A 115,343-nucleotide genomic window follows, 5' to 3' on the forward strand; every position below is an offset into this window, starting at 1 on the left:
TGGACTGATTGCTTACTGCCTTAAATGGAAAAAGCCGTCACTGAAAATTTTCTACTCAGACGAAGATTTTCCAGCAACGGCTTAAGCGGTATTCGGGTTGAGTAGGAAAACCATTATATTGTACCTAACCTCAGCTTCGTTTAAGAATAGCAATATCAGTCTCCCGTAAATTCAAGCTCGGCTTTTTAGGTTGGAATGTATAAGCAATTAGACCAGCAGCGATTTCCAGCAGAAAACCGAGCTGACTATGATGCCTTGAATGCTCTATCTGAGAAATATTTTTGAGCTGATCAATGACCGTCTCTATCAGAAATCGCCTTCGTAACATCAACTTATCCCAAAGGGATAACGCTTTTGCTTTCATATTACTACGGACATTTGTGGTTAACGTGATCCCTTCTGCTTCCAACTCATCGCATAAAGCCTGTGATAAATAGCCTTTATCGCCATATAAACATCCCGTTAACCCTTTTGCCAGCGTTTTGACAGGATGACGATCATCCTTATTTCTTGCGGTTAATTTCACGGCCAAAAGTTCACCACAATCATTGATAACCCGATGAAGTTTAAAGCCATAAAACCAGCCCGTACTGGTTTTTCCTCGTTGTGCAGCCGCCTCAAATACCTGATGGCGGGGAATACGAAGATTGTGACAAACGGCAATTTTGGTGGAATCAATAAAAGCGATCCCTTGGGTTTTAGCCTTGCGTGACGAAAGAAAAGCGCATAAAGGGATCAGCGCCCTTTTCTTTAGGGTGAGTATTCGGGTATAGCTGATCAACCCGGGGAAATCGGTTTTAAGGTATCGTTTTACATGTTTAATATAAAACATTTTAAAATTACGATAATGGCTCATGTGGAATAAAATGAGGATCGTCATGACTTCACTGAGAGAAAGGGACGCTTCGAGATGCCGTTTGAGTAATCCTCATTCGATGAGCTGTTGATGCCAGAGAGGGATAAATTTTTGGCAAAAGTCATCGACGCAGCAGTAAAGTTCTTCTAAATTAGACATGCCTGAGGGTCTCCATAATTTTGTTTTCTTTGACAAAAACTTTGTTCGTGCCTCAGGCACTTTAGTTCCCTTCTTAAACGAATCTCAGGTTATCTAATAAAATTCAGTTGGAATTCATTTTAATATGAGGGTAAACGGATGTGGATTTTCTATCTGGGGTGATCCCCATAGGGACTCCACGGTAATAAAAAGAAGTGGAGCCAGTGTAATGAAAGGATCAAGCTTAGGTAGGTGTGGTTTGCCGGGCGCTTGCGTTTGATCTGACTGCCAAATATGTTTCAGAATATATGGCAGATTTTCACAGACACAATTAAAGCAACAGGTCTGGTGAACTGTGTCTTATTCAGCTACGACTTTGGTTTGGAGTTTCAAACAACCCTTTCCGGATGGGTGAAAATATTTCCAAGTCTGACTGGTAACGAGACTTTCCTTCAAGTGCCAATTCAACCAACACTCGACCGAATAAAGGTGCGTACTTGAAGGCACGACCGGACTCCATAATACACATCGACGCGCCTGGATAGAATGACTGGGAGCATGGTTCGGTCGGAATACGACCTATGACAAGCTTACCGTCCGGACTCATGGAATAGAGGCAGGTTCCCACACGTTCGAAGTTTGTGGCATCAATGATTTCGGCGTCGAGAAGATGCCCAAGATGTTGCGAGAGCTCCTCCATCAGGCGGTCATTCACGCCTGGACGGATTGCCGACGGCGCGTCAAAGATATCGTAGGTATAGTCCGCACTCATCTTCACCATGTTCTGCATCTCTGGTGAGAAGTTCAATGGAGGAAAACCGTAGAACGTACCGTTGTCACTTGCATCAATGTTGCCAAACTCAAACCAGACGGGAATCCTAGGACGATGTTTCTTTAACGGCCAGTAGGCATAGTTCATCTGCCAGATTTTCCAGTTTCGCGTCTGTTGCAACCCCAGAGGAGTAAGAACTGAATCGGCCCACACACCCGGACACGCAATCAGGTACTTCCCATGTACACTGATCGCTTTGTCTTCTCCTTGTATATGAAGGGTATAGCGATGACTTGTCAGTGGGTTTCTGTGGAAATCAATACCTATTACTGCATGTTTATCCAGAACGTGGAGGTGCCCTGTTTGCTTGGCTGCATAAAAGAATGCTTTTGCAGCGCCTTGTACGTTGATGGATGCGCTGGCAGCCTGCACAAGTCCGACGTAATCGTCAGCTAGGGCTGCACGATTGAACACCGGAAAGCGTCGGTGAATGGCGTCAGGTGAATCAAGATACTCATAGGGCATTCCCATACGATCCATAGTTTTCTTGATTTGCTGGACGTTACCCTCGGTCGTCATGGGAGCGTCCCGATGTCCGAAAAAGATCAGGTCGTCCATCGCAAGTAGTTGTTTGCCGGTTGCCAGCTGCAATTCCATCCAGAGGGCCAATGAGGTCTCAGCTAGGTGCGCTTCGGATTCGTTATCCTGCATCAGTCGAAACATTCTTTCGATGCCTTTGGAACTGTTGACATCGTTATGTATTCCGTACTGGTCAATGATCAGAGTGCGAAGCCCTCTGAATGTGGCGTAATAGGCACTGGCGAGTCCGATGATCCCACCACCAATTATAACCATATCAAAGTCATCCCTAGGGTTGACTGATTGCATCATATTCTCCTTTTAAGCTCATATCTTTTGGTATGTCACTGATAATTTTACGAAATCGATGTTGAGGGTCAGTCATTCTGTCACGGTGCTTTTTGTTGCTGATGCTGTTGTATTTAAGTTAAGCCAGTAACCTGGCTGGTAAGGAATCGGCAGAAAGCGTTTGTGCAGTTCTTGGAAAGTCTCTTCCGGATCCAGGTCTGCGAAACGCGTCGGATGCAGCCATTTCGCAATACGTTGAAGTGCGATAAAGTTGTACGGGTTGTCATAGAATGCATGCCAGATCGCATACACCTGTCCAGTATGAACAGCACGTAATGTCCGATATGCAGGCCGTGTCATCAGACGTTGAAGGCGGTTCTGTCCCTCAACAGGATCTGCTCCGGGACCCAGATTGACCCAGTCCCCGGTTGGTGCATAAAGGGACCAGTTGGCACCTGTCACAATTACAACGTCTGGATCTGACGTGATGATCTGTTCGGGGTGAAGAGTTCCAAAGTTGCTAGGAATAAAAGTGGAACCCAGGTTTTTCCCACCGGCCATGTTTACCATCTCACCTAAGTTGCCGGGGCCGTAACTCATGCAGCAATCTTCATACATACCTGCAGCTCGTTCTATCACTACGAGAGGGCGATGGCTGACATTCTGTAATCGTTGCTCCACGCGGGCGATCTGTTCTTCGCGAAATTGAAGAAAGGCGTTTGTACGCTCTTGGCACCCCAGCAGCTCACCGATCAATTGCATGCTGCGAGTAGCGTTCGCAAACATGTGTGTACGGAAGTCGACAAAAATAAGAGGAATACCGGCTCGCTCAAGACGCTCTATCAAACCAGACGATTGCGCGACTGGAAGAGAACTGAGATTCATCAGCACCAAATCTGGAGCCAAAGAAATGGCTAGCTCCGCGTTAATGGCATCCGTGGTTGTAGCCGGAAATGTCGGGATCGTTGCAATCCCGGGAAAGCGCTTCAGGTAGGCATCGTACCCATTAAGATCAGCGAGGCGAAAGTTTTCTCCCCAACCGACAACATTGCCGAACGGGGCATTGGGTTTTAGTAAGGGTAATACATAGGCTAGTGCACCATCTCCTACCAACAGGCGGCGTACGGGGCGAGGTAGCGTCACAGTACGGCCTGCCAGATCCGTGATCGATATGCTCACGCTCGCGAACGCACGATTATATGTGAGAAGAGTGAAAAATGTTGCCGCAAGCATGCCGCGTAGCATAGTTCGGCGTGTTAGGAAAATATCAGTCAATTGGTACTCCCACTTGTTATGTGTACAATTGTGTCCTCGGACCGCTCCAAGACGCCATTTGTTCAGGACAGCAGACAGATCCATCCCACCCACATCATGCCTGGACACGAATAGGAACAAACGAAAGGAAGGGTATCGAGGCAAAGCAGTATCGTGTGATGCTCACACCCTACCTTCCAACGGGATCCAACTGATATGCTTTACTGCGACAGAAGTGTATAAATATCGCAGCCGAGTAGTTGTGAACGTCTGAGTAACTCTTCGGTTCTAGTCCCTATGAGGATCGAGGCATATTCATTGGCTTGATCCTGAGTTAACGTCTGGAAAAATTCAGGAAATGTTCGCTCGATGCTGTCGCAGATGACCGCTCCCGCGTTGCTGACGTAATCGGGTAGGTAGTTGATACCTTTTGTACTCAGACGCTTCTGGGCTTCAGGACTTTTGAATGGTGAGTTTGAACTACTGATGACCCATCGTGTACTAATCCTATCTACGGTGGGAATATCCAGAATCCCAGAGAGGGATGCAATACATAGAGCATCAGTTTCAACGGACCAGAACTCGTCTTCGTCCAGCATGTGTACTTGTTCCGGAATGTCTGTATCTGGCCGTACATCAAATCCGATCACGTCATAGCCGTGCGCAAGACACTGCCGAGCCACTTCCCTCCCCACCTTTCCCATGCCGTGAATCGCTACCAGTGGAGTGATATTGTCTTCAGGCAAGGATTTTATCACTGAATACAGAGAGCTCCAGACTCCGTATCCTGTTGAGATTGAGGTATTGACTTGTGCGCTTTCTAGAGCATCAAGGATCCAGGGGGTGGATTTTCTGAGATATGCCATATGATCACTATTCGTGTTGATATCGCAGCCGGTATACATTGTTCCGGCATAACGATTAAGTACCTGCGCGATTGCATCAAAAACGTGTGGTGCCTCATCAGGTCCCACCTTGCTGTTGACAACAATCTTTCCGCCACTGAAGCCTGTCTGGTAAAGGTTATGCTTCAGATCCATAGCATGGGCAAGCATAATAGCTTCATCTTTTTGTTTGGATAGAGAATCATACTGATACCATCGAATTCCACCGTTACTGGGCAACGTATGTCTGCGTGGGGAGCATGCAATGGTAAATGAACTTTGGTCGTCCACGACGATGGTTTCAATTTCGTATTCACCGAATTCAGGGTGGTTAACTATGGGCATGGTCAAATGTCCTTCTTTTATTGTTTTTTCCGAATAGTATTTGTAGCCCCGGCTGCAGTAAGGCAGGTATACAGGCCATTGGGAGTGGGTTCGCGCATGAAGTCCGATATATTCACCTTGATACCCAGTTCTGTATCTGCGAGCACGACCAGTTGAATAGCCGCAAGTGAGTCGCCACCATCATCACTGAATGAGCGATGGGGGTTGGAAGGCGAAACCCCTATGGCCATCTCCCAGAGGCCAGTTACAGCTGCTTCCAGAGTTTCATATACGTGCTTCGATGCACGATGAAGTGGTACATCGTCAGTCTGAAGACGGGTGTAATTGTCACTACCGGAGGCTATACCATGGTGCTGCCTGTCAAAAGGGTAAAGAGGTAATGGAATTCGAGAGCCAGGTTTGTCCCATGATGGCCGCCAATCAGGGGTCACACCAGATAGCCACAGTCGTTGCAGTGCCATGTGCCAGACTTCGTGTTCCGGTGATTCATCTCGTTCACCACACATCGTACGGATGGCAAAATCTTTTGGCCGTCGCGCTTTCGTCAATGCGGTGAGTGTCGTACCCGGACCTACTTCGACAAATACGGTTCTTTCACGAACGGGTAACGAATCCAGTGCATCGAGAAACCGTACGGGTTCTCGGGCATGCCGTGCCCAGTAGGCCGAGTCAAGTTGTGTTGTCGAGTTCAGTACAGAACCCAGCAGTGTTGAACAGAACTTGATGTGTGAATTCTGGTTCGATGGAACAGGAGCAGCCAGTTTCAGATCCTGAAGAATCGGGTCCATCATTGAGGAATGAAACGCGTGCGATACGGTCAGTTCACGGGAGCGGATCCCCTTGTCAAATAAAGCGGCCTGCACGCGTCGGATAGAATTCGAGGTTCCGGAAAGTACACTCGCTTCCACTCCGTTGATGGCGGCCAGCGAAACATCGTTCGACAGCCATGGAATGCATGATGTTTCGCTCAGGGCTACTGCGAGCATGGATCCAAATGGCAGTGCCGCCATCAGTTGTCCTCGCTGGGCAGCAAATCGGAGTGCCTGTTTTTCGCTGAATACGCCTGCCACGCAGGCTGCCGCAATTTCTCCCAGGCTATGACCAATTACCATGTCGGGCATGATGCCGTGTTGCATGAGAAACCGCGCCATCGCAATCTGGACAGCGATCAGGGCAGGCTGGGCTACCGAAGTATCTGTTAGCCTTGAAGAAGGTCGATTGCCATGCAACAGGAATGAGATGTCAGTGTTTGTTGACTCACGCAACAGATCAATTATTCCGTTCAGGAGGGAGGCGAAATGGCGATTGGTTTTAGCAAGATCTGTCGCCATGCCGATAAACTGGCTCCCTTGTCCCGGAAACTGGAAGACGATATGTGGGCGATGTTGTCCTCCATCTGAGATGTCACCGAACGTCTGGAGAATGCCCTGAGCATCGGGCAACAGGATTGTGCGATAACGCTGAGCACGTCGGGTGGTCTGTGAACTCCAGGCAAGGGCATCAGTAGCACTTTCGGTGCAATCCTTCCGATACGCCTGCATCAGTCGGTAGCAGGCTGCTTCGCTTTTTCCCGATATCGGAATAGCCGCAGGATAAACGCTTGGTAACTGCTGTGTTCCGTAATCCGGGGTGTACGGACGAGCAAGTACGATATGGGCATTGGTACCACCTATACCAAATGCACTTATTCCAATTGCGGTTCGTGAATCAGATTTGTCCCAGGATTCAGCAGACAGCGGGAAATAAAAGGGGCTTGCGTCAATGCTGATGGATGGGTTGACTTCTTCGATATGGATTTGAGGTGCTATCCAGCCATGCTGGATCTCAAGGACTGCTTTGATCAGCCCTGCCATGCCTGCGCAGGTTTCGAGATGTCCAACATTAGCCTTGACCGCTCCGAGCGCGCATCGGCTAGGAGCGACCTCTGCTTTCGAAAACAAGGTGTTTAACGCATTGAACTCGATGGGATCACCAGCAATCGTGCCAGTCCCATGGGTTTCTATCGCCCGTATATCTGCTGGGGTAAGTACAGCATCCTTCAGAGCGAGATCGACAAGTCGACGCTGTCCATCAGCACTAGTGGTAGTAAAGCCAACTTTGCGGGCACCATCATTGTTGACAGCACAGCCTTTAATTACCGCCAGAATGTTGTCGCCATCAGTCAGTGCCGACACAAGCGGTTTCAGTACAACTACCGCAACTCCACTCCCAAAAACCGTACCACTTGCATCTCTGGCGAATGGCATACAATGACCGTTTCGGGAGTAAATCATTCCCTGCTGCGCTTGGTACGGGATGTGTTGAGGAAATCGTACGGTACAACCACCAGCCATTGCTAAGCGACAACGACCAGCGCGAAGTGCTTCCACCGCTTCGGCGACGGCGACCAACGATGTTGCACAGGCCGCCTGCACGCTAAGCACTGGGCCTTCAATACCAAGGTGCCAGGCTGTACGGGTAACGAGATAATCCTTGTCGTTCGTAATCTGTAGGTCAAAATTGGAGGGTTTAAACTTCTCCATGAGTTCCGAACTGAGCAGTTGCGGCAGATATGCAGAACTACTGCATCCGGCGAAAAGGCCCATATCTTCTAGCCGTCCTGGCTGGATGCCGGCATGTTCCAGCGCATGCCAGGCACACTCGAGAAACAAGCGGTGTTGAGGGTCCATTAGTGCTGCATCCCGGGGTCCCACGCCGAAAAAAGCCGCATCGAAGGATAAAATGTCGCCATTCAACGGCGCCGCGAACGGGATCGTCTGCTTGTCAACGGGGGCGTGGTCGAGTTCCACGATCGATTCGACACCATTGACCAAGTTATGCCAGTATTCTTCCGGATCACTGGCACCGGGAAATTTGCAAGCCATTCCAATAATGGCAATATCGCGGCTGAAAGGCTGGATATTCATAGCATCTCCACCTTACTCAGTCACATAGCCGCAGCGGATGAGATTCTGTAATGATTCATCTGCAGTTTCGAGTGGAATCAGTAGCACAAACGCACGGTAGCGTTGGCGAGGAACTTCCTGAAAAAGCTGGCGAACACCGAACATGCCAGCTACTTCGCCTGAGACCCCAGTGGCGAACAATGACTGCCACTGCTTCTGCCAGATAGCAGAGGAATTCCAGATGCCTGAAATTTCGATTCGGCCTAGTTTCGTCTCTGCCGTTTCCCTGTAATAGGAAAGGATATCCTCACCAAAACGGGCTATCTTCCAACCTTCACCACATATGATCCCAACTTCGTTACCGTCGTCGTCAATCCATCGGTCGGTATGTGAGTTAACATCTCCTACACTTGGGCGATCATCAGCCTTCGCTTGGAATTTGATGTCACTCAGCTCAAGCATCGAGATGATGACAGCTTTGTCATGGCCAATGCGTCTGGCTATGGCTTCTCGGGCTTTTTCAGGTGCACCGGACGTTTCCAGCTCGGTTCTCGCGAGATTGGCAAGTCGGACAAGGCCTGACATCATATCGTTCTTAGCTATTGGCATTCGATATGCTCCCATTGACTTTTCGTTCACTGTTCAGTAACTGTCGGCCTCGCTCCCGATCAGTATTGCTTCCTGCGTCAGCAAATACCGTCACAACAGTGGCATCCTTGCCAAACTTGGCGGCGACATTATATGCAACCACCCAATTAGCTGCTGCCGATCCACCAATAGGAATGCCGGTTTCTTCGAAGAATCGATACATCGCTTTCAGCGATTTATCGTTTGATACGCTCTGGAAAGTGACAGACGAAGGAATTAACGAGACAAAGGGCTGCTTGAAGCCAAAACCAAATCCACCTGCGCCGGCAAATCGAGATAGGTCGTTTGGTGGTTCCATAGTGCCGAATGGCATTTCACTAGGGGTACATCCGACCACGTGCAATTGGGGATTCTGCTGCGAAAGTGCCGCGTACACTCCGGCAAGGGTCCCTCCTGTGCCTACTGCAGAGATCCAGGCATCGGCATGGCTTCCGTCAAGCTGACGACATATTTCAGCGCCAGTGTGATACTGATGCACTGCCGTGTTGACAAGATTCAGATGCTGAGACAGGAGTGTCCAGCCAGGTTCTTCACGTGCGATTTGTTGACTTCTCGCGATGATGCCGAGAAGGAAATGTTTTCGATCGACTTTCGTGACAATTGCCTTGCTGCTGCTTAATGATTGTAGCAATTCATCCGACGCTGAATCCGGAATGACGACATGTACAGGAATATTGCACAGATGTCCTAGGTGTGCGAGAGCTCTAGCCATATTGCCACCCGATGAGTCGAGTAACCTGAGAGGAGCGCTATCGAAGTCATGATTGTTGACAGCATCACAGAAAAGACCAAATGCGACGCGATCCTTGATCGAACCCGAAGGATTTCTTGATTCCAGTTTCGCCAGTATCCGAGCACCATTCCGAGGCCCAGGAACCTCAATGAGTGGAGTATTACCCAATGCCTCGCTGTACTGTCTGAGTTGAGGAAAGATTTGTAGCGCTTTATCAGTAGAGGGAGCGACTGTTTGCGCGTTGAACAGGGAAAAATCCATGATGAAACTCCTGTTACATATTAGTATTTGTTGTCGATGATGTGGGGCTCATCCGACCTTGGCGTAGGATGGCGTCAAGCACGGATTGAACTTGACCACAAAAGTAAAAGTGACCGCCTGGGAAAGTTTCCGGGGTTGCATTCCGCGACAAAAAACAACCCCACTTTTTGAGATTTGATAGCCCAATCATCGGGTCTTCTTCACCGCCAAAAATACGTGTCGTTGGTAATTCACCCACCGGAAGAACCGCAAGTTGTCGCAGTAGTACGAGATCCTGATGTATCAGCATCCCGAGGAAGTTCTGGGTAGTCTCGTCAAGCGTATTCATGCCTGCGACTTCACCAAGTACCAAGGCTCTGTTTTTGAGGCAATCGACGTCGTTATCGGTTTTCAAAAGCTTCTGTAAGGAGGAAGGTGTATGCTGGGACGAGACGATGAGTTGTTCAATACGAAATCTTGATTCTGTCATGGCACTCGCAACGTGCAGTGCCAGAAGTGCTCCCATGCTGTGGCCAAAGAGCGTGATGGGTGCAATACCCAAAAGATTGAACAGACTTCTGGTACAACGCCTAATTGCAGCATGTGGGTCATTCCAGTCAGTGATAGCTTCATCCTGAGGCACTTGTGGGTATTGCATAACAAGCAGATCCACATCCGGTGGTAGATAATCTCGCCAAGAGCGGTAGAAATCGACGCTTCCTCCAGCATGGGGAAATATCACCAGTTGATGCCTAACTGGTGCAGTGGAAGTCATACTGAGCCTGACAGCACTTTCGTTAAGGGTCTCAAAATGCTTCATACTTGACCTACCTGCTTTCCTGATTCGGTGGAAAGGATTGCGTTGTACGCTTTGGTGCGCAGCAACACACGGTCAACTTTTCCGATGCCCTTTCGAGGAATCTCATTGATAAAAAGGAGTTTTTCCGGTAACTTGAACTGAGCAACTCCGGCTTTTTCGAGGTATTGTCGAATTGCTGGGAGAGAAATTTGCTCGCCTTCAGTAAGAGCTAGGAACAGGCAGGCTACTTCTCCAAAGCGATTATCCGGAATACCGATGCACGCAGCATCCTTAACTACGGAATGTCCCTTGCTTAGTTCTTCAATCTCTTCGGGACTGAACTTTTCCCCACCTCGATTGATAGCGTCCCTAACCCGTCCATCAATATATACATTTCCGGCCGTATCGAGGTGGGCAAGATCTCCTGTACGGTAATATCCGGCAGGAGTGAACGACCACGCGGAGGCTTCTGGATCATTGAAATACGTTGTTATTGTGTAGGGTCCGCGTGTAACTAACTCACCCGATCTACCGCAGGGCAACGGCGTACCTATTTCATCGACGATCAAGACTTCATCCCGGTTTGATAGCGGCCTCCCCTGCGAATTGTGGCGAATCTCTGCGTTATCCGTGCTATGGGTAAAACAAAGTAGGCCCTCACTCATTCCATAGCATTGCTGAATATGCATACCAAGCCTCGATTCCGCCCGCTTGGCGAGATCTGTGGACAGCCGAGCCCCTCCCACTTGGATAAGCCGGAGTGTGTTCGTCTCAATTTGCAGATCATCAATACGTTCGAGCCATTGATTCAGTAACGCTGGAACCAGAGTAGTGTGGGTAATGCCGTAATTTACGACGAGTTTCAGGGCCGTTTGGGCCGATGTATCTTGAGCCAGAACCACGCACCCGCCCGAACTCAGGGTACCGAGGATGCCGGGGCAATTAATCACAAAACCATGAGAGATGGGCAGGACCGCGAGATAGACAGAATCACGGCTCAGTTCAAACACTTTACAACCCTCTGTGATCATGTAGCTGTAGCCCCCGTTTAACCGGGCGATAGGTTTAGGCAGCCCTGTCGTGCCGCTGGACAACAACATCATCGCTGTATCTTCGGCATACATTTCAGTTACGCTGTGATCATCCAGATGCACAATGCTGGCATTCGAAGAGCAGAATTCCCTGAGGTTGTTCCAGTCTGAAGATGGTGTTTCTGATGTGTCATCAACTAACCTGAACGTGGCGGGTAAGTTCTCCTCGCGAAGCAAATCATCAACAACACGAAGTGCGCTGAATCGCTGGTTTCCCTTGGTCACCGCAACAATAGTTGGACGAGTTTTCTTCAGAATATGTCGCAACTCCCGCTCTCGGTAGGCGGGAAGGATTGGAACTGGAACTGCACCTGTGATCAGTGTGGCAAGCATCAGTACGACACCCTCGGCACAATTGGGCAGTTGGAAAGCAATACGATCTCCTTTTTTGATCTGTATGGCCCGAAGCCTTGCCGCAGTACTGAAGACAAGTGACATTAATTGTTGGTATGAAATAACTTCACCTGCGGAGACTAGAGCAGGTGCGCTGCCTCCTGTTTGCAATGCGTTGGCGAGTTGCTGGTTCAGGCAAATAGAAAAGTCATCCATTGTACCCCTCGCTGTTATTGATTGTGGACACATTATCCAAAGCCAGAATCTCAGGCACTGCATCAATTAACTGTTCCAACTCTTCCAGAGAGTGATCGTGTGTGTCCCATAGCGAGAATCCGGTACATCTAAGATCCTCCAGTAAGATTTGCAGGTGTAATGTCTCGGCAGAACTGAGACTCAGGTCATCACGAAGCCGCCAGTCATCGCCAGCAGACTTGAGCAGATCGTCCGGTAAGCCTACTGTTGCTAGCAAGGCAATAATGCGTTTTGTGTTCATGCTCTTCGCCTTTATTGTAACTTTATTTTTATTAATATGGGAATGATTATTATTATCACTAGACCGTCGGTCAGTCAATATGCTTTTAGTGAAGAAAATATTTATTACTAAAAGATGAGTAAGTGGCCACCTGTACAGCTTACCAACACAACTGATAATGCTTACGTTAGCGCTTCTACACCCATTTGCCTTTCTATTGAAAATGGTTATTATTATCAACGACCGACGGTCAGTCTATATTTGTGTTCCTTGTTTTTTCAGGGAATCTGAAAGATATTCCATATCCGCTTGAATTAGGGGATGCGACACTGCTTGGGTAAATTCATCGTTCCCACTTATACAGAATCGGATGGACAAACAGACATGTAACAACGTTTCAGAGGGTTACCCAATGGGATACATAGAGGAAATACCCAAGTCCAGTAAGATCTATTCACATCGTCGTCTGGCTATATCTCTCGTACTGGTAACGAGTGCAGCATGTGCCCAAGGACAGGAGACACAGAGTCAGGAATCGCCCAGAGGGGGCACAGCAAAGATAATAGTATTGCCTACGATTACGGTATCGAGCCAACTCCCAGGCCAGGAAAATGGACCAGTGCACGGCTATGTTGCTGAGGAAGCAACTGTTGGTAACAAGACACGAACTCCTGTTATGAAGGTACCTTCGTCCGTCTCAGTCGTGACCCGTGAACAAATGGGAATCCAGCAGTCGAATAGCACAAGTCAAGCCTTGCGTTATACCGTCGGTGCTAATAGTGAGCGTTTTGGCGGCTTCGGCTCGCAATTGGACATTACCCGAATCCGTGGGATTGACGCTGATTATTACTTGGATGGTTTACGGGTCATTGGAAATCCAGGTAGTTGGCTTCCCCAAACTGATCTGTGGACACTAGAGCGTGTTGAGGTGCTGAGAGGTCCTTCGTCCGCAGTGTACGGACAAGGCACTGGCGGTGGCATTATTAACCAAGTTAGCAAACGTCCGGCAGATGAAATGGAACGTGAACTGTTCGTGCAATATGGAAGCTTTAATCGAAAGCAAATGGGTTTCGACATCACGGGTCCTCTGGATGAAGATAACAAACTATTGTACCGCTTAACGGTAAGCGGCTTGGATAGCCGTGAACAGGTTGAGGCAATGCAACATCGTAGGCTCTACTTTGCACCTTCACTAACTTGGCGTATTACACCGGACACCTCATGGACTATATTGGGCACGCATTCCCGCGAACCATCGATACCGGATTACAACAGCCTGCCTGCGGTTGTGCTGGGTCTAGATCACAGTCCTTACCCGCAAGTGGATAGACAACGTAACTTCACTGATACAAACTTCTCGGATTCTTCACGCAGCCAAAATTCCATTACCTCCATTTTTGAACATGACTTCGGCGGTGGCTGGAGCTTTGCGAGCAATGCCCGCTATATGTATGTCTCGTCTGACTTGCAACGGGGAGTCGTATATGGCTATCAGGTAGTATATGCTCACCCCTGGCTGAGAGGGTATAACGAAATTACCCCATCTAAAGTGAACAGTTTTTCGATGGATAACCACATTGGCGGAAAACTCTCAACAGGAGTACTTGAACACACACTACTGGGTGGCGTGGACTATACATCTGGCCGACTCGACAGAGCTCTCTATAGCGTTGGACCAGTTCTTTTCAATCCGTATAGGGAGAACGACTATCGTCCACATATCAGACGCGATTTCTCAGCCAGTCGAGCTGCACCGTGGAAGTCGCATCAGGAGTTCTCGCGAGTGGGGGCCTACTTGCAGGATCAGCTTGCTTACGATAATTGGTTGCTGACTCTTAGTGCACGCCATGATTGGTCTGACACGGAAGATGAGACGCAAAGCTACTCACCAGTTGCACGTAGTACCAAACAGCAAAACCGAAAGTGGAGTGGACGCGCAGGACTAGGATACCAGTTCACCCAAGATTTCATGGCGTACGTAAGCTATGCGACGTCATTTGATCCGCTAATCGGTACAGACTATAAGGGTAATCCCTTTATCCCAGTTGAAGCTAAACAAACGGAAGTAGGCATCAAGTTTCATCCCACAGGTTCAGGCTCTCTGATCACTGCCGCGGTATTCAATCTTGAACAGACAAATGTTAAAACAACGGATACTCAGCATCTTGGGTTTAACAACCAGACGGGAAAAATTAGGAATCGCGGTTTTGACATTGCTGCAACAGTGGAATTAATGCCTAATTTGAATCTCGTTGCGAACTACACCTGGCTGGACAGCCGCGTCGTTAGTGATCCGCTATACCAGAATAAATCGCCTGCACAGGCACCACACCATTCTGCCAGCACTTGGCTTGATTATCGTTTCACTGGGCTTCTAGCCGGATTACGCTTTGGCGGAGGCATGCGATATCTCGGTTCAACCTGGGGTGATCCCGGTAACACATTCAAGGTTCCGGCCGCAACACTGTTCGACCTTACAGCTAGCTACGACCTGTACTATCTCACTGGTCATGATGTAACGCTTTCAGTCAACGCAAGCAATCTTACTGACAGGAAGTACTTAGCCAGTTGCACCTCGGAGATGTACTGCTTCATCGGCCAGGATCGGGTGGTCACAGCAACACTGATGTATTGGTGGTGACATGAGACGCAGCAATCTGCTACACAAAATCATGACAGAGTTCTCAGGAGGTGTACGGTACGATAAACGTGAAAGCTTGCAGTGTTCCTGTCGCGTTAGCCTTGCAAAAAACTACTCCGCAAGAGTTGTATGGTAATTTGGTGTGACTGATCGTGATAAGCCTATTGCTGTACTTAATGCTGCGTCGGTACTATTGAGTCTCCAGCAAATTGAGTCGATAGCGGGCAATAAACTCCACACTCTCTATGGCGGGCAAGCCAGCTTGTATCTATCGCACAGGCACTGGTTCGTGAGCCTTGGATCCTGCGACTTGATGAACCGACCAGTGCACTCGATTTGCAAAGATAAGAACTACTAACATTACTCCAACGATTGGTCCATGAGCACAGATTGTGTGTGCTCATGAACAGTCATGATAAAGTACTCCAATTCGCTGAGCACGTTGCAGTATTGCATGAATGCCGCACACTAATCTCTGGGGATCTACACGATGTAATTACTCCAGAATTGCTCGAGCAAGTCTATGTTAGGCATACGTCGGACAGAGCTCTCTGGGCTATCCGCATCTGATTGTTCAGAGTCGTTAAGCGCGTTCTTGTGACGCGTTTCTTTCATCTTGGCAAAGTCGCTTCCCTACGATACGGCCAGCCAGCAATTGTATTTGCATATTCTGAGGACACTCCAGCAACAATTGCCCCGGTAGCCCATCAGGATACAGGTCTTGCAATCAGTAAGAATGACTACAGAGTGTGCTATCGTCAACAATATCAACCATGCGTAGACAGTTGGCGATGACAGCCTTGATAAAAACTTCTCGATTGGATTGTGATGATACTATGACATCATCGGTGGCACCATGAACACCTGCATAAATTAGCAATGCAGTAATGCGTGGTTGATCTACTCGCCACGCTTTGGCCTGCGTACCACTTTCGAGAATAGTCTGCAGTTGTTCCAGAATCGTATTTTTTTCCTGATTGTTTCTATTATGATGGTGGTGGTTGGTATAAACAATATCGTGTGTTCGGTACGTTTCGACGTAAATTTCAATACTCACTCTAATCCACATACAAAGCCGCCCAAGCCAGTCGTCGGGTTTGCAAGTATCGACAGCCTCCTCAAGCCGCATTAAAAACTGCGCAGTATAGCGCTCACCCATCGCTTCAAGGAGCTTGTTCTTGGAGGCAAAATAATGATAAAAGGTTCCCTTAGCTACCTGTGCCAGCTCAACAATTTCGTTAATCGTCGTCGCATCAACACCCTGTTCTAGGAAGAGCTGTTCAGCTGCCGCCATCAGTTCGTCAAGGCGTACTTCAGCAGGTTTGGTGCGCGGGTTTTTTGGGGCTTCCGGTTCGCGTCGGTTTATCTTGTATCTCATTGTGCTATATCAATCTTACGTGCTGAAAACAACGTTCCAGGTTTTGGTTGCATTCATAGCACCGTACCACAAATACCTGGCTACGTAATGGAGTTGCGATGGCATATAAGTGCCATGCTTGTTCATAGCTTACATGCTTTGATGTGAACAGCAAAGTGATGCTGTTGCACATACGTCAGGTCCGCTTTTAGAGCAGAGGTATCAGCCTCGAATCGGTCACGTTGGCAATTTATTATTATAGTAGCTGAATGCACTTTTCTTGATACATCGATGAACCAAGAGACTTTACAGCAAAATTCCTATTTTTGATTCAGAGGCACATTAGCGATGAATATCGTAGTTGTGCAGTCAGCAAAATTCTTCCAGTAATAAATGACACTATAATAAATGGATCTCGATGGCATTAACCATCAGGAATTTTCATCTCTTATGCTTCACATTTCTTAGATAATTTCAGAGGTTACTAGGAATCACAAACCACCCAGATACCATTAATCAATGGTAATGGCGCTCCTTTTGCAAGTGTTCGAATTATCTAGCCAGAACAGAGTAACCGTGTGGTGTTCACGTGATTACCTCGTCTCTATATCAAATTATTGACCGACGGTCGGTCAATATATATCATAGCAGTTCGAATTCTTGGATACTTGGTGGACTGCTATGCAGAGATTCCGTCTTCATGCCCTGATCGCTGCCGCGTATTTGGGGACATTTCTTGCAACACTTGATATCAGCATCGTCAATGTCGCCCTCCCGACATTGCAGGAGGCTCTCCAAACAGACCTTGGTGGACTGCAATGGGTCGTCAATGCCTACGCGATCGTGTTGTCGGCGCTAATGCTATCGGCTGGTCCTCTGGGAGACAAATATGGTCATAAGCGCATGTGGGTGGCTAGCGTCGTACTTTTCGTTGTAGGTTCCATTGTCTGCGCCTGTGCAACACAGCTTGATTCCCTGTTATGGGGGAGGACTATTCAGGGCGTTGCCGGCGCATTGCTGATTCCCGGTGCGATGCCAATTCTCACGCACGCCTTTCCCGATCCTAAACAAAGAGCCCGGGCGATTGGAGGGTGGTCTGCATTCAGTGCCTTGGCTTTAATCTCTGGCCCGCTTCTTGGCGGTCTTCTTATCGAACACATCGGATGGGAAAGTATCTTCGTCGTGAACGTACCACTCGGGATTCTGGCCGCCTTACTGGGGATGTGGGGTATTCCTGAGAGAAAGAATCCCGAACATGCCGCATTTGACCCGATGGGTCAGATACTAAGTATACTGTGGCTCGGAATGCTCAGCTATGGCCTTATCGAGATCGGTGAGTACGGTGCGTCACCCGAGAAGGTGTTGCTTCCTTTTGGTATTGCTGCCGTGGCGTTCTTAGTCTTTATCTGGGTTGAACTGAACGTACAGCGTCCTCTGTTTCCGGTAGAGTTATTTCGCAATCGAACGTTGGCCTTGGCAAACGTGGCTTCGTTTGTCTTGGGGTTCACCGGTTACGCCAGCCTGTTTTTCTTATCGCTATTTCTGCAGCAAGCACAGACCGATTCGCCAGCACTGACTGGGTGGCATCTCATGCCACAATTCGTTGCCACAACGGCGGTGTCGCTACTCTTTGGGCGTCTGACTGTACGCATTCCTCTCAAACTCCTGATGGTTGGGGGCTACAGTTTGATTGGATTGTCCATGTGTATGATGTTGACCTTTGGTCCATACACGCCATACATTGTTATTGGGGTAGACCTTGCGTTACTGGGGCTCGGAATGGGACTGGCGGTCCCGGCAACTGGCATGATGGTCATGGGTTATGCACCTCCTGAACGGGCAGGCATTGCTTCGGCTACAATGAATGCTCTTCGACAGACGGGGATGACACTAGGGATCGCAGTACTGGGCAGTGTAATGGGTATAAGCGCCATCCATGACATGACCATGGCCATCAATGCATCAGGGGTGGCTGGGGCAAGTGACCTTGCCCATCGTGCGGTCGTTAATCATATCCTGCCTGCAGGTCAGGACTGGCTGAGTGATATTTATCGGGCTGCAATGGCGAGTGGGTTTGGGCTGGCGATGCTGTGTGCTGGCTTGGTTGGCCTGTCAGTGGCATTCTTGTTACTATTTTTCAGCACTGATCTTGTTACATCGCATACAAATTCTGTGAAGAAAGCGGTTCGTAAAAGAGGTGATCTCTAAAGCCATGCAGGTATGTAATGGTCAAGAAATACCGAGCACTAATGAGTAACCGTCTTTCGCTTTAAACCGTATGGTATGATTCGTTCCACGGTTTATTTGTTTTTACCATTGCATTGAGAATGACCAGTAATTTACGCATACAAACAATGATGGTGACTTTATTGGGCTTGCCTGCAACGAATTCTGTTTTCTGAAATGCTCCCTATCTGTACGCCTAGATATGCTTGAAGAAAGAGGTGTTAATTTATGAATAAACTGACCCTAATTTACGGTAATATCTTGGGTCAGTTCAGGAAGATGGTAGGTACTTACACACGTTGAAAGAATTTGGCTATTTCCGTAAACGACGTTGCGTATAAAGTGCATCCAGCGTAAACAGAATCAAGGCAGCCCAGATAAAGCCAAAAGTGATTAAACGATCCGGACCAATTTCCTCACCATAAACCAGCGTTGCCAGTAAGAACATCAGTGTCGGGCCAAGATACTGGAAAAAGCCCAGCGTGGACAGACGCAGATGCGCAGTGGCTGCGGTGAAGAGCAACAGGGGCACCGTCGTAATAATACCGGCAGCAATCAGCAGCAGGTTCAAAGAGTACGAATTGTCCAACATATTGCTGGTCGGGCTATGGGTGAAGAACAGCAGGTAAGTCAGAGCGACAGGGAACACCCAGATTGTTTCAATCAACATACCCGTTTGTGCATCCACTCCCAGCTTTTTGCGGATCAGCCCATAGACGGCAAATGTCATTGCTAAGTACAGGCCAATCACCGGGACGGATCCGAACTGCCATAACTGAATGAGGACGCCGGTAAAGGCCAGCCCCACCGCGATCCACTGCATACGGCGGAAACGCTCCCCCAGAAAAATCATACCCAACAGCACACTGACCAAGGGATTAATAAAATACCCCAGACTCGCTTCCAATAGATGGTTATTATTAACCGCCCAAATATAAGTGAGCCAGTTACTGGTAATCGTGAAGGCAGTGAAGCCTAACAGTAGCAGGATCTTGGGTTGACGGACCACTGCCCAGACCCGACGCCAGTGACGGGTTACCGTCAGCATCAGCACCATAAAGAAAACCGACCAAATAACGCGGTGTGATACGATTTCATCGGGGGGCACATATTGTATGCTCTTGAAGTAGATGGGTGCCAATCCCCAAATAAGGTAAGCCCCTAAGGCATACAGGATACCTTTGGTCGTATGTTGGTTAGTCATAATATCCTTGAATATTCAGAGTCGTGTTCAGAAAACCAGAAGAGCTTGCAAAGATGATAGCCCATAAACCTGTACAATGTGTCATTGGGATGAGTGATTTACAAGTGGTTAATGGCATGAGCAATAAATTAAAATTTTTCACTTATCTAAATAGCACTTTATGCTAAATTGTTATATTCAGGTAAATTAACTCTCTCTATTTATACACACTGCTACCTGTTTCATCTCAAGTTTTGCGTCCACGGTGGTAGATTAAAAAACGAACATTTGATGAATGTTGTGCTATAAGGAAAGTGATGAGGATTCCGTTACGATTCATCATTCAAGGACTTTTTAACTTTTTCTAAAGGCTGTTTAAAAATCTGCAGAATATCTTATGGATCTCGCTGATATAGGGGGAATATATATACTTTATTATCTTTATCTAAAGCCAAATAACGTTTTAAATGGTAACTCCAATTTATCTGGACAATCTAGCCCCCTTACTTTCACTGCGCTATCATTATTTCTTAATATATTACATAACTGTGCAATATCTTTAGGTGTCCAATATATATTTTTAGCATAACCTATTTTTTGAATTGGATTTAATAAATGCTCTACTTCACCTGCTTGTAATATCTTGGCAACCATTGTTGAGCAATTTTTTTTGATAAAATGATAACTATGGATAGTGCGATAATTGCCATATATTTTTCCATTATAGATTTCATTTTTTTGACGTTGCATTTTTTCAACATTCAGGCCAATGAGGTAGTATTCCAAATGGGGGGCTTCTGCAAAATCACTTCGAAGGCTATTAAAAGCTCCTGCGTATGATAACCAACCTCGCGGTATATCTGGTTCTGCAAGGAAACTGACATAATTATCGTTTGTTGGATGCCCTGTATTGTGTGAAGAACGCGGTGGTTCATCATTGATGTCATTTGAATTTTCTGAATTGAAACCCAACCCAAAATGTTGCGGTACTCCACCGACATAAATAGAAGCATGTCCAAAATGAAAGCTCCGGCAGGGATACCAAACATATACAACCGCATCGACAGCTTTTCCTGCTAAGATATCCGATTCTGCTTTGGTTCTTGGATTCATAATTTATTCTCATGTTGATTGATTTATGATGAAATTAAATTAAAAAAACAGTATGTTGCGATATTTCTTGAGGCTATCTGATAATGGTTGAGGTAGGTGCAGCATCGCTGGTATTGGAAATCTGGTTGTGATAGTTGAGTATCATATACCCAGAGTAACGGATTGTTAATAGGTGTAGCGGATGATTGGGCAATCCGCACTGTGATTAATTGATGGATGCTGGCTTATATCGACAATAATGCTTGGCTTATTAGGCTATCTCACAAACGTCAAAAAAAGGAATGTGTTTTGTTGGCACATTCCTTCATTTTATTTTGCATTAGGATTTTGGAGATGCATATTTAAAATTAGTCAGAAATATCAGCCAACCAAATAAGTTCCTGTGGCGCTGGCAATATGTACCTGCTGTTCATTGTGCAGTTCTATTCTGGCGACAGATACCTTGTTGCCCGCGCGGATAATGTTGCTGCTGGCGGTAAACACTTCACCCCGTCCGGGGCGCAGGTAATCCACGCGCAAATCAATCGTGCCGAGAGTCGGCAGGCGATTCTGCATCTCTGCGATGGTGAGTGTTTCCAGTGTCGTTAGGGCATTACCCGCACAAACCAGCCCTCCTGCAACATCCAGTATGGAAGCGATTGCCCCGCCGTGTAGGATCTTCTGAATCATATTGCCGACGAGCTTTTCTTGATTGCAGAATTGCAATTCTGCGTAGTCCTGTTCAAAGCGGAGCAGCTCAAGTCCCAGAAGTCGGTTGAATGGCATGTGGTAAATAAAGACTTCGCCGATAAATTTACGGGCTTCTTCGGGGGTTAATATTCTGTCTGCAGGCTGTATATTTTCCATGAGTGCATTTCCTGATAATGAAAAGTAAACCTATTGAGGTTTAATGATTCTTTATAGTTAATAACTTGTTAAGTTTATGCTTTTATTATCGACCTTGCCAGTCTGTGAAGCGCTTCGAAAAACGATTCATTGAAAAAAAAACGGACTACAAAAAATAACCAGGTAGCGTGTAGAATAAGCGGTAATTTTTCAGTTTGAAATGATGACAATAGGAAAACCAGAAATCATTACGACGGGGCGTGGCGGGTGAGGATCTGTTGCTTGGCGCAGAACGGTAATTGGCAGATGGATTTTAAACCGTGGTATCAGTGTTATGCTGAATGATATGCTGTCATTGCTCCGACAGTGAAATAGATAGTGAAATAATATAGTGAAATAGCATGATATACAGGCGATTAGGCTACGTTTGTATTTTTTACAGCCTGTTTTTAGGCTTTTCAAGTAACGATCGAGGAAAAGCGTGTCTACCGCAGAACTCATCAGCACGGCATCGCTGGCTGAACAAGCATTAAGAAAAACATTCGGATACCAGCAATTTCGTCCGGGGCAGCAGCAGGTTATTGACGCCGTTCTTGGTGGGCGTGACTGTCTGGTGATTATGCCAACGGGGGGCGGTAAATCGCTATGCTACCAAATCCCAGCATTGGTGAAAAATGGGCTGACATTGGTCGTCTCGCCATTAATTTCACTGATGAAAGATCAGGTTGATCAGTTGCGGGCCAATGGCGTAGAAGCGGAATGCCTGAATTCAACACAAAGCCGTGAACAGCAATTTGATATCATGCAACGCTGTCGTCAGGGAACCATTAAACTGCTCTATATTGCCCCTGAACGGCTGGTGAACGATAACTTTCTTGATCAGCTTCACGACTGGCATCCGGTTTTATTGGCTGTCGATGAAGCGCATTGCATTTCTCAATGGGGGCATGATTTTCGCCCGGAATACCGGGCATTAGGCCAGCTTCGTCGTCGGTTTCCTGCGCTTCCGGTGATTGCACTGACGGCAACGGCGGATAAAACCACCCGGCAGGATATTGTGCGTTTGCTGGAGTTGCATGAACCGATTATCCATATCAGTAGTTTTGATCGCCCCAATATTCGCTATACGCTGGTAGAGAAATACAAACCACTCGATCAGCTCTGGGCATTTGTTCGTGGTCAGCAGGGAAAAAGTGGGATTATTTACTGCAATAGCCGTACTAAAGTGGAAGAAACGGCGGAGCGTCTGCAAAAGCGAGGGTTAAGTGTTGCGCCTTACCATGCGGGGTTGGAAAACAATCAACGTGCGTGGGTACAGGATGCTTTCCAGCGGGATGACTTGCAGATTGTTGTGGCAACCGTGGCATTTGGTATGGGGATTAACAAGCCCAACGTGCGCTTTGTCGTGCATTTTGATATCCCCCGTAATATCGAATCTTATTATCAGGAAACGGGACGTGCGGGACGAGATGGCTTACCGGCCGAAGCGGTGCTGTTTTACGATCCTGCGGATATGGTGTGGCTGCGTCGTTGTCTGGAAGAAAAACCGGCGGGTGAGCAACAGGACATTGAACGGCATAAACTCAATGCGATGGGGGCATTTGCGGAAGCGCAAACTTGCCGGCGTTTGGTTCTGCTGAATTATTTTGGTGAGAGCCACCAGACCGCCTGTGGTAACTGCGACATCTGTCTTGACCCACCCAAGCGTTATGACGGTCTGGTGGAGGCGCAGAAAGCCTTGTCCTGCATCTATCGCGTTGGACAACGTTTTGGAATTGGCTATATTGTAGAAGTACTGCGTGGGGCAAATAATCAACGCATTCGGGATTTCGGGCACGACAGACTGCCCGTGTATGGCATCGGTAAAGATCAAAGTCAGGAACATTGGATGAGCGTCTTGCGTCAGCTTATTCACCTGGGATTGATTAGCCAAAACATCGCCAATTATTCTGCGTTGCAATTAACGGAGGCTTCACGGCCTGTATTGCGGAGCGAAATGCCTTTACAACTCGCCGTACCACGTATTCAGAACCTAAAAAGCCGTAATCAGCAAAACAAATCATACAGTGGCAATTATGATCGCAAGTTATTTGCGAAATTGCGTAAATTGCGTAAATCCATTGCTGATGAAAATAACATTCCACCGTTTGTTGTTTTCAATGATGTCACGTTAATTGAGATGGCAGAACAGTGCCCGATTACACCTGATGAACTTTTGCTCATTAATGGTGTTGGGCAGAAAAAACTGGAACGTTTTGGCGATGCGTTTATGGCGCTTATCCGTGAACATTTTGAAGGGTTTGAATAACCGAAGGGCACTTAACAGAGGAAGAGGAATGGCACCTGAGATATTGAAAGCAAGCTGGTTAAACCGCGAACCTCAGTTCTCTGCCTTTACAAATGGATTATTACTGGATTTTTGGCGCACGAGGGAAGAACGGCAATTTATGGGAGTGGATGACATTCCCATCCATTATGTCTCTTTTTGTTCTCCCCATCATGACAAAACACTCGTGATTTTGCCCGGTCGCAGTGAAAGTTACATGAAATACCCTGAAGTGGCCTATGATTTTTACCATCTGGGCTACGATATTTTCATTATTGATCATCGCGGACAAGGGCGTTCAGGGCGAATGTTGGATGATCGGCAAAAAGGCCATGTTGAGAAGTTTGATCATTATGTGGATGATCTGGCGAAATTTGTCGAGCGGGAAGTGACGACACGTTCGTCGCATCGCTGCTACGCATTGGCTCATTCAATGGGGGGAGCGATCCTGAGCCGCTTCCTGCAACGTCACCAAGAACCGGTTTTTCGGGCGGTGGCGTTATGTGCACCCATGTTTGGCATCAACTTACCCATGCCCCGCTGGTTAGCGAACTTTCTGGTCAATCAGGCTGAACCCAATATTCAACGACGTAACGCCTATGCACTATCGACGGGGCAATGGCGACCATTGCCTTATTTTATTAACCTATTAACCCATAGTTATGCACGTTATCAGCGTTATCTACGTTATTATGCTGATTACCCTGAATTGCGCCTCGGCGGGCCGACCTACCATTGGATGCGTGAAAGTATGCTGATGGGAGATAACCTGATTGAAAATGCGGGTAAAATTCAGACTCCACTCATCGTATTACAAGCGAGTGAAGATAAGGTCGTGAGTCATCGGGAGCTACTGGCTTTTTGTGCATCATGCCAAAAAGCAGGAACAGGAAAAGAAGAACAAAAACCTCTGGTTATCCAAGGGGCTCATCACGAAATCCTGTTCGAAAAAGATGTATTGAGGGCGGAAGCGCTCAATGCAATTTGTGATTTTTTTGACCAGAACTGATTTAGTTTAGGAACTATAACCATGTATCATGTTGTTGCTTCAGACTTAGATGGCACGTTGTTGTCTCCCAACCATAAATTAACGCCATATACCAAGGAAACGCTGAACTTGCTGACAGAGCAAGGCATTCACTTTATTTTTGCGACAGGGCGCCATCACATCGATGTGGGGCAAATTCGTGATGGATTGGGCATTGATGCTTACATGATCACTTCCAATGGCGCAAGAGTTCACAATACCCAAGATGAGTTAGTGTTCAGCCACAACTTAGATCCTGAGATTGCCCATGATTTATGTTTACTGGAATTCGACAATCCCAATATCCTGACGAACTACTTCAATAATGACGATTGGCTAATGAATCGTGAATCACCTGAGCAGAAAGAATTTTTTCAGGAGTCTGTCTTCCATTACCAGCTTTTTCAGCGCGATGACTTCCCCACCGATGGAGTATGTAAGGTGTATTACACCAGTGACGACCATGATTATTTGGTGGAATTGGAAGAGAGGATTAAGGCGCGCTGGGGAGAAAGAGTCAATGTCAGTTTCTCACTGAGAAATTGTCTGGAAGTGATGTCTGGTGGTGTTTCTAAAGGTCATGCGTTGGAACAAGTTTGCCAATCGATTGGATACCGATTGAATAACTGCATTGCTTTTGGTGATGGCATGAATGATCGTGAAATGTTGAGTGTGGTCGGCAAGGGCTGCATTATGCAGGGAGCACACCAGCGTTTGAAAGACATTTTACCGGAGATGGAAGTCATTGGTTCCAATGCTGATGATGCTGTTTCTTGTTATTTGCGGAAAATATATCAGGTTTGATGTTAATAGCATGATTCAGTATTCTAAAACAGTATCTTAATGGATGCTGTTTTTTTATATCAGTCTTATTTTTGTATTAACAGAGTTATAAAAATACCAGATATTAATAATAATTTAATTAAAGTTAATTTTATTTTATTACATTAATGTTGAACGAAGCATTGATCATTCTACTATAATTAATATTGATGACGGCGGAGGTTTTTCACATGCGCATTATTTTTTAATTAAAATAAGGAGTGTCTATCATGAGACAAAGTGGAGAAATAGCATTGGTCAACAGTACCGATTCTCTTTGGGTTAAAACGGACCAAAAAGTCAATAAAATTAGATTCAGACCATTTCCTGAAAGGATAGATTCGCAGTCCACAATAAAAATGTTTATTGAACTAGATGATGATATCCAAAATAGTTACATTAAAATAGAGTATCGATTAAACAACGCGGAAAATAATAGTTTTCAAATTATCGGTGAGTATAACGACAGATCTAAAACCTTTGAAATTAAAATTGATTTTAATAATATTATCGTGAACAATAATTATATTGGCTATACAGAAAGATTAGTCTGGGAACCTAATGGGATAGTCAACTTTATACTTTTTGGTAAATCAGGGAGCTATAAAGGGACATATTTAGATGCATCAAAATGGATGACAGACAGTATTAATCTTTTGGGGGATGTGCCTTTGGGTGCTCTCTGTATTCTGGGTTCCCATGATGCAGGGATGGATGAACTCACCACTCATACCCAGCATGGTGCTGAATGTAATACACTGACGCAATCACAATCTATTTTTAATCAATTGTACTTAGGGGTCAGGTACTTAGATATCAGACCCGTTATCAAAAATGGAGCGTTTTTTGCTGGTCATTATAGTCATAATACCAAAGTGCCACAAGGCGGTACTGGTCAACCCATTGAGAATATCATTTCAGACATAAATTCATTTACATTGGCTTCTAAATCACGTAACGAGGTGATCATGATCAGATTATCCCATGATTTAAATGTAGATTTAGATAAATCTTTTACACAAGAAGAGTGGGACCAATTATTTTCTCGTTTGGATCGTGTAAATTATCTGTATGATTTTGATCATCCCATAGATGATAGATTCACAGTTCAGTCAGTTAAATTGAATGATTTCACCAAAAATGGTACGCGGGCTGCAATCTTATTTGTTGTTGAGAATAATCAGGTCAATTTGGGGAGGCGAAATAGAAAAGGCTTCTTTTATGCAAAGAACTTTCCTATTTATGATAGTTACTCTAATACAAATGATATGAATTCAATGGCAGAAGACCAGATAGATAAGATGAAAACAAATGCTAAAGAACACTATTTTTTACTCTCTTGGATATTGACACAACAATGGTACGACCTGTCATGTGATCTTTATGAAGATTATAATAAAACTATCATGAGAATGGCAAAAATAGCCAATAAAAATTTATTTTTTAAGCTGTATCAACATATTAATTTAAAAGAATACATATACCCTAACATCATCTACATTGATAATGTAAAAGATTCCAACCCAGCCGCTTTATCAATGGCAATTAATTTCTCTTTATTATTAGATAAATGATTTTATTAAGTTATTTGTGGAAACCTGACCAGTCTTCCTTTAAGTGAGTCAATGTGGGATCAAATATCAGCGCAATTCGTGTCAATGGACGGAAGATGTATCTTCTTTGAATTTGAATTACAAATGGGTGAATCGTGTGGCTGTAAATCTGGTTTATAGATGTGAAGAATAATGGATTAATTAACGTGGCAGTTCACCATACCAAAAGGACACTGCCACGCTAATCGTAATCTCATTTTTCATTGAATACAGTGAGTTGTTTATCAACGTATCTTCTGAAAAGTAAAACAGTCGGTGCAATGATGCTGATTGCGAAAACATAATTCCAAGCCTGTCGGTAGTCATTAGTGAAAATCAATGGCACAAGTCCTGTTGCAATAATTCTTCCACATAATGTGAAAAACTGTCCGTATGAAAATGCCCGGTCAATCATGGCTGAATCTACTTCACTCAGAATAAGATTCTGGCTTGAAACCCGTGATGCAGAATGACAAAAGCCGAGGAAAAAACTACCGGCCAAAATGACTTCAAGAGTTGGGTATAGCGCCATAATACCCAGTGTCATGGCAAAGGTAGCCGTGAAAATAAAAATCAGACGGCGCTGTGGATAACGATTGGAAAGCCACCCCATGATGAACCCGACCAGTATCGCTCCACAACCATAGATGACCATCAGCATAATCAGAGAAATAAATGCCATGCCTGCCAGCAGCATAAAAATACCACTATGGCTCAATGAATCTGCAAAGAAAATCACCAATAAGGCCGCCAATAGTGTTGAAGATTGTGATTCAATCTCAAGGATCGCGTTAATACGATATAACTCACCCTCCTCAAAGACATCTTTGATAAAACCCTGTCGGATCGTGTAGAAAATAGCCAAATAAATTTGGATAAAGACATAGGCACAGATCAGGGCCTACCAGATAAAATTTTCATGTCATCTCGAATGGTAAGGTGATTGGAAATATGGCTGATTGGATGATAACTTTTTGTTAAATTAATGTGAATTAAATGGTTCATGCAGCCGCATTTTTTGATTTTTTGTTTTTGGATAGTGCGATACGGTATTTTTATCCAGATATTGGTTATTTTATATAAATAACATAGTTGACTATCATTATTAAAAACAAATCATCATCTAACGAATGTTAATGATGAATTAATGAGTCTTGTTTTTCTGATAACTTTATATGTAACTTTGATATGCACTAGGGATATCTATGTTGGATTTGTTTTAAATTTAGCATTTGGAAGAGCTTTTTAACTCACTATCTAATAATAAGGTAAATAATGGATAATTACTTGACGAATGAGGAAGATAGACTTTAAAAGATAAGTCAGTATAAAATCACTCATCCTTTATAGTTTGCCTGTTTTTATTTTATATAAACTCATTTCAATTAAGTGATATTATGAATTGGTATCTTGGTGTTTTAAAAAATTATGCTGAATTCTCAGGGCGTGCCCGTCGTAAAGAATATTGGATGTTCTATTTATTCAATATCATTGTCTGCGTAGCACTGTTTATATTGGGTACAGCAATTGATGATGTTGCCGGTTTTATATTGATTATAATTTATGGCGTTTTGACGCTGATCCCTGGTCTTGCTGTCGTAGTCCGCCGTCTTCATGATACTAACCATTCTGGCTGGTGGTTTTTACTGACTTTCGTTCCACTTGGTGGTTTGATCATCTTGATATTTCTCTGCCTGGAAGGAACGCAGGGAGATAACGAATACGGTGCAGATCCGAGAAAAATTCCTTAAGGTATAGCATCAATTAAGAGTTTAGTTTGCCATGTAATATAAAAGCGCCACTAGACAATCAGTGGCGCTTTTTTGATAATTGTTCTGCCATAAATTTAATATTTGAAATAATCATCTGAATGCGCTCGCTTATCTTTTGAATAAGACAAATGGTTATATTAGAGAGCGGCTTTTGTCCTTTACTTGAATTCACTTCTTATCATATAGTTAGTGGGATCTTAAGATAAGGAGTTGTATTTATGAATAATATGCGCTTGGCTTATTACGATTTATCTCCAGAACTATTGCAAGGTTTCCGTGCGGTCAAACAAGCCCTAGAAAAAAGTCCGTTGGGCGTCCCTCTGGTTGAATTAATCTATCTGCGGGTTTCCCAAATCAATGGTTGTTCTTTCTGTTTAAACAAGCACACCCAATCCCTAAGAGAAAACCAAGAAACAGAACGTCGGTTAGCTGAATTAGCCGGATGGCGGGTCAGCAGTCAGTTTAGCCCTCGTGAAAAGGCAGCGCTGGAATGGGCAGAAGCGCTCACTTATATTGTCACGACACATGCGGACGATGAGGCTTATTTACCTTTGAAAGATTATTTCACGGATCAGGAAATCTCTGATTTGACGTTTGCCATTGCGCTTATGAATGGGATGAACCGGCTTGCAATTGGTATGCGTCATTAATGTGATTTAATTCTGTCATGATGGTTTTATTTCATCTTAAATGTGATCGTTTAGGCGGTCACTGAATTCAATCCTGTTAAATCACTTTTCGTTTCACCCAATGATTGATCTGCTCGCTTGGCATGTTCTATGCTTTATTTATCTCGCCCGCGCATCATCCGGTAAACCGCCAATCCTCCCAGCACCACGACCGCCATTATTTCCAGAATCAGCCACGGAATGGCAATTTCAGTAATGGCGTTTCCCAGAATAGAAACGCCATTCAATGCCAGTAAACCACTAATTTGAAAGGGGATGCGTTTCCTCACGTCAACTTAATCTTATAATTCTCCTGGCTTACGCGGGGGATTGCGTCCCGAAATATTGGCGGTAGAGCTGCGTATTTCCTGACCAAAAATATCAACCCGTGCCTGAAAAGGCGGGAATGGCAAGGTAATATCGTGTTTGCGGAATTCCTGCAAAATGTGTTGGTGTACTTCGTGGCGGGCGGGCATACGATGCCCCATTTCCGCAGCATAAGCACGCAGTTCGTAAATTTGAATCCCTTGCTGCAAATCCACCAAGTAAACTTCTGGCATCGGATTATCGAGAATTAATGGTGAGCTTTTGGCGGCCGTCATTAATATGTCGGTGGCATAGGCGGATTCAATATCCGCCGGGACAGGGACAGTCAGGACGATACGGGTGATCGTGTCAGACAGTGACCAGTTGATGAATTGCTCAGTAATAAAAGCCTTGTTGGGAACAATAATTTCTTTTCTGTCCCAGTCGGACAAGGTGGTGGCACGTGTATTAATCTTCGTGATGCTGCCAGTCAGACCACGGATAGTCACGGTATCACCAATCCGGATGGGTTTTTCAAATAGGATAATCAGGCCGGAAATGATATTGGTGAAAATTTCTTGTAAGCCAAAACCAAGACCCACCCCCATGGCCGCAATCAGCCATTGTATTTTCGACCACTCAATACCCACCAGAGAGAAACCAATTAAACCCCCAATCAGGGTGATGCTGTATTTGGTTAACGTTGTGATGGCATAACCTGTACCCGGTGATAGCTCCAGATGCTGTAACAGAGCAAGTTCCAGCAGTGCGGGCAGGTTACGGACAAGCTGCGTGGTAATGACAATGACCAATATCGCCACTAATATCGAGCCAAGGGTAATTGGCTGGACCGTCTCAATGCCGTTTATGGTCGTACTTACGTTCCAAAGCCTGATATTTTCAAGGAAGGAAAACGCTGAATGTAATTCAGACCACAATAGGATGAGTGAAACGAGCGCAATCATGGTCAGGATCGAACGGACTAGTCCCAATGATTGGGCGCTGATGGCATCCAAATCAATGACGGGTTCTTCAACCTCGATTGAACCTTCTACGCTGCTATTGATATTGCTTGAATCGTCTTCACTTTTGGCGCGTTGAGCCAGTATTTCTGCACGGCGCTGCTTGGCGCGTTCAAACGCAATTTTACGTCGTTGGATCAGCATCCATCGACGGATAATGTGGTAAACGACCAGTAAGAAGAACCAGATGGCAACCGAGGTTTCCAGACGCCCCAGCAGTGCCTGTGAGGTTTGCAGATAGCCGAGGATCGAAGCCAGTGCCGCTAAGATCGGGGCAGAAAGTAATATCCACCATAAGACAGAGCTAACAATATTTTCGCCTGATCCATGTTTGTCCATATAGAGCGGAATGCCAGCGCGTTTTAAGCTACTGGTCACCAGACTCAAGGAAATACAGAGCATCACAAAACAGAGCCTGCCAAGGGTTGAGATAAATTCCCGGTCGTTGTAGTGATTAAAGGTGATCAACGCCATCATGAGAGGCGCGATCAGGAAAATGGACAGGCGATAAAAACGCATTGCCCGTTTGATGCGCTCTTCCGGCCAGCGAAAATGAGCGATAAATAAGCCATTGGGATGGGCAAATGCAGCACTGAGCATAAAGACCCATAGAACCGGCGTGGTTGCACGTACACCATCGCCTATCGCGTTAGCCATCGGGTATTGCCACGCATTTTGCAGGCCATAGCCAATGGCTGACCAGAGCATCGGCAGTGGTAATGCCGCGACGATAGACCAGAAAACGGTACGCAAGGTCAGTGAAAAATGATCTTGGGTCACTTTGCCTATGCGATTGCTGGAACGTTCGAGAAAGGCATGGTATTGGCGGTGCGAGCTAATACTGAAAATCACCAGCAGCAAAGTCCCCAGCAAATAGAGCAGGGTATCCTGTGTGGTCAACATATTATGGATCGCCGCACCTAACTGCGAAAAGGTATCCAGAGACAGTAAGCGCGTCAGATCTTGCACCACCAGCAGTGGATAATGCAGTGAGATGGGGTTGACATCCGCCACCCAAAATAGATAGCGATGGGTGGCATCCCGAACTTCATTCACGGCATCATTTAATTGGCTGGTGGCGACTTTGAGCTTTGTCAGCTCCAGTATTTCGTTGTCATACCCTGAAAGCAGAGAATTTAATAACTCTTTTCGCGTTCGGATAAGAGATTCATAAACTTGCTTCTGTGCCGATGTCAGGGCGTGATATGAGGGTGATGGCTGATCAATCTCATGCTGTGAACGTTCCAGCATATCCTCGTAGTTCAGTCTCTCAATCCGCAATTCGACAATGTTTCTGTCAAGTTGCTGGGATTTTGGCATATCAGGGATACGGGTGACCTGAGCCCTTAAGGCTTCCCCAAGTGCGGTGGAGTCGTTTAGCCATTGTGCCTGTTCACGGATAGTATTCAGGGTTCGGCGAACCAGCAAAACATCGTCGGCGGCTTTGCGCTGTTGCGAACCAATGACGTCCATGTTCTGGGTTTGCTGACTGAGCATTTGCGATAACTGGCGGTTTTGCTGAAGCTCATTGAGTAAAAATTGAGGCAGTTTTCCGCCACTCTGTTCTGCCAGCATCTCGGTATGTTCAAGGGCGGATTCTGCTTTTTGCTGGCGTTGGATATTTAACTGGTTGCGCAATTGTTGGAGTTGGATATCCAACCGTTGATAGCGTTTTTTAAATAATTCGGCGCCTATGCGGGCAATTTCTTGCCGATTGTTGGCAGAAAGTTGTGCCATTTCCAACTCATTGGTCATGGCATTACGGGCATTGACTTCTGCTTGGGCTAAGGTTAATTGAGCCTTGGCCAGTGGGGTAGAAGGTGAACCTAAAGATTGGAGACGGGAAGTCGCTTCCGCTTGCAGACGTTTCGCTTCACCCTGTTGCTGGGGCAACAGGGTAATGGAATCGCTGATTTCCCGGATCTTATCCTGTTCTTGCTGTAATTGGCGCCCTTTTTCCAGTAATTCGCTGCTAATCTGGGTAATTTGTTGTTCTAGCTTATTGATGGGCTGATTGGCAGGAATTGGGGGGACAGCATCGCTTTCGGCAAGAATTTTCTGGCGCAATTCTTTGATGTTGGCGGGAAAGCGATCAATCGACTGTTGATATTTCTGGATACGCTCATTGGCGGATTTGGTCTCGTTAACCCACGTTATGGCCCCTTGAAGTGCCTGCGCGATTTCAGAATCTTGTGAATTTTTACTGCCTTCAACCTGCTTTAGCTCTTGATTCAGTTGGGTTTCGTCCAACTGAGTCACAGAGGCAAAAGCCGGGTTCGCAAGCAACAGGCTGAAAAATAAACTGATCATCAGGCGCACAATAAGGGGCTCCTTGTCTCTAAAATTAGCTAACGATGTCTTTATTCATGGCTTCACCATTTGCTGCTTCATCGGTGTCCACAGCCAATTCTTCTGCCGTGATCGCCTGAGCCATCAAACCACCCATGCGGGTTTGTGAACCACTGTATAAATTATTGGCAAAATTAACCTGATGGGAAACAAACAGGTTGATAACCGTTGAACCCAGTTTGAAGCGCCCCATTTCTTCCCCTTTTTGGAGGGAAATGGCCCCTTCCTGACCTTCTGCCGGATAGGTCCAGCGTTTGATGATGCCTTCCCGTGGCGGGGTGACACAGCCACTCCAAACGGTTTCAATACTACCAACAATAGTTGCACCGACCAGAATCTGCACCATTGGCCCGAATGCAGTTTCGAAGACACAGATGACACGTTCATTGCGGGCAAACAGGTTTGGCACATTGGCTGCGGTCAGCAGATTGACGGAAAACAGATCACCGGGAACATAGATCATCTCTTTGAGTACGCCATCGCATGGCATATGGACACGGTGATAATCTTTGGGCGATAAGTAGGTGGTGATAAACTGACCGTTACGGAATTGCTCTGCGAGTTGATACTGTCCTGCCAAGAGCGCTTCTACGGTGTAGTAATGGCCTTTGGCCTGAATAATTTGATCCTCGCGGATCGCCCCAAGCTGGCTGACGGTTCCGTCTGCCGGCAGAGCCAACTGATTGGTTTCATTGACGATCGGGCGAATATCCTCCTTCAAGGGACGGACAAAAAACTCATTGAATGTTGAGTAGGCGGTGAATGAGGAATTTTTTGCTTCATTCATGTCGACTTTATAGGCTTTGGCGAAAGCCTTGATGACAAACTGGGTGAGCCAGCCCGCCTTTTTACTGGCAAACCAGCCCGCAAAATTTGTAATGCATTGCTTTGGAAGTAAATATTGAAACCTAATCTTAAGATTATCCAGCACGTCAACCTCTTGGATTTTTCTTGGTAAATTGGACAAAAGTCTACCATTGTACCTGCCATTATTTTTAATGTCAGGGTATCGTTAATTATTGTCTTATTTCTGACTGTCTGTGAAATTTCTGCGTGGCTTAACCTGCGCCATGCTTTCCAGAATCCGGTGATAATTCTCGAAACGCTCTTCCGCAATAATCCCTTTTTCCAGCGCTGCCTTTAAGGCACACCCGGGATCTTCTTGATGTTTACAATCACGGAATTTGCATCCCCCAAGGTATTCGCGAAATTCCACAAAGCCTTCTGTCACCTGTTCTGGCGTGAGATGCCATAACCCGAATTCACGGACACCCGGAGAGTCGATTACATCTCCCCCCAATGGAAAATGGTAAAGGCGTGATGTCGTGGTGGTGTGCTGACCAAGGCCGGAATTATCAGAGACGTCGTTGACCAGAATGTCTTTTTCGTTATCCGGTAACAGGGTATTGAGCAGGCTGGATTTTCCCACGCCAGATTGCCCTGCGAAGATACTGATTTTATCCGCCAGCGAGGAAGTCAGCTCCGCGATGCCTTCCCCGGTATAGCTGGAAATTTCCAGTACGCGATAACCGATATGGCGGTAGATATCCATGACACCATTAACCCATTCACGGCTTTCGGCATCCAACAGGTCGATTTTATTGAGTACGATCAACGGCTCGATATTGAGTGTTTCACAGGCAACTAAGTAGCGATCGATAATATTCAGTGAAAGCTCTGGCAATATCGCAGAGACGATCACAATTTGGTTGATATTTGACGCGATGGGCTTGATGCCATCGTAGTAGTCGGGGCGTGTGAGAACCGACGTGCGTTCATGAACCGCTTCCACGATCCCATTGACTTTAACATCGGATTGGAGTTGCAGCGCGGGGCGCCAGACAACACGATCGCCGGTAACCAGTGAGCGGATTGTCCTGCGAATATTGCAACGCTGTATGGACAAATCTGCGGCCTCAATATCGGCGTGTTGCCCGAATCGGCTGATCACCAGCCCTTCCTGCGGCTCACCAAACTGGCTATCATCCATTTCTGGTTTGTTGGCATCAGCCTTGTTCAGCCTGCGCTGATGATTGGCTTGCACACGGCGTTGCTGCCCTTTGGAGAGTTTATTTTTAGCCACCGAACCTCACTTAATTTCACCTATCTTGCTGATTATCGCTGTGAGTGATCAAAAACGTTATGATACACCACCGATACAGACTACCTCTTTTGAAGGAAACTAGGATATATCATGTCAAAAAGTGAGAACAATCTTATCTGGATAGATTTAGAAATGACGGGCCTAGATCCAGAGCGTGATCGCATAATTGAAATTGCGACTATTGTCACTGACTCGGAACTCAATATCCTGGCAGAAGGGCCGGTGATTGCGGTGCATCAGTCAGATGAACAATTGGCATTGATGGATGACTGGAATGTACGGACGCATACTGGCAGTGGGTTGGTTGAGCGTGTGAAAAAAAGTCAGTTTGATGATACTGAGGCAGAAAAAGCGACCATCGCTTTTCTGGAACAGTGGGTTCCGGCAGGAAAATCGCCCATTTGTGGCAACAGTGTAGGACAGGATCGCCGTTTTCTGTTTCGTTATATGCCAGAGCTGGAAAAATATTTTCACTATCGTTACTTGGATGTCAGTACGCTTAAGGAATTGGCTCGCCGTTGGAACCCTGAAATGTTGTCAGGGCTTAGCAAGAAAAATACTCATCAGGCATTGGATGATATCCGGGAATCGATTGCTGAATTAGTGTATTACCGTGAGCATTTTATTCAGAAATAACCCAAAGTGACCGAAAATAAAGCATTGTACGAAAGGTAATCTCCTGATTGATGATTAAGCGGATAATTTGCCGGTTTAATCATCAATCAGATAAAAAACGCGATTTTTTGTGTTTTGGGGCTTGCCAGAAGAATAATTCCTCGTATAATGCGCTCCCCGTACCGATGAATAATTTCAACAGTACGGCACACCAAGATCTAAGCGGGAATAGCTCAGTTGGTAGAGCACGACCTTGCCAAGGTCGGGGTCGCGAGTTCGAGTCTCGTTTCCCGCTCCAAATCGAAAATGATGTAGGTGTGAAAAATCCGGCTGGCAGAAGCCGAAAAAAATGCGGGAATAGCTCAGTTGGTAGAGCACAACCTTGCCAAGGTTGGGGTCGCGAGTTCGAGTCTCGTTTCCCGCTCCAAATTCAGGACGGTGGGTTTTTAGCAAAATCTGCCCGTCATCAAAAAAGCGCCGAAAGGCGCTTTTTTGTTTCTTGTCACACTACTTTTTGCCATTCTTCCAACAATTCTTTCAACAACAATTCCTTCAATAAAATGTCCTTGCGTTCCTGCATATTTTTTATCGCTTTTTGCTTCACATGACCAAAACCTCGTACTTGATCGGGCAGTCCGGCGAGTTGCTGACAGGTTGCCAAATTATGGCGATCCATTTTTTCGATCAAAATATCAATTAATTGCTCATACTCAAGCAGCAAATGTCTTTCCTGCTTACGCTCTTCCTGATAGCCAAAAATATCGAAAGCCGTACCGCGCAGTGGCTTACAGGCAGCAAGAAAACGGAATACCGGAATGAGCCACGTGCCATATTCTCTTTTTCCCCGTTGGCCTGTGCGGGGATCTTTGCGATTGAAGAGGGGGATACTAAGGTGAAAGTGAATTTTGTTGGTATTATCAAATTGCGTGCGGAGATGATCGAGAAAATCCGTTTTGACGAACAGGCGGGCAACTTCATATTCGTCTTTGTAGGCCATCAATTTGAATAAGTTTTCAGCAACGGATTTGGTTATTTCTTCGGCATCAATCTGTTGTGCCAACATTTGCACTTGGGCAACGCGGCTGAGGTAACGCATCGCATATCTTTCATTTTGATAATCAACCAGTAATTGATAGCGATGCATGATGAGGTCGTCCAGGCTTTTTATCTTTCTTTGTGAATAAAGGTTTTGTGAATAAAGAGCTTGTGGATAAGAAACTTGTGGATGAATAGTTAAATGTTCCTGCAAAAGCTCTGGCTGTACAGCCGCGATGCGGCCTATATGGAAAGCCCGCCGGGCATTATCTGCCGAACTTCCCAACCCTTGAATGGCGTCGTTGATAGAACGCAACGTGATGGGAAGTTTTCCGAGTTGCCAGGCATAACCGATTAAGATGATATTGGCTTGTTCCCTGTCACCGACCAGATGAGCCGCCAACATCTCTGCATCAATGGAGAGTAATGACTGAGTGTGCTGGCTAAGGGTATCTAACATTTTGGGATAATCCAAACTCAGCATGGGCGCCCGAAGCATGGCACCAATCTGCGTTTCATGCGTGTTCAGGAGACATTTTGTCGAACCCCTCGACATCACTTCCAGAGCATTTTGTCCTGTCGCCGCGACTAAATCCGCCGCAATAACCAAATTGGCCTGCCCCCGATCAATCCTGACCTGATGCAATTTAGTTGCGTCATGGCATAACCGCACATGAGTGATGGCTTCTCCCCCTTTTTGAGCAAAGCCCGTGAAGTTAAGCAAGCTGACGGCACAACTATCTGATTGCGCAGCATTGGCAAGTAGGTGCCCTGCGGTAACGATGCCTGTACCGCCGACACCCACTAACAGGATTTCATAAGGTGTTGTTGCTGTAGCGAGGGTTGGCAGTGGCAATTTAGGGATGATTTTTTCTAAATCGGCTTGTGAGATGATCTTGCTGAGATCGGGACGCGGATGAGTATCTTCGACGGTAATGAAGCTGGGGCAAAACCCTTTTAAACAAGATAAGTCTGAGTTACAAACGTGTTGGTCTATCTTGCGCTTAATGCCCAAAGGTGTTTTTGTCGGGATGACGGCCAGGCAATTCGATTGTATTTGGCAATCCCCACACCCTTCACAAACCAGCTCGTTAATGACTGCCCGTCGCGTCACTTTGGGGACTAATCCCCGCTTTCTTTTGCGGCGAAGCTCGGTGGCACACGCCTGATCGTAGATTATCACTGTGACGCCAACGATTTCACGAAGGTGTTTCTGTATCTCTTCGAGATAGTCCCGATCATAGAGTTTTACATTGGCGGGAAGCAGGCTTTTATCTTTATATTTATCAAGATGGTTGGTCACGATAACGACTTCTTTGACACCTTCTGCCAGCATCAAAGAGGCCATTTGGAATAGCGTAATGTTTCCATCCAGTGGCTGCCCGCCTGTCATTGCCACGGCATCATTAAACAGTAACTTATAAGTAATGTGGCTTCCCGCCGCAACAGATTGACGGATGGCTAAATGACCCGAATGAAAATAAGTACCATCACCCAGATTCTGAAAGACGTGGGATCGATTCACGAACGGCGCATGTCCCACCCAATCAATGCCTTCTCCCCCCATTGGCAAAAGGCCGCTTCCGGTGTTGCGATCCATCCACGCCGCCATGACATGGCATCCTATGCCGACTTGGGCCTGGCTACCTTCCGGTAAGCGGGTAGACGTGCTATGAGGGCAGCCAGCACAAAAATAAGGTGTACGTTTAGGCAACTGGAGATCGTGCGGAATAATGGCTGTTGACCATTCTGGTGGCACGGAGAGGAAGAGATTGAATGGTTGTAACCAGCCAGAAAGCGGGATTGCGATCCGTGAAGGGCGCAATTCAACGTCAGCAGGCAACAATTTTTGCCCAAGATGATTGTGTTTACCGATCAGATTGACACTTTTCCGTAACTTAACCAATTGATGTGCCAGCAACATCTCAACAATGGCCGCTTTTTCTTCAATGACAAAGATATCGGTGACCTGTGCAGCCAGCTCGATGAGAAGTGGTGATAAAGGATAAACCAAACGGACATGGAGAAAAGCGACGCCTTGTTGTGCCAGTTCGCAAGGCGTCAGTCCCCCGGTACGCAGGGCTTCCATGACATCTTGATGGGCCTTGCCAACGGTGACCAACAAGGCTTGTGGCTGACGGCAAGGTGTGAGGAGATAATCAATGGGGTTAAGTTTGGCAAAATCTTCAACGGCTTTCAGTTTATAGGCCAAACGCTTTTCAATCTGCGGGCCGGGGAGATCGGGCCAACGCCAGTGCAGCCCATCAGGGCCGGGATCAACTTGAGGAATTTGATAAGCAGGAAAAGGTTTACTTTCTCTGATGGCTCCGCTTTCCACAACTTCACTGATCGCCTTGAATCCAAACCAGGCACCACTGACTCGTGACGCAGCCCAACCCCATAAGCCAACATCAAGATAATCCGCAACCGATGCGGGATGCAAAATGGGCATACTCCATGCCATCATGCTGAGATCAGACTGGTGGGACATAGAGGAAGAGACACAACCGTGGTCATCCCCGGCGATAACCAGCACGCCACCGTGTGGCGAGGAGCCATAGGCATTGCCATGTTTGAGTGCATCACCGGAACGATCCACTCCCGGCCCTTTGCCGTACCACATGCCAAAGACACCGCTGACTTGTCTGTCAGGGTCAGATTCTACTTTTTGCGTGCCAATCAGTGCATTTGCCGCAAGATCCTCATTGATCGCCGGTTGGAAACGAATATTGGCTTGGATGAGTGCTTTGCTGTGTTGCCATAATGTTTGATCTAAACGGGCTAAAGGGGAACCGCGATAGCCTGAAACGAATCCTGCGGTATTGAGATCATGCATTTCATCCAATTCAGCTTGAGCGAGTAGAAGGTCAACCAGAGCTTCAGTGCCCGTGACAAATTTAGATTGATAATATCGAGCCATGTTTTTGACCCTCTCTAAAGAGAATAATCATCTAAGTAACGACCAAAACTGATGTTAATCTATTGCCCTCAACGGCTTACGACAAGCATAAATCTTATTAGATGTTGGTTATTTGTTTATTAAATGTTAAATTATGTGGTCGTTCAGGTATTCTAAATAATTATAAGGGGGATGGCATGTACTTTTTGTATCGGAGCCGGGCGAATATCTTTTGAGCGTTTGGCATGAGGATAGCTGCAAAGGGCTTGCCATCTTATCTGAACACGTTCATAATGGCGCCCGTTCCTGATATGCAGATTGGAATAATTATCTTGTTACTCATCGAGTTAGCATCACTGAGTTAACGAATATTCAGAATCCGCATTCAGATACCTCAGGCTAATATTAGCCATCAGCGACGCGGGAATAGCTCAGTTGGTAGAGCACGACCTTGCCAAGGTCGGGGTCGCGAGTTCGAGTCTCGTTTCCCGCTCCAAATCTCTTCATTCTGTTACTACTTCATTTTTCTATTACCTCATTTTTCCCTAATAAAATATTTACACCAGAAAGTGTTTATCCTTGTATTTATTCATTTTCTCGCTCTATTTCCTGCCAGCAAGACACGATCCAATCCATTAATACCGAGATCCGATTGGGCACCACTGGGCACCACACCACCTACACCACATAGTGGCTTTTTATTCTCACTTCCACCCAATATATAACCCCTATTAAAAATACAATTCCCGTCAAAAATAAATTGTCGATAAAGCGCTTGCTATCCTGCCACAACAAGTCCATAATGCCGCCTCATTTTTGAAGAGGCAGAGGAAAATTTCTCCACCAGCGTCTAGAATAGATGGGGAGTTTTTATTTCGCTGCTGATTTCTGGTGTCTTCTACTAGAATTCAATCCTTGTTTTTTATCCACAGTATCTTAGATTTCAGCCATATTGAGTCACCTGATGTCACTCTAGTTGTTACACAGAGTTATCCACAGGAAGGCTTTGTCGTGCATGAATTTTTTAAGTTATCACTCAAGGCAATGGTTTGCGCTTAACTTATTGATTAATTAAAATAATTAATTTCATTCAAAAACACATTGATTAATATTTGTTCTTGGTTTGTTTGTTGATTGGGAAAGCATTTTTATTTTATTCACAAGGAAACAGACGGCCTTTTTAACAAGAAATTCGATTGGTTGCTTATTAAGCATCTCTGGGTAAGCCTTTTGTAATTGCCCGTATTAATCGTTTTTGTTGTGACGTTTGCACTTCGATTGCGTTAGCATTACGGCGGGTTATTTGTTGAGCAATGGCCCAGCGGATATGTTCATCCAAAACATCACTTAATCCCATTCTTTTTTCCAATGCGAGCACGATATCATCCTGATAAGGTGCATTGCCCAAGGCAACGGAAATGTTGCGTAACCAGCGCAAGTACCCGATGCGGCGAATGGCTGACCCTTCTGTGATACGCAGAAACTTTTCTTCACTCCAATGGAACAAATCAAGTAAGTCTGGGGTATGCAGTGCTGCGCGTGGGCTGAAATCGGCCTCATCCGTTAATTGTGAAAAACGGTTCCACGGGCAGATAAGCTGGCAATCATCGCAGCCATAAATCCGGTTGCCCATCAATGGGCGAAACTCTTCCGGGATCGCGCCTTCCAATTCTATGGTCAGATATGAAATGCATCGCCGGGCATCAATGGTGTAAGGCTCAACAATCGCACCTGTCGGACACGTTGTCATGCAGGCCACGCAACGTCCACATTGTTCCTCTTGAGGCGTGTCAATCGGCAGGGGCAGGTCAATCAGCAATTCACCCAGAAAAAACCAAGAGCCGGAGTCTCGATTTAATATAAGTGAGTGTTTACCAACCCAGCCAAGACCGGCTTTTGCTGCCAGTGGGCGTTCCATAATGGGGGCAGAATCGACAAAAGGGCGAAAGTTCAGAGTGCCCTGATAGTCATGAACGGTGCAATAGTCTTGAATCTGATCGCCGAGTTTTTTGAGACGTTGGCGCAGCAGTTTATGATAATCTCTGCCCAGTGAATAACGGCTAACATAGCCCATTTGTGGATTGTTAAGCGTACTGGCAAATGCGGCCTTAGCCGGCAGATAATTCATGCGCACACTGATTACCCGCAAAGTTCCGGGCAACAGCTCATGAGGACGGGCGCGCATCATGCCGTGACGTGCCATCCAGTCCATTTCGCCGTGGTATTGCTTATCAAGCCATGCTTGTAGTTTTGGTTCTTCTGCCGATAAATCGGTGTCACAGATACCGACTTGTTGAAAGCCAAGGGAAATGCCCCATTGCTTGATATTTGCGGCCAGAAGATTCAGATCGAGAGGGGTTGCCATGGAATATTAATTTACTGCTGCAAGAGAGGCGTAGATTAACACAGTGTGGAATGAATACAAAAAATGCGGTATACGGCATGACAACGATGCATAAGATGTTCAATGATAATGCCTGAATGATGGTTATCTGTTAAGCTATTTTGCTGATATGTCTACCTGTTTAGGCGTTTAATTCAATAAATAAAAATAGATATTTTTCGATGAAAGAACTCGTTTTATCACTTCCAAATGAAAATGCCACCGTTGCATTGGGCAATGCAGTGGCGTCAGTCAATGATCGCGGCTATGTTATTTATTTATATGGTGACCTTGGTGCCGGAAAAACCACATTTAGTCGAGGCTTCCTACAGGCACTCGGCCATCAGGGGCATGTAAAAAGTCCAACTTATACACTGGTCGAACCTTATGCTTTACAACCCCGGCCTGTCTATCATTTTGACTTGTACCGTCTGGCCGATCCTGAAGAGCTGGAGTTTATGGGGATCCGTGATTATTTCCACCAAGAGGCTATTTGTCTGGTGGAATGGCCTCAACAAGGCGCGGGGGTCTTGCCTGATGCCGATATTGAGTTGCACTTGAGTTATGACAATGACGGTCGACAGGCGCGTTTTGTTGCCTTATCTGAATATGGTGAAAGTCTGTTGGATAATTTGAAGTCCTTATGAAGGAATACCCGACCATGATGAGTGCCTTTTCCGTGAATGTGGTAAAAAAATGGCATACCCGCTGGGTGGTGGCCTGTGTTTTATTTGTCATATTGAGTCAATGGGTCATGGCGACGGCTGTGGCGGCGACGTTATCGAATGTTCATGTGAGCAATCGCCCATCTGAAGCGACAGTCACATTGGAATTCACTGGCGGGCATCCTGATTATCGATTTTTTCCTTTGCATTCTCCTGAACGCTTGGTCGTGGATATTCGTCAAGCCGGCAAAATCGTTGGGTTACCGATGCGTTTATCCGGCCAGGTTCTGGTAAAACAGGTACGTTCCAGCCAGCCGCCTGATACACACCATCAGAGGGTGGTGCTGGAGTTGGCACACAACGCCACCGCAACGTCCTCAGTGAAGAAGTCGGGTAGTACATATCAGGTGGTTCTTGCCCTGAAAACCCAGGGAGCAGTGAATAGCAAAACACCTATTTTCAGGGATAATGTGGCTAAAAACGAAAGTAAGCAATCACTGACTTCTGACTCCCCGTTAATGAAACCGGACACAATACCGGAGACAATACCGGATAAAAAACCAGCATCTCATGTTCATAAGCCAGCGAATACCCATGAAAACAGTGTGAAGAAACCGGCTGCCCAAGTTGTCCAAGGGCGGGGTATCCGCCCGATTGTGGTTGCCATTGATGCGGGGCATGGTGGGCAAGATCCGGGGGCGATGGGGTTGCGGGGGTTGAAGGAAAAAAACGTAACCATTAGTGTTGCACGTAAATTGGAAGCACTTTTGCGCAATGATCCCATGTTTAAGCCAGTGCTGACACGGGAGGGTGATTATTTTATCTCTGTTGCCGGACGTTCCGAAGTCGCCCGTAAGCATCGAGCCAACATGCTGATATCCATTCATGCGGATGCGGCTCCCAATCGCAGCGCCAGAGGTGCTTCTGTCTGGGTGCTCTCTAACCGCCGTGCAAAAAGTGAATTGGGAAATTGGCTGGAGCAGCATGAAAAACAATCGGAGTTGCTGGGCGGTGCAGGAGATGTCCTTGCCAATGGTGCCGATCCCTATTTGAGTCAGGCGGTGCTGGATTTGCAATTCGGCCATTCTCAGAGAGTCGGTTATGATGTTGCAGAGCAAGTGTTAAGTCAGTTAACCCGAATTGGCTCTTTGCATAAACGTCTGCCAGAACATGCAAGCCTCGGTGTGTTACGTTCGCCGGATATTCCGTCTATTTTGGTGGAAACCGGTTTTATCAGTAATCAGTCTGAAGAAGAATTATTGGGTTCCAATCAGTATCAGGAAAAATTGGCACAGGCCATCCACTTGGGCTTACGCCGTTATTTTCAGGCCAATCCACTACAGACAGCACCAAAGTAATCCGTATATGCCTATCAAAATAGGCTAAAAAAATCGTAAGTAAGGTCGAATAATGGCTATCAAGATATTACCCCCACAGTTGGCGAATCAGATTGCTGCCGGTGAAGTGGTTGAACGCCCCGCATCGGTGGTGAAAGAGTTGGTGGAAAATAGTCTTGATGCCGGTGCTACCCGCATTGATATTGATATTGAACGGGGTGGCGCAAAGTTGATCCGAATCCGTGATAACGGCTGTGGGATCAGTCAACACGATCTGACATTAGCCTTGGCGCGTCATGCCACCAGTAAAATTGCTTCATTGGATGATTTGGAAGCGATCATGAGCATGGGCTTTCGTGGCGAAGCGCTGGCCAGTATCAGCTCTGTTTCCCGGCTGACATTGACCTCTCGCCCTGAAAGTCAAACAGAAGCATGGCAATCTTATGCCGAAGGCCGTGATATGGAAGTGACGGTTAAACCTGCCGCACATCCGGTGGGGACGACGGTTGAAGTGTTGGATCTGTTTTATAATACTCCCGCCCGTCGCAAGTTCCTGAGAACGGAAAAAACCGAGTTTAGTCATATTGATGAAGTGGTGCGCAGAATTGCACTGGCCCGTCTGGACGTTGGCATTAATCTGAATCACAACGGAAAGTTGGTGCGTCAGTACCGTCCCGCTAAAGAAGAGTCCCAGCATGAACGGCGTTTGGCCGCGATTTGTGGTACGGCGTTTGTACAGCAGGCTTTGGTGTTGTCATGGCAGCATGATTCGCTGTCGATTAAGGGCTGGGTGGCTGACCCAATGAATGCAGTGGCAGGAAGCGATATTCAATATTGCTATGTCAATGGGCGCATGATGCGGGATCGGTTGATTAATCATGCGATTCGTCAGGCTTATCAAGATTTGATTCAGGGAGAGCAACAACCCGCTTATGTGCTGTATTTGGAGATTGACCCGCATCAGGTCGATGTCAATGTCCATCCGGCCAAACATGAAGTGCGGTTCCATCAAGCCCGCTTGGTACATGATTTTATTTATCAAGGCGTATCAGCGGTATTGAAACAGCGTAGCAAGGGAGTGGAATTAGCGCTGGGCTGTCAGGAACCTGCGGCAAACTGGGTGCCGGAGAATCGCCCTTCTGCCGGCGAAAACCATTTTCTGCGGAAAAGCGTTGCACCAACAGATGCCGGGTCTGCCCGACGTCATGATAAGGATGATCTCGATAAAAAACCGGGGTCGGGCGAACACCTGCATTCAGGTCGTGAAACGCAACGTTCACCTCATGGGGAAACACCTCACGGGGAAACATATCACGGGGAAAGCTACCAGAAAAAACAGGGGGAGCTGTACCAGAAACTGATTCAGTCTTCACCGGAAGAAAAGCGTCCCTTATTCCCAGAAAGAATCCCTTCAATGCCAAATTCGTCAAGTTCTGGCTCAAAGTCTACTCCTGCTACACCGAGGCAACCGGGGCAGGGCAATAATGATGGTGTTGAAAAATATCATTCAGGGAAAGCATATAGTTTCGGAAAAGTATTGAGCATTTATGCGGGTTGCCATGCTTTGATTGAATCGCCATCAGGGATAGGTTTACTCTCCCTGCCAGTGGCTGAACGCTGGTTGAAACAGGCACAACTGACACCGGGGGAACAAGGGCTTAAATCCCAGCCTTTGTTGATCCCACTGAAACTTGCCCTCAGTCAGGCTGAAATAGATGCCTTAAAGCAGAATAGTGAGCTATTAAGAACTTTTGGCATTGAATCGACAGTCGCGCATGGAAAAGTGACCATTCATGCGGTATCGTTGCCTTTACGTCAACAGAACCTCCCGAAACTTTTACCGGCGCTGTTGGGTTACCTTGGTGAGCTGTCAGCCGCTTCTACTGAGCAGGCAGCCCTTGTTGAGCAGGAAGCTCTTGCTGAACAGGCAGTCCTTGTTGAAAAAATAGCTATTTGGCTCTCCCGTCATGTGGGTAGCGAGCATGAAATGTGGAACGTCGCACAAGCCGTCCAACTTTTGGCTGATGTCGAACGTCTTTGTCCTCAACTGGTGGGATCGCCACCGGAAGGGTTATTACAGTTAATTGATTTACAAGCAGTGGTGGCACGCCTTAATCATGAGTGATTTAAAAACTCAACATCTGCCGACAGCCATTTTTATCATGGGGCCTACGGCTTCAGGAAAAACGGCGTTATCGATCGCCTTGCGTCAGCATCTTCCGGTTGAATTAATCAGTGTCGATTCTGCATTGATTTACCGTGGAATGGATATTGGAACCGCAAAACCTTCCGCAGAAGAGCAGGCTCTGGCTCCTCATCGCCTGATTGATATCCTTGATCCTACCGAAACGTATTCTGCTGCTGATTTTCGCCGTGATGCCTTAAAAGCCATGGCAGAGATCACGGCGGCGGGGAGAATTCCACTCCTAGTTGGTGGAACCATGCTATATTTCAAAGCATTGCTGGAGGGATTATCGCCCTTGCCTTCCGCAAATCCTGAAGTCAGAGCGCAGATTGAACAGCAAGCGGCGGAGCTTGGATGGGATACATTGCATCGGCAGTTACAGGAAATTGATCCGGTTGCGGCGGTAAGGATCCATCCCAATGATCCCCAACGTCTTACCCGTGCACTGGAAGTTTTCCGGATTTCGGGTAAAACTCTAACTGAATTGACTGAAACGTCTGGAGAAATATTGCCTTATCGCGTTCATCAATTTGCGATTGCACCTGCAAGTCGTGAGATCTTGCATCAGCGTATTGCTGCCCGTTTTGAACAAATGATCAAATCAGGGTTTGAAGATGAAGTGAAAGCGCTTTATGCTCGTAGCGATTTGCATACAGATTTACCCTCCATTCGTTGTGTTGGTTATCGTCAGATGTGGTCCTACCTCGCAGGCGAAATATCTCATGATGAGATGGTCTATCGTGGCATTTGTGCGACACGCCAACTGGCGAAACGTCAGATCACGTGGCTTAGGGGTTGGGACAATGTCACTTGGTTGGATAGCGATCAACCTAAACAATCACTAAACACAGTCATGCAGGTTATTAGTACATAAATTCATTGATTGTGTACAATTGATCGGTACAAAGTGTCATTTTTGAGTAGTTACTTTTTCGAACCAATCGGTTCTTAGTTAAAAACAACAAAATAAGGAAAATATAGAATGGCTAAGGGGCAATCTTTGCAAGATCCATTCCTGAATGCTTTACGGCGTGAAAGGGTCCCGGTTTCTATTTATTTGGTCAACGGCATCAAATTACAGGGTCAGATTGAATCTTTTGACCAATTTGTCATTTTACTGAAAAACACGGTTAGCCAGATGGTTTATAAACACGCCATCTCGACTGTTGTGCCTTCCCGTCCTGTGTCTCATCACAGTAGCAACCCGAATGTGACGACGAGTGTTGGTAATTATCATGCTGGCGCTAACCCAGCAGCACAACAGGAAAGCGATGCTACTGAGTAAATCAGTGGTTGTGCCTGACGTAAATAAAAACATAGGTAGGGAGACTTTACCTATGTTTTTCCTATGGATTTTTACTTAGCCTAAGGGGTTGCACCGTTGTTTGATCGTTATGAAGGCGGAGAACTGGCCGTTCTGGTGCATGTTTTCTTCTCACAGGAAAAAGATACGGAAAATCTCAGTGAGTTTGAGTCATTGGTCAGTTCCGCGGGTGTTTCTCCTGTGCAAATTGTAACGGGAAGCCGAAAGGCGCCTCATTCGAAATATTTTGTCGGAGAGGGCAAGGCAGAGGAAATTGCCGAAGCAGTTAAAAACAGTGGCGCAGATGTGGTTTTGTTTAACCATACACTCAGCCCTGCCCAGGAGCGTAATCTTGAACGCTTGTGCCAATGCCGTGTTGTTGATCGCACGGGGGTGATCCTGGATATTTTTGCTCAACGAGCAAGAACGCATGAAGGTAAGTTGCAAGTCGAACTGGCACAATTGCGCCACTTGTCTACCCGTCTGGTTCGGGGCTGGACTCACCTTGAACGCCAAAAAGGGGGGATCGGTCTGCGTGGTCCCGGAGAAACCCAGTTGGAAAGTGACCGCCGCATGTTGCGTGACAAAATCAAACAGATTTTGGGACGCCTCAGCAAGGTTGAAAAACAGCGTGAACAAGGGCGTCAGGCACGCAGTAAGGCAGATATTCCCACCGTCTCCCTTGTCGGTTATACCAATGCAGGGAAATCAAGTTTATTCAATAGGATCACCTTGGCTGAGGTTTATGCGGCTGATCAGCTTTTTGCCACCCTGGACCCGACGTTGCGCCGAATCGACGTCAATGATGTTGGTGCCGTGGTTTTAGCGGATACAGTGGGTTTTATCCGTCACTTACCCCATGATCTGGTTGCCGCATTCAAGGCGACTTTGCAGGAGACCCGGCAGGCAAAGCTGTTGCTGCATGTCGTTGATGCGGCTGACTGCCGCCTTGATGAAAACATCATCGCGGTTAATAGCGTCCTTGAAGAGATTGAATCCAATGAGATCCCTTCGCTACTGGTGATGAATAAAATCGATATGCTGGAAGATTTTGTTCCACGCATCGACCGCGATGAGGAAAACCGTCCTGTCAGAGTATGGTTATCGGCTCAGACGGGTGAAGGCATTCCGCTGTTATTGCAAGCGTTGACTGAACGCCTTTCAGGTGAAATCGCACACTATGAATTGCATCTTCCACCAGAAGCGGGGCGTCTGCGCAGCCGTTTCTATCAGCTTCAGGCCATTGAGCGTGAATGGATGGAAGAAAACGGTCAAGTGGGTATTGAAGTTCGGATGTCGATGGTGGATTGGCGCCGCCTGTGTAAACAAGAACCAAATTTACCTGACTATGTTGTCTGATTGATTGGCGCAGGGCGACAAACAAGGTATCATTTTATCCGCCATTTCAAGGTGCTTGTGATCATGGAAAAGTGTAGTGGAATGGCGGTGATGAAATGACTGTGCCAAAATTGCAGTGGTTGAATTGCACTGTCAAGTGGTTGAATCGCATTGTCAACAGTATCACCCAATAATATTGGTTGCTTACAAAAACGACGAAATTCGTTGTTTCTGCCCATGGAGGCCGCTGTCAGGAACGGTCACGGCCTGTGAAATGGGAAGCCTCACCCGTCAGGGTGGAGAGCAGTCACCTCTGAAAAACCAGTAAAAACTAAAAAGTGGAGCTAAAACATGGCGTGGAATCAGCCCGGTAATAACGGACAGGACCGCGACCCGTGGGGAAGCAGCAATAATAATGGCGGCAACTCCGGCGGCAACAATAAAGGTGGTCGAAACCGTGGGGCAACTGATCTCGACGATCTGTTCCGTAAACTGAGTGAAAAACTCGGTGGTCTTGGTGGGAACAAAGGTAAAAATGGTTCTGAGCAGGGGGCTAAATTTGGCGGGCGCCTTATTGGTCTTGCCGTTGCTGCTGCAGTTGCTGTCTGGGTTGTAAGTGGTTTCTATACGATTAAAGAAGCAGAACGTGGTGTGGTGACTCGCTTGGGTAAATTCAGCCACGTTGTTCAGCCAGGCTTGAACTGGAAAATGACGTTTATCGATAAAGTGCGTCCCGTCAATGTCGAAACGGTTCGTGAACTGGCGACAACGGGTGTCATGCTGACATCGGATGAAAACGTTGTGCGTGCTGAGATGAACGTCCAGTACCGTGTCACAGACCCCGCCGCCTATCTTTTCAGTGTCACCACACCTGACAACAGTCTGGGTCAGGCAACAGACAGTGCTGTGCGTGGAGTGGTTGGCAAATTCACAATGGAAAAAATTCTGACAGCAGATCGTACCATTGTGCGTAATGATACTCAGAAAGTACTGGAAGAAACCATTCGTCCGTACAACATGGGGATCACGCTGTTGGACGTTAACTTCCAGACTGCGCGTCCACCAGAAGAGGTGAAAGCCGCATTCGATGATGTTATCGCCGCTCGCGAAGAAGAGCAAAAAACCATTCGTGAAGCAGAGGCTTACAAAAACTCAGTTCTGCCAATCGCCAGTGGTGCTGCCCAGCGAATCATTGAAGACGCTAAAGCCTATAAAGTGAGTGTGGTATTGAATGCACAGGGTGAAGTGGCAAGTTTTGCCAAAATTTTGCCTGAGTATAAAGCTGCGCCAGAAATTACCCGTGAGCGCCTTTATATTGAAACCATGGAGCGTGTTCTGAGCCATACCCGTAAAGTCATTGCCAACGAAAAGAGCAACAACATGCTGGTACTGCCGTTGGATCAGGTTCTGGGGAATAGATCTGAAGCGCCAAAGCGCCATCAGGATATCAAGGTAACACCAGAACAGAGTAATGCGAAACAACCTACACCGACACAAGGGCACTCAAGTTCCGGTTATGACAATTCTAACTATGGCAATTCAGGCTATGATAACTCAAACAGCCTGCGTGGTGAGACGCCAAGACAAGGGAGACCATAATCATGCGTAAGTCGTTCGTCTTTGCTATTGCCGCCATATTGGTTGTGCTGTATTCGTCGGTATTCATCGTCAATGAAGGTCAGCGTGGCATTGTGCTGCGTTTTGGCAAGGTTATGCGTGACGCTGAAAATAAACCTATGGTTTATCAGCCTGGTCCGCATTTCAAAATTCCATTTGTTGAAACGGTTAAAATGCTTGATGCCCGTATCCAGACAATGGATATCAAAGCTGACCGTTTCCTGACCAGTGAAAATAAGGACCTGATTGTTGATTCTTATCTGAAATGGCGCATTAAAGATTTCAGCCGCTATTATCTGGCAACCGGTAATGGAGAAATTCATCAGGCCGAGCTGCTGTTGAAACGTAAATTCAGTGACCGTTTGCGTTCTGAAATTGGTCGTTTGGACGTGCGTGGCATTGTGACAGATTCCCGTGGCCGTTTGACGACAGATGTGCGTGATGCGTTGAACCTGGGAACCAATGAGGATGATTCAGCCGCAGACGACGCGATTGCTTCGGCTGCGGTTCGTGTGGAGAAGGAAACGAAAGGCAAGCAACCTGCCCTGAACCAGAACAGTATGGCTGCACTGGGGATTGAAGTTGTAGACGTTCGTATCAAGCAAATTAACCTGCCGGATGAAGTCTCAGGTGCAATTTATCAGCGTATGCGTGCAGAACGTGAAGCTGTGGCGCGTCGCCATCGTTCACAAGGTCAGGAAGAAGCTGAGAAAGTCCGTGCAACCGCAGATAAGATGGCGACTGAAATCAAGGCCGAAGCGAAGCGACAGGCACTGGTTTTACGTGGTGAAGGTGATGCGGAAGCAGCTAAGTTGTTTGCTGATTCATTCAGCAAAGATCCTGAATTCTACGCATTCATCCGTAGCTTGCGAGCTTACGAAAATAGCTTCCAAAATGATGGCAACATCATGGTACTCAGCCCAGATAACGATTTCTTCCGTTATATGAAAGAGCCACGTAAGCAGGGTCATAATGCGAATGATTAAGTGATATTGGCAGCCAAACCGCTTTCAATCACTTCAATCGGCAAAAATAAACCTACCGCGGCCAGCAAGTCTGGCCGCTCTCTATACCTCCTTTTCATTACTAATGCTGACTTTCCCGCCCATTTATATGACGAAACGAAATAACAGAAGTAACAAAAAATACTGAAAGGTGCTAAATGAGATGGTAGAATCCATTTTTAAGCAACCGAGTGAACTTTTGAAATGGGTAAGAACGTTGTCGTATTGGGCACCCAATGGGGTGACGAGGGCAAGGGTAAAATCGTCGACTTGCTGACTGAACGGGCTAAATATGTAGTTCGTTATCAAGGGGGCCACAACGCGGGCCATACACTAGTCATCAACGGTGAAAAAACCGTTCTCCACTTAATCCCATCTGGGATCTTACGTGAAAATGTCATTAGCATTATCGCAAATGGGGTCGTTTTAGCACCAGATGCTTTGATGAAAGAAATGAAAGAGCTTGAATCACGTGGGGTTCCTGTACGTGAGCGCTTGCTTATTTCTGAAGCCTGTCCGCTGATCCTGCCTTACCATGTTGCACTGGATAATGCTCGCGAGAAAGCGCGTGGTGCCAAGGCGATTGGTACAACGGGTCGTGGTATCGGCCCTGCATACGAAGATAAAGTCGCACGCCGTGGTCTGCGTGTGGGTGACCTGTTCGATAAAGAAACTTTCGCCGCCAAACTGAAAGAAATCATCGATTATCACAACTTCCAACTGGTTAACTACTACCAAGAACCTGCTGTTGATTACCAGAAAACGCTGGATGATATTCTGTCTGTGGCGGATATCCTGACCGGCATGGTGGTTGACGTTTCTGACCTGCTTTACAAAGCCACTCAGAAGGCTGAGCTGGTGATGTTTGAAGGTGCACAGGGTACGCTGCTGGATATCGACCACGGTACTTATCCTTACGTAACCTCTTCCAACACCACTGCGGGTGGCGTTGCAACGGGTTCTGGTCTGGGTCCACGTTACGTTGACTATGTACTGGGTATCATCAAGGCTTACTCCACCCGTGTTGGTGCAGGTCCATTCCCGACTGAACTGTTTGATGAAACGGGTGAATACCTGCGTCAGAAAGGTCAGGAATTTGGTGCCACTACAGGCCGCAGCCGTCGTACTGGCTGGTTGGATATCGTTGCTATCCGTCGTGCGATCCAAATCAACTCCCTGTCTGGCTTCTGCATGACTAAACTGGACGTACTGGATGGCTTGAAAGAAGTCAAAGTCTGCGTTGGCTATCGTCAGGCTGATGGTTCTGTCATCGATACTACTCCGCTGGCCGCAGAGAACTGGGAAGGTCTGGAAGCCGTTTATGAAACGCTGCCAGGTTGGGATGAAAGCACCTTTGGTGTGAAAGATCACAGCCAGTTGCCACAAGCCGCATTGAACTACATCAAACGTGTAGAAGAGCTGACCGGCGTTCCTGTTGATATTATTTCCACAGGCCCAGATCGTGCAGAAACCATGATCCTGCGTGATCCCTTTGATGCTTAATTGATAAGTAATAATTTAATCTTTTAAGTACACCTAACCGGGCTTAATGCCCGGTTAAGATCCCTCTCTTTTGATTAGTATTTTCTCTGACATGCCCCGTTGCAGGGGGGCTTGTGACTAAACGTTAAAACCGTAGTGAGTGCCATCAGATAGCTCGATATCAAGACGCAGTTTGCCGCCAGAAGCCTCAACGTAACGTTTGAGGGAAGATAGCTTCAGGTCTCGGCCAGGTTTTTCCATGTCAGAAACTGTAGGCTGCTTGATACCGAGAGCGGTAGCAATGTCGCTCTGGGTCATGTTTACCCGCTCGCGAAGCTCTGCCAGGTGGATATTGAGTAACATCTCTGTTGCCGCTGCCTCTGCTTTGGCAATCACTTCGGGCTTCTCATTCGCCAGCATTTGCTCAAGAGTTCTTGCCATAATACCTACTCCTTCTTTAGTTTTTCTAGATGTGCCGTGAATTCATGATCAGCTATCGGGATCATCACTTCATAAAATCGTTTCTCATTTCCAGTTTTGTTACCGGCGCAAAGAAGAATTCCTTTTCGCTTGGGATCGAATGCAAAGAATGCTCGGATTGGATCCCCTTTGCTTTGTACGCGCAATTCTTTCATGTTGCTGTGAGATGAACCATATACAGAGTCTGCGTACGGTCTGGACAACATAGGGCCTTTTTCACGAAGCACCATCATTGAAGCCAAGACATTGGCTCTATCGGTATCGTCCAGAACATCAAACCACTCATCAAAAGTATCCGTCGTTTCGATAGCCCACATGACTACTCCTTACTGAGTATAGATTAAACACTATATAGATCAAATGCTATATAGATAAAAATCTATAGTCAAGAAAATCGGTGTCCTAAAATGAGGCTATCAACTTCCATATGTAAAATTCCATCTGTAAAAGTCGTGGATTCGGTTTTGTCGCTGTGCTGCGGGTCGGTGATTCCGTGGGAAACATCGCCACAAACAAACGGCTCGTTTTGCTTAATTTTTAAAATACCCACATAATGATAAACAACTAACGAAAACCAACAAACAGACATTTTTTGGTTCCAAATAACCCCCATTATATTCAGTCTCTCAGAGGTGAGTGTGCAGTTAACCAGTTTTACCGATTATGGATTACGTGCCCTGATTTATATGGCGTCTTTACCGGAAGGCAAAATGACGAGCATTACAGAGGTCACTGACGTTTATGGTGTATCCCGTAACCATATGGTAAAGATCATCAATCAACTTAGTCACTTAGGATTGGTGAATGCTGTCAGGGGAAAAAATGGTGGTATTAGTCTGGGTAAACCTGCCAGCGAGATCAGAATTGGCGATGTGGTTCGTTCATTGGAACCACTGTCATTGGTTAACTGTAGTGCCTGTCAAATAACGCCAGCATGTCGTTTGAAATCAGTCTTGAATCAAGCGGTAGAAAACTTTTTGGAAGAGTTGGATAAACATACTTTGGCCGATATGGTTAAAGACAATCGTCCCCTTTATCAATTGCTTTTGACTCAGTGAAGCGAGGGGATAAACAGCTTGCTGATGACAACAGAGGAATGAAGATGTCAAAAGATCCTTTTCAGGAACGAGAGGCTGAAAAATACGAATCTCCTATCCCAAGCCGTGAATACATCTTGGATATCATTTCTAAACACACCACCCCGGTAAGCCGTCAGGAATTAGCACGAGAACTTCAGTTAACCAGTGCGGAAGCACAGGAAGCATTGCGCCGCCGTTTGCGGGCAATGGAACGCGATGGGCAGTTGGTTTTTACCCGCCGTCAATGTTATGCATTGCCAGAGCGACTGGATTTGTTGAAAGGCACGGTGACCGGACACCGTGATGGATATGGCTTCCTGCGGGTGGAAGGCCATAAGGACGATTTTTATCTGTCTGCCGAGCAGATGAAAATGGCGATCCACGGTGATGTTGTACTGGCGCAGCCTTTGCAGCCAGACAGAAAAGGCCGGATTGAAGTCCGCATTGTGCGGGTGCTGGAGCCAAAGAACAGTCAGATCGTCGGTCGGTATTTTATGGACGCAGGCATGGGTTTTGTCGTCCCTGATGATAGCCGTTTGTGTTTCGATATCTTGATCCCCAAAGAAGAAGTTTGCGGGGCAAGAATGGGGAGCGTCGTGGTGGTTGAATTGACCAGTCGCCCGACCCGCCGAACCAAAGCCATCGGTAAAATTGTTGAAGTGCTGGGTGAAAACATGGGAACGAACATGGCGGTTGATATTGCGCTGCGTACCCATGAAATCCCGCATAGCTGGCCACCCATGGTAGAAAAACAGGTGGCAGATCTGGATGAAAATGTGCCGGAATCGGCCAAGCAGGGGCGTGTTGATTTGCGTGAATTGCCGTTGGTGACGATCGATGGCGAAGATGCCCGTGATTTTGATGATGCCGTGTATTGCGAAAGAAAACGCGGGGGTGGCTGGCGGTTATGGGTTGCGATTGCTGATGTCAGTTACTACGTTCGCCCACAAACGCCGTTGGATACAGAAGCACGCAGCCGTGGTAATTCGGTCTATTTCCCTTCTCAGGTTGTACCGATGCTGCCAGAGGTACTGTCGAATGGTTTGTGCTCCCTCAATCCAGAAGTAGACCGCCTGTGTATGGTGTGTGAAATGACGGTTTCTGCTCAAGGCAAGCTCTCTTCCTATAAGTTTTACGAAGCCGTGATGAATTCCCATGCGCGTTTGACGTATACGAAAGTTTGGAAAATCTTGCAGGGCGATCAGGAACTGCGTGATCACTACAAACCGCTGGTGAAGCATATTGAGCATCTGCATGAAGTTTATCAGGCATTGGAGCTGGCGCGTGAAGAGCGTGGCGCCATTTCGTTTGAATCTGAAGAAGCCAAGTTTATCTTTAACGCAGAACGTCGCATTGAGCGGATTGAGCCAGTGGTGCGCAATGATGCCCATAAGCTGATTGAAGAGTGCATGATTCTGGCGAATATCGCGGCAGCCCGCTTCGTTGAGAAACATCATGAACCTGCGTTATATCGTGTTCATGATCGGCCAAGAGAAGAGAGTATTCTGAACCTGCGTTCGGTTTTCAACGAGTTGGGACTGAGCTTATTGGGTGGCATGACACCAGAACCGAAAGATTATGCGCAGTTGATGAAGCTCGTCGCAGATCGACCGGATCGTGAGTTATTGCAAACCATGCTGCTGCGCTCCATGAAACAGGCGATCTATGAGCCGGAAAACCGTGGGCACTTTGGTCTGGCGCTGCGTGCATATGCTCACTTTACTTCACCCATTCGCCGCTATCCCGATTTGGCCCTGCACCGGGCAATCAAATACTTATTGGCGCAGGAGAGTCAGGAAAGTGATGTTGCTGAACATCACTGGACGCCAACAGGCGGCTGGCACAACGATATGGATCATATGTTGCAACTGGGTAGCCATTGTTCCATGACCGAACGCCGTGCTGACGAAGCGACAAGGGATGTAGCAGACTGGCTGAAATGTGATTTCATGCAAGATCAGGTCGGCAATGTTTTTACCGGGTTGATTACCAGCGTGACCGGCTTTGGCTTCTTTGTCCGCTTAAATGATCTGTTCATTGATGGTTTGGTGCACGTTTCGACGCTGGATAATGATTATTACCGATATGATAATGTCGGCCAGCGTTTGATTGGTGAATCTTCCGGGCAGACTTATCGTCTGGGTGATGAAGTCGAGATCCGTGTGGAAGCGGTTCACATGGATGAGCGTAATATTGATTTCACTTTGCTTTCAACGACTCGTAAGGCGCGTCATCAAGGTAAGACCGCGCGTGATAAAGCGAAAAAAGGTAGGCCGGAGCGTAAAAATAACAGAAAAGGCCGTGATGATAAAAAATCAGCCAATTTTGAGCCAGACAACGCTTCCCGTAAAAAGAACCGTGCAGAAAAGCCTAAATCATCCAAGCAGAGAAATGCGACTAAGCAGAGAAATGCGACGCCAAGCAATTCTGCACCCAGCAACGCTACACCAAGCGATGCTATACCAAGCGATGCTACACCAAGCAACGCTAAACAAAGTAAAAAGAAAAAACCGTCAGACAAAACCCAAAAAATTACGGCAAAGCTGAAAGCGAAACGTGCGAAAAAAGCGCAGGTCAATAGCCATCACACCGCCAGTAAAAACAGTTAATCAGTGAGTTAGGTATTCGTCAGTCATGAGTGAAATTATCTACGGTATTCATGCCGTTAAAGCCTTATTGGAACGTGATCCACAACGTTTCATGGAAGTTTATGTTTTGAAAGGGCGTGAAGATCGCCGTTTAACCCCATTGTTGCAGGAGTTGGAAAGTATCGGCATTGCCGTGCAACTTGCCAACCGCCAATGGTTGGATGCCCAGACCGAAAGCGCGGTACACCAAGGGATCATTGCACGGGTTAAACCAGGGCGTCAGTATCAGGAAAATGATTTGCCTGACTTGCTGTCCCAGTGGGATCGTCCATTCCTGCTGGTACTGGATGGTGTCACGGATCCACATAATCTGGGTGCGTGCCTGCGCACGGCGGATGCGGCGGGTGTTGATGCGGTTATCGTTCCGCGCGATCGTTCAGCACAACTGAATGCGACCGCTAAGAAAGTGGCCTGTGGCGCCGCAGAAAACGTTCCCCTGATCCGAGTCACTAACCTTGCCCGTACCTTGCGTTTGCTACAGGAACACAATATCTGGGTTGCCGGAACAGCGGGTGAAGCCACTCATACGTTATATGAGAGCAAACTGACTGGCCCGATGGCTTTGGTCATGGGGGCGGAAGGGGAAGGTATGCGCCGACTGACGCGCGAACATTGCGATGAACTGATCAGTATTCCAATGGCAGGCTCCGTTTCTTCCCTGAATGTCTCAGTGGCGACCGGGGTATGCCTGTTCGAAATCGTGCGTCAGAGAAACATCCGGTAATGCTTAAACCCTGTTATGGGGAAGCGTTCGGAAGACGAATAAACAGAATAAACGCGTTTTCTTTACCCGCGCCTTGAGTTTTTTATATTGTACGGGTATAGTGACGCGTCGATTTTTCAGCCGTACTAAACACGTTCCTTGCCTCCATGGGCCACGGCTGACCCTGACAGGAGGCTGAATAATCCGTAAGGAGCAACTCATGCGTCATTACGAAATCGTTTTTATGGTCCATCCTGACCAAAGCGAACAGGTTCCGGGCATGATCGAGCGTTACAGTGCGACTGTCACTAACGCGCAAGGTCAGATTCACCGTCTGGAAGACTGGGGTCGTCGTCAACTGGCTTACCCAATCAACAAACTGCACAAGGCTCACTACGTTCTGATGAACGTTGAAGCGCCACAAGAAGCGATTGATGAGCTGGAAACTAACTTCCGCTTCAACGACGCCGTTATCCGCAGCATGGTTATGCGCGTTAAGCACGCAGTAACTGAAGCATCACCAATGGTTAAGGCTAAAGACGAACGTCGCGGCCGTGATCTGGTCTTGGAAGAAGACCTGGCTGATGATGCTGATGAAGCTGGGGATTCTGAAGAGTAATTACCGTGACAACCAATCGTTTGGTGCTTTCTGGCACAGTGTGCAAGACACCGATACGAAGAGTCAGTCCATCCGGCATTCCACATTGTCAGTTTGTGCTTGAACATCGTTCACAGCAACAGGAAGCCGGATTCAGCAGGCAGTCATGGTGCAGAATGCCCGTCATTGCCAGCGGACAGTTGTTGCAGGAATATACTCACAGTATAACGGTCGGCAGTCGAATCACTGTTTCCGGATTCATTAACTCCCATCATGGGCGCAATGGTCTTAGTAAACTGGTTCTTCATGCCGAGCAGATTGAATTGATAGATTCTGGAGACTAGCCAAATGGCACGTTATTTCCGTCGTCGCAAGTTCTGCCGCTTCACAGCGGAAGGCGTACAAGAGATCGATTATAAAGACATTGCTACGCTGAAAAACTACATTACCGAAAGCGGTAAAATTGTACCAAGCCGTATTACTGGCACCCGTGCAAAATACCAGCGTCAGCTCGCTCGTGCTATCAAGCGTGCTCGCTATCTGTCTCTGTTGCCTTACACTGATCGCCATCAGTAATAGGCTCAGTCCATTAACGACTTTGAGAGGATAAGGTAATGCAAGTTATTCTGCTTGATAAAGTAGCGAACCTGGGTAGCCTGGGTGACCAAGTTAACGTTAAAGCGGGTTATGCCCGTAACTTCTTAGTACCACAGGGCAAAGCTGTTCCTGCAACTAAGAAAAACGTTGAATTCTTCGAAGCTCGCCGTGCTGAACTGGAAGCTAAGCTGTCTGACGTTCTGGCCGCAGCAGAAGCCCGTGCAGAGACAATCAATGCACTGGGTTCTGTCACCATCGCTTCTAAAGCGGGTGACGAAGGTAAACTGTTCGGTTCTATTGGTACTCGTGATATCGCTGATGCAATTACTGCGGCTGGCGTTGAAGTATCTAAGAGCGAAGTTCGCCTGTCTAACGGCGTTCTGCGTACTGTCGGTGAGCACGAAGTTCACTTCCAAGTACACAGCGATGTATTCGCGCAGTTGATCGTTAACATCGTTCCAGAAGCATAATCCCTGATTAGCTGAAGAACCATGTGACAAAAAACGCTGGCATTGCCAGCGTTTTTTGTATCTCAATAACAGACCTCGAAAATAATTTTCCTCAAAAATCAGGGCAGCAGATCAGCGATATCTCAATAATGGATATCCTGGATGATTATTGATTGCCTTCACGCGTTTACCCATCCGGGCAGTGCTGTTATGCTTGAGCCTTTACTCATTTAATAACAGGTATTTTCATGACAAAACCTTCTTTTGAGTCTATTGAAGCACGGGCAAGTTACGGTATTGGCTTGCAGGTTGGGCAACAATTACAGGAATCTGGCTTGCAAGGTCTGGAACCCGAAGCGCTGTTGGCAGGGTTGTGTGACGCGCTGGAAAGCCGTTCTCCTGCTATTCCCGTAGAAGAGCTGCATCGTGCACTGCGTGAAATACATGAGCGGGCTGATGGCGTTCGTCGCGAACATCAGCAAGCGATGGCAGAAGAAGGCAAAAAGTTCCTGATGGAAAATGTTCAGCGTGAAGGCGTAAGCAGCACGGAGTCCGGTTTACAGTTTTCTGTCCTGACGCAAGGTGAAGGTTCTATCCCAGCCCGTACTGATCGTGTTCGCGTGCACTATACGGGTCGTTTAATCGATGGCACTGTCTTTGATAGTTCAGTAGAGCGTGGCACCCCCGCAGAATTCCCCGTCAGCGGTGTGATCCCCGGTTGGATTGAAGCGCTGACCCTGATGCCAGTGGGTTCTAAGTGGGAACTCTATATTCCTCACAACCTGGCTTATGGTGAACGTGGCGCAGGCGCGTCCATCCCGCCTTACAGCACCCTGATTTTTGAAGTGGAATTATTGGAAATCCTGTAATTTTCCACTGGATTAAAAAAATAGCCGGATAACCGGCTATTTTTTTGCGTGTGTTCTGGGATCATGGCGTTCTGAGATCATGGAGAGAATAAAGTATTCGCTATTCCAGCAAAAAATGCGCTAAAAATGGGGCTACCAAGTGATATGCCCAAAATAGTTTTCAATTTGAAAACATAAGGGATGGCTGAACAATGAATGCAGAGGTGTATGATGCTACAACAGATCTGCCAATTGGCACGGGAAGCAGGCGCGGCAATCATGGAGATTTATCAGGCTGAACAACCGTTGCAAGTGGAACATAAAACGGATAATTCACCGGTTACGGCTGCGGATATTGCTGCTCATAAGATCATTAAAGCAGGATTATCGCGCATTGCGCCTGATATCCCCTTGTTATCAGAAGAAGATCCGCCGGCATGGGAGGAACGGAAAGCGTGGCGGCGTTATTGGCTGGTTGATCCACTGGATGGCACGAAAGAGTTTATTCGTCGAAATGGTGAATTTACCGTCAATATTGCATTGATTGAAGAGGGAGCACCTGTCATGGGCGTTGTTTACGTCCCTGTGCAGAATGTTCTGTATTCAGGGCAGGGGCGCCATGCGTGGAAGGAAGCCAATGGTCAGGTTCTGCCCATTAAAGTGATCCCTGCGACGCCGCCAATCGTAGTGGTCAGCCGTTCTCATAGGGATGATGAGGAGTTGAAAGATTATCTTGCCCAATTAGGGATTCACAATACGCTTTCCGTCGGATCTTCACTTAAGTTCTGTATGGTTGCAGAGGGAAAAGCCCAACTTTACCCACGTTTTGGGCCAACCAACATTTGGGATACCGGCGCGGGCCATGCTGTTGCCATGGCTGCGGGTGCCCATGTAACGGATTGGGAAGGGAAAACCTTGAATTACGCGCCGCGTGAATCTTTCCTTAATCCAGGATTCAGGGTCACGATTTTTTGATGTTAAGGTTTTAATGGATTTTAATGTTAGCGTCTTAATATTAAGGTGATAATGGTTCACAACCGTGGAGCCATTATCACCGTACAAGGGGTAAAATTACCGTGACTGAAAATCTGATTGAGATTCAGGTTATTTTTTCAGTTCATCTTTGATTAGGCTGATAACGTGGGTAATTTCTTCGTCACTGAGCTTGCCGTCCTTGACAAATTTCACGCTCCCGTTTTTATCCAGCACAATGATGGCTGAACTGTTGGGTTCCAGCCCCCAGGTTTTTTTAGAGACCCCGTTGCTGTCGACAATAAATTGTGACCATGGAAACTGTTTTTTACTGTCTTCGAGGCTGCTACGGACAAAAACGCTGGTGCCAAAAATAGCATCATCGGTATTCACGATGCTGGTTGTTTGATATTGATCCTTGGGTAAGTCCGCATTTTTTAATGCCTGAATCAGGGGATCATTCATCTCTTTTGCGGAACTCCGGCCAGCAATATGTTGGATAGTTCTGACTTTTCCCGGAAGTTCAGCCGTGCTCCAACCTTGGTAGCTGAACTTGCCATCGTTAAGCAACAGTTCTCCTTTATCTGTCACACTCACTACGGGAACGTGTTGTCCCAATGTGAGGTTATGGGCGAAAGCAAATATTGGCATTAAACTCAATAATGCAGATAACACAATGTTTTTTATCATATTTATTCCTTACTTGACAGGGTGTGGCATGTTATCAGGGAACAGCTTACTCAGCATAGCGCTTGTTAACTGGTCTGTCCTCAATGGAGTAAACAATTTGGTAACATTCAGAATAAAATATAACTTGTTGGCTACATTCTCAATACATAGTTCTATTCGTTTTCATTGTGTTATATCAAAATAGTGATTGAATCCTCTCGTTTGAGGGGAACAAATTTCTATAAACGTAGTCTATACATTTTGCATGACAGTGATGTCTCTTTTGTTTCACTGATTATGCGATGCAATAGAAGAGTATCGTAAGAAGCATGGGAGGAAAAAAACAGAGATGAAAATCTTTCACCACTATAACCCACTGAAAATTGCTCTCTACGTAAAAACCCTGTTTCGAGGGCGCTTATATATTAAGGACATGGGTGCTTTTGAATTTAACTACGGGAAAATTTTACCACCGAAGATAAAAGATAAACGTCATTTCCATGTCATGAGTGAAGTTAACCAGCAAGTGTTAAGGTTACAGACCGAAATGGGGTGATTTTTCACTGATGGATAGGCATCATTATCGACAGCATATTATGATCGATAACATATCATTAGTATAATAAACGGCCTTGCGGCCGTTTTTTGATCTTCACCCTTTTCAGGCTTTATGGAGCGGCTCGGTGCTGGATTGGCTGGACTGAACCAGAGGGTCAACAACTTTTGTGACCAGCAATTGATCGATTTTGTAGTTATCGATATCAACCACTTCAAACTTATAGCCGCCGAATTTTACCGAATCTGTGCGTTTCGGAATTTTCCGCAAGCGGAACATCATAAAGCCCGCGATGGTTTCATAATTACTGGAATCGGGAAAATCATCGATATCCAAAGCCCGCATGACATCTTCAATTGGCGTGCCACCTTCAACCAGCCATGAGTTTTCATCGCGGATAACGATTTGCTCTTCTTGTCCCTGGCCGATTAAATCCCCCATTAACGTGGTCATGACGTCATTGAGGGTAATAATCCCCATTACCAAGGCATATTCATTGAGAATAATCGCGAAATCTTCCCCTGCCGCCTTAAAACTTTCCAATGTCACAGACAGCGAGAGAGTATCCGGGATCATCAAGGCATTACGGATTTGGACGCCCTCTTTCAGATTGAGGCTCTGCCCGTTCAGGACGCGATTGAGTAAATCTTTTGAGTCCACGTAGCCGATGACATGATCAATATCACCATCACAAACCAGAAATTTTGAGTGGGGATGGGTGGAAATCTTCTCTTTAATGCTGTTTTCATCTTCATTTTTATCAAAATACACCACGCTTTCGCGGGAGGTCATGGCGGAAGGGACGGTGCGTGATTCCAGTTCAAAAACATTTTCAATCAATTCATGTTCTTGTTTACGCAGTACACCTGCCACGGCACCGGCTTCAAACACGGCGTAAATATCATCGGATGTGATGTCTTCATTACGCTCCATCGGGATCTTAAAGATTTTGAAGATCCCGTCAGCGAGGCCATTGAATAACCAGACCAGCGGGCGGAAAACCGCCAGACAGAAACGCATTGGGTTGACAATTCTCACGGCAACGGCTTCAGGCGTCGTCATACCAATGCGTTTAGGGGTTAAATCAGCAAGCAGGATAAAGGCGCTGGTCACCATGGTAAAAGAGCAGATGAAACCGAGCTGGTCTGCCCATTCCGGGCGCATGAACTTGATGAACAGGCTTTTTAGCGCGGGAGAAAAAGCGGACTCTCCCACCACCCCTGCGAGGATCGCTACGGCGTTTAGGCCAATTTGCACGACAGTAAAAAACATACCGGGAGTTTCTTGCAGCTTAAGGACATGGGCGGCATTGAGGTTTCCTTCATCCGCCATGAGCTTCAGTTTAATTCTTCTTGAAGCTGCCAGAGAAATTTCCGATAACGAAAAAAATGCGCTAATCGCACAAAGCAAAAGTATGATTAATAAACTGTTTAACATAAAGTATCCGTGTTTTATCTCCAGCGACAGGGCAGGTTTTGTTTGAATAGCACTGGAAGAGAGATGAAAAAACATACAAACAAAAAAATGACGGCAGTCTGCCGTAAGGTAAATAAAGTTAGCCCAACGATTATAGCATTGGGCTAACTAAATCGGCTAGTTTCTGTGCGTTGGTGGGAAGCAGATCCCCGTCCCGCCTAACCCACAATATCCTTCAGGATTTTTGTAGAGGTACTGCTGGTGATAATCTTCCGCAAAATAGAATGGCCCGGCCTCACAGATATCTGTAGTGATAGTGCGTTGGTCACCATTTTGTCGCATCGCTTGTTGGAACTGGTCGCGGCTGGCGATCGCCTGTTCATGCTGTTGTGCTGAAACGGTGTAAAGGGTTGAGCGATATTGTGTACCGATATCGCCATGCTGACGCATACCTTGGGCAGGATCGTGATTTTCCCAGAATAGCGTTAATAATTGTGCGTAAGTGATTTTGGCCGGATCAAAAACGATCCTGACCACTTCCGCATGTCCGGTTAAGCCAGTGCAAACTTCTTCATAAGTCGGATTTGGCGTTGTGCCGCCACTGTAACCCGCAGAGGTCGTGTAAATGCCTTCCTGTTGCCAGAAAAGGCGCTCGACGCCCCAGAAACAGCCCATCCCAACATAGGCTATTTCCATATTTTCCGGAATGTTGTTTATCGAATGCTGTGTGATGGCATGGTAGGGTGATACCGTTAATGGGATGGCTCTACCTGATAAAGTATCTTGTGAAGAAACATGTTGGCTTTCATTGGCTGAATTTGGCAAGATTCTCTCCCGTTATGTCCGAGTTTTATGGTTATATATGGCTTGTATATCTTTAAAACTTTACCAGAATTAACTTATTGCAGCATTTTTATATTGTTGGATCTTCCCTACAGTACAGATAGATAAATATTAGGAGTTCGAGTGTCGCGATATCCCCTCATATGTGCGCTTTTGGTCTCTATCGTAACTCCATCGGCTTACAGTGCAAATTTACGATTGAAAGTAGAAGGGCTTTCTGGCGAGTTGGAAAAAAATGCCAGAGTGCAACTTTCAAATATCAGTACTGATGAAGTGTCTCCTGATGGCCGTTTCCGGGCGCGTGTGGAGAAAGCGATACGGCAAGGGCTTCGTCCATTGGGATATTATGATCCCACCGTTGAATTTACCTATCAAGAGAACATTCCACCAGCCCGTCCCGTTCTGACGGCAAAGGTCACGCTCGGCGAACCGGTGCGGGTGGCTGAGGTCAATGTTGATTTGGCCGGGGGCGCAAAAACAGATAAAGATTATGCCGCCCTGATCAAAAAAAAGATGCCCAAAGATGGGACGATCCTGAATCACGGCGAATATGAAAGTTTTAAAGGGGCATTGACCAATCTGGCCGTCAAAAAAGGCTATTTTGATGCCGTGATGAAAAAAAGTGAATTAGGGGTATCAGAAGGGCGACATGAATCCATTTGGGATTTCGATTTTGATAGCGGGCAGCGTTATCGTTTTGGTCCTGTGATATTTCATGGTTCGCAAATTCGTGATACGTACCTGAATAACCTTATTCCCTTCCAAAAAGGCGAGTATTACACGTCGGAACAGTTGGCTGAATTTAACCGCCGTTTGGTCGATACCGGGTGGTTTAACTCTGCGGTTGTCGTGCCTGATTTCAAAACCGGGCGTGAGAGTAAAGATAAGCTCTTGCCACTGGAGGCTTCTTTAGTTCCCCGCTCCGCCAACTATGTTGAATTGGGGGGGGGCTATGCAACTGATGTCGGGTTGCGTACTCAGGCAAAATGGAAAAAACCGTGGCTCAATTCCCGTGGGCATAGTCTGAGCAGCAGCCTTAACCTTTCTGCGCTGGAACAAGTCATTGATGCATCTTACAAAATGCCGCTCAAGGTCAACCCGCTCGAAGAATATTATGAACTGCAAACCGGTTATAAACGCAAAGATGTTAACGATACCACGTCGGACACTGCAACGTTGAATCTTGCCCGTAACTGGGATCGTTCCACGGGCTGGCAGTATGGCGTTAATCTCCGCTGGAGCCTTAGCCACTTTACTCAGGCCAACGTGACAAATACCACCATGCTGCTTTATCCGGGGGTGAATGCCAGCCGTATCCGTCAGCGTGGTGGCACGATGCCTTACTGGGGAGATAGCCAGCGTTATTCGATTGATTTCTCTGACACGACTTGGCAGTCAGATGTGGATTTTCTCGTGCTACAGGCGCATCACGTTTGGATCAGAACCTTGCGGGAAAATCACCGTTTTGTCGTGCGGGCGGATCTGGGCTGGATAGAAACCAATGAATTCGACAAGGTGCCACCGGATCTCCGTTTCTTCGCGGGGGGCGATCGCAGCATCCGTGGTTATAAGTACCAGAAAATCTCACCAACAGACAGCAAAGGGAAATTAGTCGGGGCATCAAAGCTGGCCGTCGGTTCGTTGGAATATCAATACAATATTTATGGTAATTGGTGGAGTGCCTTGTTTGTCGATTCAGGGGAAGCCGTTGATGATATTAGAAGGAGTAATTTCAAAACGGGCGCAGGCATCGGTGTGCGCTGGGCTTCACCCGTTGGGCCGATAAAATTTGATTTGGCAACACCAATCGGAGACCCAGATAGTCATAATGTTGAATTTTATATCGGTCTGGGGGCTGAACTATGAAGTGGGTAAAAAGGGTCAGTATTATTTTTCTGCTGATGGTTGGCCTGTTATTGATGACGGTTGTCGGGTTGGTGGGGACGCAAACGGGTTTGCACTTTGTGATTAACAGTGCGGCACGCTGGGTTCCCGGATTGGATATTGCCAGTGTCAGCGGGGGCTGGCGTGATTTAACGCTAAAGGGCGTGAAATATCAGATGCCGGGCGTCAATGTCAGTGCTGACAATTTACACCTCTCGTTACGGCTTTCCTGTTTGAAACACAGTCAGGTGTGTGTCAATGCGCTGACGACCGAAGGCGTTACGGTTTCTGTGAACACCGCAGAGCTTCCTCCCCCGGAACCGTCTCCGGCATCAGAACCCTTGACCGAATTGAAAACGCCCTATCCTGTCTCACTGGATCTGCTTTCCCTGAAAAATGTCTACGTCAAGGTCGATGATATCGCCATTGCATTGGATGAGTTTAAGTCTGGTGCTGAGTGGCGGGAGAAACAGTTACGCTTGAAACCGACGGAAATCATTAACCTGTTGGTGGCACTGCCCAAATCGCCCTCTGAACCCATTGGCACAGTACAGAAAACCGTTCATAAAACCATCCATAAAAACAAGCAACAGACTCAACAGCAGCCAGGGTCTGATCAACCGCTGGGTGAAACCTTGAAGGCGTTGTTTGCCAAACCTTTGTTGGCGGAATTGCCTTATATTCCGATCCCCCTTGATATCACCGTAGCCGGTCTGCATGGTCGTCAGCTTCGCCTGACGGGAGATACCGACATCACGATCAATGATCTGAGGCTACAAGCCAGCAATCAGGGGCAACAAATCGATGTCAAGGCGTTGAATGTGTCGGCACCAGAAGGGGCATTGACGATACAGGGTACGGCAAAGCTCGCTGAACAATGGCCGGTCAGACTGACCGTCAAAGGAAAGGTCGATAATTTACAGCATCTGGCCGAACTGAAAGGGCAAAAAGTCGATTTAACATTAAGCGGGGCCTTGCGACAACAGCTTGATCTTGCACTGCATCTTTCCGGGCCGGTTGCTGCTCGTTTGGATGCCCGGACTGAGCTGGCAAGGGCGGGTTTGCCGCTGCGCCTGACATTGGAAAGTCAGCAACTGCAATGGCCATTGGCAGGTAAACCGGAATATCAGCTTGATGGACTCAAATTGCGTTTGAATGGTCAAGCCAGCCGTTATGATCTTTCCCTGCGTTCGGATATTAAGGGGAATGATATTCCCCCGGCATTATTGACGCTGGATGCAAAGGGTAATGAAGAATCACTCAGGTTGACACGCTTGCGTCTGGCGGCATTACAGGGCAAGGCGGAAGTCACGGGCATTGTTGACTGGAGTAAGGCTGTGAGTTGGAATGCCAGGTTAGTTCTGAACGGCATTAATACGGCCAAACAGTGGCCACAATGGCCTGCCCAAATGGAGGGCAAAGTGGCGGTGCGGGGGAGTTTGTATGGCGGGAGCTGGCAACTCCGGATCCCCGAAATTGCCCTTAATGGTCATGTGAAACAGAACGCAGTCAAAGTTTATGGCAAGGCATCAGGCAATGCGGCCGGGCAGTGGGATATTCCTCAATTTGATCTGGCGCTTGGGCGTAATACGCTACATGCTCAGGGGCGGCTTACCGATAGTGCCTGGAAACTGGATGGGGATATTCATGCGCCGCACTTGAATGGATTGCTGCCGGGGCTGACCGGTTTTATCACGGGCAATGTCAAATTGCGCGGTAATATGAAAGCGCCTCAAATCGTCGCGGATTTGAATGTGCGTGGGCTGCGATGGCAGGATGATCTGCGGGTGGATAGCGCGACGATTAAGGGGAATCTACGTTCGGCAGAACAGATCCAAGGCCAGTTATCGGTTGTCGTCCGTCAGTTGAAACAGGCAGACCTGACCATCAATAGCCTGATACTCAATGCCAAGGGCACAGAAAAGCAGCATGATTTACTGCTGAAAGTTGCAGGTTCACCGATATCAGGCCAATTGGCACTCAAGGGGAGTTTTGATCGTCAGCAGGAACATTGGAAAGGTCATATCGATCATACCTATTTCGATACCCCCGTCGGTGAATGGCGCTTAAGTAAAGCGATGGCGGTTGATTACTTAAATCCCCAGCAGAAAGTCAAAATCGGGACGCATTGCTGGCTCAATCCCAACGCCCGTGTCTGTATCCCAAAACCGATCGAAGCGGAGAAAATTGAAGCGGGTCAAAGCGTTCAGGCACAAATAGCGCTGGAACGTTTTGACTTAGCCATGATCCAGCCATTCCTTGATAAAAGTACCCAGCTTAAGGGGGAATTCAGCGGTGATGCCGACGTCAAATGGGCGGCAGGGCAAGGATTACCGCAAGCCAAAATCGCCTTGCGCGGGAAAGGTGTTCAGGTGCGACAGGTGGTGGAAGGGATGACATTACCGATTGATTTTGAAACGTTGACATTGAATGCCGGGTTGTTGAACGGCAAGGCAAATTTGGCCTGGTTATTCAAACTGGCCGGTAATGGGCAGTTGAACGGCAATGTTCAGGTGGCGGATCTGGAAAGCAGCCGTAAATTATCCGGGAACGTCGATATCCAGGACCTCTCTTTGCAGTTGATTAAACCGCTCTTGGATAAAGGAGAAAAAGCGGCAGGGGGATTGAATGCCCGTCTGCGTCTGGGAGGGAATGCAAAGAACCCGCTGTTATTTGGTCTGCTTAGTGCCGATAACCTGCAAATGACCAGTCATTGGCTACCCTTTGATATTTCTCAAGGTCAGTTGGCTATTCATTTTGATGGTGGCCGCTCTGATTTGCATGGCATGATTAAAACCCCCAAGGGGCAATTGAACCTGAATGGTCATGCGGATTGGCGTAATTTGAATGCCTGGTATGCCAGAATTGCCGCCAATGGCAATAAATTACGGGTGGTTGTTCCTCCGATGGTAAAAGTCGATGTCAGCCCGGATCTGGTGCTGGAAGCGACACCAAACTTATTGAAACTCAATGGCAATGTGGATATTCCCTGGGCGCGCATTACGGTTCAGGAATTACCCGAATCAGCGGTTGGCATCTCTTCTGATGAAGTGATGCTGGATAAAAATCTCCAGCCGATAGGCCAGAAAAAATCGACTATTCTGATTCAAAGTAACCTGAATGTTCATATTGGTAATGACGTGCGTTTGAGTGCATTTGGTCTGGAAGCACAGCTTAAGGGCGCGTTAAAAGTCCTGCAGGATAAACAGGGAATCGGGCTGAATGGTCAGATTGATATTCCTGAGGGGCGCTTCCATGCTTATGGGCAAGATTTGCAGGTACGCAAGGGAACGATTATGTTCTCAGGCCCTCCCGATCAGCCATTGTTGAATATTGAAGCAATCCGTAATCCCGAATCGACGGCGAATAATGTTATCGCGGGAGTAAGGGTGACGGGGCTGGCGGATAAACCGAAAGTGGAAATTTTCTCTGATCCGGCAAAATCACAGCAGGAGGCTTTATCCTACCTTTTACGTGGGGAAGGTTTGGAAAAGGGAAATTCTGACAACTCCCAGATGACCGCCATGCTGATTGGTTTAGGTGTCGCCCAGAGTGGTCAGTTAGTGGGTAAAATTGGCAAAACATTTGGCGTCTCTGATTTGGCTCTGGATACTCAAGGTGTGGGTGATAAATCTCAGGTGGTCGTCAGTGGCAGGATTACCAAAGACTTACAAGTAAAATATGGCGTGGGTATTTTTGACTCTTTGGCCACACTGACGTTGCGCTATCGTGTTATGCCAAGATTGTATCTGGAAGCCGTATCTGGTATTGATCAGGCTTTAGATCTGCTCTATGAGTTTGAGTTTTAAAAATGCGAGTTATTGTTTATGGCAGCCTGAGGCGCCAACAAGGTAATCATCACTGGATGACGGATGCCCAACTGTTAGGAGAACACACATTAGAAGGTTATGAGATTTATGACCTTGGGCATTATCCGGCGGTTATTCGTGGTGAAGGAACGATTGAATGCGAAGTATACCGCATTACGCCACCGATATTGACAGAGCTGGATGAGTTGAAAAAAAACTCTCAGGAATATCGAAGGGAACTCATTGAAACACCTTACGGCAAGGCATGGATCTATCTCTACAAACTGCCTGTAGAGGGATTACATCGGATCACAAGTGGTGATTGGTTAAAACGCCGGGAAGAAAAATAAACATCAGCCATTCGCTGGATGATTTTCTGTTTTTTCATGAAACCTCTCTCCCGATAAGGGACAGAGGTTTTTTTGCATCAAAAACTGCACTTATTCGTCAGGATTATTTTTTTGCTGCACGTTCGAAAGAAGACAGGATTTCGGCTTTAGCCGCTTCAACATTGTCCCACCCGTCGACTTTAACCCACTTGCCTTGTTCCAGATCTTTGTAATGTTCAAAGAAATGGGTGATTTGCGCCCGCAGCAATTCAGGCAAATCAGTCACATCTTTGATGTGATCGTATTCTTTGCTCAATTTGGTATGAGGAACAGCAACCAGTTTTGCATCTTCACCCGACTCATCGGACATTTTCAGAACACCGACCGGGCGGCAGCGGATCACGGAACCCGGCTGCAATGGATAAGGTGTTGGAACTAATACGTCAACCGGGTCACCGTCAAGGGACAGCGTATTGTTGATATAGCCGTAGTTGCATGGATAGAACATCGCCGTTGACATGAAACGGTCTACAAACAGAGCGCCGGATTCTTTGTCTACTTCATATTTGATGGGGTCTGCATTTGCCGGGATCTCAATGATGACATAGATATCTTCTGGCAGTTCTTTTCCCGCCGGTACGTTGTTCAGGCTCATAAAAGGTTTCCTTCAATTTAAAACCAACATGGAGTGCGGAGCATTATAGACAAAACAGGTTTAAAGTTCTCTGATTTTTCGGTTGAAGGTCACTACGGATAAGCAAGATGACGGGCAATTTCATGTTGGATATTCAATGCGGTAAGAATACGGTAAGGGAGAAAAAAGCACAGCCCCAATCATGATTGAGGCTGTGCTAATTAAGGGTTATTCAGTCACGTTACATCACTGCGCTGAAGGCGTTCCTCCTTCTAGGTCTTTCAGACAGAGTAAGTATGTCAAATCATCAGGGGCCTCAATTATAGGGAGGTTCCTTTTATGACGGTTATAGAGCAGATATTGAGTTCCCGTTTTGGCGAATGTGTGTTTGATTTTAACGTATGGATACACCGGCTTTTTGGGGTCGAAAACACCATAGAGAATGAAATCCTTACTAAATTGCCTACCGTAAGCAGTATCGGGATTTGACGACTCTATTCCCAGATCAGTGTAGTCCGGAGTGATTTCTGGACCGGAACGAAGCGTTTCACAAGTAGCATCTGGGCCTGTATCCTTTTTGTATTGAGCCACTATATACGACGGATTCGATGGGGTTCCAGTTGTAGCAACATGTGCATAATATTTGGGCTTCATAGTATAACTATGCACAGTTATTTCGCCTGTCGCTTTATCCGTTAAATTGGCGATAATCTTTGCTTCATTAGTGATTGAAATAAGCACTTGCGGTACCTCTATCGTAAGTGCCGTATTGTTAAGGGCAAGCCCAAGGCCGTTAGAGTCGATTTTCAGGTCTATATCCATTTTTTCGCGTAGAGCTGGGGTGATTTCCTGCTTATCCCCTGCTCTCAACAGTGAGAAGTAGGATTTTGGAGTCAGGTAGCGAGGGAATCCGGTACCGCTATCTTCAGGTTGATAATCCTTGTATGGATCAAACGGTTCACCTTGTGCCTTTAACCGTAGCCCTGCCGTTTGTTCTATCGGCTTGATGCTGATAGTCGCATCGGACTGCAATGGCTGGTTAGAACCGAAGGCGACGCTGACCGCTAAGTCGTTAATCCCACCTTTCTTGCCTTCTTTTCTGGCCAGATAAGCGGTCAAATAACCCTCGCTATCGGTCACCCAGCCCTCACCATCCTGAGGTTTCTGGATTTCAAGGAGTTCCGGCAAATGGTTGGCTTCCTTCTTCCACATCGTACTCCAGGTGATATCCTTAATACTCTGATCTTTCAGCAGGTCTCCCGTTTTATTGTGAACGGCTTTTACTTTAAGTGTATAGAGCCTTCCTTCATTGCCGCCCTTCTCTGAATCAGGGATGGCGATGACCTCTACCGGCCCTACAAGTTTAGCAGCTAATGTTGCATCGTCAGGGGCAGTAAAATCGAAGGGTTGAGAGTAGAAGACCGCTCCGCCATCGATTGAAAAGCCCAGGCTAATACCGTTCATGGCATGGCTATTGGTGAAAGTTGCCTCAAGGTCACCGTTTCCATTGGTGGTGGCATCGGGTTTAACCGTAAATCCTTTATCTTTCAGATCACTGGGGTTAATGAACCACTGAAGATTTGGGATCGCTGTTTTCGGGGCATAGGGGGTGCCATCCGCTTTCACTATCTTGACTGTAACCTTGTGTTGACGGTCAGACACTGCGATGTAAGGGCCAGGTTTATCAAAGTTGATTTCTGTCACACGCGTGCTATGGGAATCATCGATAAAACTGACCGGATCAAAAGATATTTGTTGTTTACTCCCATTCAGAACAAGCGTCACGATGATATCTTTCACCGCCTTTTGACCTATCAATTGGGCAGTCAATTGACCTTGATCGTCGGTGGTCATGTTCGAGCCGAACGTGGTGTCAACATTACTTTGAAGAACGGTATCACCCTGTTTCATAATCCATGTGGCATCTATCTCCTTGTTTTTAACCGGATATCCTTCTTCGTCTGAAATAATAGCCTTAAAGAAATAAGTCGGTGGCGATGCCGATTGCGTTGAAAGCGGGCCTGTAGGCTCCACCGAATGCGTTTTAATGTTGTATCCGTTTGCAAACACAAGCGGGCTGTCGCGTTTTATCTCCACTTTAGGCATTCCGTCCATAGCCAGATAAATCTTGGTATCCTTCTGGAGAGGATCGCGACTGGTCAGGGTGGCGGTGAGCTGCCCCTGTTCATTGAGTGTTCCGGTTGGCTCCCAGGTCAGTTTTGCATGATCATTCGGGGGTTCAAGGGTCCATTTGACATCTGGAATGGCCACCTCTTTGAGCGGCGGGTTGTCTTTATTGCCGTAAGTGATGGTCGCTGCCAGATCGTAGGATGAAGGATCTTTGGCATTTGGCTTGATGCTTTGGTCTTTAATGACAAAAGGCTCAACCAGCAGATTCATGTGGGCGGCCTTCGATTTACTGCCTCCCTCTTCTTCTGCGATGGCAGACAGGATATAGTTGTTTGCCCCGTCGCCCGCGCTGGCATTATACCTCGGCAGAATGACACCAGCTTCATGGGCATTCGGGAGAGAGGTAATCAGCCCGCCGTTTTCTTTGAACCCTTCACCGGGTGTCCAGTGAATAGATTTCAACGACGTATTGGTGGTCACATTGGGCTTGACCTGAACGAGCTGGCCACTGTACCCGCGTAAATCACTGGGCAGGCCAAGCGTTAATTCGATCTTCTTCTTGTAGTCCAGCACGATATTGTTGTTTCTCTGGACTAAATCATAGCGACTGCCGGCCAGGGTGCGCATGGAAGCCACGCTGTCAGGTGAAACCTGTGTTCCTAAAGGAACGCCAAAACGGTAATTCAGATTGGCCCGGAAGAGGGTTTCACTGTGATTATTGCTGCCGAGCTTATAATCCACACCCATCGTGATCAGTGGGATTGGGGTATAATTCAGCCCGATTCTGGCAAGGGAAGGGTTTTTCTGCTTGGTATCGCGATTGAACAATGCGACATTATCGCCGAAGTATTGTTCATAGCCCAATTTACCGCCCAGATTCGGGTAAGCCGGCAAGAAAAATTCGCCATTGAGGTCAAATCCGTTGGCCGGGCGTTCTTCATAGTCTTGCTCTTTCGGTGAGTGATGCCACTTGCTCAGGCGCCAGTAGGTATTGGCCGAAAGTTTGACGTAGTTTGTCCACGCCTCTCCCCCTAAACCCAGACGTTTATTTTTCCCTGTAACGTCATGGTCAAAGAACGTATTTAATCCATACATCCAATCGGGGGTGAAGTAACGTCCTCCGAGACCGAGGTTTACGGTATGGCGGCTGTCTTTATGGCGATAACCCAATTGGGAGAATACCAGCCAGTCTGCATGATTGTCGTAGAGGGGTAACAGCAGATCAAGAGAGCTATTATCCAGCTTGCCTTTGCGGTCGAGGGAGAAATCAATTTTGGCCGTACCAAATTGAGACAGCCATCTTTGTGTCTCACTGGATATCGTATTATTGATTTTACCCAACGCGTAGGACTTCGCCTGCTCGGTTAACTGGGACGGAGAAGAAGACAGCACATTACTGACCCGCTGGATATTGTGGGCAATGACTCCCCCGTCAATACCATCTTCGTTATTGGCTTGATCTTGCGATTTATTTAAAAACTTCCTCTCTGTTTTGGTTTCATCATTTTTTTCACCTGCCGAAAAGGCATTAATTGGCGTAAAAGGTAAAAAAAGAGAATATACCAGCACAGAAAGTCGAAAAACTTTATGACTAATATACGAGTCCATATATGAATTCCTCATGAAATATGGGCTTTCGCCAGTGCTTAAGCATCACGTCTTTGATGTTTCAAGGTTAAATGTTGGTTGAGTCTAGATATCCAATTAATTTAAAAGAGATATTGCTATCCCGTACTTACATACATTAGAAAGTTTTTTGTTATCTTGCGTAATGGAAAATTATTATCGGCTGATAAATAAAAGTAATCACATGAATGACACTGGGTTGGGGCTTATTGATAAGGAGAAATTGGAATTTTTTATAAAAGAAACAATGCGGGATAACTCTGTGGGTGAAAACGCAATAAAAAAACACAGCCCCAATAAGTATTGAGACTGTGCTTAATTAATATTAACAATAATTCAGTATCTTACTTTCTATTACATCCCCAGAGAGTGTAAATCCGACATGCTTATCAGACAGAATAACAATGCCTTGTCGTCTTCTCCGGGCTCAAGTTTCCACTCACTAAGCGAATAGGCCGAATAAGGGGTGTCTGAACTTCCGCTTAGGTTTCTGATTTTAATCAGATCCCAATAATTATTAAACGTCTTGTTGGGGCCATTTCCCCGGATGATTAGCGGTGGATAAATGCCAGCCCATTTGTATCTTGGGCCAAATTGACGAACGTAGGGCTCGGATACCGAGCTACCCGGTGATCCAATCTCATAAATTGTCGGTGTGACTGGTATAAGCAGTTTCAGCTCATTCAGTTGTATGCTCATGTTTTCACAAGTCTCATTTTTTCCTTTCCCGTTCAGGGGAACCGTGAAATGATTGTCGTTGAAGGAGGCGCTATTATCAGTAGGATAATTAGGCAGATATGCATAAAAGTAGGGCTGGAGCAGATAACTGTACTCAGAGCTTTCGCCCGTTGTGTTATCCGTTAAGCTGGCGATAACTTTTACATTCCAAATGCTAGCTGGATTCTTCTCTATCGCAGCTACGAACACCGTAAGCTCCGCATTGTCCACGATGAGTCCATTTTTTGGAGGGTCGGTTCTCAAACTTATCTGCATCCCTTTTCCTTGTTGGCGCAGATCTGGGTTGATCTCTTGCCCGTCCTCTGGCCTGAGCAGCCTGAGGGTGGTTTGGGCGGTCAGGAAGCCAGGTAGATGTTGTTTAGAATCTTCAGGGTTATAATCCGTGTATACGCCATTCTCTCTGTCACCTTTTGCACTTAACCGTAACCGTGTCGGCTGCTCTACCGGCGCGACATTCATCGTATGGGACTGCAATGGCTTGTCAGAACCCACGGTGACGCTGATCGCCAAGTCGTTAATCCCCCCTTTCGAACCTTCTTTCCTCGCCAGATAAGCGGTCAAATAACCGTCGTCATCGGTCGTCCAGTCTTCAGCATCTTGAGGTTTCTGGATTTCAAGGAGTTTCGGCAAATGGTTGGGCTTATCCTGCCATAGCGTACTCCAGGTGACATCCTTAATGCTCTGATTCTTAAGCGGTTCTCCTTTTTTATCGTCAACGACTTTTACCTTAAATTTATAGAGCTTGCCTCCCTTTTCTTGATCTGACGCCGGGATGGTCAAGACGTCTATCGGCTCTTTAAGTTTAGCCGTTATGATTGGGGCAGTATACTCGAAGGGTTCAGAGTAGAATACCGGCCCGTCAGCGATTGAAAAGCCCAGTTTGATATCTTTCATGGCATGGGTATTGGTGATACTCACCTCAAGTATACCGCCCGGACCGGTGGAGAAAATTGAGGCACCGTTAGCGGGTTTAATATGAAATCCCTTGTCCTTCAGCTCACCGGGTTCAGTGAACCATTGAAGATGCGAGATGCTTGCATTGCTCTTATAGGGATTGCCGTCCTTATCCACTAGCGTGACTTTAACCGTTTGTGGAGTGTCAGCCGATGCGACGTAAGGACCCGGATTATCAAAGCGGATCGCTGTAATATGATCTCTACGGGAATCATCGACAAAGCTGACCGGATCAAACGATTCTTGTTGTTCACCCAGAGTGAGCGTAACGATGACATTGTTCAGCTCTTTGGTACTTTGCAGGGTGGCAATCAATTGACCTTTGTCATCGGTGGACGTACCCGGAGTGAATGTGACTTCATGATCATTTTTAAGATCGTCATTACCCTGTTTTACACTCCATGTGGACATGATCTTCCTGTTTTTAATCAGATATCCTTCCTTATCTGAGAGAGTGGTCTTAAAGCGATAAATATTATTTTTGTCCCGCGTTGAAAGCGGGCCTGTAGGCTCCACCGAATACGTTACAACGTTGTATCGGGTTTCAATATTGGAAAAAACCAGCGGGTTGTCGCCTTTGATCTCCACTTTAGGCATACCGTCCATAGCCAGATAAACCTTGGTATCCTGATGGAGAGGCTCGGTACTGGTCAGGCTGGCGGTGAGCTGACCCTGTTCATTGAGTTCGCCGGTTGGATCCCAGATCAGTTTTGCCTGATCATTCGGGGGATCAAGAGTCCATTTGACATCCGGAATGACCGCCCCTTTAACCGGCGGGTTATTTTCATTGCCGTAAGTGATGGTCGCTGCCAGATCGTAGGAGAAAAGATCTCCGTCACTTGGCTCGATGCTTTGGTCTTTAATGACAAAAGGCTCAACCCGCAGATTCATGTGAGCCGCTTTCGATTTAGTGCCGTTTTCTCCTTCCGCGATGGCAGACAGGAGATAGGTGTTCGCCTCGTCGCCCGCGTTGGCATTATACTTCGGCAGAATGACATTAGTATCATGGGAACTCGTGAGGGAGGTCATCAGTCCGCCGTTTTCTTTGAACCTGTCACCGGGTGTCCAGTGAATAGATTTCAACGACGTATTGGTGGTCACATTGGGCGTGACCCGGACGAGCTGACCACTGTATCCGCGTAAGTCACCGGGCAGGCTAAGCGTCAGTTCGGGCTTCTTCTTGTAGTCCAGCACGATCTTGTTGTTTCTCTGGACTAAATCATAGCGGCTGCCGGCCAGAGTGCGCATGGAAGCCACGTTGTCAGGTGATAACTGTGTCCCTAACGGGACGCCGAAACGGTAATTCAGGTTGGCCCGGAAGAGGGTTTCACTGTGGTTACTGTTGCCGAGCTTATAATCCACGCCCATTGTGACCAGTGGGATCGGGGTATAATTCAGCCCGATCCTGGCAAGGGAAGGGGATTTCTGTTTGGTATCGCGATTGAACAACGCGACGTTATCACCGAAGTATTGTTCATAGGCCAAGTGACCGCCCAGATTCGGGTAAGCCGGCAAGAAAAACTCGCTATTGAGGTCAAACCCGTTGGCCGGGCGTTCTTCATAGTCTTGCTCTTTCGGTGACTGACGCCATTGGCTCAGGCGCCAGTAGGTATTGGCCGAAAGTTTGACGTAATCGGTCCAGGCCTCTCCCCCTAAACCCAGACGTTGATTTCTTCCGGTGACGTCATGGTCAAAGAACGTATTTAATCCATACATCCAATCGGGGGTAAAATAACGCCCTCCCAGGCCCAGGTTTATGGTGTGGCGGTTGTCGCTATTGCGATAACCCAATTGGGAGAACAGCAGCCAGTCCGCTTGATTGTCGTAGAGGGGTAACAGCAGATCAAGGGAACCCCTATCCAGCTTGCCTTTGTGGTCGAGGGAAAAATCAATGTTGGCCGTACCCAATTGAGACAGCCATTTTTGTGCCTCACTGGAGATCGTATGATTGATTTTGCCCAACGCATAGGACTTCGCGTAGGACTTCGCCTGCTCGGTTAACTGGGACGGCGAAGAGGACAGCACATTGCTGATCCGCTGGATATTGTGGGCAATCATCCCTCCGTCAATCCCTTCCTCATTGTTGGCTTGATCTTGCGATTTATTTAAAAACTTCCTCTCTGTTTTGGTCTGATCATTTTTTTCACCTGCCGAAAAGGCATTGATTGGCGTAAAAGGTAAAAAAAGAGAATATACCAGCACAGAAAGTCGAAAAACTTTATGACTAATATACGAGTCCATATATGAGTTCCTCATGAAATATGGGCTTTCGCCAGTGCTTAATTATCACGTCTTTGATGTTCCAGGGTTAAACATTGATTGAGTCTAGATATCCAATTAATTTAAAAGAGATATTTCCACCCCATGTTTACATACATTAGAAAGTTTTTTGTTATCTTGCGTAATAGAAAATTATTATCAGTTGATAATTAAAAGTAATTGCTTTAATGACGTCGGGGTTATTTTTTTGTGAGGCAGAATGATTAAAAAGGCAGGGGAAGTTCTGTGTTTAATTCCGCATACATATACCCAAAATAATTCGAGTTGCATCGCGGCGGCAAGGGAGCGAATCCCCGGGAGCATAGATAACTATGTGACCGGGGTGAGTGAGTGCAGCCAACAAAGAGGCAGCTTGAAGTATGACGGGTATAGATATGGACGGGAATAAATCGACGGTTTGAAAGATGAAAGAAGTGATTAAAGAGGCGGAAAAATCACCTCTTTTTCGTTATAAGGATGGCTTAATCAGATGGCTTACTTATCAGGAAATTCAGCCATGAAACTTTCTGCTTTCTCTACCATCGATCTTGTACCCACAAAGAAAGGAACACGTTGGTGTAGTTTATTGGGGACGATATCCAGAATGCGGTTCACCCCATCACTGGCTTTACCCCCCGCCTGTTCTGCCAAGAACGCAATGGGGTTGCATTCGTACAGTAGACGCAGTTTTCCTGTCGGATGGCTGGCTGTACTTGGGTAAATATAGATGCCGCCTTTCAATAAATTACGATGGAAATCTGCAACCAGAGAACCGATATAACGGGTGGTGTAAGGGCGTTGAGTGGCCTCATCCTGCTCCTGACAATATTTGATGTACTTTTTCACCCCCAGCGGAAATTTGATGTAGTTTCCCTCGTTGATAGAGTACATATTGCCTTTTTCTGGAAATTGGACTTTTTCATGGCTAAGGCAGAAAACCCCAAGGGAAGGATCATAAGTAAAAGTGTGAACGCCACAACCCGTGGTGTAAACCAACATGGTGGATGAACCATAAACCACATAACCTGCGGCAACCTGACGATTTCCCGGTTGGAGGAAATCTTCTTCTGTCACGGGTTGTCCAATCGGCGTAATTCGATGGTAAATGGAAAAAATAGTCCCGACGGAAACGTTTACATCAATATTCGAAGAACCATCCAGTGGGTCCATCAAAACAACATATTTCGCGTTTTCTGCCCTGTCGCCATCAAAAACAACGATCTCGTCTTCTTCTTCGGAAGCAATGCCTGCCACTTCGCCGCGAGCCTTGAGTGCTGCCTTAAGTTTTTCGTTGGCGTACAAGTCCAGTTTCATCTGAACTTCCCCCTGAACATTGGAGACGCCACTCGTCCCTAAAATATCCACCAATCCGGCTTTGTTGATATCCCGATGAATGATTTTGGCACCTAACTTGATGGCAGATAGCAGGGCTGTCAGTTCACCCGTAGCATGAGGAAAGTCTTGCTGTTTTTCGACGATGAATTCGCCTAATGTTTTCATGACAAAGGCCTTGAATTTGAGTGTGGTTTGAGGAAGCGTGCTTCACGTTTGTGTTGCACTTATGCGCGGGCAGTTTAGCTAAAGAATCAGATGATTAATAGGCTATTGCATTTCTAATCTCGGATTAGAGGGTTAGAATAGTGACACAGTTCATGATATTGGGTAGAAATAAATGCGTATTCATATTCTTGGCATCTGCGGTACTTTCATGGGGGGGCTGGCTATCCTTGCCCGTTCACTGGGTCATGAAGTCACTGGTTCCGATGCTAATGTATATCCACCAATGAGTACTTTGCTGGAAAAACAGGGCATTGAGCTGATTCAAGGATACGATCCTGCGCAGCTTGATCCGGTGCCAGATAGAGTGATCATTGGTAATGCGATGACGCGTGGCAACCCCTGTGTGGAAGCCGTGTTGGATCGTGGTATTCCTTATACTTCCGGCCCGCAATGGCTGCATGAGCATGTCTTGCCGGAACGTTGGGTACTGGCTGTCGCGGGAACCCACGGCAAAACAACAACGGCGGGTATGCTGGCATGGATCCTGGAAGCCTGTGGCTATAAACCGGGATTTTTAATCGGTGGTGTGCCGGGTAATTTCGATGTTTCAGCGCAAATAGGTTCAAGCCCATTCTTTGTGATTGAAGCGGATGAATACGACTGTGCCTTTTTTGATAAGCGTTCAAAATTCGTTCATTATAGCCCCCGTACATTGATCATGAACAATCTTGAATTTGATCATGCCGATATTTTCGAAAATCTGGCCGCCATTCAAAAACAATTCCACCATCTTGTCAGAGTGGTTCCGGGGACGGGTAAGATCATAGTTCCCGATAATGACGTTAACCTGAAGCAGGTACTTACAATGGGCTGCTGGAGTGAGCTGGAACTGATGGGGGAAAGCGGAAACTGGCAGGCAAAAAAAGTGAGTCAGGATAGCAGTCACTACCAGGTCTTCCATCATGGTGAATTAGTTGGCGAAGTGAATGGGTCATTAGTGGGCGAGCACAATATGCACAATGGATTGATGGCGATTGCCGCAGCCCATCATGTTGGGGTTCAGCCCGTAGATGCCTGTCAGGTATTGGGTGAATTCATTAATGCCCGCCGTCGCCTTGAGTTCTGTGGAAAAGTGAATGAGATCTCGGTTTACGATGATTTTGCTCATCATCCCACCGCGATCTTAGCCACAATGGAAGCATTAAGAAGTAAAGTGGGCGGAATGGCGCGTATTCTCGCCGTATTGGAACCGCGTTCGAATACCATGAGAATGGGGATGAGCAAAAATGATATTGCGCCTTCCATGGGGCGTGCCGATGAAGTCTTTCTCTATCAGCCCGCCAATATTCCGTGGCAGGTGATTGAAATTGCTGAACAGTGTATACAGCCTGCTCGTTGGAGCGCGGACATTGATGTTTTAGTGCGGATGATTGTTGAAACGGCACAGCCCGGCGATCACATTCTGGTTATGAGCAACGGGGAATTTGGTGGCATTCATAAAAAGTTGCTGACCGAATTAGCTAAAAAAGAACAAGCGGCCTAATTGGAAAGTTCACACGCGCAAGAGGATCGCCCTTGCTGGACGTTCCTCTTTATTAATCTGCCATTTCTATTTTTTGGTGTTTAGGGATAGGCCAGAACCCTTTAAAGTTCTTGTTCGAACAGGTTGAGAATGGCTTCATAGAGCTGTTGTGTCGTCAGGTTCTGAGCAGGGGTGGTAAAAATGGTGTCATCACCTGCAATGCTGCCAAGAATACCTTCTGCTTTACCCAATGAATCCAACAGGCGTGCAATTAACTGTGCTGCACCCGGGCTGGTACGTATCACCACGACACTGTGGTTATAATCGACATCCAATACCAGATTTTTTAATGGGCTGGTGGCGGTAGGAACCCCCATTTCTGCCGGCAAACAGTAAACCATTTCCATTTTTGCATTGCGGGTTCTGACCGCACCAAATTTTGTCAGCATTCTGGAAACTTTAGATTGGTTGATATTTTCAAACCCTTCGTCCTGAAGTGCTGAAACAATTTCACCCTGAGAGCTGAATTTTTCTTCTTTCAATAATGCCTTGAACGCTTTTACCAAATCTTCCTGTTTCGAAGGAACACGCATATTTCACCATCGTTGCATCCGTTATGAGGGGGTTATTATGCAAAAAAGTGAATTTTTATTCAACAAAGAGACGAAAAAAGCCAGATTAAGCGGAGTGAATGTATTGTTAATTAAATGGTGTTTTTGGTATGGAAAGAAAATGTCAGTCAATCACGTTGACGATAAATCCTATTACAAGAATAATTCTCAAAAAAGTGTCCGTTATCTCATTAACAGATAAGACTTTTGTCTAGAATAAACAACTTTGGTGTTCCATCGTTAAGCCATTAAGTGGATAATCTGGCTGTTAACAGATTGTTTTTAGAACGTAGTGATGAATGGGATTGAGAGCTTGCCTTGTCATGGGTTTTGTCATTATCACGATGATGGGAAAATGAAAGCACGCTCTTCACCGCACAGGTTTCTACCCAATGGATTTCAAGCTGCCGCGCGGCCGACAAAGCGGCAGCTTGAAAGACGAAGGGTTTCGGTTTTTTTACAGCACTTATTTAAGGAGTATCAGGATGAAAGTTGCAGTTCTCGGTGCAGCCGGTGGTATTGGTCAGGCACTTGCCCTTCTACTCAAGACCCAACTTCCTTCAGGTTCAGAACTTTCCTTGTATGACATTGCTCCGGTGACCCCGGGTGTGGCAGCCGATCTGAGCCATATCCCAACGGAAGTCAAAGTCACTGGTTTTGCTGGTGAAGATGCAACCCCTGCTTTGGCAGGCGCAGATGTGGTATTGATTTCTGCGGGTGTGGCACGTAAGCCGGGTATGGATCGTTCCGATCTGTTTAATATCAATGCCGGGATCATTCGTAATCTGGTTCAGCAAGTTGCGAAAACATCACCAAAAGCATTAATCGGAATTATCACTAACCCAGTGAATACGACTGTGGCGATCGCGGCTGAGGTTCTGAAAAAAGAAGGTGTTTACGATAAAAACCGTCTGTTCGGTGTGACAACATTGGATATTATCCGCTCCAATACGTTTGTTGCTGAACTGAAAGGTAAAAAAGTAGCAGAAACGGAAGTGCCGGTGATTGGTGGGCATTCAGGCGTAACCATTCTGCCATTGCTGTCTCAAATTCCAGATGTCCGCTTCACTGATGAAGAAATTGAAGCATTGACTAAACGTATCCAGAACGCCGGTACTGAAGTGGTTGAGGCAAAAGCGGGTGGCGGATCGGCAACGTTGTCTATGGGACAGGCCGCAGCACGTTTCGGGCTTTCTTTGATCCGTGGCCTGCAAGGCGAAAGCAACGTGATTGAATGCAGCTATGTTGAAGGTGACGGTAAACATGCCCGTTTCTTTGCCCAACCGGTTCGTTTGGGTAAAAAGGGTATCGAAGAGCGTTTAGATATTGGTAAGTTGAGTGACTTCGAACAGAAGTCACTCGCTAATATGCTGGATGTTTTGAATAAAGATATTGAGTTAGGCGAAAAATTTATTAATGGTTAATTTATTTAATTCGTAATTTATTAATATACGAATTAAGTTAAATATATTAGCTAACTAAAACCGCTAGTTCAAAAATAACTAGCGGTTTTTTTTGAACACGTATAATTATATTGTTAGCTAATTATTTTTTTTATCTCGAATTTTTCTTTCTAATAGCTCTCCTGTGTGTGGATTGAAATAACGGCTTGGCCATATTTCAGACGGATGCAATCCTAAGTAATTAGCTATTATCCATTCTCCCTTAGGCCATGGGCGAGAAAGTGTATTCGCCAAAGTAGATGAACTCAGACCCGCTTCACGGGAAACCGCAGCCAGTGTCGTTCCTCGTTTACGTAAAGCAGCAATAATATCAGCAGGATGCCAATCCGATTTCATAGAAATCATTTTTTTAATCCTTTCCTATTAAATTTGAAGCCACATTAGTGGTATAACTAAAGCGTTAGTGTGAAATTAATAACGAACACGAATCTGTTATTAAGAAAATAAAATACCATTATTTTTTCTAAAAATATTTCTAATTTTTTCTTAATAACGTCTTTTTTGAACTTGGTTACAAAAATAGAGAAACATTATGAAAAAAGAGTGGTATACGGCAATGGAGTTGACCGGTGTAGGGGAGTTACCTAGATCACCACAAGGAGTTAATGCCAGAGCAAAACGTGAAGAATGGTTACGGCAGAAACGAGCGGGTGTTCAGGGAAGAGCAATTGAATACCATTACTCTTGTTTTCCTGAGACAACTCTGACGGCTTTGGAACTTCATGAAACACCAGCGGAATATCAGGTTCAGAAGCAAGATCCTTTGTCCATTTGGGTAAGTGCATTCAATTTACTCAGCGAGGAAGAAAAGGAGGTAATTACCGAAGTGATATTACGAGATGGCATCAGAAGTTTTTTGGAAAAAATCACAGCTAATTGAGACAGCTTTTGAAAAGCCAAATGTTTAAAATTTGGCTTTCTCTTCACTGTTCCAGTATAAAGCGAGGAGAAAAAGATGAAAAAAGAATGGTATTCTGCAAAAGAGCTCATCGGCCTCGCAGGGCTGCCATCGTCTCCCCAAGGAGTCAATCTGATGGCAAGACGCGAGGGTTGGGAACAACGCCGTAAGCGTGGAGTGCAGGGAAAAGCATTGGAATATAGTGTCAACAGTTTGCCAGAGGAAGTGCTGGGTGTACTGACTGTCAGTGAAAATTCGGTCGAGTACTACCGGAATAAGCGACAGGACCCCTTTATGATTTGGGTGGAGGCTTATTATCAGTTGACCAAATCCGAAAGGGAAAGAATTGTTAAGTTTATTTTGAGAAAAGGGCTGGCCAGCCTTGTTCAATACGCCGTCATTCAGGATATTGACAATAAAGACAGCATCCCGGACTGAACAATCCGGGATGCTGATTATTTAGGTCTAAAAAAACAGGTTTAAAAAAACAGGTTCAAAAAAGCAGTTTCAGACCCTGTTTCAAAAAAGCAGGCTCAAGAAAGTCGCTGTACTGCGACATGGGCCAATCCCACAAGGGCCGCCTTGTATGGAGAATCATCCAGTATTTGCAACGCTGAAATAGCCTTATCCGCTTCTTCCTCCGCCCGTTGGCGGGTGTATTTAAGTGAACCGCACTGTTTCATTGTTGCCAGTACCGCATCCAACAGATGGCGGCCATTGCCTTGCTCAATCGCGCGGCGTATCAGGGCCGATTGCTCTGGCGTTCCGTGGTTCATGGCGTGCAAAAGCGGCAATGTTGGCTTGCCTTCGTTCAGATCGTCCCCGGTATTCTTACCGAGCGTGTTGTCATCAGAATCATAATCCAGCAGGTCATCAATGAGTTGAAATGCCGTACCAAGATAACGGCCATAATCGCGCAACGCTATTTCTTGTGCCGGGGTGGCATTGGCCAGAATCGCGGCTGAATGTGCAGCGACCTCAAACAGGCGAGCCGTTTTACTATAAATGACCCGCATATAATCATCTTCGGCAATATCAGGGTCATTGCAGTTCATCAACTGCATGACCTCACCTTCAGCAATCACATTGGTGGCATCAGACATCAGTTTTAATACACGCATGGAGTCAAGATCCGTCATCATCTGAAATGAGCGTGTATAAATAAAATCCCCCACCAGGACACTGGCGGCATTACCATAAATGGCATTGGCGGTTGCTTTGCCCCGTCGCATGTCAGATTCATCAACCACATCATCATGCAGCAGAGTGGCGGTGTGAATAAACTCGATCAAAGCGGCCACTTTGATGTACTTTTCTTCTTTGCAATGCAATGCCTTGCCAGCCAGCACAGCAATCATTGGGCGGATGCGTTTGCCACCACCACTGATAATGTAGTAACCAAGCTGGTTGATCAGTGCAACCTCGGAATTTAATTGGTTAAGAATGGTTTCATTAACCGCTGCCATATCCTCAGCGGTGAGCTTTATTATCGATTCTAAGTTCATGTTTTGGCTTCGGACTCTGATTCAGAGATGTGCTCATTAATTAGCATATCAATAGATATCACAATATATCGATTGTACTTGAAAAACCGTTCAAATAAATGACAATCGAAAAACTCTGTTTTTTTCTCATCTGTTCTAATTCTGCTCTTGTCTTCCAAGCGGTTTTTGCGTAGAATTCGCGCCCTATTGTGAATATTTTATAGCGCGCTCTGGAAAGAATTATAGGGGGTGCGCGGAAAGCGGAGTTTATATGTACGCAGTTTTCCAAAGTGGTGGTAAACAACACCGAGTAAGCGAAGGCCAAACAATTCGCTTGGAAAAGCTGGACATCGCAACGGGTGAAACTGTCGAGTTTGACCAGGTGCTGATGGTCGCTAATGGTGAAGACATCAAAATCGGCGCTCCAGTAGTTGAAGGCGTTAAAGTTAAAGCGGAAGTTGTTGCTCACGGTCGTGGCGAGAAAATTAAAATTGTTAAGTTTCGTCGTCGTAAACACAGCCGTAAGCAGCAGGGCCACCGTCAGTGGTTCACCGATGTTAAAATCACTGGCATCGCTTAAGATTTTAGGAGAGCAGATTAATGGCACACAAAAAGGCTGGCGGCTCGACTCGTAACGGTCGCGATTCTGAAAGTAAACGTCTGGGTGTAAAACGTTTTGGTGGTGAGTCTGTTTTGGCAGGCAGCATCATCGTTCGTCAACGTGGTACTAAATTCCACGCAGGTAACAACGTAGGTTGTGGCCGTGACCACACCCTGTTCGCATTAGCTGACGGGAAAATTAAATTCGAAGTTAAAGGTTCAAAAAACCGTAAATTTATCAGCATCGAAGCTGAATAAGTTTTCTGGATCTTGATCGAATCGGAAGCCCTGCAATGTGTTGCGGGGCTTTTTATATTCTGGATTACGCCATCTCTGGGTACTCGCTGCCATCCAGTTTTACAGTGGCTATCCTACGGAGAAAAGTGATGAAATTTGTAGATGAAGCCAGGATTCTGGTTGTAGCGGGAGATGGTGGCAATGGTTGCGTCAGCTTCCGTCGTGAGAAATATATTCCAAAAGGTGGGCCGGACGGCGGTGATGGTGGTGATGGCGGTGACGTCTATCTGCTGGCAGATGAAAACCTCAATACGCTGATTGACTACCGTTTTGAAAAATCCTTCCGTGCCGAACGTGGTCAAAATGGACAAAGCCGTGATTGTACCGGCAGACGTGGTCAGGATATTACCATCAAGGTTCCGGTCGGAACTCGCGTGCGCGACATTGCCACAGGAGAAGTGCTTGGGGATATGCTGCGTCATGAACAGCGTTTCATGGTGGCAAAAGGGGGTTTCCACGGCCTTGGCAATACCCGCTTTAAATCCTCTGTTAACCGTGCCCCTCGTCAAAGAACGATGGGAACGCCGGGAGAAAGCCGCGAGCTGATGCTGGAGCTGATGCTGCTGGCTGATGTGGGTATGCTGGGAATGCCAAACGCAGGTAAATCCACCTTTATTCGGGCGGTTTCAGCAGCCAAACCCAAAGTAGCCGATTATCCCTTTACAACGTTGGTGCCAAGCCTCGGTGTTGTGCGTATGGATAACGAGCAAAGTTTTGTGGTCGCGGACATTCCGGGGTTGATTGAAGGTGCGTCAGAAGGTGCCGGTCTGGGTATTCGCTTTCTGAAGCATTTGGAACGTTGTCGCGTATTGCTGCACTTGATTGATCTCTGCCCGATTGATGAGTCTGATCCGGTTGAAAACGCTCGCATCATTACTCAAGAGCTGCACAAGTACAGTGAAAAACTGGCAGAAAAACCACGTTGGCTGGTATTCAACAAAGTGGATCTGACCGATCCCGAAGAAGCAAAACAGCGGGCTAAAACCATTGCTGATGAGCTTGGCTGGGAAGGTGATTATTACATGATCTCAGCGGTAAACCGTCAGGGCGTGAAAGAGCTTTGTTGGGATATCATGGAATTCATGAAGACGCAGCCTCGTAGCATGGAAACGTCAGAAGAATCCCAACCTGAAAAAGTTGAATTCATGTGGGATGACTACCATAAAGAACAGTTGCAGCAATCACCGGATGATGAAGATTTGGATGATGACTGGGACGAAGAAGACGACGAAGGCATTGAGTTTATCTATAAACACTAGTCTTCACGTCAGAGGTTCGGACATGAAAAAAGGGCGCTATTTTGGCGCCCTTTTTGTTTGTTTAAATAATCGTTTTTTATCAATGACTTAGGTATAACGATTTATATAAATGATTTTCGAAACGTGACAAGGGAACACGGCGGGTTCGCTGATTGTCAGGAGAAACAGAGTAAGCAGAAACAAACTGGACGAAAGCGATTTGCTGCCCGCTGGCGGCGGTCATGAAGCCTGCCAGATTATAAACGCCCTGTAATGAACCTGTTTTGGCAAATATCTTACCATCCATCCCCGCTTCATGCAGCCCCGGACGATAAGCCAGAGTGCCGTCATATCCGGCTCTGGGCAGCATGGAGATGAAATCCAATTCATCATTGTGCTGACCAATAAATTGCAATATCTCCATCATGGTTGCCGGTGTAATTAAATTATGGCGTGAAAGGCCGGAACCATCCACCATGACCGTATTGCCTAAATCCACTCCCGCTTTTTGTTTCAAAATCTGCCGCACCGCGTCGGAGCCGGTACGCCATGTTCCGGGAACATTAAAATAGCGATGACCGAGGGTACGGAAGAGGGTATCCGCAATCATGTTGTCCGATTTTTTCAGCATGACTGAAAGCATATTGTGTAACGGTACAGATTGATTCAGGGCGAGAATTTTTTCTGGGTGATGAGGAAGTGATTGGCGTCGTAGAGAACCTTTTAACTCAATGCCTGCGATAGCCAGTTCATTTTTCAGGATGGTGCCGGCATAGCTGGCGCCATTCTGAATGGCGAATGCCAATGGGAGTGGTTCATCGCGTTGAGTCAGGCAGCCTGTGAGCGTATATCGGTTGAGATCACCGGTTGTGACATCCAGTTCACAGTATTTTGCTTCTGGCGAGCCTTTGGCTAATGTTTTGACTTCACTGAATACATTCACCGGATAAAAAGAGGGAACACGGACGAATGCCAATTCGCCGGGTTGCTCTGAGCTGTAAAGTGAAACCGAAAAACAGTTTTTATCCACAATGGCGGCCGCCGGAGGAGAACTGAAACACTGGGTCATATCGTTCCAGACCCAGCCGGGCGCTTTATCGTGGCTGGCGAAAATTGAAACGTCTATGATAAGGTCACCCTCAATCTCTTTTATGCCGGATTGCTTTAATGTCTCAACCATACTGCGCAGTTGTGAACGTGTCAGCATCGGGTCACCGACAAAACGAGCCGTCAGATTACCTTTTACTGCACCCTCAGAGATATCGGCATCACTTTCCAGTGTGGTTACAAAGTGATAATCCTTGCCAAGCTGTAGCAGGGCTGCCAATGCGGTCACAATTTTTTGGGTGCTCGCAGGTAATGCCATCTGTTCCCCGTGATAATCCACTAACGGGGTTTTTGAACCCACTTTCTGGGCGATGAATAGGGCATTCGTCCCTGTAGGCAAATACTGAGCGCTTTCCTCAATGGAAGAGGCAGTTGCACTGAAAACACTCAGACTCAAACTGAGCATACAAGCTATTCTGCTGGTCATTTTTAAAAGAGCCATAGATCTCGCATATGAAGGTGGATGTATTCCAATAATATTTGTATTAATAATACTAAGGTGCAATTTAGGGAAAAGTAAACGATGATCCATCATCAACTCTACGTTAGAATGATAGATTAGTAGTTAAAATATGTCTGTGAACCTCAGGTTATGCTGGGTTTGCGCTCCTTTTATTGTCTGAGTGCCCGCCTGATAGGGTGTGCTCATTGTGCTGTTATTAAAAAAATCAGGAAGATGTGTTTGGGCTTAGGATTGATTTAGAGGTTTTATAAATGAAACAAATTCCGATGACGGTACGTGGCGCGGATAAATTGCGCGAAGAATTAGAACATTTGAAAAATGTACGTCGCCCTCAAATTATTACTGCAATCGCTGATGCGCGTGAGCATGGTGATTTGAAAGAAAATGCGGAATATCATGCCGCTCGTGAGCAGCAAGGTTTCTGCGAAGGCCGTATTCAGGAGATTGAGGCCAAACTTTCCAATGCACAGGTGATTGATGTCACGAAGATGACCAACAATGGTCGTGTGATCTTTGGGGCAACGGTAACGGTACTGAATGTGGATTCAGATGAAGAGCAAACTTACCGTATCGTGGGTGATGATGAAGCGAATATCAAAGAGAATCTTCTTTCCGTGAATTCACCGATCGCCCGTGGCCTGATTGGTAAAGAAGTGGATGATACGGTTGTTATCACCACACCTGGCGGCCAAGTGGAATACGAAGTGCTGAACGTAGATTATCTCTAATGGACACCATGGTAAGCGCTTATCACGCTTATACCCGTCATACTTCAAGTTGCCTCTTTGTTGGCTGCACTCGCTCCCTTGCCGCCGCGATGCAACTCGAATTATTTAGGACGGGACACATGGAATAAAAAAGGCCAGATCTGGCCTTTTTTATCATGGTAAAAAGATATGGCACTTTTGTATAAGTATGCCGTGATTATTTAGGTAAACTGATTTTGCGTTCTTTTGATGGGCGGTAGAGAACGAGCATTTTCCCTATGATTTGCACATTATGTGCACCAGTTTCACGAACAATCGCTTCAGCGATCAAAGTTTTTAGTTCGCGCTCTTCGCCTGCAACTTTGACTTTGATAAGCTCGTGATGCGAAAGAGTTTGTTCGATTTCAGCCAATACGCCTTCGGTCAGCCCGTTGTTGCCGATCATAACAACAGGTTTTAATGAATGAGCGAGACTTTTCAGGTATTGCACTTGTTTCTTGTTAAGGGTCATCGTTTTTTTGCTTAGTTGGGATTGAAAACGACATATTCTACCGCCATCTCATATCTATCACCATAAAAGTGTGGTGTGGTTTGATAAAAGAGTGTCAAAAATAAGGCTCTTTATTAGTATAGTTGGAAAGAACAATGGCCAATAAAAAACGCTCAGCAAGCTCAAGTCGCTGGTTACAAGAACATTTTAGTGATAAATATGTTCTTCAGGCACAGAAAAAAGGGCTTCGCTCTCGCGCTTGGTTTAAACTTGATGAGATACAGCAAAGCGACAAAATCTTTAAACCGGGCATGACCGTTGTTGATTTAGGCGCTGCTCCGGGAGGGTGGTCTCAATACGCAGTCAGTCAAATTGGTAATGGCGGGCGAGTCATTGCTTGCGATCTTTTGCCGATGGACCCGATAGTGGGGGTCGATTTCCTTCAGGGAGATTTTCGTGATGAACTTGTATTGAAAACATTGCTTGAAAGAGTAGGTGGTAATAAAGTCCAGGTCGTCATGTCGGATATGGCTCCCAATATGAGTGGAACCCCCGCGGTCGATATTCCCCGATCCATGTATCTGATTGAGTTAGCGTTGGATATGTGTCGTGATGTGCTGGCCCCTGGGGGGAGTTTTATTGTCAAAGTGTTTCAGGGAGAAGGCTTTGATGAATACCTGAGGGAAATACGCTCCCTTTTTACGAAAGTAAAAATTCGTAAACCAGAAGCTTCGCGGGCACGATCACGTGAAGTATACATTGTAGCGACAGGGCGGAAAGTGTAGTACCCTGACTACTATTTGTTAACACAGTTGTAATATGAGGTTAATCCCTTGAGTGACATGGCGAAAAACCTGATTCTCTGGTTAGTCATCGCAGTTGTCTTGATGTTATTGTTCCAGAGTTTTGGTCCCAGCGATTCTAGCGGTCGTAGGGTTGATTACTCTAATTTCATCAGTGAGATATCGCAGAATCAAGTAAGCGAAGTACGTATTTCGGGTCGTGACATTGATTTCACTAAGAAAGACAACGGTGGAAAATACAGCACTTATATGCCAATTCTGGATGAGAAGCTGCTGGATACCCTTCTCAATAAGCAGGTAAAAGTTGTTGGTGAACCACCAGAACAGCCTGGTCTGTTGGCGTCCCTCTTTATTTCATGGTTCCCAATGCTACTGCTGATTGGCGTCTGGATCTTCTTTATGCGCCAAATGCAAGGTGGTGGCGGTAAAGGGGCAATGTCTTTTGGTAAAAGCAAAGCCCGAATGTTAACTGAAGATCAGATCAAGACCACATTTGCCGATGTTGCGGGTTGTGATGAAGCAAAAGAAGAAGTGGGCGAGTTGGTTGAGTATCTGCGTGAACCCGGCCGTTTCCAAAAACTGGGTGGCAAGATCCCGAAAGGTATCCTGATGGTGGGGCCTCCTGGTACAGGTAAGACATTACTGGCAAAAGCTATCGCAGGTGAAGCCAAAGTCCCATTCTTTACCATTTCTGGTTCTGACTTCGTTGAAATGTTTGTTGGTGTGGGGGCTTCCCGTGTTCGCGACATGTTCGAACAAGCGAAGAAAGCTGCACCTTGTATTATTTTTATCGACGAAATTGATGCAGTAGGGCGTCAGCGCGGAGCGGGTTTGGGTGGTGGACACGATGAACGTGAACAGACACTTAACCAGATGCTGGTTGAAATGGATGGTTTCGAAGGTAACGAAGGCATTATCGTTATCGCAGCAACCAACCGTCCTGATGTATTAGATCCTGCATTGCTGCGTCCTGGTCGTTTTGACCGTCAAGTTGTCGTTGGCCTGCCTGATGTCCGTGGTCGTGAGCAAATTCTGAAAGTCCATATGCGTCGTATCCCTCTGGATACTGATATTGATGCCTCTATCATTGCTCGTGGCACACCGGGTTTTTCCGGTGCGGATCTGGCAAACCTTGTGAATGAAGCGGCTTTGTTTGCGGCTCGCAGTAACAAGCGCGTTGTATCTATGGTTGAATTCGAAAAAGCCAAAGATAAGATCATGATGGGCGCGGAACGTCGTTCAATGGTGATGACGGAGGAACAGAAAGAAGCTACCGCATACCATGAAGCCGGACATGCCATCATCGGCCGTTTGGTGCCAGAACACGACCCTGTTCATAAAGTCACGATTATTCCTCGTGGCCGTGCGTTGGGTGTCACGTTCTTCTTGCCAGAAGGCGATCAAATCAGTGCAAGTCGTCAGAAATTGGAAAGCCAAGTTTCAACTTTATACGGCGGGCGCTTAGCTGAAGAGATTATCTATGGTGTAGACAGTGTTTCCACTGGCGCGTCCAATGATATTAAAGTGGCAACATCCATTGCACGTAACATGGTGACACAATGGGGCTTCTCAGAAAAACTGGGTCCATTGCTGTATGCAGAAGAAGAAGGTGAAGTTTTCCTCGGTCGTTCGGTTGCTAAAGCGAAACATATGTCTGAAGACACTGCTCGTTTAATTGACCAGGAAGTGAAAGCTATCGTCGATCGTAACTATCTGCGTGCACGTCAGATTCTGATGGATAATTTGGATATTCTTCACTCAATGAAAGATGCATTGATGAAATATGAAACCATTGATGCTCCTCAGATTGATGATTTGATGAATCGAACGACAGTACGTCCACCGGCCGGTTGGGAAGGTGGCAATAGTGGCGGTAATAGTAATAACGGCAATAGTAATAACAGTAATAGTAACAGTAATAGTAACAGTAATAGTAACAGTAATAGTAATAACAGCCATACGCCATCAGCTTCGCAACCAACGGCGAAACCAGCGGATGATAATCCAACGGCGTAACGAGGTTAACAATCTTACAAAACAAGGGTGATGGCAAATGACTGCCCTTGGATTTGACGGACTGAACTTCTTAAATTAAACCCCAGGTTCTGCCTGGGGTTTTGACATTAAAGGCACCCTAGATGAAACTGACAGCCAGAGGCCGTGTCCTCGATCTTTCCAGCCCGCAAGTGATGGGGATCTTGAATGTGACTCCCGATTCCTTCTCCGATGGCGGAACCCATAACACCCTTGATACGGCCTTGAAACATGCGGCTAAAATGCTTGATGAAGGTGCAACCATCATTGATGTAGGGGGAGAATCGACACGTCCTGGTGCACATGAGGTGAGTGAGCAGGAAGAACTGGATCGCGTTGTTCCGGTGATAGAAGCACTGGCGCAACGTTTTGACGCCTGGATCTCAGTGGATACGTCAAAAGCCGTTGTGATGCGGGAGTCAGCCAAGGCGGGTGCCCATATCATCAATGACATTCGTGCATTGCAGGAACCGGGGGCACTCGACGCGGCGGCACAAACCGGATTGCCAGTCTGCTTGATGCACATGCAGGGTCAACCTCGCTCAATGCAAACAGAGCCACATTATGAAGATGTCTTGTCAGAAGTAGAAACATTCTTGGTAGGGCAAATTGAACGTTGTATTGCGGCAGGAATCGCAAAAAATAACTTGATCCTTGATCCAGGCTTCGGTTTTGGTAAGAACTTGTCGCATAATTATCAGCTATTGGCTCATCTGCAAGAGTTCCATCGTTTGGGATTGCCGATTCTGGCGGGAATGTCACGTAAGTCTATGATTGGTCAATTACTTCATGTACCCGCGCAAGAGCGTGTGACAGGAAGTGTTGCCTGCGCTGTGATTGCCGCCATGCAAGGTGCTCAAATTATTCGGGTGCATGATGTAAAAGAAACCGTTCAGGCAATGCAAATCGTTCAGGCAACACGGTCTGCGCGGAACGCGATGTCAGAAAACACGCTGTGAGCAAAGAATACGTTCAGCAAAGGAAAAAGAAATTTATGAGTAGCCGTAAATATTTTGGTACTGACGGTATCCGTGGCAAAGTGGGTAATACCCCAATTACCCCAGACTTTGTTTTGAAACTTGGTTGGGCTGCGGGAAAAGTACTGGCCCGTCATGGTTCTCGCAAAATTATCATTGGTAAAGATACCCGAATATCAGGCTATATGCTGGAATCAGCGCTGGAAGCGGGGCTGGCCGCAGCAGGATTATCCGCATCCTTTACTGGCCCGATGCCAACCCCTGCCGTGGCATATCTGACACGTACTTTCCGTGCAGAAGCAGGCATTGTCATTTCTGCTTCCCATAATCCTTACTATGATAACGGCATTAAATTCTTCTCCATTGACGGGACGAAGCTGCCTGATGATGTTGAAGAGGCGATTGAAGCCGAAATGGAGAAGCCACTGACGTGTGTGGAATCTGCCGAATTGGGGCGTGCAAATCGCATCGTTGATGCAGCGGGCCGTTATATTGAGTTTTGTAAAGGGACATTCCCTAGTGAACAGAGCTTAAATGGACTGAAAATTGTTTTGGATTGTGCAAATGGTGCGACCTACCATATTGCCCCCAATGTCCTCAGAGAGCTGGGTGCGGATGTCATTACCATCGGTTGTGAACCGAATGGCATCAATATCAATGAAGAATGTGGCGCGACAGATGTTCGCCTGCTGCAAAAGCGGGTATTGGAAGAGCAGGCCAATATTGGCCTGGCATTTGATGGTGATGGTGATCGTATCATCATGGTTGATCATTTGGGTCATAAAGTGGATGGCGACCAAATCCTTTATATCATCGCGCGTGAGGCATTAAGACAAGGGCAATTACGTGGTGGTGCCGTGGGTACGTTGATGAGTAATATGGGGCTGGAGCTAGCGTTGAAGCAGCTTGGCATCCCATTTGAACGTGCAAAAGTCGGTGACCGTTATGTACTGGAAAAATTGCAGGAAAAAGGCTGGCGCTTGGGCGCGGAAAATTCAGGCCATGTGATTTTGCTGGACAAAACGACGACAGGCGATGGTATTGTCGCCGGATTGCAAGTCCTGAGTGCAATGGTACGCAATGACATGAGCCTGCATGACCTGTGCAGTGGCATGAAACTTCTGCCTCAGATTCTGGTTAATGTTCGCTTTTCCGGCAATTCCGATCCTCTGCAATCAGAACCTGTGCTTGAGGCCGTGAAATCCGTGGAGACTGAATTGAATGGCCGGGGTCGTGTTCTGTTGCGTAAATCGGGTACAGAACCATTAATTCGCGTGATGGTGGAAGGCGAAGATGAGGAACAGGTTAGCGCATTGGCGCACCGTATCGCGGATGCCGTGAAAAAAATGGGTTAATTTGTTGATTTTTTCTTCAATCAGCACCAGTATTTAAAAATAATCTTGCGTGTCAGAAACGCTTTGGTTAGTATTCACACCCGCTCAATAAGTTAATTTTTCTAATTTTGTGAGCGGGTGATGCAGAATAACGTCGCTACGAAATTAACGTTGCAACGAAATTGTGGTAAACCCCACGAGGAAACGGGTACAACATATGTATGAAGCTCTTTTAGGTATATTCTTGCTAGTTGGTATCGGGCTAATTGCTCTGGTTCTGCTACAGCAGGGTAAAGGTGCTGATATGGGTGCTTCTTTCGGTGCGGGTGCATCTACAACACTGTTTGGTTCATCGGGTTCCGGTAACTTTATGACCCGTATGACAGCCATTTTGGCAACGCTGTTTATTATTATCAGTCTGATTCTTGGTAACATGACGACTAATAAAACAGGATCAAGCAGTAAGTGGGATAATATCGCCGAACCTGTGAAAGTTGAAAAACAAGCAGAAGTTCCGGCAGCGCCAGCAAAGCCAAATAGCGATATCCCGCAGTAACTTTCAGTAACAGAATTAAAACAGGGTTGTTGATTTAAGTCGTCAACATAAACAACAGCCTTGAAAATCAGTGCCGAGGTGGTGAAATTGGTATACACGCTACCTTGAGGTGGTAGTGCCTAAACAACGGGCGTACGGGTTCAAGTCCCGTCCTCGGCACCAATAATCTAGAAACTTGCGTTTTTAGTGTGATCAGCGTAAGATTTGCCACGTTTTCGAACGCGGGATGGAGCAGCATGGTAGCTCGTCGGGCTCATAACCCGAAGGTCGTCGGTTCAAATCCGGCTCCCGCAACCACTTCTTAATAACATATATCTTTTCCAGAGTAGTCGTCCAGCAGTCGTTAAGATATCGATCCTAATTTGCAAGGTTGCTTTGAAAGGTATGGAAAGAAGTTGGTTGAGACCACTGGCAGTAAACAGGGTCCAGTTGCATAAAGCCCCGAGTATCGGGGTTTTTTGTTATTTGACAGCAGAACTACTGGGCTAATATAGCCCTTTTTTTATGTCTTGGGGGTGGGCTTGTCCACATTAGAGCAAAAATTAACAGAGATGATTTCAGCACCCGTTGAAGCTTTGGGTTTTGAATTAGTTGGCCTGGAGTTTATTCGCGCGCGCGTGTCAACGCTGCGGGTCTATATCGATAGTGAAGAGGGTATCACTGTTGATAATTGTGCTGATGTTAGCCACCAGGTCAGTGCAGTGCTTGATGTTGAAGATCCGATTTCAGTGCTTTATAACCTGGAAATATCTTCACCAGGGCTTGAGCGTCCACTGTTTAAAGCTGAACATTACCTGCGTTTTATGGGTGAAGAAGTCAGTGTGGTGTTACGCATAGCAATGCAGAACCGTCGCAAATGGCAAGGTATCATCAAGGCTGTTGATGGTGAAATGATAACGGTTACGGTGGATGGAAAAGACGAAGTGTTCGCACTGAGCAACATCCAGAAAGCGAACCTGGTACCCCACTTTTAAAGTTCGGATGAGGCAACTAGGATGAATAAAGAAATTCTGGCTGTTGTGGAAGCGGTTTCTAATGAAAAATCTCTCCCTCGTGAAAAAATCTTCGAAGCATTAGAGATTGCACTGGCGACAGCCACCAAGAAAAAGTATGAGCAGGAAATCGACGTTCGTGTTTGCATCGATCGTAAATCCGGTGATTTTGATACCTTCCGCCGTTGGGTGGCTGTAGAAGAAGTCACTCAGCCAACGCGCGAAATTACGCTGGAAGCCGCAAAATATGAAGACCCGGAGATTGAAGCGGGTGGTTATATTGAAGATCAAATTGAATCCGTAACTTTTGACCGTATTACGACTCAGACTGCCAAACAGGTCATCGTACAGAAAGTACGTGAAGCTGAACGCGCTATGGTTGTTGATCAGTTCCGTGAACAACAGGGCGAAATCGTGACGGGTCAGGTCAAAAAAGTGAACCGCGAAAATATTACCTTGGATTTAGGTAATAACGCTGAAGCGGTCATTTTACGTGAAGATATGTTACCACGGGAAAACTTCCGCCCAGGTGACCGCGTGCGTGGCGTCCTGTATGATGTACGTCCTGAAGCACGCGGTGCACAGCTTTTCATTACCCGCGCTCGTCCTGAGATGCTGGTTGAACTGTTCCGCATTGAAGTGCCAGAAATTGGCGAAGAGATCATTGAGATCAAAGCGGCTGCCCGTGACCCTGGCTCCCGTGCAAAGATTGCAGTAAAAACCAATGACAAGCGTATTGACCCGGTTGGTGCTTGCGTAGGTATGCGTGGTGCAAGGGTACAAGCCGTTTCCAGTGAGCTGGGCGGTGAAAGAATTGACATCGTGTTGTGGGACGATAACCCTGCACAGTTTGTCATTAATGCAATGGCTCCGGCGGATGTTGCATCAATTGTGGTTGACGAAGACAATTGCACAATGGATGTTGCCGTAGAAAACAGTAATCTTGCTCAGGCGATTGGCCGTAATGGTCAAAACGTGCGTCTGGCAGCACAACTGTTGAAAAAGCATCGTGGTGATGACACGTGGGAACTGAATGTCATGACTGCGGAAGAGCTACAAGCAAAACATCAGGCAGAAGCTCATGCTTCTATTGATATATTTACTAAGCATCTCGACATTGATGAAGATTTCGCCACCGTATTGGTCGAGGAAGGTTTCTCTACACTGGAAGAGTTGGCTTACGTGCCAATCAATGAACTTTTGGCAGTAGAGGGCCTTGATGAAGCAACTGTTGAAGTGCTTCGTGAACGCGCAAAAGCGGCCTTGACGACGCTGGAACTGGCTCAAAAAGAGAGTCTGGGTGATCAGCAACCTGCCGAAGATTTATTGAATCTGCCTGGCATGGAGCGTACTTTGGCGTTTGACCTGGCTGCCCGTGGCATCTGTACTCTGGAAGATCTTGCCGAGCAGGGTATCGACGACTTATCTGATATCGAAGGACTGAATGATGAGCAAGCAGGAGAACTCATTATGGCAGCCCGTAATATCTGTTGGTTTGGCGATGATGCATAAATAAACTGTAGCAGGAAGGAACAGAATGACAGAGGTAACCGTAAAATTACTGGCAGTAGAGATCCAGACATCGGTAGAACGTCTAATCCAGCAGTTCGCTGATGCTGGCATTCAGAAAACCGCAACTGACTCTGTTTCCCAGAAAGAAAAAGAAGCTTTGTTGGCCCACTTAAACCGCGAACAAGGCGGTTCTGGTGGCCAACCAGGTAAATTAACACTACAGCGTAAAACGCGCAGTACACTGAACGTCCCTGGCACCGGTGGCAAAAGTAAATCGGTAGCGATTGAAGTCCGCAAAAAACGCACATATGTAAACCGCGATGCTGTTGAACAGACTAAAGCGGAAGAACAGGCGAAGCGTGAAGCGGAAGAGCAGGCTCGGCGCGAGGCAGAAGAGAAGGCGCGGCTTGAAGCTGAAGCGAAAAAACTCGCGGAAGAGCAAGCTAAACGTGAAGCTGAAGAAATAGCGAAGCGTGAAGCAGAAGAGAGCGCTCAACGTGAAGCAGAAGAAAAAGCCAAACGTGAAGAGACGAAAGGCTCTCAGCGTGAGGCGGCGGAAAAAGAAAAAGTGACTAAGCAACATACCGAAAACAAACCAAAATCAGTTCAGACTGAGTCTGCCGCGCAAAATGAAAAAGCGCGTCGTGAAGCCGAAGCTGCAAATTTAAAACGTAAAGCTGAAGAAGAAGTGCGCCGTAAGGTGGAAGAAGAAGCGAAACGTGTTGCAGAAGAAGCGCGTAAAATGGCAGAAGAAAATAAAGACAAATGGTCTAATGATTCTGATACCAGTGAAAGCACCGACTACCATGTAACCACTTCCCGCTATGCCCGCGATGCGGAAGATGAAAATGACGCCAAAGTTGAAGGCGACCGTCGTTCCCGCACTCGTGGCGGCAAAGCTGCCCGTCAGAAGAAGAACAACAAACATTCTGAATCTAAAGCTGATCGTGAAGAAGCGCGTGCAGTTGGCCGTAACAAAGGCAAACATCGCAAGCCAAGCACTTTACAGCAAAGTTTCAATAAACCTGTTGTTGCGGTTAACCGTGATGTTGTGATTGGTGAAACAATTACCGTCGCTGAACTGGCTAACAAGATGGCAGTCAAAGGTGCCCAAGTCATCAAGACTATGATGAACATGGGCGCAATGGTGACCATCAATCAGGTTATCGACCAAGAAACAGCACAAATGGTTGCTGAAGAAATGGGGCACAAAGTTTTCCTGCGTCGTGAAAACGAGCTGGAAGAAGCGCTGATGAGTGATCGTGATACGGGTGAAACGCTGGCAGAATCTCGTGCACCGGTTGTCACCATTATGGGTCACGTTGACCACGGTAAAACCTCTCTGCTGGATTATATCCGCTCCACGAAAGTGGCGTCTGGAGAAGCAGGTGGCATTACTCAGCATATCGGTGCATATCATGTGAAAACTGAAAAAGGCATGATCACCTTCTTGGATACCCCAGGCCATGCCGCGTTCACCTCCATGCGTGCCCGTGGTGCGAAAGCAACGGATATCGTTGTTCTGGTCGTTGCTGCAGATGATGGCGTGATGCCTCAGACCATCGAAGCTATCCAGCATGCTAAAGCAGCCAACGTGCCTGTTGTGGTCGCGGTGAACAAGATCGATAAGCCAGAAGCTGATCCGGATCGTGTGAAGACTGAATTGTCACAGTATGGCATCATGCCAGAAGAGTGGGGCGGCGAAAACCAGTTCATGAATGTGTCTGCGAAAGCAGGTCTTGGCATTGATGAATTGCTGGAAGCCATCCTGCTTCAGGCAGAAGTGCTTGAACTGAAAGCCGTCCGTACCGGCATGGCAAATGGTGTGGTGATTGAATCCTTCCTGGATAAAGGCCGTGGCCCGGTTGCGACCATTCTGGTTCAGTCTGGTACGCTGAATAAAGGCGACATCGTCCTGTGTGGCTTCGAATATGGCCGTATTCGTGCGATGCGTAACGAACTTGGCCGTGAAGTGTCTTCGGCGGGTCCATCTATTCCAGTGGAAATCTTGGGCCTGTCCAATGTTCCATCTGCGGGTGATGAAGCGACAGTTGTGCGTGATGAGAAGAAAGCGCGTGAAGTGGCACTGTACCGTCAGGGTAAATTCCGCGAAGTGAAGCTGGCTCGTCAGCAGAAATCCAAGCTGGAAAACATCTTTGCTAACATGGAAGAAGGTAAGGTATCTGAACTGAACATCGTTCTGAAAACCGACGTTCAAGGTACATGTGAAGCAATTTGTGACTCCCTGCTGAAACTGTCTACTGATGAAGTAAAAGTGAAAATCATCGGTTCTGGCGTGGGTGGTATCACTGAAACTGATGCGACATTGGCTGCGGCATCCAACGCTATCATTCTGGGCTTCAACGTTCGTGCTGATGCGTCTGCACGTCGTGTCATCGAAAACGAAAGTCTGGATCTGCGTTACTATTCCGTTATCTATAACCTGATTGATGAAATCAAACAGGCTATGAGCGGTATGCTGGCACCAGAATACAAACAGCAGATCATGGGTCTTGCAGAAGTTCGTGACGTATTTAAATCACCGAAATTTGGTGCTGTCGCGGGTTGTATGGTGACAGAAGGCACCATCAAGCGTAATAACCCAATCCGTGTTCTGCGTGATAACGTGGTCATTTACGAAGGTGAGCTGGAATCCTTGCGTCGCTTTAAGGATGATGTTAACGAAGTCCGTAATGGTATGGAATGTGGTATCGGTGTGAAGAACTACAATGATGTTCGCGTTGGCGATATGATTGAAGTCTTTGAAGTGATTGAAATTAAACGCTCCATCGATTAATACCATTATCTATCAAATAGATTCATTCCATTCTTGGGGGGCTTAATGCCCCCCAAAATGTCAGGAGATATAACAATGGCAAAAGAATTCAGTCGTACTCAGCGCGTTGCACAAGAAATGCAAAAAGAAATTGCCATCATTTTACAGCGTGAAATTAAAGATCCACGCATTGGCATGGCAACCGTTTCTGGTGTTGAGGTTTCCCGCGATCTGGCCTATGCCAAAGTATTTGTAACCTTTCTGAATGTTCTGGTGGAAGGACATGATACAGAGATGGTTAAAGAGGGTATCAAGGCATTGAACGAAGCCTCCGGTTTCATCCGTTCCCTGCTGGGTAAAGCGATGCGTCTGCGGGTCGTTCCTGAACTGACATTCTCTTATGACAGCTCTCTGGTGGAAGGGATGCGTATGTCGAATTTGGTCAGCAACGTTGTAAAAAATGACACGCAGCGCCGTGTCACTGCGGATCGCAACGAGGAAGAGTAATGGGTCGCCGTCGTAGGGGCCGTGCGATACACGGTGTACTGTTGCTGGATAAGCCACAGGATATTTCCTCCAATGATGCGTTACAGAAAGTAAGGCGGATCTTCAATGCCTGCAAGGCAGGCCATACGGGTGCGCTGGACCCACTGGCTACGGGCATGTTGCCGATTTGTCTGGGTGAAGCGACCAAGTTTTCCCAATTCCTGCTGGATTCTGATAAACGCTATCGGGTCATTGCCCGTCTGGGGCAACGCACAGATACTTCAGATTCACATGGAACCCTCATTAGTGAACGTGAAGTACAGCTTACCCAATCCCAGCTTGATGATGCGCTGGAGACATTCCGTGGTGATACCATGCAGGTTCCTTCCATGTACTCTGCACTGAAACATCAGGGGAAACCGTTATACGAATATGCCCGCCAGGGTATTGAAATTGAGCGGGAAGCGCGTCCTATCACTGTTTACGAATTGCAATTCATTCGCTGGGAAGGAAATGAACTGGAATTGGAAATACATTGCTCGAAGGGAACTTACATCCGTACCATCATTGATGACTTAGGTGAACTTTTGGGCTGTGGCGCCCATGTTATTTATCTACGCCGTTTACAGGTTGCCAATTATCCCAATCAAAGAATGGTAACGCTGGAACAGTTATATGAATTGAAACAACAGGCTGAAGATCAAGAAATGGAAGCGGGTAAGCTATTAGATCCATTGCTATTGCCGATGGATACCGCTGTTGCTCATTTTCCTGTGATTCACTTGGCATCCGTGGTTGCGTCTTATTTCAAGCAAGGGCAACCCGTTCGCAGCAGGCACGATTTGGCTTCGGGCGAATGGGTGCGCGTCACTGAAGGCGATGAAAATAAATTCATCGGCATCGCGGTGATTGACGATGATGGGTTGGTTGCTCCCCGCCGTTTGGTTGTTGAAGATGAAATCGAATAATGAGAGCAACCGACAAGGAATTCGAAGCAGACAAAAATTGTTTGGAAGCAGAGAAGGACAGCGATTGTGCTGTCTTGCGCTTCACTTATTTGCAGCGTAGAATACCGCGTCTACATGAGTTGCTGAATTAGAGATCGGCACTTGTCATTTTAAATTACATATTTGGAGTTATACTATGTCTCTAAGTACTACTGCAAAAGCGCAGATTATTGCTGAGTTTGGCCGTGGCGCTAACGACAGTGGTTCCAGTGAAGTTCAGATCGCACTGCTGACAACTGACATCAACCAACTGCAAGGTCACTTTTCAGAGCACAAAAAAGATCACCACAGCCGTCGTGGTCTGCTGAGAAAAGTTGCACAGCGTCGTAAGCTGCTGAACTACCTGAAGCGTAAAGATTTAGCACGTTACACTACGCTGATTGAGCGTCTGGGACTGCGTCGCTAATCGATGAGTTTCGGTGGAAAGGGGCCTAATCAGGCCCCTTTTCTTCTAGGAAACGGGATTACCTGAAAACGGGATTGAAACGCTTTAATACTGTTTATAAAATTTATACCGTTTCTAAGACTTGAACCTCTTCCGCTGCAGTGACTCGCGCGGCTAATGAGAGTCCTTAAGGGAATAAGCACTGTCATTAGTCGTGAGGGTGTAGCAAGAAGAGAATCTCTATGTTGCTGAGTGTTAAAAATCGGCAACACTAAACAAAGGAAAATTATTTTGCTGAATCCGATTGTTCGTAAATTCCAGTATGGTCAACACACTGTGACCATCGAAACCGGCATGATGGCTCGTCAGGCGACGGCAGCCGTTATGGTAAATATGGATGACACAGCGGTATTTGTTACTGTTGTTGGTCAGAAAAAAATGAAAGCAGGTCAGGATTTCTTCCCCCTGACCGTAAATTATCAAGAGCGTACTTATGCTGCGGGTCGCATTCCGGGAAGTTTCTTCCGTCGTGAAGGTCGTCCGGGAGAAGGTGAAACCCTCGTAGCCCGTCTGATTGACCGCCCTCTGCGTCCCCTGTTCCCGGAAGGTTTCCTGAACGAAGTTCAAATCATCGCGACAGTGGTTTCTGTTAACCCACAGATTAACCCTGATATCGTTGCTATGATTGGTGCCTCTGCGGCATTGGCGCTGTCTGGCATTCCGTTCAATGGCCCGATTGGTGCTGCCCGCGTTGGTTACATCAACGATCAGTATGTACTGAACCCAACCAGCGATGAACTGAAAAACAGTCGTCTGGATCTGGTGGTTGCAGGTACCGAAGGTGCCGTATTGATGGTGGAATCCGAAGCGGAACTGCTGACCGAAGAACAAATGTTGGGTGCGGTGGTATTTGGTCACGAGCAGCAGCAGATCGTCATTGAGAACATCAATGCCCTGGCCGCTGAAACAGGCAAAGAAAAATGGGATTGGGCTCCAGAGTCTGTTAACCAGCCACTGCATGAGCGTGTTGCTGAACTGGCTGAAAGCCGTTTGGGTGATGCCTACCGTATTACTGAGAAACAAGAGCGTTACGCTCAGGTCAATACCATCAAAGAAGAAGTTTCTGCGATCATTCTGGCAGAATCTGCGGAAAAAGGTATTGAACTGGATGAGAGCGAAGTTCTTGACGTGCTGTCCGTTCTGGAGAAAAACGTCGTTCGTGGCCGTGTCCTGCGTGGTGAACCCCGCATTGATGGTCGTGAAAAAGACATGGTTCGTGCTCTGGATGTCCGCACTGGCGTACTGCCACGTACCCACGGCTCCTCTCTGTTCACCCGTGGTGAAACTCAGGCACTGGTTGCGGCAACTCTGGGTACAGAGCGTGATGCGCAAGTCATTGATGAACTGATGGGTGAGCGTACAGACCGCTTCCTGTTCCACTACAACTTCCCTCCATACTCTGTTGGTGAAACAGGCATGGTCGGCTCACCAAAACGCCGTGAGATTGGCCATGGTCGTCTGGCAAAACGTGGTGTGTTGGCTGTTATGCCAAGCATCAACGAGTTCCCGTATACCGTTCGCGTTGTGTCTGAAATCACTGAATCCAACGGTTCCTCTTCTATGGCTTCCGTTTGTGGTGCATCTCTGGCACTGATGGATGCCGGTGTGCCGATTAAGGCAGCCGTTGCGGGTATCGCGATGGGACTGGTGAAAGAAGGGGATAACTTTGTTGTTCTGTCTGACATTCTGGGTGATGAAGATCATCTGGGCGACATGGACTTCAAAGTTGCAGGTAGCCGTGATGGTATCAGTGCATTGCAGATGGACATCAAAATTGAAGGTATTACCCGTGAAATCATGCAGGTTGCCCTGAATCAGGCAAAAGGTGCCCGTTTGCACATTCTTAATGTGATGGAACAGGCAATCCAAAGCCCACGCAGCGATATCTCTCAATTTGCACCACGCATCCATACCATCAGAATTAATCCGGACAAGATCAAGGATGTGATTGGTAAAGGTGGTTCGGTGATCCGCGCATTGACAGAAGAAACGGGCACCACCATTGAAATTGAAGACGATGGTACTGTGAAGATTGCAGCCACTGATGGTGATAAAGCACGTCACGCCATTAGACGTATTGAAGAAATCACGGCTGAAGTTGAAGTCGGTCGCATCTATGCGGGTAAAGTGACCCGTATCGTTGATTTTGGTGCATTTGTTGCTATCGGCGGTGGTAAAGAAGGGCTGGTACACATTTCTCAAATCGCGGATAAACGTGTAGAGAAAGTCACCGATTATCTGCAATTAGGCCAGGAAGTCCCTGTTAAAGTCTTGGAAATTGACCGTCAGGGCCGTATCCGTCTTAGCATGAAAGAAGCGGTCACTGTGACCGATGAAGCACCTAAGGCACCAGAGTCATCTGTAGAATAAATTTGACGTAAAGAGCGGCGTCCTGTAAAAAGGGCGCCGTTTATCCCTAATTATATTTCGAATTGCAGTTAATAAATCTACGGCTCGAAAAATGAAGGGAAAAGTCAGTTTTGGGCAGGATGCCTGAAATATACAATGTGGGTGGAGTAACAGGGCATTCTGATTAATGTCTGACTTCGGGAGTGGGAAATGAATTCTTTTCTGCGCTGGTGTTATGTTGCAGCTATTTTTCTCCTGGTGGGATGTGGCAGCACGGGATGGCGTAAAAATGAAGTTATTGCGATTCCATTACAACCGACATTGCAACAAGAGGTTATTCTGGCTCGCATGGAACAAATACTTGCGAGTCGGTCACTTACGGAAGATGAGTACGCACAGCTTTTATATGAGCGTGGTGTGCTGTATGATAGCCTAGGACTGAGAGCATTAGCGCAGAATGATTTTTCAGTAGCTTTGTCTATCCGTCCTGATATTCCTGAAATTTTTAATTATCTAGGAATTTATTTTACGCAGGCAGGCAATTTTGATTCTGCCTATGAAGCGTTTGATTCTGTTTTAGAGCTTGATCCAATTTACAACTACGCGCGAATGAATCGCGGCATTGCACTGTATTACGGTGGCCGCTATCGATTGGCGCAGGATGATCTGCAGGCGTTTTATCAAGACGATCCAAATGATCCCTTCCGTTCGTTGTGGTTGTACCTTGTGGAAACGAAAATCGATCCTAAGGTTGCAATGATTAATTTGTCGTACCATTTTGACAAAGCGAACCGGGGGCTATGGGGCTGGAATATCGTTGAATTCTATTTGGGCAAAATCAGTGAGAAAACATTGATGGAGCGCTTACAACAGAATTCGGCGGATAACACTTCGCTCGCTGAGCATCTCAGTGAAACTGACTTCTATTTAGGTAAACATTACCTAAGTCTGGGGGATGAGGATAACGCAGCTGCGTTATTCAAGCTGACGGTAGCTAACAATGCACATAACTTTGTTGAGCACCGCTACGCATTGTTGGAATTGGCGCTACTAGGCCAAAGACAAGATGATTTATCGGAATCGAACCAACAATAGCTGACGAACATTTTCACGACAGATTTTTAAGTCCACATCTTGCGAGGTGGGGGCTTGTTTGTTCGTTTAATAACATAATTTGAGCCAGTTCACATTTTAAATGAAAATGACAGAAATTCTTTTCACTGTGTTATGTAGACTGGCCGCCACGATTAATGAGGCACCATTACATGACCACTGAGACTGAAATCTCTTTTGCTGATTTAGGTTTATCGGCACCTATTCTTTCTGCACTGGGAGACCTGGGCTATGAGAAGCCTTCTCCTATTCAACAACAATGTATTCCCCATTTGCTGAATGGTAGTGACGTGCTGGGCATGGCACAGACGGGTAGCGGTAAAACCGCAGCATTCAGCTTACCTTTACTCAATAACATTGATGCTGAACTTAAAGCTCCACAGATCCTTGTGTTAGCACCAACCCGTGAACTGGCGGTACAGGTTGCTGAAGCGTGTTCAGATTTCTCCAAGCATATGCGCAATGTAAATGTTGTTGCGCTTTACGGTGGACAACGTTACGACGTCCAATTACGTGCCCTGCGTCAGGGACCACAAGTTGTAGTGGGAACACCGGGCCGTCTGCTGGACCATCTGAAACGCGGAACTTTGGATTTGTCCAACCTGAAAGGTTTGGTACTGGATGAAGCCGACGAAATGTTACGTATGGGCTTCATCGAAGATGTTGAAAACATCATGAGCCAGATCCCGGCTGAACATCAAACCGCACTGTTTTCAGCAACGATGCCTGAAGCGATTCGTCGTATTACCCGTCGCTTCATGAATAACCCACAAGAAGTCCGCATTCAGAGCAGCGTAACAAACCGTCCTGACATCAGCCAGAGCTACTGGTCTGTGTACGGCGTGCGCAAAAATGAAGCGCTGGTACGCTTCCTTGAAGCAGAAGATTTTGATGCTGCGATTATTTTCGTGCGTACCAAGAATGCAACGCTGGAAGTGGCAGAGACTCTGGAGCGCAATGGCTACAACTCTGCGGCACTGAATGGTGATATGAATCAGTCTCTGCGTGAGCAGACTCTTGAGCGCCTGAAAGATGGCCGCTTGGACATTCTGATTGCGACCGATGTTGCCGCCCGTGGCTTGGATGTTGAGCGCATCAGCCTGGTCGTTAACTATGACATCCCAATGGATGCCGAGTCCTATGTACACCGTATCGGTCGTACTGGCCGTGCAGGACGTGCGGGTCGTGCCTTGTTGTTTGTTGAAAACCGCGAGCGTCGCCTGTTGCGTAACGTTGAACGCACCATGAAACTGGCAATCCCAGAAGTTGAACTGCCGAATGCAGAGCTTCTGAGCCAGCGTCGTCTGGAGAAATTCGCGGCTAATGTTCAGCAACAATTGGAAAGTAGTGACCTGGATCAATACCGTTCACTGCTGTCTAAACTGGGTACCGGCGATGAGCTGGATATGGAAACACTGGCATCAGCCCTGCTGAAAATGGCACAGGGTGAACGTCCTCTTATTCTGCCACCTGATCCAGTACGCCGCCCACGCCGTGAATTCAACGATCGTGATGATCGTCGTCGTAACGGCAACAGCACCAGCAATAGTAATGGCTTTGGTGATCGTGACAGAGGTGATCGGGGTGATCGTCCTCGTCGTGAACGCCGCGATGTGGGTGACATGGAACTGTATCGCATTGAAGTAGGTCGTGATGATGGTGTTGAAGTTCGCCACATCGTGGGTGCTATCGCGAATGAAGGTGATATCAGCAGCCGTTACATCGGTAATATCAAGCTGTTTGCAACTCACTCTACCATTGAATTGCCAAAAGGGATGCCAGGAGAGTTACTGTCTCACTTTACTCGTACCCGTATCCTGAACAAACCTCTGAACATGCAATTGATGGGTGATGCACAGCCATTTGAACGCCGCGAGCGTCGTGGTGGTGGCCGCAATGGTAACGGCGGTAGCGCTGGCAATGGCGGTAACGGCGGCAATGGCTCACGTCGTGATCGTGATGGTTCGAGCAATAACGGTGGTGGCCGTCGTTTTAGCAGCGAACGTCGTGGTGGTGAGCGTGGTTCTTTCCGCGGTCGCAGCAACGATGATTTCAATGGTGGCGCTCCACGTCGTCGCCCAAGCAACAGCACCAGCAACGCATAAGCAACACGTTAACCGCCTTGCTTGATTGGCGGTTAAACGTTGCATTGCATTGCAATGTATTGAAAAGCAATGTATTGAAAAATGTATTGCAAAATGTATTGCAAATAGTGCAGCCAATAGCGCGATGATGCATTAAATAAGACCCTTTCTCTTAACGGAGAAAGGGTCTATTTTTATTTGCGTCATAGCGCTATGTCATAGCGTGTCATAGTACTTCACATGAAATTTATTTTATGCTGGTATGCTTGGAAATACGTTTGCTCAGTTCACCCTTGGCCTCAATATCTGAAAGTAAGCGCTCACCTTGATGAGTCACCACTTTTCTTAACCTGCCATTGAAACCAGAATGAACGACTTCCTGCAAAATGCGCTCTTCTACCATACTCAGTCCTCCCTCACTTTGGTCTAATGGATGAACCAATACCCGGTGTTTACATTCAAAAAGCTGCTTAATTCCTTTCAGAAAACCCTGTCTCTTGAGCAGCCAAGAGAATTTCCTTTGTTTAGTTGTCCATAAAATGGCGAAATAATGCCTTAAAGGGTGATTAATTTAACCCCAATTCTTCTTTAAGGGGCTTCAAATAACGACGGCTAACGGGAATACGTTCATCATTACTCAGAACCAATTCCGCTTGTCCATTTTCGCCGAAAACAATTTCCCGCAATTGAGTCATATTAACCAGATACTGACGATGACAGCGGGTCAAAGAGGTACGGGTTTCCAGAGTGCGCAGCGTTAGCTCAGTAAAACCTTCCTGACCATTGGCATTCATAACATACACACCGCTCAAGCGAGAAGTGACATACAGAACATCATCCAACGGCATGAGCCATATCCGGCTATACCCTGTACAAGGGATATATTTCAATTGTTCATCTTCGCGTTGCAGATCCGCCAGATTTTGCTTTTGATAGCCAGAACGTAAGCGTTGCAAGGTTTTGCTCAGGCGCTCTTTTTCCAGTGGCTTTAATAAATAATCGAAAGCATGTTCTTCAAAGGCTTGCACGGCATATTCATCAAACGCAGTTAAAAAAACAATATAAGGACGATGCTCAGGATCGAGCATGCCTACCATTTCCAGTCCGGTAATGCGAGGCATTTGAATATCGAGGAAAACCACGTCCGGTTTCAGGCGATGAATGGCACCAATCGCTTCCACGGCGTTGGCACATTCACCGATGATTTGAATATCGGTTTCCTCTTCCAGCAGACAACGCAAATTCTCACGCGCCAGGGGTTCATCATCAACAATCAATATGTTCATATTTATGCCGCTTTTTTAGCCTCTTTTTCCAAGGGTAAACATAAAATGACACGGGTAAATTCGTCTGGTTGGCAATCCACTTTTACACCATACGGTTTACCATAACGGAGCTGTAGACGTTTATCTACCAGACTCATCCCAAGTCCATCGCCGACGTGTTTGGGACAATAGAGACCGGCATTATCCTCAATCTCCACCAAGAGCAAATTGGCTTCTTGATGAGCCCTAATCGTAATTTTTCCTGTATCAAGTAACTGTGATGTGCCATGTTTAATCGCATTTTCCACCATGGGTTGTAGGGAAAATGCAGGTAGTCTGGCATTGCGCAGGGAGTCAGGTATTTCTATCGCAATTTGCAAACGCTCACGGAAGCGAGCCTTTTCAATTTGTAAGTAAGCATTCACATGCTCTATCTCATTCTCCAGCGTGGCAATTTCTTCGGGACGTTTTAAATTCTTGCGGAAAAATGTCGAAAGATACTGCACAAGTTGGCTGGCCTGCTGGCTATCCCGGCGGATCACGGCTTGTAATGTATTTAGGGCATTAAATAAAAAGTGAGGGTTCACTTGCGCGTGAAGTAGCTTAACTTCTGATTGCAGTAAAGATTGCTTATTTCGCTCATATTGTCCGGCAAGGATTTGGGCTGAGAGTAAGCTGGCAATTCCCTCACCCAAGGTACGATTGATGGAGCTGAATAAACGATTTTTGGCTTCGTAGAGTTTGATGGTCCCGATGACCTTCTGATTTTCTCCCCGTAAAGGGATCACCAGAGCAGAACCAAGTTTACAAATGGGACTCAGGGAACAGCAATAGGGGGTTTCATTCCCATCGGCATACACGACTTCGTTATTTTCAATCGCACGGCGCGACTGTTCGGAAGCGATGGGGGTAGCGGGTAAATGATGATCAGAACCAATTCCAATAAAGGCCAGTAATTTTTCTCTGTCAGTGATGGCGACCGCGCCAATCTCCAGTTCCTGATAGATCACTTTTGCTACACGCATGCTGTTATCTTCATTAAACCCCTTGCGTAAAATCCCTTCTGTACAGACGGCAATTTTTAACGCCTGAGCAGAAAAAGCACTGGTGTATTTTTCAAAAATGGCACGCCTGTCCAATAAAATACGTATAAACATCGCTGCGCCAATACTATTGGCGATGATCATGGGGGCGGCAATATTTTTAACCAGATTTAGCGATTCATTGAAAGGCTTGGCTAACAGCAGGATAATGCCCATTTGGGCACATTCAGCAAAGAAAGTCACAATGGCCGCAGTCCAGGGGTTCAATAAGTTATTAATCTTTCCTCGTTTCATCAGATAAATATGCACAAGGCCCCCCAGTATTCCTTCTATAATGGTCGATACCATACAACTGAAAGCCGTCATGCCACCGAGAGAATAACGGTGTAACCCGCCGGTGAATCCGACCATTGCCCCTACGGTTGGCCCTCCGAGAAAACCACCAAGAACAGCACCAATCGCTCTGGTATTGGCAATTGAGTCATTCACATTCAACCCAAAATAGGTTCCCATAATGCAAAAGACGGAAAAAATGACATAACACATCATCTTATGTGGCAAACGGACAGTCACTTGCAGCAAGGGAATAAACAGGGGGGTTTTACTCAGCAGCCAGGCGATCACCAGATAGATACACATTTGCTGGAGTAATAACAAAACGAGATTAAATTCGTACATATTTTTTCATTATGTGATTAATAGTAATTAATATATTTAAAGCGCCATTATCAAAGGTTGAATTTAGCGCCGTCAATAGTCGGTGGGTAGGATAATGTATTTGTCGGTATGAAAGTGTTAGAAAGGTATGAAAGTGTTAGGCATGGAAAGGATAATCCGCCCCGATGGGAGCGGATTGATGACATTAATCTACACAGATCACGTAATCGTAGATCTTGTAATCGATAACGTGTTCGAGTCCGGTGTCTATATTCACGCTATAATAGGTATCTTTACCCTTTCCATCTATCTCCGGACTTGAAGAGCGATAGGAGCGGCCTTTTGGCCAGCCGTACTCGGTATACATCGCATTGTCTGGATGGGCCAGGTAAAGGTTCTCCAATTGATCTTTTGTCGGTAATTTTTTACCTGCCACCTTACAAGACCATTCTGCACCTTTGGGAGCGCGAGCTGACCAGATTTCATTATGTTCAGTATATGGGTGTGGCTTTTTTATTGTACTTGGAATACCTAGCTCTGATTGCAATACGGGTCGGTAAAAGACAGTACCATCGGCACTGGTGACCGTGTTAGGCATATGTCCCCAAAAATTAGCCTCAGGGATATCCGGACTGGTTACGACAGTAAAAATCACATTCTGAATTTGTGGGGCAGCCGTTCCCTCCGCTGTGATGGAAAACAGCGTCTTTAAGCCCATCGCATTCGGGTCGGTTATGGTAATAGATAGCATACCGTTATTATCCGTAATGCCTTGATATACATTTAATTTACCATTGAATAATGCAGTGGCTTTCTGAGGATCTCCGTGGCGATTCTGCGCACCGGTGGCTTCAATTCTGATCGCCACATTTCTGACCGGTTTCCCATGGTTCAGCGCTGTGATTTTGAGTGTGATAGCGTCGCCCTTTTTGACCTTATCGGCACTCAGTGTAGACGTGATATTATCAGCCAGCCCTCTGACTGTTCCCCCTTTCCCGCCATCGTGGGTATGGTTGCCTTGCTCGACACTCATGCTGGTATCAACGACTTGGGTATTCCCGATAAGGCCAAGTGCGTTTTGTGCCTGCACAGCAATCTCTTTCACTGTGCCGGCATCTGACTGTGTCAATATATAGTCTGGGATCTTGCCGGATTCGGTGATCGTATGGCCTTTGGTCACATCAGTACTGCCTTTATTACCCCATGCATAGCGGGATTTATCGGTTGTATCACCGTGATTGGCGTTAAAGGTATAAGTCGCACTCAACGTTTGCCCCATCTCTAATTTGCCCTTTAGGGTCAGATTTTTGACGAGCGGTATCGTTGCGTGTACGAAGAGAATGTCCACCGGTTTGACGATAATCCCATCCACTTCTGGCGTAATGTTTAATACTCCAACCTTTCCGCCAGCAGTCAGCAAGGATTCATAAATACCCGGCTGAGTCTCTTTCATTTTGGCGATCGCTGGATCGCTGTCTTCCCCACTTAAGCCACTGGAGACCAATTTGATATCAGAGGCAACTCCACTAATGGGGTTGCCCTCTTTATCTTTCAGGGTCAGTGTCAGAAGCGTTGTGGAGTGACCATCAGCCGGCATCTCTTTATCTTTTGCTGTAAAAGTCGAGTTATTGGCATTCACTTCTGCGGGGAGCACGTGTACCTGCATTTCTGCATGTTTGGAAGCGTTACCTTGCTCATCGTAAGCCACGGCTCCGACAGTGTAGGTATTGTTAGTATTGGTGCTGCCCTGTGTTTGATATTTCGGTAGGGTCAGCAGATAGTGTGTCCCACTT

93 protein-coding genes, 5 tRNA genes and 2 pseudogenes (1 of these 100 running past the window's edge) are annotated in these 115,343 nt (G+C 46.6%); 58 read left to right on the forward strand and 42 right to left on the reverse strand.

Annotation, left to right across the window (positions count from 1 at the left end; translation table 11 throughout):
- Positions 1-130: 130 nt before the first annotated feature.
- The 10 genes and pseudogenes from Xbed_RS05115 to Xbed_RS05160 form a co-directional block, all read right to left on the reverse strand.
- Positions 131-1,015: pseudogene (locus Xbed_RS05115) on the reverse strand (IS982 family transposase).
- Between the two features lie 343 nt (positions 1,016-1,358).
- Complete coding sequence (locus Xbed_RS05120) at positions 1,359-2,657, reverse strand: FAD-dependent oxidoreductase (protein WP_208612197.1); 1,299 nt, start codon at positions 2,655-2,657, stop codon at positions 1,359-1,361.
- Between the two features lie 69 nt (positions 2,658-2,726).
- Positions 2,727-3,908: an ABC transporter substrate-binding protein gene (locus tag Xbed_RS05125; protein ID WP_208612198.1), complete on the reverse strand. Its 1,182-nt coding sequence runs from the start codon at positions 3,906-3,908 to the stop codon at positions 2,727-2,729.
- A 200-nt stretch (positions 3,909-4,108) separates the two neighbouring features.
- Complete coding sequence (locus tag Xbed_RS05130) at positions 4,109-5,116, reverse strand: Glu/Leu/Phe/Val dehydrogenase dimerization domain-containing protein (RefSeq protein WP_086111859.1); 1,008 nt, start codon at positions 5,114-5,116, stop codon at positions 4,109-4,111.
- Between the two features lie 17 nt (positions 5,117-5,133).
- Positions 5,134-8,022 carry a type I polyketide synthase gene (locus Xbed_RS05135; protein WP_086111860.1) on the reverse strand — a complete coding sequence of 963 codons (2,889 nt, stop codon included), beginning with the start codon at positions 8,020-8,022 and terminating at the stop codon, positions 5,134-5,136.
- Positions 8,023-8,034: 12 nt separating this feature from the next.
- Entirely contained in the window at positions 8,035-8,586 is a 552-nt protein-coding gene (locus Xbed_RS05140; RefSeq protein WP_208612199.1) for an allene oxide cyclase barrel-like domain-containing protein, read from the reverse strand.
- Between the two features lie 10 nt (positions 8,587-8,596).
- On the reverse strand, positions 8,597-9,643 hold the full coding sequence (locus Xbed_RS05145) for a pyridoxal-phosphate dependent enzyme (RefSeq protein ID WP_086111862.1): 1,047 nt from the start codon (positions 9,641-9,643) through the stop codon (positions 8,597-8,599).
- Positions 9,644-9,656: 13 nt separating this feature from the next.
- Complete coding sequence (locus tag Xbed_RS05150; protein ID WP_086111863.1) at positions 9,657-10,442, reverse strand: thioesterase II family protein; 786 nt, start codon at positions 10,440-10,442, stop codon at positions 9,657-9,659.
- A complete protein-coding gene (locus Xbed_RS05155) occupies positions 10,439-12,061 on the reverse strand; it encodes an AMP-binding protein (RefSeq protein WP_086111864.1) in 1,623 nt (540 codons plus the stop codon). Before Xbed_RS05155 ends, Xbed_RS05150 begins: the two co-directional genes overlap by 4 nt.
- The gene (locus tag Xbed_RS05160; RefSeq protein ID WP_086111865.1) at positions 12,054-12,341 is read right to left on the reverse strand and encodes a hypothetical protein; all 288 of its coding nucleotides are present in this window, start codon (positions 12,339-12,341) and stop codon (positions 12,054-12,056) included. The genes Xbed_RS05155 and Xbed_RS05160 overlap by 8 nt, the downstream gene beginning before the upstream one ends.
- Before the next feature lie 598 nt (positions 12,342-12,939).
- Between Xbed_RS05160 and Xbed_RS05165 the strand changes: the two genes are divergently transcribed.
- Positions 12,940-14,961, forward strand: a complete 2,022-nt coding sequence (locus Xbed_RS05165) for a TonB-dependent siderophore receptor (protein ID WP_208612200.1) — start codon at positions 12,940-12,942, stop codon at positions 14,959-14,961.
- A 727-nt stretch (positions 14,962-15,688) separates the two neighbouring features.
- Here the strand turns inward: Xbed_RS05165 and Xbed_RS05170 are convergent.
- Complete coding sequence (locus Xbed_RS05170; RefSeq protein WP_086111867.1) at positions 15,689-16,339, reverse strand: TetR/AcrR family transcriptional regulator; 651 nt, start codon at positions 16,337-16,339, stop codon at positions 15,689-15,691.
- A 660-nt stretch (positions 16,340-16,999) separates the two neighbouring features.
- Between Xbed_RS05170 and Xbed_RS05175 the strand changes: the two genes are divergently transcribed.
- A complete protein-coding gene (locus tag Xbed_RS05175; protein ID WP_086111868.1) occupies positions 17,000-18,526 on the forward strand; it encodes an MFS transporter in 1,527 nt (508 codons plus the stop codon).
- A gap of 61 nt (positions 18,527-18,587) precedes the next feature.
- Here Xbed_RS05175 and Xbed_RS20125 read toward each other — a convergent pair.
- From Xbed_RS20125 to Xbed_RS05190, 4 genes and pseudogenes are all read right to left on the reverse strand, one after another.
- A pseudogene (locus tag Xbed_RS20125) lies at positions 18,588-18,707 on the reverse strand (IS110 family transposase); the annotation flags it as partial.
- Positions 18,708-18,857: 150 nt separating this feature from the next.
- A complete protein-coding gene (rarD, locus tag Xbed_RS05180; protein WP_086111869.1) occupies positions 18,858-19,748 on the reverse strand; it encodes an EamA family transporter RarD in 891 nt (296 codons plus the stop codon).
- A 420-nt stretch (positions 19,749-20,168) separates the two neighbouring features.
- On the reverse strand, positions 20,169-20,840 hold the full coding sequence (locus Xbed_RS05185; protein ID WP_086111870.1) for a hypothetical protein: 672 nt from the start codon (positions 20,838-20,840) through the stop codon (positions 20,169-20,171).
- 360 nt (positions 20,841-21,200) lie between these two features.
- Positions 21,201-21,686 (reverse strand): thioesterase family protein, encoded by a 486-nt coding sequence (locus tag Xbed_RS05190; RefSeq protein ID WP_086111871.1) that lies wholly within the window; start codon positions 21,684-21,686, stop codon positions 21,201-21,203.
- Between the two features lie 460 nt (positions 21,687-22,146).
- Here Xbed_RS05190 and recQ point away from each other — a divergent pair, with 460 nt between their 5' ends.
- The 4 genes from recQ to Xbed_RS05210 all read left to right on the forward strand — a co-directional run bounded on the left by recQ (position 22,147) and on the right by Xbed_RS05210 (position 27,414).
- Positions 22,147-23,973, forward strand: a complete 1,827-nt coding sequence (gene recQ, locus Xbed_RS05195; RefSeq protein WP_086111872.1) for an ATP-dependent DNA helicase RecQ — start codon at positions 22,147-22,149, stop codon at positions 23,971-23,973.
- A 28-nt stretch (positions 23,974-24,001) separates the two neighbouring features.
- Positions 24,002-25,000: a lysophospholipase L2 gene (gene pldB / locus Xbed_RS05200; RefSeq protein ID WP_086111873.1), complete on the forward strand. Its 999-nt coding sequence runs from the start codon at positions 24,002-24,004 to the stop codon at positions 24,998-25,000.
- Positions 25,001-25,021: 21 nt separating this feature from the next.
- On the forward strand, positions 25,022-25,822 hold the full coding sequence (gene yigL / locus Xbed_RS05205) for a sugar/pyridoxal phosphate phosphatase YigL (RefSeq protein WP_086111874.1): 801 nt from the start codon (positions 25,022-25,024) through the stop codon (positions 25,820-25,822).
- Between the two features lie 248 nt (positions 25,823-26,070).
- Positions 26,071-27,414 carry a PI-PLC domain-containing protein gene (locus Xbed_RS05210; protein ID WP_086111875.1) on the forward strand — a complete coding sequence of 448 codons (1,344 nt, stop codon included), beginning with the start codon at positions 26,071-26,073 and terminating at the stop codon, positions 27,412-27,414.
- A 232-nt stretch (positions 27,415-27,646) separates the two neighbouring features.
- Here Xbed_RS05210 and Xbed_RS05215 read toward each other — a convergent pair whose 3' ends face one another.
- On the reverse strand, positions 27,647-28,297 hold the full coding sequence (locus Xbed_RS05215; protein WP_086111876.1) for an MFS transporter: 651 nt from the start codon (positions 28,295-28,297) through the stop codon (positions 27,647-27,649).
- Between the two features lie 532 nt (positions 28,298-28,829).
- Between Xbed_RS05215 and Xbed_RS05220 the strand changes: the two genes are divergently transcribed.
- Together Xbed_RS05220 and Xbed_RS05225 are read left to right on the forward strand one after the other, a co-directional pair.
- On the forward strand, positions 28,830-29,183 hold the full coding sequence (locus tag Xbed_RS05220; RefSeq protein WP_086111877.1) for a DUF805 domain-containing protein: 354 nt from the start codon (positions 28,830-28,832) through the stop codon (positions 29,181-29,183).
- A 239-nt stretch (positions 29,184-29,422) separates the two neighbouring features.
- Positions 29,423-29,854: a carboxymuconolactone decarboxylase family protein gene (locus Xbed_RS05225; protein WP_086111878.1), complete on the forward strand. Its 432-nt coding sequence runs from the start codon at positions 29,423-29,425 to the stop codon at positions 29,852-29,854.
- Between the two features lie 134 nt (positions 29,855-29,988).
- On the opposite strand, the gene Xbed_RS19700 is transcribed toward Xbed_RS05225, so the two are convergent.
- From Xbed_RS19700 to rsgA, 4 genes are all read right to left on the reverse strand, one after another.
- On the reverse strand, positions 29,989-30,162 hold the full coding sequence (locus Xbed_RS19700; protein WP_167371868.1) for a hypothetical protein: 174 nt from the start codon (positions 30,160-30,162) through the stop codon (positions 29,989-29,991).
- A 12-nt stretch (positions 30,163-30,174) separates the two neighbouring features.
- The gene (mscM, locus tag Xbed_RS05230; RefSeq protein ID WP_086111879.1) at positions 30,175-33,519 is read right to left on the reverse strand and encodes a miniconductance mechanosensitive channel MscM; all 3,345 of its coding nucleotides are present in this window, start codon (positions 33,517-33,519) and stop codon (positions 30,175-30,177) included.
- A 25-nt stretch (positions 33,520-33,544) separates the two neighbouring features.
- The gene (gene asd, locus Xbed_RS05235) at positions 33,545-34,480 is read right to left on the reverse strand and encodes an archaetidylserine decarboxylase (protein WP_086111880.1); all 936 of its coding nucleotides are present in this window, start codon (positions 34,478-34,480) and stop codon (positions 33,545-33,547) included.
- A gap of 93 nt (positions 34,481-34,573) precedes the next feature.
- On the reverse strand, positions 34,574-35,632 hold the full coding sequence (rsgA, locus tag Xbed_RS05240) for a small ribosomal subunit biogenesis GTPase RsgA (protein ID WP_086111881.1): 1,059 nt from the start codon (positions 35,630-35,632) through the stop codon (positions 34,574-34,576).
- 111 nt (positions 35,633-35,743) lie between these two features.
- On the opposite strand from rsgA, the gene orn reads away from it, so the two are divergent.
- The 3 genes from orn to Xbed_RS05255 all read left to right on the forward strand — a co-directional run bounded on the left by orn (position 35,744) and on the right by Xbed_RS05255 (position 36,695).
- A complete protein-coding gene (gene orn, locus Xbed_RS05245) occupies positions 35,744-36,289 on the forward strand; it encodes an oligoribonuclease (RefSeq protein ID WP_086111882.1) in 546 nt (181 codons plus the stop codon).
- Positions 36,290-36,490: 201 nt separating this feature from the next.
- Positions 36,491-36,566: transfer RNA gene (locus Xbed_RS05250), tRNA-Gly, on the forward strand.
- A gap of 53 nt (positions 36,567-36,619) precedes the next feature.
- Positions 36,620-36,695, forward strand: a tRNA-Gly gene (locus Xbed_RS05255).
- A 75-nt stretch (positions 36,696-36,770) separates the two neighbouring features.
- On the opposite strand, the gene Xbed_RS05260 is transcribed toward Xbed_RS05255, so the two are convergent.
- Positions 36,771-40,223, reverse strand: a complete 3,453-nt coding sequence (locus Xbed_RS05260; protein ID WP_086111883.1) for an indolepyruvate ferredoxin oxidoreductase family protein — start codon at positions 40,221-40,223, stop codon at positions 36,771-36,773.
- Between the two features lie 399 nt (positions 40,224-40,622).
- Between Xbed_RS05260 and Xbed_RS05265 the strand changes: the two genes are divergently transcribed.
- Positions 40,623-40,698, forward strand: a tRNA-Gly gene (locus Xbed_RS05265).
- Positions 40,699-40,791: 93 nt separating this feature from the next.
- On the opposite strand, the gene Xbed_RS20485 is transcribed toward Xbed_RS05265, so the two are convergent.
- Both Xbed_RS20485 and queG read right to left on the reverse strand, forming a co-directional pair.
- The gene (locus Xbed_RS20485; RefSeq protein ID WP_279625507.1) at positions 40,792-40,920 is read right to left on the reverse strand and encodes a hypothetical protein; all 129 of its coding nucleotides are present in this window, start codon (positions 40,918-40,920) and stop codon (positions 40,792-40,794) included.
- Between the two features lie 489 nt (positions 40,921-41,409).
- Positions 41,410-42,567, reverse strand: coding sequence for a tRNA epoxyqueuosine(34) reductase QueG (gene queG, locus Xbed_RS05270; protein ID WP_086111884.1), 1,158 nt, complete (start codon positions 42,565-42,567; stop codon positions 41,410-41,412).
- A 200-nt stretch (positions 42,568-42,767) separates the two neighbouring features.
- Between queG and tsaE the strand changes: the two genes are divergently transcribed.
- The 9 genes from tsaE (at position 42,768) to Xbed_RS05320 (ending at position 53,537) form a co-directional block, all read left to right on the forward strand.
- Positions 42,768-43,232 (forward strand): tRNA (adenosine(37)-N6)-threonylcarbamoyltransferase complex ATPase subunit type 1 TsaE, encoded by a 465-nt coding sequence (gene tsaE / locus Xbed_RS05275; protein WP_086111885.1) that lies wholly within the window; start codon positions 42,768-42,770, stop codon positions 43,230-43,232.
- A 14-nt stretch (positions 43,233-43,246) separates the two neighbouring features.
- Positions 43,247-44,608, forward strand: coding sequence for an N-acetylmuramoyl-L-alanine amidase AmiB (amiB, locus tag Xbed_RS05280; RefSeq protein WP_422641376.1), 1,362 nt, complete (start codon positions 43,247-43,249; stop codon positions 44,606-44,608).
- A 52-nt stretch (positions 44,609-44,660) separates the two neighbouring features.
- Positions 44,661-46,712 carry a DNA mismatch repair endonuclease MutL gene (mutL, locus tag Xbed_RS05285; protein WP_086111887.1) on the forward strand — a complete coding sequence of 684 codons (2,052 nt, stop codon included), beginning with the start codon at positions 44,661-44,663 and terminating at the stop codon, positions 46,710-46,712.
- Complete coding sequence (miaA, locus tag Xbed_RS05290) at positions 46,705-47,646, forward strand: tRNA (adenosine(37)-N6)-dimethylallyltransferase MiaA (protein WP_086111888.1); 942 nt, start codon at positions 46,705-46,707, stop codon at positions 47,644-47,646. The genes mutL and miaA overlap by 8 nt, the downstream gene beginning before the upstream one ends.
- Before the next feature lie 108 nt (positions 47,647-47,754).
- Entirely contained in the window at positions 47,755-48,057 is a 303-nt protein-coding gene (gene hfq / locus Xbed_RS05295) for an RNA chaperone Hfq (RefSeq protein WP_086111889.1), read from the forward strand.
- Positions 48,058-48,153: 96 nt separating this feature from the next.
- On the forward strand, positions 48,154-49,434 hold the full coding sequence (gene hflX, locus Xbed_RS05300; RefSeq protein WP_086111890.1) for a ribosome rescue GTPase HflX: 1,281 nt from the start codon (positions 48,154-48,156) through the stop codon (positions 49,432-49,434).
- 330 nt (positions 49,435-49,764) lie between these two features.
- Positions 49,765-51,012, forward strand: a complete 1,248-nt coding sequence (gene hflK, locus Xbed_RS05310) for an FtsH protease activity modulator HflK (protein ID WP_086111892.1) — start codon at positions 49,765-49,767, stop codon at positions 51,010-51,012.
- A 2-nt stretch (positions 51,013-51,014) separates the two neighbouring features.
- Entirely contained in the window at positions 51,015-52,016 is a 1,002-nt protein-coding gene (gene hflC / locus Xbed_RS05315) for a protease modulator HflC (RefSeq protein ID WP_086111893.1), read from the forward strand.
- A 222-nt stretch (positions 52,017-52,238) separates the two neighbouring features.
- Positions 52,239-53,537, forward strand: coding sequence for an adenylosuccinate synthase (locus tag Xbed_RS05320; protein WP_086111894.1), 1,299 nt, complete (start codon positions 52,239-52,241; stop codon positions 53,535-53,537).
- Positions 53,538-53,654: 117 nt separating this feature from the next.
- Here the strand turns inward: Xbed_RS05320 and Xbed_RS05325 are convergent, their stop codons facing one another.
- The 3 genes from Xbed_RS05325 to Xbed_RS05335 all read right to left on the reverse strand — a co-directional run bounded on the left by Xbed_RS05325 (position 53,655) and on the right by Xbed_RS05335 (position 54,585).
- Entirely contained in the window at positions 53,655-53,957 is a 303-nt protein-coding gene (locus Xbed_RS05325; protein WP_086111895.1) for a helix-turn-helix domain-containing protein, read from the reverse strand.
- Positions 53,958-53,962: 5 nt separating this feature from the next.
- Positions 53,963-54,313, reverse strand: coding sequence for a type II toxin-antitoxin system RelE/ParE family toxin (locus Xbed_RS05330; protein ID WP_086111896.1), 351 nt, complete (start codon positions 54,311-54,313; stop codon positions 53,963-53,965).
- A gap of 68 nt (positions 54,314-54,381) precedes the next feature.
- Complete coding sequence (locus tag Xbed_RS05335) at positions 54,382-54,585, reverse strand: hypothetical protein (RefSeq protein ID WP_086111897.1); 204 nt, start codon at positions 54,583-54,585, stop codon at positions 54,382-54,384.
- 49 nt (positions 54,586-54,634) lie between these two features.
- On the opposite strand from Xbed_RS05335, the gene nsrR reads away from it, so the two are divergent.
- The 9 genes from nsrR (at position 54,635) to cysQ (ending at position 61,893) form a co-directional block, all read left to right on the forward strand.
- Positions 54,635-55,054: a nitric oxide-sensing transcriptional repressor NsrR gene (gene nsrR, locus Xbed_RS05340; RefSeq protein WP_086111898.1), complete on the forward strand. Its 420-nt coding sequence runs from the start codon at positions 54,635-54,637 to the stop codon at positions 55,052-55,054.
- A 44-nt stretch (positions 55,055-55,098) separates the two neighbouring features.
- The gene (rnr, locus tag Xbed_RS05345; protein WP_086111899.1) at positions 55,099-57,684 is read left to right on the forward strand and encodes a ribonuclease R; all 2,586 of its coding nucleotides are present in this window, start codon (positions 55,099-55,101) and stop codon (positions 57,682-57,684) included.
- Positions 57,685-57,709: 25 nt separating this feature from the next.
- A complete protein-coding gene (gene rlmB, locus Xbed_RS05350) occupies positions 57,710-58,447 on the forward strand; it encodes a 23S rRNA (guanosine(2251)-2'-O)-methyltransferase RlmB (protein WP_086111900.1) in 738 nt (245 codons plus the stop codon).
- Between the two features lie 199 nt (positions 58,448-58,646).
- Complete coding sequence (gene rpsF / locus Xbed_RS05355; RefSeq protein ID WP_086111901.1) at positions 58,647-59,045, forward strand: 30S ribosomal protein S6; 399 nt, start codon at positions 58,647-58,649, stop codon at positions 59,043-59,045.
- 5 nt (positions 59,046-59,050) lie between these two features.
- Complete coding sequence (priB, locus tag Xbed_RS05360) at positions 59,051-59,368, forward strand: primosomal replication protein N (protein ID WP_072061396.1); 318 nt, start codon at positions 59,051-59,053, stop codon at positions 59,366-59,368.
- Positions 59,369-59,372: 4 nt separating this feature from the next.
- On the forward strand, positions 59,373-59,600 hold the full coding sequence (rpsR, locus tag Xbed_RS05365; protein ID WP_000135199.1) for a 30S ribosomal protein S18: 228 nt from the start codon (positions 59,373-59,375) through the stop codon (positions 59,598-59,600).
- A gap of 38 nt (positions 59,601-59,638) precedes the next feature.
- Positions 59,639-60,091 (forward strand): 50S ribosomal protein L9, encoded by a 453-nt coding sequence (rplI, locus tag Xbed_RS05370; RefSeq protein ID WP_086111902.1) that lies wholly within the window; start codon positions 59,639-59,641, stop codon positions 60,089-60,091.
- Positions 60,092-60,318: 227 nt separating this feature from the next.
- Complete coding sequence (gene bamJ / locus Xbed_RS05375) at positions 60,319-60,939, forward strand: BamJ family beta-barrel-assembly machinery protein (RefSeq protein WP_086111903.1); 621 nt, start codon at positions 60,319-60,321, stop codon at positions 60,937-60,939.
- A 210-nt stretch (positions 60,940-61,149) separates the two neighbouring features.
- Positions 61,150-61,893, forward strand: a complete 744-nt coding sequence (gene cysQ / locus Xbed_RS05380) for a 3'(2'),5'-bisphosphate nucleotidase CysQ (RefSeq protein ID WP_086111904.1) — start codon at positions 61,150-61,152, stop codon at positions 61,891-61,893.
- 129 nt (positions 61,894-62,022) lie between these two features.
- On the opposite strand, the gene Xbed_RS05385 is transcribed toward cysQ, so the two are convergent.
- Positions 62,023-62,580, reverse strand: a complete 558-nt coding sequence (locus Xbed_RS05385; protein ID WP_086111905.1) for a YtfJ family protein — start codon at positions 62,578-62,580, stop codon at positions 62,023-62,025.
- Positions 62,581-62,908: 328 nt separating this feature from the next.
- Between Xbed_RS05385 and Xbed_RS05390 the strand changes: the two genes are divergently transcribed.
- Entirely contained in the window at positions 62,909-63,115 is a 207-nt protein-coding gene (locus tag Xbed_RS05390; RefSeq protein ID WP_086111906.1) for a DUF1107 domain-containing protein, read from the forward strand.
- A 105-nt stretch (positions 63,116-63,220) separates the two neighbouring features.
- On the opposite strand, the gene paeA is transcribed toward Xbed_RS05390, so the two are convergent.
- Both paeA and msrA read right to left on the reverse strand, forming a co-directional pair.
- Positions 63,221-64,552, reverse strand: a complete 1,332-nt coding sequence (gene paeA, locus Xbed_RS05395; RefSeq protein WP_086111907.1) for a polyamine export protein PaeA — start codon at positions 64,550-64,552, stop codon at positions 63,221-63,223.
- 156 nt (positions 64,553-64,708) lie between these two features.
- The gene (gene msrA / locus Xbed_RS05400; RefSeq protein WP_086111908.1) at positions 64,709-65,356 is read right to left on the reverse strand and encodes a peptide-methionine (S)-S-oxide reductase MsrA; all 648 of its coding nucleotides are present in this window, start codon (positions 65,354-65,356) and stop codon (positions 64,709-64,711) included.
- A 141-nt stretch (positions 65,357-65,497) separates the two neighbouring features.
- On the opposite strand from msrA, the gene tamA reads away from it, so the two are divergent.
- Genes tamA through Xbed_RS05415 form a run of 3 tightly spaced genes read left to right on the forward strand, consistent with a single transcriptional unit; the run spans position 65,498 to position 71,417 of the window.
- Entirely contained in the window at positions 65,498-67,240 is a 1,743-nt protein-coding gene (gene tamA, locus Xbed_RS05405; protein WP_086111909.1) for an autotransporter assembly complex protein TamA, read from the forward strand.
- Positions 67,237-71,067, forward strand: coding sequence for an autotransporter assembly complex protein TamB (gene tamB / locus Xbed_RS05410; protein WP_086111910.1), 3,831 nt, complete (start codon positions 67,237-67,239; stop codon positions 71,065-71,067). Before tamA ends, tamB begins: the two co-directional genes overlap by 4 nt.
- Before the next feature lie 2 nt (positions 71,068-71,069).
- A complete protein-coding gene (locus tag Xbed_RS05415; RefSeq protein WP_086111911.1) occupies positions 71,070-71,417 on the forward strand; it encodes a gamma-glutamylcyclotransferase family protein in 348 nt (115 codons plus the stop codon).
- 103 nt (positions 71,418-71,520) lie between these two features.
- Here the strand turns inward: Xbed_RS05415 and ppa are convergent, their stop codons facing one another.
- From ppa to fbp, 4 genes are all read right to left on the reverse strand, one after another.
- A complete protein-coding gene (gene ppa, locus Xbed_RS05420) occupies positions 71,521-72,051 on the reverse strand; it encodes an inorganic diphosphatase (RefSeq protein ID WP_086111912.1) in 531 nt (176 codons plus the stop codon).
- Positions 72,052-72,276: 225 nt separating this feature from the next.
- Positions 72,277-75,768 carry an inverse autotransporter beta domain-containing protein gene (locus Xbed_RS05425; RefSeq protein ID WP_167371869.1) on the reverse strand — a complete coding sequence of 1,164 codons (3,492 nt, stop codon included), beginning with the start codon at positions 75,766-75,768 and terminating at the stop codon, positions 72,277-72,279.
- 372 nt (positions 75,769-76,140) lie between these two features.
- Complete coding sequence (locus Xbed_RS05430) at positions 76,141-79,719, reverse strand: inverse autotransporter beta domain-containing protein (protein ID WP_167371870.1); 3,579 nt, start codon at positions 79,717-79,719, stop codon at positions 76,141-76,143.
- A gap of 513 nt (positions 79,720-80,232) precedes the next feature.
- The gene (gene fbp, locus Xbed_RS05435; protein WP_086111915.1) at positions 80,233-81,237 is read right to left on the reverse strand and encodes a class 1 fructose-bisphosphatase; all 1,005 of its coding nucleotides are present in this window, start codon (positions 81,235-81,237) and stop codon (positions 80,233-80,235) included.
- 172 nt (positions 81,238-81,409) lie between these two features.
- Here fbp and mpl point away from each other — a divergent pair, with 172 nt between their 5' ends.
- On the forward strand, positions 81,410-82,780 hold the full coding sequence (gene mpl / locus Xbed_RS05440; protein WP_086111916.1) for a UDP-N-acetylmuramate:L-alanyl-gamma-D-glutamyl-meso-diaminopimelate ligase: 1,371 nt from the start codon (positions 81,410-81,412) through the stop codon (positions 82,778-82,780).
- A 101-nt stretch (positions 82,781-82,881) separates the two neighbouring features.
- On the opposite strand, the gene argR is transcribed toward mpl, so the two are convergent.
- Positions 82,882-83,352, reverse strand: a complete 471-nt coding sequence (gene argR, locus Xbed_RS05445) for a transcriptional regulator ArgR (RefSeq protein WP_086111917.1) — start codon at positions 83,350-83,352, stop codon at positions 82,882-82,884.
- A gap of 503 nt (positions 83,353-83,855) precedes the next feature.
- On the opposite strand from argR, the gene mdh reads away from it, so the two are divergent.
- A complete protein-coding gene (mdh, locus tag Xbed_RS05455) occupies positions 83,856-84,794 on the forward strand; it encodes a malate dehydrogenase (RefSeq protein WP_086111919.1) in 939 nt (312 codons plus the stop codon).
- Between the two features lie 117 nt (positions 84,795-84,911).
- Here mdh and Xbed_RS05460 read toward each other — a convergent pair whose 3' ends face one another.
- A complete protein-coding gene (locus Xbed_RS05460) occupies positions 84,912-85,178 on the reverse strand; it encodes a helix-turn-helix domain-containing protein (protein WP_086111920.1) in 267 nt (88 codons plus the stop codon).
- 187 nt (positions 85,179-85,365) lie between these two features.
- On the opposite strand from Xbed_RS05460, the gene Xbed_RS05465 reads away from it, so the two are divergent.
- Both Xbed_RS05465 and Xbed_RS05470 read left to right on the forward strand, forming a co-directional pair.
- Positions 85,366-85,713: a DNA-binding protein gene (locus tag Xbed_RS05465; protein ID WP_086111921.1), complete on the forward strand. Its 348-nt coding sequence runs from the start codon at positions 85,366-85,368 to the stop codon at positions 85,711-85,713.
- 75 nt (positions 85,714-85,788) lie between these two features.
- Positions 85,789-86,169: a DNA-binding protein gene (locus tag Xbed_RS05470; RefSeq protein ID WP_086111922.1), complete on the forward strand. Its 381-nt coding sequence runs from the start codon at positions 85,789-85,791 to the stop codon at positions 86,167-86,169.
- A gap of 95 nt (positions 86,170-86,264) precedes the next feature.
- Here the strand turns inward: Xbed_RS05470 and ispB are convergent, their stop codons facing one another.
- Entirely contained in the window at positions 86,265-87,236 is a 972-nt protein-coding gene (ispB, locus tag Xbed_RS05475; protein WP_086111923.1) for an octaprenyl diphosphate synthase, read from the reverse strand.
- A gap of 250 nt (positions 87,237-87,486) precedes the next feature.
- Between ispB and rplU the strand changes: the two genes are divergently transcribed.
- From rplU to cgtA, 3 genes are all read left to right on the forward strand, one after another.
- Positions 87,487-87,795: a 50S ribosomal protein L21 gene (rplU, locus tag Xbed_RS05480; protein ID WP_012986964.1), complete on the forward strand. Its 309-nt coding sequence runs from the start codon at positions 87,487-87,489 to the stop codon at positions 87,793-87,795.
- A 20-nt stretch (positions 87,796-87,815) separates the two neighbouring features.
- The gene (rpmA, locus tag Xbed_RS05485) at positions 87,816-88,073 is read left to right on the forward strand and encodes a 50S ribosomal protein L27 (protein ID WP_086111924.1); all 258 of its coding nucleotides are present in this window, start codon (positions 87,816-87,818) and stop codon (positions 88,071-88,073) included.
- Between the two features lie 128 nt (positions 88,074-88,201).
- Positions 88,202-89,371 (forward strand): Obg family GTPase CgtA, encoded by a 1,170-nt coding sequence (cgtA, locus tag Xbed_RS05490; protein ID WP_086111925.1) that lies wholly within the window; start codon positions 88,202-88,204, stop codon positions 89,369-89,371.
- Between the two features lie 79 nt (positions 89,372-89,450).
- Here the strand turns inward: cgtA and dacB are convergent, their stop codons facing one another.
- Positions 89,451-90,899 carry a serine-type D-Ala-D-Ala carboxypeptidase gene (dacB, locus tag Xbed_RS05495; protein ID WP_167371871.1) on the reverse strand — a complete coding sequence of 483 codons (1,449 nt, stop codon included), beginning with the start codon at positions 90,897-90,899 and terminating at the stop codon, positions 89,451-89,453.
- A gap of 272 nt (positions 90,900-91,171) precedes the next feature.
- Here dacB and greA point away from each other — a divergent pair, with 272 nt between their 5' ends.
- A complete protein-coding gene (gene greA, locus Xbed_RS05500) occupies positions 91,172-91,648 on the forward strand; it encodes a transcription elongation factor GreA (protein ID WP_086111927.1) in 477 nt (158 codons plus the stop codon).
- Positions 91,649-91,844: 196 nt separating this feature from the next.
- Here the strand turns inward: greA and yhbY are convergent, their stop codons facing one another.
- Positions 91,845-92,138, reverse strand: a complete 294-nt coding sequence (gene yhbY, locus Xbed_RS05505) for a ribosome assembly RNA-binding protein YhbY (protein ID WP_139837455.1) — start codon at positions 92,136-92,138, stop codon at positions 91,845-91,847.
- A 134-nt stretch (positions 92,139-92,272) separates the two neighbouring features.
- Between yhbY and rlmE the strand changes: the two genes are divergently transcribed.
- The 16 genes from rlmE to Xbed_RS05585 all read left to right on the forward strand — a co-directional run bounded on the left by rlmE (position 92,273) and on the right by Xbed_RS05585 (position 110,606).
- The gene (rlmE, locus tag Xbed_RS05510) at positions 92,273-92,902 is read left to right on the forward strand and encodes a 23S rRNA (uridine(2552)-2'-O)-methyltransferase RlmE (RefSeq protein ID WP_086111929.1); all 630 of its coding nucleotides are present in this window, start codon (positions 92,273-92,275) and stop codon (positions 92,900-92,902) included.
- A 48-nt stretch (positions 92,903-92,950) separates the two neighbouring features.
- Positions 92,951-94,936 carry an ATP-dependent zinc metalloprotease FtsH gene (gene ftsH / locus Xbed_RS05515; RefSeq protein WP_167371872.1) on the forward strand — a complete coding sequence of 662 codons (1,986 nt, stop codon included), beginning with the start codon at positions 92,951-92,953 and terminating at the stop codon, positions 94,934-94,936.
- 122 nt (positions 94,937-95,058) lie between these two features.
- On the forward strand, positions 95,059-95,913 hold the full coding sequence (gene folP / locus Xbed_RS05520) for a dihydropteroate synthase (protein WP_086111931.1): 855 nt from the start codon (positions 95,059-95,061) through the stop codon (positions 95,911-95,913).
- 35 nt (positions 95,914-95,948) lie between these two features.
- Positions 95,949-97,286, forward strand: a complete 1,338-nt coding sequence (glmM, locus tag Xbed_RS05525; RefSeq protein ID WP_086111932.1) for a phosphoglucosamine mutase — start codon at positions 95,949-95,951, stop codon at positions 97,284-97,286.
- Between the two features lie 196 nt (positions 97,287-97,482).
- A complete protein-coding gene (secG, locus tag Xbed_RS05530; protein ID WP_086111933.1) occupies positions 97,483-97,821 on the forward strand; it encodes a preprotein translocase subunit SecG in 339 nt (112 codons plus the stop codon).
- 72 nt (positions 97,822-97,893) lie between these two features.
- Positions 97,894-97,983, forward strand: a tRNA-Leu gene (locus tag Xbed_RS05535).
- Positions 97,984-98,041: 58 nt separating this feature from the next.
- Positions 98,042-98,118: transfer RNA gene (locus Xbed_RS05540), tRNA-Met, on the forward strand.
- A 224-nt stretch (positions 98,119-98,342) separates the two neighbouring features.
- Complete coding sequence (gene rimP / locus Xbed_RS05545; RefSeq protein WP_139837456.1) at positions 98,343-98,795, forward strand: ribosome maturation factor RimP; 453 nt, start codon at positions 98,343-98,345, stop codon at positions 98,793-98,795.
- Positions 98,796-98,816: 21 nt separating this feature from the next.
- Positions 98,817-100,325 carry a transcription termination factor NusA gene (nusA, locus tag Xbed_RS05550; protein ID WP_086111934.1) on the forward strand — a complete coding sequence of 503 codons (1,509 nt, stop codon included), beginning with the start codon at positions 98,817-98,819 and terminating at the stop codon, positions 100,323-100,325.
- A gap of 25 nt (positions 100,326-100,350) precedes the next feature.
- The gene (gene infB, locus Xbed_RS05555) at positions 100,351-103,122 is read left to right on the forward strand and encodes a translation initiation factor IF-2 (protein ID WP_086111935.1); all 2,772 of its coding nucleotides are present in this window, start codon (positions 100,351-100,353) and stop codon (positions 103,120-103,122) included.
- Between the two features lie 75 nt (positions 103,123-103,197).
- Positions 103,198-103,608: a 30S ribosome-binding factor RbfA gene (gene rbfA, locus Xbed_RS05560; protein ID WP_086111936.1), complete on the forward strand. Its 411-nt coding sequence runs from the start codon at positions 103,198-103,200 to the stop codon at positions 103,606-103,608.
- On the forward strand, positions 103,608-104,555 hold the full coding sequence (truB, locus tag Xbed_RS05565) for a tRNA pseudouridine(55) synthase TruB (protein WP_086111937.1): 948 nt from the start codon (positions 103,608-103,610) through the stop codon (positions 104,553-104,555). The genes rbfA and truB overlap by 1 nt, the downstream gene beginning before the upstream one ends.
- A gap of 175 nt (positions 104,556-104,730) precedes the next feature.
- A complete protein-coding gene (gene rpsO / locus Xbed_RS05570) occupies positions 104,731-105,000 on the forward strand; it encodes a 30S ribosomal protein S15 (RefSeq protein ID WP_086111938.1) in 270 nt (89 codons plus the stop codon).
- A gap of 270 nt (positions 105,001-105,270) precedes the next feature.
- The gene (gene pnp, locus Xbed_RS05575) at positions 105,271-107,409 is read left to right on the forward strand and encodes a polyribonucleotide nucleotidyltransferase (protein WP_086111939.1); all 2,139 of its coding nucleotides are present in this window, start codon (positions 105,271-105,273) and stop codon (positions 107,407-107,409) included.
- Positions 107,410-107,598: 189 nt separating this feature from the next.
- Positions 107,599-108,483, forward strand: coding sequence for a lipoprotein NlpI (nlpI, locus tag Xbed_RS05580; protein ID WP_086111940.1), 885 nt, complete (start codon positions 107,599-107,601; stop codon positions 108,481-108,483).
- Positions 108,484-108,653: 170 nt separating this feature from the next.
- Positions 108,654-110,606: a DEAD/DEAH family ATP-dependent RNA helicase gene (locus tag Xbed_RS05585; RefSeq protein WP_139837457.1), complete on the forward strand. Its 1,953-nt coding sequence runs from the start codon at positions 108,654-108,656 to the stop codon at positions 110,604-110,606.
- Positions 110,607-110,832: 226 nt separating this feature from the next.
- Here the strand turns inward: Xbed_RS05585 and Xbed_RS19705 are convergent, their stop codons facing one another.
- The 4 genes from Xbed_RS19705 to Xbed_RS05600 all read right to left on the reverse strand — a co-directional run.
- A complete protein-coding gene (locus Xbed_RS19705) occupies positions 110,833-110,988 on the reverse strand; it encodes a hypothetical protein (protein ID WP_167371873.1) in 156 nt (51 codons plus the stop codon).
- A gap of 163 nt (positions 110,989-111,151) precedes the next feature.
- Positions 111,152-111,871 (reverse strand): two-component system response regulator BtsR, encoded by a 720-nt coding sequence (gene btsR, locus Xbed_RS05590; RefSeq protein ID WP_086111942.1) that lies wholly within the window; start codon positions 111,869-111,871, stop codon positions 111,152-111,154.
- Positions 111,872-111,873: 2 nt separating this feature from the next.
- A complete protein-coding gene (locus Xbed_RS05595) occupies positions 111,874-113,571 on the reverse strand; it encodes a sensor histidine kinase (RefSeq protein ID WP_086111943.1) in 1,698 nt (565 codons plus the stop codon).
- Positions 113,572-113,755: 184 nt separating this feature from the next.
- Positions 113,756-115,343 carry the 3' portion of an inverse autotransporter beta domain-containing protein gene (locus Xbed_RS05600; protein WP_086111944.1) on the reverse strand. 1,436 nt of this gene lie beyond the right edge of the window, so only the last 1,588 of its 3,024 coding nucleotides appear in the window; the start codon falls outside the window, past its right edge — the gene reads right to left on this strand; the stop codon is at positions 113,756-113,758.

The organism is Xenorhabdus beddingii (assembly GCF_002127545.1).
GTDB classification, from domain to species: Bacteria; Pseudomonadota; Gammaproteobacteria; order Enterobacterales; family Enterobacteriaceae; genus Xenorhabdus; species Xenorhabdus beddingii.

Excerpts from the sequence above, each read along its gene's own strand:
- Xbed_RS05120 (WP_208612197.1), bottom strand. The coding sequence starts at position 2,657 with ATGATGCAATCAGTCAACCCTAGGGATGACTTTGATATGGTTATAATT.
- Xbed_RS05130 (WP_086111859.1), bottom strand. The coding sequence starts at position 5,116 with ATGCCCATAGTTAACCACCCTGAATTCGGTGAATACGAAATTGAAACC.
- Xbed_RS05135 (WP_086111860.1), bottom strand. The coding sequence starts at position 8,022 with ATGAATATCCAGCCTTTCAGCCGCGATATTGCCATTATTGGAATGGCT.
- Xbed_RS05140 (WP_208612199.1), bottom strand. The coding sequence starts at position 8,586 with ATGTCAGGCCTTGTCCGACTTGCCAATCTCGCGAGAACCGAGCTGGAA.
- Xbed_RS05145 (WP_086111862.1), bottom strand. The coding sequence starts at position 9,643 with ATGGATTTTTCCCTGTTCAACGCGCAAACAGTCGCTCCCTCTACTGAT.
- Xbed_RS05150 (WP_086111863.1), bottom strand. The coding sequence starts at position 10,442 with ATGAAGCATTTTGAGACCCTTAACGAAAGTGCTGTCAGGCTCAGTATG.
- Xbed_RS05155 (WP_086111864.1), bottom strand. The coding sequence starts at position 12,061 with ATGGATGACTTTTCTATTTGCCTGAACCAGCAACTCGCCAACGCATTG.
- Xbed_RS05160 (WP_086111865.1), bottom strand. The coding sequence starts at position 12,341 with ATGAACACAAAACGCATTATTGCCTTGCTAGCAACAGTAGGCTTACCG.
- Xbed_RS05170 (WP_086111867.1), bottom strand. The coding sequence starts at position 16,339 with ATGAGATACAAGATAAACCGACGCGAACCGGAAGCCCCAAAAAACCCG.
- Xbed_RS05175 (WP_086111868.1), top strand. The coding sequence starts at position 17,000 with ATGCAGAGATTCCGTCTTCATGCCCTGATCGCTGCCGCGTATTTGGGG.
- rarD (WP_086111869.1), bottom strand. The coding sequence starts at position 19,748 with ATGACTAACCAACATACGACCAAAGGTATCCTGTATGCCTTAGGGGCT.
- Xbed_RS05185 (WP_086111870.1), bottom strand. The coding sequence starts at position 20,840 with ATGAATCCAAGAACCAAAGCAGAATCGGATATCTTAGCAGGAAAAGCT.
- Xbed_RS05190 (WP_086111871.1), bottom strand. The coding sequence starts at position 21,686 with ATGGAAAATATACAGCCTGCAGACAGAATATTAACCCCCGAAGAAGCC.
- pldB (WP_086111873.1), top strand. The coding sequence starts at position 24,002 with ATGGCACCTGAGATATTGAAAGCAAGCTGGTTAAACCGCGAACCTCAG.
- yigL (WP_086111874.1), top strand. The coding sequence starts at position 25,022 with ATGTATCATGTTGTTGCTTCAGACTTAGATGGCACGTTGTTGTCTCCC.
- Xbed_RS05210 (WP_086111875.1), top strand. The coding sequence starts at position 26,071 with ATGAGACAAAGTGGAGAAATAGCATTGGTCAACAGTACCGATTCTCTT.
- Xbed_RS05220 (WP_086111877.1), top strand. The coding sequence starts at position 28,830 with ATGAATTGGTATCTTGGTGTTTTAAAAAATTATGCTGAATTCTCAGGG.
- Xbed_RS05225 (WP_086111878.1), top strand. The coding sequence starts at position 29,423 with ATGAATAATATGCGCTTGGCTTATTACGATTTATCTCCAGAACTATTG.
- orn (WP_086111882.1), top strand. The coding sequence starts at position 35,744 with ATGTCAAAAAGTGAGAACAATCTTATCTGGATAGATTTAGAAATGACG.
- Xbed_RS05260 (WP_086111883.1), bottom strand. The coding sequence starts at position 40,223 with ATGGCTCGATATTATCAATCTAAATTTGTCACGGGCACTGAAGCTCTG.
- queG (WP_086111884.1), bottom strand. The coding sequence starts at position 42,567 with ATGGCAACCCCTCTCGATCTGAATCTTCTGGCCGCAAATATCAAGCAA.
- tsaE (WP_086111885.1), top strand. The coding sequence starts at position 42,768 with ATGAAAGAACTCGTTTTATCACTTCCAAATGAAAATGCCACCGTTGCA.
- amiB (WP_422641376.1), top strand. The coding sequence starts at position 43,247 with ATGATGAGTGCCTTTTCCGTGAATGTGGTAAAAAAATGGCATACCCGC.
- mutL (WP_086111887.1), top strand. The coding sequence starts at position 44,661 with ATGGCTATCAAGATATTACCCCCACAGTTGGCGAATCAGATTGCTGCC.
- miaA (WP_086111888.1), top strand. The coding sequence starts at position 46,705 with ATGAGTGATTTAAAAACTCAACATCTGCCGACAGCCATTTTTATCATG.
- hfq (WP_086111889.1), top strand. The coding sequence starts at position 47,755 with ATGGCTAAGGGGCAATCTTTGCAAGATCCATTCCTGAATGCTTTACGG.
- hflK (WP_086111892.1), top strand. The coding sequence starts at position 49,765 with ATGGCGTGGAATCAGCCCGGTAATAACGGACAGGACCGCGACCCGTGG.
- hflC (WP_086111893.1), top strand. The coding sequence starts at position 51,015 with ATGCGTAAGTCGTTCGTCTTTGCTATTGCCGCCATATTGGTTGTGCTG.
- Xbed_RS05320 (WP_086111894.1), top strand. The coding sequence starts at position 52,239 with ATGGGTAAGAACGTTGTCGTATTGGGCACCCAATGGGGTGACGAGGGC.
- Xbed_RS05325 (WP_086111895.1), bottom strand. The coding sequence starts at position 53,957 with ATGGCAAGAACTCTTGAGCAAATGCTGGCGAATGAGAAGCCCGAAGTG.
- Xbed_RS05330 (WP_086111896.1), bottom strand. The coding sequence starts at position 54,313 with ATGTGGGCTATCGAAACGACGGATACTTTTGATGAGTGGTTTGATGTT.
- Xbed_RS05335 (WP_086111897.1), bottom strand. The coding sequence starts at position 54,585 with ATGTCTGTTTGTTGGTTTTCGTTAGTTGTTTATCATTATGTGGGTATT.
- rnr (WP_086111899.1), top strand. The coding sequence starts at position 55,099 with ATGTCAAAAGATCCTTTTCAGGAACGAGAGGCTGAAAAATACGAATCT.
- rlmB (WP_086111900.1), top strand. The coding sequence starts at position 57,710 with ATGAGTGAAATTATCTACGGTATTCATGCCGTTAAAGCCTTATTGGAA.
- rpsF (WP_086111901.1), top strand. The coding sequence starts at position 58,647 with ATGCGTCATTACGAAATCGTTTTTATGGTCCATCCTGACCAAAGCGAA.
- rpsR (WP_000135199.1), top strand. The coding sequence starts at position 59,373 with ATGGCACGTTATTTCCGTCGTCGCAAGTTCTGCCGCTTCACAGCGGAA.
- rplI (WP_086111902.1), top strand. The coding sequence starts at position 59,639 with ATGCAAGTTATTCTGCTTGATAAAGTAGCGAACCTGGGTAGCCTGGGT.
- bamJ (WP_086111903.1), top strand. The coding sequence starts at position 60,319 with ATGACAAAACCTTCTTTTGAGTCTATTGAAGCACGGGCAAGTTACGGT.
- cysQ (WP_086111904.1), top strand. The coding sequence starts at position 61,150 with ATGCTACAACAGATCTGCCAATTGGCACGGGAAGCAGGCGCGGCAATC.
- Xbed_RS05385 (WP_086111905.1), bottom strand. The coding sequence starts at position 62,580 with ATGATAAAAAACATTGTGTTATCTGCATTATTGAGTTTAATGCCAATA.
- Xbed_RS05390 (WP_086111906.1), top strand. The coding sequence starts at position 62,909 with ATGAAAATCTTTCACCACTATAACCCACTGAAAATTGCTCTCTACGTA.
- paeA (WP_086111907.1), bottom strand. The coding sequence starts at position 64,552 with ATGTTAAACAGTTTATTAATCATACTTTTGCTTTGTGCGATTAGCGCA.
- tamB (WP_086111910.1), top strand. The coding sequence starts at position 67,237 with ATGAAGTGGGTAAAAAGGGTCAGTATTATTTTTCTGCTGATGGTTGGC.
- Xbed_RS05415 (WP_086111911.1), top strand. The coding sequence starts at position 71,070 with ATGCGAGTTATTGTTTATGGCAGCCTGAGGCGCCAACAAGGTAATCAT.
- ppa (WP_086111912.1), bottom strand. The coding sequence starts at position 72,051 with ATGAGCCTGAACAACGTACCGGCGGGAAAAGAACTGCCAGAAGATATC.
- Xbed_RS05425 (WP_167371869.1), bottom strand. The coding sequence starts at position 75,768 with ATGGACTCGTATATTAGTCATAAAGTTTTTCGACTTTCTGTGCTGGTA.
- Xbed_RS05430 (WP_167371870.1), bottom strand. The coding sequence starts at position 79,719 with ATGGACTCGTATATTAGTCATAAAGTTTTTCGACTTTCTGTGCTGGTA.
- fbp (WP_086111915.1), bottom strand. The coding sequence starts at position 81,237 with ATGAAAACATTAGGCGAATTCATCGTCGAAAAACAGCAAGACTTTCCT.
- mpl (WP_086111916.1), top strand. The coding sequence starts at position 81,410 with ATGCGTATTCATATTCTTGGCATCTGCGGTACTTTCATGGGGGGGCTG.
- argR (WP_086111917.1), bottom strand. The coding sequence starts at position 83,352 with ATGCGTGTTCCTTCGAAACAGGAAGATTTGGTAAAAGCGTTCAAGGCA.
- mdh (WP_086111919.1), top strand. The coding sequence starts at position 83,856 with ATGAAAGTTGCAGTTCTCGGTGCAGCCGGTGGTATTGGTCAGGCACTT.
- Xbed_RS05460 (WP_086111920.1), bottom strand. The coding sequence starts at position 85,178 with ATGATTTCTATGAAATCGGATTGGCATCCTGCTGATATTATTGCTGCT.
- Xbed_RS05465 (WP_086111921.1), top strand. The coding sequence starts at position 85,366 with ATGAAAAAAGAGTGGTATACGGCAATGGAGTTGACCGGTGTAGGGGAG.
- Xbed_RS05470 (WP_086111922.1), top strand. The coding sequence starts at position 85,789 with ATGAAAAAAGAATGGTATTCTGCAAAAGAGCTCATCGGCCTCGCAGGG.
- ispB (WP_086111923.1), bottom strand. The coding sequence starts at position 87,236 with ATGAACTTAGAATCGATAATAAAGCTCACCGCTGAGGATATGGCAGCG.
- rplU (WP_012986964.1), top strand. The coding sequence starts at position 87,487 with ATGTACGCAGTTTTCCAAAGTGGTGGTAAACAACACCGAGTAAGCGAA.
- rpmA (WP_086111924.1), top strand. The coding sequence starts at position 87,816 with ATGGCACACAAAAAGGCTGGCGGCTCGACTCGTAACGGTCGCGATTCT.
- cgtA (WP_086111925.1), top strand. The coding sequence starts at position 88,202 with ATGAAATTTGTAGATGAAGCCAGGATTCTGGTTGTAGCGGGAGATGGT.
- dacB (WP_167371871.1), bottom strand. The coding sequence starts at position 90,899 with ATGGCTCTTTTAAAAATGACCAGCAGAATAGCTTGTATGCTCAGTTTG.
- greA (WP_086111927.1), top strand. The coding sequence starts at position 91,172 with ATGAAACAAATTCCGATGACGGTACGTGGCGCGGATAAATTGCGCGAA.
- yhbY (WP_139837455.1), bottom strand. The coding sequence starts at position 92,138 with ATGACCCTTAACAAGAAACAAGTGCAATACCTGAAAAGTCTCGCTCAT.
- rlmE (WP_086111929.1), top strand. The coding sequence starts at position 92,273 with ATGGCCAATAAAAAACGCTCAGCAAGCTCAAGTCGCTGGTTACAAGAA.
- folP (WP_086111931.1), top strand. The coding sequence starts at position 95,059 with ATGAAACTGACAGCCAGAGGCCGTGTCCTCGATCTTTCCAGCCCGCAA.
- glmM (WP_086111932.1), top strand. The coding sequence starts at position 95,949 with ATGAGTAGCCGTAAATATTTTGGTACTGACGGTATCCGTGGCAAAGTG.
- secG (WP_086111933.1), top strand. The coding sequence starts at position 97,483 with ATGTATGAAGCTCTTTTAGGTATATTCTTGCTAGTTGGTATCGGGCTA.
- nusA (WP_086111934.1), top strand. The coding sequence starts at position 98,817 with ATGAATAAAGAAATTCTGGCTGTTGTGGAAGCGGTTTCTAATGAAAAA.
- infB (WP_086111935.1), top strand. The coding sequence starts at position 100,351 with ATGACAGAGGTAACCGTAAAATTACTGGCAGTAGAGATCCAGACATCG.
- rbfA (WP_086111936.1), top strand. The coding sequence starts at position 103,198 with ATGGCAAAAGAATTCAGTCGTACTCAGCGCGTTGCACAAGAAATGCAA.
- truB (WP_086111937.1), top strand. The coding sequence starts at position 103,608 with ATGGGTCGCCGTCGTAGGGGCCGTGCGATACACGGTGTACTGTTGCTG.
- rpsO (WP_086111938.1), top strand. The coding sequence starts at position 104,731 with ATGTCTCTAAGTACTACTGCAAAAGCGCAGATTATTGCTGAGTTTGGC.
- nlpI (WP_086111940.1), top strand. The coding sequence starts at position 107,599 with ATGAATTCTTTTCTGCGCTGGTGTTATGTTGCAGCTATTTTTCTCCTG.
- Xbed_RS05585 (WP_139837457.1), top strand. The coding sequence starts at position 108,654 with ATGACCACTGAGACTGAAATCTCTTTTGCTGATTTAGGTTTATCGGCA.
- Xbed_RS19705 (WP_167371873.1), bottom strand. The coding sequence starts at position 110,988 with ATGGTAGAAGAGCGCATTTTGCAGGAAGTCGTTCATTCTGGTTTCAAT.
- btsR (WP_086111942.1), bottom strand. The coding sequence starts at position 111,871 with ATGAACATATTGATTGTTGATGATGAACCCCTGGCGCGTGAGAATTTG.
- Xbed_RS05595 (WP_086111943.1), bottom strand. The coding sequence starts at position 113,571 with ATGTACGAATTTAATCTCGTTTTGTTATTACTCCAGCAAATGTGTATC.